The sequence below is a fragment of the Arthrobacter sp. efr-133-TYG-104 genome, assembly GCF_030208915.1.
GTDB lineage: Bacteria > Actinomycetota > Actinomycetes > Actinomycetales > Micrococcaceae > Arthrobacter.
The window spans coordinates 1-87,214 of record NZ_JARVTA010000017.1; the positions used below are offsets into that span (position 1 = coordinate 1).

At 62.2% G+C, this 87,214-nt stretch carries 75 protein-coding genes, 4 tRNA genes, 2 pseudogenes and 1 riboswitch; of the genes and pseudogenes, 54 read left to right on the forward strand and 27 right to left on the reverse strand.

Annotated elements, in window-relative coordinates; all coding sequences use genetic code 11:
* Positions 1-112: 112 nt before the first annotated feature.
* Positions 113-553 (reverse strand): SRPBCC family protein, encoded by a 441-nt coding sequence (locus tag QRN04_RS13025; RefSeq protein WP_284976450.1) that lies wholly within the window; start codon positions 551-553, stop codon positions 113-115.
* Between the two features lie 109 nt (positions 554-662).
* Between QRN04_RS13025 and QRN04_RS13030 the strand changes: the two genes are divergently transcribed.
* Together QRN04_RS13030 and ettA are read left to right on the forward strand one after the other, a co-directional pair.
* Complete coding sequence (locus tag QRN04_RS13030; RefSeq protein WP_284976451.1) at positions 663-1,148, forward strand: DUF6993 domain-containing protein; 486 nt, start codon at positions 663-665, stop codon at positions 1,146-1,148.
* A 56-nt stretch (positions 1,149-1,204) separates the two neighbouring features.
* Positions 1,205-2,887, forward strand: a complete 1,683-nt coding sequence (gene ettA / locus QRN04_RS13035; RefSeq protein WP_284976452.1) for an energy-dependent translational throttle protein EttA — start codon at positions 1,205-1,207, stop codon at positions 2,885-2,887.
* Positions 2,888-2,975: 88 nt separating this feature from the next.
* Here ettA and QRN04_RS13040 read toward each other — a convergent pair whose 3' ends face one another.
* The gene (locus tag QRN04_RS13040; RefSeq protein WP_284976453.1) at positions 2,976-3,881 is read right to left on the reverse strand and encodes an acyl-CoA thioesterase; all 906 of its coding nucleotides are present in this window, start codon (positions 3,879-3,881) and stop codon (positions 2,976-2,978) included.
* Between the two features lie 63 nt (positions 3,882-3,944).
* On the opposite strand from QRN04_RS13040, the gene QRN04_RS13045 reads away from it, so the two are divergent.
* Positions 3,945-4,622 carry a DUF8185 domain-containing protein gene (locus tag QRN04_RS13045; RefSeq protein WP_284976454.1) on the forward strand — a complete coding sequence of 226 codons (678 nt, stop codon included), beginning with the start codon at positions 3,945-3,947 and terminating at the stop codon, positions 4,620-4,622.
* A 10-nt stretch (positions 4,623-4,632) separates the two neighbouring features.
* On the opposite strand, the gene QRN04_RS13050 is transcribed toward QRN04_RS13045, so the two are convergent.
* From QRN04_RS13050 to pepN, 4 genes are all read right to left on the reverse strand, one after another.
* Positions 4,633-5,121, reverse strand: a complete 489-nt coding sequence (locus QRN04_RS13050) for a globin (protein WP_284976455.1) — start codon at positions 5,119-5,121, stop codon at positions 4,633-4,635.
* Positions 5,114-5,824 (reverse strand): mechanosensitive ion channel family protein, encoded by a 711-nt coding sequence (locus QRN04_RS13055; protein WP_284976456.1) that lies wholly within the window; start codon positions 5,822-5,824, stop codon positions 5,114-5,116. Before QRN04_RS13055 ends, QRN04_RS13050 begins: the two co-directional genes overlap by 8 nt.
* A gap of 137 nt (positions 5,825-5,961) precedes the next feature.
* Complete coding sequence (locus QRN04_RS13060; protein ID WP_284976457.1) at positions 5,962-6,438, reverse strand: OsmC family protein; 477 nt, start codon at positions 6,436-6,438, stop codon at positions 5,962-5,964.
* Positions 6,439-6,493: 55 nt separating this feature from the next.
* A complete protein-coding gene (gene pepN, locus QRN04_RS13065) occupies positions 6,494-9,055 on the reverse strand; it encodes an aminopeptidase N (RefSeq protein WP_284976458.1) in 2,562 nt (853 codons plus the stop codon).
* Between the two features lie 125 nt (positions 9,056-9,180).
* Here pepN and QRN04_RS13070 point away from each other — a divergent pair, with 125 nt between their 5' ends.
* The 3 genes from QRN04_RS13070 (at position 9,181) to QRN04_RS13080 (ending at position 11,655) form a co-directional block, all read left to right on the forward strand.
* On the forward strand, positions 9,181-10,173 hold the full coding sequence (locus tag QRN04_RS13070; protein ID WP_284976459.1) for a hypothetical protein: 993 nt from the start codon (positions 9,181-9,183) through the stop codon (positions 10,171-10,173).
* A gap of 103 nt (positions 10,174-10,276) precedes the next feature.
* On the forward strand, positions 10,277-10,759 hold the full coding sequence (locus QRN04_RS13075; protein WP_284976460.1) for a ribose-5-phosphate isomerase: 483 nt from the start codon (positions 10,277-10,279) through the stop codon (positions 10,757-10,759).
* Positions 10,759-11,655: an Fpg/Nei family DNA glycosylase gene (locus tag QRN04_RS13080; protein ID WP_284976461.1), complete on the forward strand. Its 897-nt coding sequence runs from the start codon at positions 10,759-10,761 to the stop codon at positions 11,653-11,655. The genes QRN04_RS13075 and QRN04_RS13080 overlap by 1 nt, the downstream gene beginning before the upstream one ends.
* A gap of 79 nt (positions 11,656-11,734) precedes the next feature.
* Here the strand turns inward: QRN04_RS13080 and QRN04_RS13085 are convergent.
* Positions 11,735-11,808: transfer RNA gene (locus QRN04_RS13085), tRNA-Gly, on the reverse strand.
* Between the two features lie 146 nt (positions 11,809-11,954).
* Between QRN04_RS13085 and QRN04_RS13090 the strand changes: the two genes are divergently transcribed.
* From QRN04_RS13090 to QRN04_RS13115, 6 genes are all read left to right on the forward strand, one after another.
* Positions 11,955-12,029, forward strand: a tRNA-Pro gene (locus tag QRN04_RS13090).
* A 69-nt stretch (positions 12,030-12,098) separates the two neighbouring features.
* Positions 12,099-13,481: a trigger factor gene (gene tig / locus QRN04_RS13095; RefSeq protein ID WP_284976462.1), complete on the forward strand. Its 1,383-nt coding sequence runs from the start codon at positions 12,099-12,101 to the stop codon at positions 13,479-13,481.
* A gap of 233 nt (positions 13,482-13,714) precedes the next feature.
* A complete protein-coding gene (locus tag QRN04_RS13100) occupies positions 13,715-14,338 on the forward strand; it encodes an ATP-dependent Clp protease proteolytic subunit (protein ID WP_284976515.1) in 624 nt (207 codons plus the stop codon).
* Positions 14,339-14,377: 39 nt separating this feature from the next.
* Positions 14,378-15,037 carry an ATP-dependent Clp protease proteolytic subunit gene (locus tag QRN04_RS13105; RefSeq protein WP_284976463.1) on the forward strand — a complete coding sequence of 220 codons (660 nt, stop codon included), beginning with the start codon at positions 14,378-14,380 and terminating at the stop codon, positions 15,035-15,037.
* Positions 15,038-15,239: 202 nt separating this feature from the next.
* Positions 15,240-16,529: an ATP-dependent Clp protease ATP-binding subunit ClpX gene (clpX, locus tag QRN04_RS13110; protein ID WP_284976464.1), complete on the forward strand. Its 1,290-nt coding sequence runs from the start codon at positions 15,240-15,242 to the stop codon at positions 16,527-16,529.
* An 80-nt stretch (positions 16,530-16,609) separates the two neighbouring features.
* Positions 16,610-17,260 (forward strand): mycothiol-dependent nitroreductase Rv2466c family protein, encoded by a 651-nt coding sequence (locus QRN04_RS13115; protein WP_502868794.1) that lies wholly within the window; start codon positions 16,610-16,612, stop codon positions 17,258-17,260.
* A gap of 18 nt (positions 17,261-17,278) precedes the next feature.
* Here QRN04_RS13115 and QRN04_RS13120 read toward each other — a convergent pair whose 3' ends face one another.
* Complete coding sequence (locus QRN04_RS13120; protein ID WP_284976465.1) at positions 17,279-18,154, reverse strand: Fpg/Nei family DNA glycosylase; 876 nt, start codon at positions 18,152-18,154, stop codon at positions 17,279-17,281.
* 403 nt (positions 18,155-18,557) lie between these two features.
* Complete coding sequence (valS, locus tag QRN04_RS13125) at positions 18,558-21,179, reverse strand: valine--tRNA ligase (protein ID WP_284976466.1); 2,622 nt, start codon at positions 21,177-21,179, stop codon at positions 18,558-18,560.
* Between the two features lie 84 nt (positions 21,180-21,263).
* Between valS and QRN04_RS13130 the strand changes: the two genes are divergently transcribed.
* The 5 genes from QRN04_RS13130 (at position 21,264) to ndk (ending at position 27,976) form a co-directional block, all read left to right on the forward strand.
* Positions 21,264-22,043 (forward strand): SDR family oxidoreductase, encoded by a 780-nt coding sequence (locus QRN04_RS13130; protein WP_284976467.1) that lies wholly within the window; start codon positions 21,264-21,266, stop codon positions 22,041-22,043.
* 319 nt (positions 22,044-22,362) lie between these two features.
* A complete protein-coding gene (gene ileS, locus QRN04_RS13135) occupies positions 22,363-25,695 on the forward strand; it encodes an isoleucine--tRNA ligase (RefSeq protein ID WP_284976468.1) in 3,333 nt (1,110 codons plus the stop codon).
* 3 nt (positions 25,696-25,698) lie between these two features.
* Complete coding sequence (locus QRN04_RS13140; protein WP_284976469.1) at positions 25,699-27,060, forward strand: bifunctional folylpolyglutamate synthase/dihydrofolate synthase; 1,362 nt, start codon at positions 25,699-25,701, stop codon at positions 27,058-27,060.
* A 2-nt stretch (positions 27,061-27,062) separates the two neighbouring features.
* A complete protein-coding gene (locus tag QRN04_RS13145; RefSeq protein WP_284976470.1) occupies positions 27,063-27,515 on the forward strand; it encodes a DUF4233 domain-containing protein in 453 nt (150 codons plus the stop codon).
* A gap of 41 nt (positions 27,516-27,556) precedes the next feature.
* Positions 27,557-27,976, forward strand: a complete 420-nt coding sequence (gene ndk, locus QRN04_RS13150; RefSeq protein ID WP_261607945.1) for a nucleoside-diphosphate kinase — start codon at positions 27,557-27,559, stop codon at positions 27,974-27,976.
* 100 nt (positions 27,977-28,076) lie between these two features.
* Here ndk and QRN04_RS13155 read toward each other — a convergent pair whose 3' ends face one another.
* On the reverse strand, positions 28,077-28,760 hold the full coding sequence (locus QRN04_RS13155) for a vitamin K epoxide reductase family protein (protein ID WP_284976471.1): 684 nt from the start codon (positions 28,758-28,760) through the stop codon (positions 28,077-28,079).
* A gap of 468 nt (positions 28,761-29,228) precedes the next feature.
* On the opposite strand from QRN04_RS13155, the gene QRN04_RS13160 reads away from it, so the two are divergent.
* The 12 genes from QRN04_RS13160 (at position 29,229) to QRN04_RS13215 (ending at position 42,348) form a co-directional block, all read left to right on the forward strand.
* Positions 29,229-32,393 (forward strand): Rne/Rng family ribonuclease, encoded by a 3,165-nt coding sequence (locus QRN04_RS13160; protein ID WP_284976472.1) that lies wholly within the window; start codon positions 29,229-29,231, stop codon positions 32,391-32,393.
* 120 nt (positions 32,394-32,513) lie between these two features.
* Positions 32,514-32,611, forward strand: a riboswitch (TPP riboswitch).
* Complete coding sequence (gene thiD, locus QRN04_RS13165; protein ID WP_284976473.1) at positions 32,601-34,121, forward strand: bifunctional hydroxymethylpyrimidine kinase/phosphomethylpyrimidine kinase; 1,521 nt, start codon at positions 32,601-32,603, stop codon at positions 34,119-34,121. (Overlaps the previous riboswitch by 11 nt.)
* A gap of 375 nt (positions 34,122-34,496) precedes the next feature.
* Positions 34,497-34,805 (forward strand): 50S ribosomal protein L21, encoded by a 309-nt coding sequence (rplU, locus tag QRN04_RS13170; protein WP_284976517.1) that lies wholly within the window; start codon positions 34,497-34,499, stop codon positions 34,803-34,805.
* Positions 34,806-34,864: 59 nt separating this feature from the next.
* On the forward strand, positions 34,865-35,128 hold the full coding sequence (gene rpmA, locus QRN04_RS13175; RefSeq protein ID WP_003803426.1) for a 50S ribosomal protein L27: 264 nt from the start codon (positions 34,865-34,867) through the stop codon (positions 35,126-35,128).
* A gap of 132 nt (positions 35,129-35,260) precedes the next feature.
* Complete coding sequence (gene obgE / locus QRN04_RS13180; protein ID WP_284976474.1) at positions 35,261-36,847, forward strand: GTPase ObgE; 1,587 nt, start codon at positions 35,261-35,263, stop codon at positions 36,845-36,847.
* A complete protein-coding gene (gene proB, locus QRN04_RS13185) occupies positions 36,837-38,018 on the forward strand; it encodes a glutamate 5-kinase (protein WP_284976475.1) in 1,182 nt (393 codons plus the stop codon). Before obgE ends, proB begins: the two co-directional genes overlap by 11 nt.
* Positions 38,015-39,397, forward strand: a complete 1,383-nt coding sequence (locus QRN04_RS13190; RefSeq protein WP_284976476.1) for a glutamate-5-semialdehyde dehydrogenase — start codon at positions 38,015-38,017, stop codon at positions 39,395-39,397. Before proB ends, QRN04_RS13190 begins: the two co-directional genes overlap by 4 nt.
* Positions 39,398-39,480: 83 nt before the next feature.
* The gene (locus QRN04_RS13195; protein ID WP_284976477.1) at positions 39,481-39,714 is read left to right on the forward strand and encodes a hypothetical protein; all 234 of its coding nucleotides are present in this window, start codon (positions 39,481-39,483) and stop codon (positions 39,712-39,714) included.
* Entirely contained in the window at positions 39,647-40,393 is a 747-nt protein-coding gene (gene nadD, locus QRN04_RS13200) for a nicotinate-nucleotide adenylyltransferase (protein WP_502868796.1), read from the forward strand. The genes QRN04_RS13195 and nadD overlap by 68 nt, the downstream gene beginning before the upstream one ends.
* An 8-nt stretch (positions 40,394-40,401) precedes the next feature.
* A complete protein-coding gene (locus tag QRN04_RS13205) occupies positions 40,402-41,634 on the forward strand; it encodes a hypothetical protein (protein ID WP_284976478.1) in 1,233 nt (410 codons plus the stop codon).
* A 120-nt stretch (positions 41,635-41,754) separates the two neighbouring features.
* On the forward strand, positions 41,755-42,159 hold the full coding sequence (rsfS, locus tag QRN04_RS13210; RefSeq protein WP_284976479.1) for a ribosome silencing factor: 405 nt from the start codon (positions 41,755-41,757) through the stop codon (positions 42,157-42,159).
* Between the two features lie 113 nt (positions 42,160-42,272).
* Positions 42,273-42,348 (forward strand) — tRNA-Ala (locus QRN04_RS13215).
* Between the two features lie 91 nt (positions 42,349-42,439).
* Here QRN04_RS13215 and QRN04_RS13220 read toward each other — a convergent pair.
* Positions 42,440-43,024, reverse strand: a complete 585-nt coding sequence (locus QRN04_RS13220; RefSeq protein WP_284976480.1) for a ScbR family autoregulator-binding transcription factor — start codon at positions 43,022-43,024, stop codon at positions 42,440-42,442.
* A gap of 336 nt (positions 43,025-43,360) precedes the next feature.
* Between QRN04_RS13220 and QRN04_RS13225 the strand changes: the two genes are divergently transcribed.
* A tRNA-Ala gene (locus QRN04_RS13225) sits at positions 43,361-43,433 on the forward strand.
* 67 nt (positions 43,434-43,500) lie between these two features.
* Here QRN04_RS13225 and QRN04_RS13230 read toward each other — a convergent pair.
* Positions 43,501-43,878: a cupin domain-containing protein gene (locus QRN04_RS13230; protein WP_284976481.1), complete on the reverse strand. Its 378-nt coding sequence runs from the start codon at positions 43,876-43,878 to the stop codon at positions 43,501-43,503.
* Positions 43,879-44,057: 179 nt separating this feature from the next.
* Here QRN04_RS13230 and QRN04_RS13235 point away from each other — a divergent pair, with 179 nt between their 5' ends.
* Together QRN04_RS13235 and QRN04_RS13240 are read left to right on the forward strand one after the other, a co-directional pair.
* Complete coding sequence (locus QRN04_RS13235) at positions 44,058-45,299, forward strand: class I SAM-dependent methyltransferase (RefSeq protein ID WP_502868797.1); 1,242 nt, start codon at positions 44,058-44,060, stop codon at positions 45,297-45,299.
* A 35-nt stretch (positions 45,300-45,334) separates the two neighbouring features.
* Complete coding sequence (locus tag QRN04_RS13240) at positions 45,335-46,585, forward strand: ROK family transcriptional regulator (protein WP_284976482.1); 1,251 nt, start codon at positions 45,335-45,337, stop codon at positions 46,583-46,585.
* A 55-nt stretch (positions 46,586-46,640) separates the two neighbouring features.
* Here QRN04_RS13240 and QRN04_RS13245 read toward each other — a convergent pair whose 3' ends face one another.
* The gene (locus QRN04_RS13245; protein ID WP_284976483.1) at positions 46,641-46,844 is read right to left on the reverse strand and encodes a hypothetical protein; all 204 of its coding nucleotides are present in this window, start codon (positions 46,842-46,844) and stop codon (positions 46,641-46,643) included.
* Between the two features lie 404 nt (positions 46,845-47,248).
* Here QRN04_RS13245 and QRN04_RS13250 point away from each other — a divergent pair, with 404 nt between their 5' ends.
* Both QRN04_RS13250 and metE read left to right on the forward strand, forming a co-directional pair.
* On the forward strand, positions 47,249-48,211 hold the full coding sequence (locus tag QRN04_RS13250; protein ID WP_284976484.1) for a methylenetetrahydrofolate reductase: 963 nt from the start codon (positions 47,249-47,251) through the stop codon (positions 48,209-48,211).
* A gap of 119 nt (positions 48,212-48,330) precedes the next feature.
* The gene (gene metE, locus QRN04_RS13255) at positions 48,331-50,670 is read left to right on the forward strand and encodes a 5-methyltetrahydropteroyltriglutamate--homocysteine S-methyltransferase (RefSeq protein ID WP_284976485.1); all 2,340 of its coding nucleotides are present in this window, start codon (positions 48,331-48,333) and stop codon (positions 50,668-50,670) included.
* Between the two features lie 85 nt (positions 50,671-50,755).
* Here the strand turns inward: metE and QRN04_RS13260 are convergent, their stop codons facing one another.
* Both QRN04_RS13260 and QRN04_RS13265 read right to left on the reverse strand, forming a co-directional pair.
* Entirely contained in the window at positions 50,756-51,259 is a 504-nt protein-coding gene (locus QRN04_RS13260) for a DUF2004 domain-containing protein (RefSeq protein WP_284976486.1), read from the reverse strand.
* Between the two features lie 50 nt (positions 51,260-51,309).
* Positions 51,310-52,275: a LysR family transcriptional regulator gene (locus tag QRN04_RS13265; protein WP_284976487.1), complete on the reverse strand. Its 966-nt coding sequence runs from the start codon at positions 52,273-52,275 to the stop codon at positions 51,310-51,312.
* A gap of 351 nt (positions 52,276-52,626) precedes the next feature.
* Here QRN04_RS13265 and nrdH point away from each other — a divergent pair, with 351 nt between their 5' ends.
* The 5 genes from nrdH to nrdF all read left to right on the forward strand — a co-directional run bounded on the left by nrdH (position 52,627) and on the right by nrdF (position 57,336).
* Positions 52,627-52,869: a glutaredoxin-like protein NrdH gene (gene nrdH / locus QRN04_RS13270; RefSeq protein ID WP_011775022.1), complete on the forward strand. Its 243-nt coding sequence runs from the start codon at positions 52,627-52,629 to the stop codon at positions 52,867-52,869.
* A 62-nt stretch (positions 52,870-52,931) separates the two neighbouring features.
* Positions 52,932-53,402 (forward strand): class Ib ribonucleoside-diphosphate reductase assembly flavoprotein NrdI, encoded by a 471-nt coding sequence (gene nrdI, locus QRN04_RS13275; protein WP_284976488.1) that lies wholly within the window; start codon positions 52,932-52,934, stop codon positions 53,400-53,402.
* Between the two features lie 11 nt (positions 53,403-53,413).
* Complete coding sequence (nrdE, locus tag QRN04_RS13280; protein ID WP_284976520.1) at positions 53,414-55,555, forward strand: class 1b ribonucleoside-diphosphate reductase subunit alpha; 2,142 nt, start codon at positions 53,414-53,416, stop codon at positions 55,553-55,555.
* Between the two features lie 15 nt (positions 55,556-55,570).
* The gene (locus QRN04_RS13285) at positions 55,571-56,365 is read left to right on the forward strand and encodes an NUMOD3 domain-containing DNA-binding protein (RefSeq protein WP_284976489.1); all 795 of its coding nucleotides are present in this window, start codon (positions 55,571-55,573) and stop codon (positions 56,363-56,365) included.
* The gene (gene nrdF, locus QRN04_RS13290) at positions 56,362-57,336 is read left to right on the forward strand and encodes a class 1b ribonucleoside-diphosphate reductase subunit beta (protein WP_284976490.1); all 975 of its coding nucleotides are present in this window, start codon (positions 56,362-56,364) and stop codon (positions 57,334-57,336) included. The genes QRN04_RS13285 and nrdF overlap by 4 nt, the downstream gene beginning before the upstream one ends.
* A gap of 1,290 nt (positions 57,337-58,626) precedes the next feature.
* On the opposite strand, the gene QRN04_RS13295 is transcribed toward nrdF, so the two are convergent.
* The 3 genes from QRN04_RS13295 to QRN04_RS13305 are packed head-to-tail and all read right to left on the reverse strand — an operon-like array spanning position 58,627 to position 64,951.
* On the reverse strand, positions 58,627-59,928 hold the full coding sequence (locus QRN04_RS13295; RefSeq protein ID WP_284976491.1) for a TIGR02679 family protein: 1,302 nt from the start codon (positions 59,926-59,928) through the stop codon (positions 58,627-58,629).
* Positions 59,925-64,109, reverse strand: coding sequence for a TIGR02680 family protein (locus QRN04_RS13300; RefSeq protein WP_284976492.1), 4,185 nt, complete (start codon positions 64,107-64,109; stop codon positions 59,925-59,927). Before QRN04_RS13300 ends, QRN04_RS13295 begins: the two co-directional genes overlap by 4 nt.
* A complete protein-coding gene (locus QRN04_RS13305) occupies positions 64,106-64,951 on the reverse strand; it encodes a DUF2398 family protein (RefSeq protein WP_284976493.1) in 846 nt (281 codons plus the stop codon). The genes QRN04_RS13300 and QRN04_RS13305 overlap by 4 nt, the downstream gene beginning before the upstream one ends.
* On the opposite strand from QRN04_RS13305, the gene QRN04_RS13310 reads away from it, so the two are divergent.
* Entirely contained in the window at positions 64,903-65,430 is a 528-nt protein-coding gene (locus QRN04_RS13310) for a DUF2397 family protein (RefSeq protein ID WP_284976494.1), read from the forward strand. The two genes, QRN04_RS13305 and QRN04_RS13310, sit on opposite strands and share 49 nt — an antisense overlap.
* Here QRN04_RS13310 and QRN04_RS18170 read toward each other — a convergent pair.
* Positions 65,341-65,691: pseudogene (locus tag QRN04_RS18170) on the reverse strand (hypothetical protein); the annotation flags it as partial. The gene QRN04_RS13310 and the pseudogene QRN04_RS18170 overlap by 90 nt on opposite strands.
* 145 nt (positions 65,692-65,836) lie before the next feature.
* Between QRN04_RS18170 and QRN04_RS13315 the strand changes: the two are divergent.
* On the forward strand, positions 65,837-66,193 hold the full coding sequence (locus QRN04_RS13315) for a hypothetical protein (protein WP_284976495.1): 357 nt from the start codon (positions 65,837-65,839) through the stop codon (positions 66,191-66,193).
* 243 nt (positions 66,194-66,436) lie between these two features.
* Here the strand turns inward: QRN04_RS13315 and QRN04_RS13320 are convergent, their stop codons facing one another.
* Positions 66,437-66,985, reverse strand: coding sequence for a MarR family winged helix-turn-helix transcriptional regulator (locus QRN04_RS13320; protein WP_284976496.1), 549 nt, complete (start codon positions 66,983-66,985; stop codon positions 66,437-66,439).
* A gap of 685 nt (positions 66,986-67,670) precedes the next feature.
* On the opposite strand from QRN04_RS13320, the gene QRN04_RS13325 reads away from it, so the two are divergent.
* Both QRN04_RS13325 and QRN04_RS13330 read left to right on the forward strand, forming a co-directional pair.
* Positions 67,671-68,165 carry an FUSC family protein gene (locus QRN04_RS13325; protein ID WP_284976497.1) on the forward strand — a complete coding sequence of 165 codons (495 nt, stop codon included), beginning with the start codon at positions 67,671-67,673 and terminating at the stop codon, positions 68,163-68,165.
* A 190-nt stretch (positions 68,166-68,355) separates the two neighbouring features.
* Positions 68,356-68,613 (forward strand): YciI family protein, encoded by a 258-nt coding sequence (locus tag QRN04_RS13330; RefSeq protein ID WP_502868798.1) that lies wholly within the window; start codon positions 68,356-68,358, stop codon positions 68,611-68,613.
* Positions 68,614-68,618: 5 nt separating this feature from the next.
* Here the strand turns inward: QRN04_RS13330 and QRN04_RS13335 are convergent, their stop codons facing one another.
* Entirely contained in the window at positions 68,619-70,067 is a 1,449-nt protein-coding gene (locus QRN04_RS13335; protein ID WP_284976498.1) for an HNH endonuclease, read from the reverse strand.
* A 114-nt stretch (positions 70,068-70,181) separates the two neighbouring features.
* On the reverse strand, positions 70,182-71,270 hold the full coding sequence (locus tag QRN04_RS13340) for a PDDEXK nuclease domain-containing protein (protein ID WP_284976499.1): 1,089 nt from the start codon (positions 71,268-71,270) through the stop codon (positions 70,182-70,184).
* A gap of 60 nt (positions 71,271-71,330) precedes the next feature.
* Between QRN04_RS13340 and QRN04_RS13345 the strand changes: the two genes are divergently transcribed.
* Both QRN04_RS13345 and QRN04_RS13350 read left to right on the forward strand, forming a co-directional pair.
* The gene (locus QRN04_RS13345; protein ID WP_284976500.1) at positions 71,331-71,822 is read left to right on the forward strand and encodes a DNA alkylation repair protein; all 492 of its coding nucleotides are present in this window, start codon (positions 71,331-71,333) and stop codon (positions 71,820-71,822) included.
* A gap of 80 nt (positions 71,823-71,902) precedes the next feature.
* Entirely contained in the window at positions 71,903-73,414 is a 1,512-nt protein-coding gene (locus QRN04_RS13350) for an FAD-dependent oxidoreductase (RefSeq protein WP_284976501.1), read from the forward strand.
* Here the strand turns inward: QRN04_RS13350 and QRN04_RS13355 are convergent.
* Positions 73,411-74,385 carry a hypothetical protein gene (locus QRN04_RS13355; protein WP_284976502.1) on the reverse strand — a complete coding sequence of 325 codons (975 nt, stop codon included), beginning with the start codon at positions 74,383-74,385 and terminating at the stop codon, positions 73,411-73,413. The two genes, QRN04_RS13350 and QRN04_RS13355, sit on opposite strands and share 4 nt — an antisense overlap.
* Positions 74,386-74,521: 136 nt before the next feature.
* Between QRN04_RS13355 and QRN04_RS13360 the strand changes: the two genes are divergently transcribed.
* Positions 74,522-75,325 carry a thioesterase family protein gene (locus tag QRN04_RS13360; protein WP_284976503.1) on the forward strand — a complete coding sequence of 268 codons (804 nt, stop codon included), beginning with the start codon at positions 74,522-74,524 and terminating at the stop codon, positions 75,323-75,325.
* Positions 75,325-76,068: a lipoate--protein ligase family protein gene (locus QRN04_RS13365; protein ID WP_284976504.1), complete on the forward strand. Its 744-nt coding sequence runs from the start codon at positions 75,325-75,327 to the stop codon at positions 76,066-76,068. Before QRN04_RS13360 ends, QRN04_RS13365 begins: the two co-directional genes overlap by 1 nt.
* 21 nt (positions 76,069-76,089) lie before the next feature.
* On the opposite strand, the gene QRN04_RS13370 is transcribed toward QRN04_RS13365, so the two are convergent.
* The 3 genes from QRN04_RS13370 to QRN04_RS13380 all read right to left on the reverse strand — a co-directional run bounded on the left by QRN04_RS13370 (position 76,090) and on the right by QRN04_RS13380 (position 78,216).
* Positions 76,090-76,731, reverse strand: coding sequence for an MBL fold metallo-hydrolase (locus tag QRN04_RS13370; RefSeq protein WP_284976505.1), 642 nt, complete (start codon positions 76,729-76,731; stop codon positions 76,090-76,092).
* Positions 76,728-77,813, reverse strand: a complete 1,086-nt coding sequence (locus QRN04_RS13375) for an S-(hydroxymethyl)mycothiol dehydrogenase (protein ID WP_284976506.1) — start codon at positions 77,811-77,813, stop codon at positions 76,728-76,730. Before QRN04_RS13375 ends, QRN04_RS13370 begins: the two co-directional genes overlap by 4 nt.
* Positions 77,814-77,955: 142 nt before the next feature.
* Positions 77,956-78,216: a mycoredoxin gene (locus tag QRN04_RS13380; protein ID WP_284976507.1), complete on the reverse strand. Its 261-nt coding sequence runs from the start codon at positions 78,214-78,216 to the stop codon at positions 77,956-77,958.
* Between the two features lie 146 nt (positions 78,217-78,362).
* On the opposite strand from QRN04_RS13380, the gene QRN04_RS13385 reads away from it, so the two are divergent.
* The gene (locus QRN04_RS13385) at positions 78,363-79,142 is read left to right on the forward strand and encodes an SOS response-associated peptidase (protein ID WP_284976508.1); all 780 of its coding nucleotides are present in this window, start codon (positions 78,363-78,365) and stop codon (positions 79,140-79,142) included.
* Positions 79,143-79,172: 30 nt separating this feature from the next.
* Here the strand turns inward: QRN04_RS13385 and QRN04_RS13390 are convergent, their stop codons facing one another.
* Positions 79,173-79,562, reverse strand: a complete 390-nt coding sequence (locus QRN04_RS13390) for a hypothetical protein (RefSeq protein ID WP_284976509.1) — start codon at positions 79,560-79,562, stop codon at positions 79,173-79,175.
* Positions 79,563-79,702: 140 nt separating this feature from the next.
* Between QRN04_RS13390 and QRN04_RS13395 the strand changes: the two genes are divergently transcribed.
* The 6 genes and pseudogenes from QRN04_RS13395 to QRN04_RS13420 form a co-directional block, all read left to right on the forward strand.
* Positions 79,703-80,056, forward strand: a complete 354-nt coding sequence (locus QRN04_RS13395; protein ID WP_284976510.1) for a DUF6504 family protein — start codon at positions 79,703-79,705, stop codon at positions 80,054-80,056.
* A 3-nt stretch (positions 80,057-80,059) separates the two neighbouring features.
* Positions 80,060-83,560, forward strand: coding sequence for a DNA polymerase III subunit alpha (locus QRN04_RS13400; RefSeq protein WP_284976511.1), 3,501 nt, complete (start codon positions 80,060-80,062; stop codon positions 83,558-83,560).
* A gap of 118 nt (positions 83,561-83,678) precedes the next feature.
* Complete coding sequence (thrS, locus tag QRN04_RS13405) at positions 83,679-85,688, forward strand: threonine--tRNA ligase (RefSeq protein ID WP_284976512.1); 2,010 nt, start codon at positions 83,679-83,681, stop codon at positions 85,686-85,688.
* A gap of 19 nt (positions 85,689-85,707) precedes the next feature.
* Positions 85,708-86,301 (forward strand): HIT family protein, encoded by a 594-nt coding sequence (locus QRN04_RS13410; RefSeq protein WP_284976513.1) that lies wholly within the window; start codon positions 85,708-85,710, stop codon positions 86,299-86,301.
* Positions 86,291-86,920 carry a phosphatidylinositol phosphate synthase gene (gene pgsA / locus QRN04_RS13415; protein WP_284976514.1) on the forward strand — a complete coding sequence of 210 codons (630 nt, stop codon included), beginning with the start codon at positions 86,291-86,293 and terminating at the stop codon, positions 86,918-86,920. The genes QRN04_RS13410 and pgsA overlap by 11 nt, the downstream gene beginning before the upstream one ends.
* Positions 86,921-87,084: 164 nt before the next feature.
* A pseudogene (locus tag QRN04_RS13420) lies at positions 87,085-87,214 on the forward strand (pyridoxal 5'-phosphate synthase lyase subunit PdxS); the annotation flags it as partial.

Sequence of the window (87,214 nt, forward strand, 5' to 3'; positions counted from 1 at the left end):
CCTGAGAACGATGTCCCGACTCACGTGTGAACTATGTCGTGAAACTACACACCTCCTGGGGCACCAAATACCCCCGGTCTACGGACCGGGGGTGATTTGTTGTCAGAGGCACCTAGGACTGGCCCGATTCGAGCAATTCCTTGAGGTTTTGCAGCACGAGACGCCATGTCCCCGAGGACTGCTCGACTTCGTTATCTGTCGTGTTGTTGCCCTGCGTGATAGTGATAACTGTCCCATCGGCACTTTCGGCCAGCCGGTATTCCACCGTGTGATAGTTCTCCGGCACGTCGGCGAGCCCGGTAGACGGGCTGAAGTGCGTGGTCTTGAGCAGTTCCGGAGGCTCAAACGCCAGGATGGTGCCTTTATCCCGGTACGAGGTCCCGTTGTACTCACCGGAGTACGTGATGGGTTCACCCACTCGCCAGGTGCTGGTGACAGTGGTCCCCAAGAAATATTGCCTGATGATGTGGGGATCAGTCAGGGCTTGCCACACTTCCCCGCGCCTGGCACCTATGGTCACGGAAACTACGGCATCGGCGGCGTGTCCATTCATCGCGGCGCTTTCCCTTTCTGCTGGTGTGGAACGTTCGTGCATCTGTTGGGATCGTCCTGAGCGAAACGGTACGCCGGTCAACGCCGTGAGTGAATGGCACAATGGCTACGTGATAAGCACGCGAATTCCCCGGGAGCAAAGCAACAGCAGGCGAAAGCCCAGGGCGGGCGCCCTCACGGCAGCAGCCAGCGTAATGATTGCTGTGGTGTTCTCCTCAACGTCCTGCGCTGCCACGCCCCCTGCTGGTCCGCAGGTCTCCTCCGTGGGCCCGGATTCCACTCCTACGCCGAGCCTTGACCCTGCCGTGGCTGCCTCTGAGTCACTCATGGAGAGCACGTTGAAAGGGATCCTCGCCCGCAACCCTAAACCAGATCAGGAAGCATTGCGCGCCGCCCTGGTGGCGGCCGGTATTCCCGCTGCCAACGTGGAAGTCTCGGTAAGCCGAACACCCACTGGTTTGGACGTTGACGCGATGGAAGCTGCGGCGCTGACCGGCGCGAGCTGCGTGATGGGACAGATTCGGGATGGCGGGGTAGCGGTCTCGGTGCTGCCCGTGCTGACCACAGGAAAGTGTTTTGTAGGAGACTCTCGCTGACCAGGGCATAACGCCCGAATGTGAGATCTGTCCTCCAAGCCATTAGATTTAAGGGCATGGCGGAATTTATTTACACGATGACCAAGGCCCGCAAAGCCGTTGGCGACAAACTTATTCTGGACGATGTCAGCATGTCGTTCTATCCCGGCGCGAAGATTGGCGTGGTGGGTCCTAACGGTGCCGGTAAATCCACCATCTTGAAGATCATGGCCGGCTTGGACACCCCTTCCAACGGAGAGGCCCGCCTGAGCCCCGGATACACCGTGGGCATCCTCCTGCAGGAACCGCCGCTGAACGAGGAAAAGACAGTCCTTGGCAACGTTCAGGAAGGCGTTGGCGAGATCTACGGCAAGATCCAACGCTTCAACGAGATCTCAGAAGAAATGGCCAACCCGGACGCCGACTATGACACGCTCCTCGATGAGATGGGCAAACTCCAGGAAGCCATTGATACCGCTGACGCATGGGACTTGGATTCCCAACTGGAGCAGGCAATGGACGCTTTGCGTTGCCCGCCGGCCGATGCCGACGTGACGGTTCTCTCCGGTGGTGAACGCCGCCGCGTTGCGCTATGCAAGCTGCTTTTGCAGAAGCCTGACCTTCTGCTTCTCGACGAACCCACTAACCACTTGGACGCAGAGAGTGTGCTCTGGCTCGAGCAGCACCTTTCGAGCTACCCCGGCGCCGTCCTCGCCGTGACCCACGACCGTTACTTCCTGGACCACGTTGCCGAGTGGATTGCAGAAGTGGACCGTGGACACCTCTACCCTTACGAGGGCAACTACTCCACATATCTGGAGAAGAAGAAAGCCCGTCTGGAAGTCCAGGGCAAGAAGGACGCGAAGCTCTCCAAGCGCCTCACCGAAGAGCTCGAGTGGGTTCGGTCCAACGCCAAGGGGCGCCAGACCAAGTCCAAGGCCCGTTTGGCCCGCTATGAGGAAATGGCTGCTGAAGCGGAGCGCACGCGCAAACTGGACTTCGAAGAGATCCAGATTCCGCCGGGACCGCGCCTTGGCTCCCTGGTTATCGAAGCCAAGGACTTGAAGAAGGGCTTTGACGATCGTGTCCTGATCGAGAACCTTTCCTTCTCGCTGCCCCGTAACGGCATCGTGGGCGTGATCGGCCCCAACGGTGTTGGTAAGTCCACGTTGTTCAAGACCATCGTTGGAATGGAAACCCTCGACGGCGGCGACCTCAAGATCGGTGATTCGGTCAAGATCTCCTACGTCGACCAGTCCCGTGGCGGCATCGACCCGAACAAGAGCCTCTGGGAAGTCGTTTCGGATGGGCTTGACCACATTCAGGTGGGCCAAGTGGAGATGCCATCGCGTGCCTACGTCTCTGCGTTCGGGTTCAAGGGCCCGGACCAGCAGAAAAAGGCCGGGGTCCTGTCCGGCGGTGAGCGTAACCGCCTGAACTTGGCCTTGACGCTCAAGCAGGGTGGAAACCTTCTCCTCCTTGACGAACCCACTAACGACCTCGACGTCGAAACTCTCAGCAGCCTGGAAAATGCGCTCCTTGAATTCCCCGGCTGTGCAGTAGTGGTCTCGCACGATCGTTGGTTCCTTGACCGGGTGGCAACCCACATCTTGGCCTATGAAGGCAACGATGAGAACCCGGCCAAGTGGTACTGGTTCGAGGGCAACTTCGATTCCTACGAGGAAAACAAGGTGGAGCGGCTCGGCCCGGACGCCGCGAAACCGCACCGTGTAACGCACCGCCGCCTGACGCGCGACTAAGTTTCGACGCCGCCGGAGCTACAGTCCGGAGGGCACGAAAATGGCCGGTCCCTTCCAAGGGGCCGGCCATTTTGCGTTGCGGAGGGAACTACGGAATCCGGACCATGCCCTCTTGGGCGACCGTGGCTACGTGCAGGCCCTCGCGGTTGAAGATGCGGCCTGTGGCAAGCCCGCGGGCGCCCTGTGCGCTGGGGGACTCCTGGACATACAGCATCCACTCATCGACCCGGACCGGACGGTGCCACCACATAGCGTGATCCAGGCTGGCGACGCTCATGCCCGGCGTTACCCACGGCAAACCGTGCTTCCGGAGGATCGGCTCAAGCAAGGTGTAGTCGCTGGCGTACGCCAAGGCAGCGCGGTGCAGGTTTGGATCATCCGGCAACGGGCCTATGGTCTTCATCCAGACCGCGTTGGTGGGCACGTGCTCCGTGGGGGAAGAAACGTAAAGGGCCGGATCGACGTGGCGGACATCAAATGGCCGTTCGTAGGACATATGCCGCGCCAAGGGATGGTCGAATTCGGACAACAGTTCCGCCGCGCTGGGCAGCGACTCCGGATCGGGGATTCCTTCGGGCATGGTTGCTTGGTGGTCCAAACCGGTGTCCTCCACCTGGAACGAGGCGATCATGGAAAGGATCGGCACACCGTTTTGGTAGGCATGAACCCGCCTCGCGGAGAACGAACGGCCGTCTCGTAGCCGCTCTACACCGAACGTGATGGGCTGGTTCGCATCTCCCGGGCGCAGGAAATATCCGTGCATTGAATGCGCGATCCTGTCCGGCTCCACGGTGCGCATGCCGGCGATCATCGATTGCGCCAAGACCTGGCCGCCGAAGACCCGGTGCCGCGGTTGCTTCTGGGACGGTCCAAGAAAGATATCCTCATTGGTCCTGGCACCGTCGAAGTCGCCAAGGTCCAGCAAATCAAGCAACACTTCCATGGGATCCTCGGCCGGCGCCTCCGCCGTGAGGCCTGTGCTCGTCTCAGTCATGGTTCGACTCTAGACTCCGCCCCGACCCCTCTCAACCGCGGACATGCCGGTAGAGTCGAGGATGTGACAGACGTCCTGACCCAGTCCCTCCGTTTCGCCGATCCCCGCGACCTCGCTGACCTGAGAACATTCGTCACCAGGGCAAAGAGCATTGACGACGGCGCTATTCGCCTGCAGGCGTCCGGCCACGTCCTTGCCGCTTACGTGTGCGTCCTGAAGCCGAGGATTTTGGGCGAGTCCACCCCGACGGTCCTCGGACTAAGGACCATGGCCCTCAGTGAGCCTGCAGCGGTCGATGTAACAGTGACTCTGGGTTCCGTCATGGACCGGCTGGCCCGTGCCGGCGCCGGGGACGTTGAGTTGCCCATACCGCCGTCGACCGTTTCCGAGTCATGGGCCGGCGTCGGAGCCCCCCGTAGCGGCTGGGAATCATACGAGGCGTTGACCGACGCCGAGTTGACGGCGGCAGCGGAGGCCGGCATCGCCGAGGTAGCCCGCTTGGTCCCGCAAACCGCAGGTGCCGCCGTCGTGAACACTGCACGAGCTGCTATCTGGGGCCGTGAGATGCCCGGGGTGGATGGGCTGCCCGCCGGCGCTGCTTTCGCTGCTTTCGCGTTGGGTTTCCTTGCCGACGGCGAGCAGCACCTCTACCGTCATGGCCGTTGGTTCCGCCTCAGCGGTCCGCGCGGCCATGTGTTGATACGCACGGGTGCCGGTTTAGGGCTCGGCTTACACCCGTAGTGGTGTGGTCTTACAGGCTCGGCGGTGCCTCGGCGGATGGGCTGTTGATCATGGTGAGCGCCGCGCGCTCCATGTAGTCCCACAGCGTTCCCTCATGCAAGGGCGGCAGGTTCAAAGAGTCGACGGCGGTCCGCATGTGGTGCAGCCACCGGTCCTTCGCTTCGGGGGTCACCTGGAACGGCATGTGGCGCATGCGCAGGCGGGGGTGGCCACGTTCCTCCCCGTAGGTGGTGGGACCACCCCAGTACTGCTCGAGGAACATCAGGAATCGCCGCTTGGCCGGGCCCAGGTCCTCCTCCGGATACATGGGCCGGAGGATCGGATCGGTTGCTACTCCGTCATAGAAGACATCGATGAGTTTGACGAAGGTTTCGTGCCCGCCAACCGCAGCATAGAAACTGTCCGTGTACGTCGGCTGGCTGAAGGGATCGTTCTGCATCAGTTGGCGTCGTGGACCTGCTTCCGGCGCCGGTGACGGATCTGGGCTGGTGTTACTCATTCGATTTCTCCTCAACTTTTGCCGGACGCGGCGTAGCGGGTGACGCGGCGTCAGCAGGTGCCATGGAGGCGGCGTGCGCGTCCGGATCGTCGCTGGCATCCGGCGCATCGATAGGCACGTAGTTACCTTGGGAGCGGTTGCCCACGCGCAGGATTTCGCCGTTTCGGAGGTACCAGATGGCTCCGTCCTCGGCGCGGACGCGGGTGATCCGCAGTCCCACGGATTCAACGGTGCCAACCACTTCGCTGGTAACGATCACGTCGCCGATGCCGTATTGATCCTCGATGGTGATGAAGATGCCTGCGAGGAAGTCCCGGATCAACTGCTGCGCGCCGAAACCGATGGCAACGCCCAGGATTCCCACGCTGGTCAGGAGGGGCGCGACATCCACGTTCATGAATTTGAGCACGTAGATGATGACGATCACCACAACGATGACGCTGACAAGGCTTGTCAGCAACGAACCGATGGTTTCCGCGCGTTGTGAGCGCCGTTCATGGTCCAAGGCGCGAATGGCCGGCTGAACCCATTTGAAGTGCGGCTTCTTGAAAAAGGTGGTACCGGCAGATACGCGCCTGGTGATCCTAATGATGATGAAGCGTGCCACGATCCACACGACCAGGCCAATGCCCACCGTGATGAGGATTGACACCACATCTATGCTTTCCGGTGCAAGGTTCCCTGCAAGGGGGAGTGAGGTCAAGGTGGAATGTCTCCTTGTCGTCGGCCCGTGTTCGCCGGGTGCGGAACACTGTTTCCACGTTCAACACTATCGCCGTGGAGCCACCTCGCGTTCCCTCAGCGGGTTGGACAGGACTCGAAAAGCAGCCAGGCCGGGTGCTAAGCCGCCGTCGTCGTTGTTGGCTCGTGGTGCACCGGGAAGTTGACGCTGCGCGCGATGAAGCACACTTGGTTGGCTTCGTGGTGGAGTTGGGCCAGGAGTTCTGTGTGTTCGGGATTGTCGATGGTGACGGAGGGTTTCAACGTCACGCTCTGGAACTGCCCGCTGCCATCGCGGTTGAGGATCATCAGGCCCTCCGCGTTGTCCTCGTAGCCGGTCACCACCACTCCATGCTTGACGGCGACGTGAAGGAAAGACAGCATGTGGCACTGCGAGAGGGCGGCAAGAAGCAATTGTTCAGGGTTGTAGCGGGAGCGATCGCCGTGGAATGTGGGGTCGGCGGAGCCTTGTAGGACCGGCAGCCCGGGAATGTGGACGTCGTGGTCGCGGGAATAGCCGCGATAGCTGGCAGTGCCTTCGCCCAAGTTGCCCGTCCAGCGCACGGTCACGGCGTAGTGGTGTTCGTTCAGGCCCATGCGGACAGTTTAGCCGTGGCCAGTGACTGCCCGCACGGACATGGAAGGGGCCTGCTCAGTGGTCGGCCGCCCGGGCGCGGAGGGCGCGGGCAACGGCGTCGCGGTTTTCCAGCATCATGCGCCGAAGTGCAGCACTGTCTTCCGGCAACCCTGCCAGGAATTCATCTGTCCGGTCCACGGTTGCCTGGGTGGTGAGTTGGGCCGGATAGAGCCCGACGACGATCTGCTGGGCCAAGGCATGTGTACGTTCCTTGACGATTCCGGGCACGGCCTCGAAGTACTTTTCCGCGTACGGCTCCAGGAGGGTTGTGTCTGGCACGCGCATGAATCCTGCCACGGCCGAGGCCTGCAGGGCATTGGAGAGCTCTCCCTTGACCACAATCGACTCCCACGCGGCGGCCTTGGCTTCCCGCGTCGGGATGGCGGCTGTGGCTTGCGCCGCTGCGTTCTGACCGTTGGAGGTGTTGTCCCGGGCAAGTTCCTGATCGATGCGATCCTGGCCTTGGCGCCCGCCCGCCACGAGGGCGGTCAACAGCTCCCACCGCATGTCCTGGTCCACGGTGAGTCCTTCAAGGGCGTCCGTCCCGTCGAGAAGGGCCTGGATGCGGTCCAACTGCCCTTCACTGCGCGCGAGCTGCGCATAGGACTTGGCGAATTGCAACTGGGCGTCGGAGCCGGCTTCCACCGCCTGTGCCAGGTTCCATAGTTTGTCCGCAGCCTTGATGGTGGTGTCCAGCTTGTGCTCGGCGGCGACGTAGTAGGTCAACGTGGTGGCGAGTTGGCGGAGTTGGACCAGGATCACGGACGAGTCTGTTTCGTGGGCAATGTTGGCCAGAATCAGATCCACATAGCCCCGCGCGGGGGTTTCACCGTCGCGGGCAGCATCCCAGGCCGAACCCCAGACCAGGGTGCGCGGGAGGCTCTCGGCGAAGTCCTTGAGATGGGACTTCGCCGTGGCCAGTGAGTGTTCGTCCAGCCGGACTTTGGCATAGGCGAGGTCGTCGTCGTTGATCAAGACGAGGTCCGGACGGTTCAAGCCCACCAGCGCCGGCACTTCGGTGCGGGGCCCATCGACGTCGAGCTCCTCACGGTGGGTACGCTCCAGCTTTCCATGGGCCGAGAGTGTGTAGAAGCCGACAGCCAAGCGATGGGGGCGGAGCGTGGGCTGTGCATCAATCGCGGTCTGGAGGATCGCGAAGTCGGTGATGGCGCCGGAGTCATCGACAGCAACCGCGGGGGCCAAAGTGTTCACCCCGGCAGTTTCCAGCCACAACCTGCCCCAGCCATCCAAGTCCCGGCCGCTTGCTGCCTCAAGCTCCACCATCAGATCGGCCAGTTCCGTATTGGTCCAGGCATGTTTGGCGAAGTACGACCGGACGCCGGTCATGAATTGTTCCTGGCCGACCCACGCCACCAGCTGACGCAGCACGGAGGCGCCCTTGGCATAGGTGATGCCGTCGAAGTTGACCTCTACGTCCGCAAGGTCATTGATCTCGGCAAAAATCGGGTGCGTAGTGGGCAACTGATCCTGCCGGTAGGCCCAGGACTTCTCCACGGAGGCAAAGGTGGTCCAAGCGCTCTTGAACCCGGTGTTCTCCACTGCGGCCAAGTGGGACATGTATTCGGCAAAGGACTCGTTGAGCCACAGGTCGTTCCACCAACGCATGGTGACGAGGTCCCCGAACCACATGTGCGCCAGCTCGTGAAGAACGGTGATGGCTCGCCGTTCCACCTGGGCTCCGGTGACTTTGCCGCGGAAGACGTAGCCTTCCAGGATGGTCACCGCGCCGGCATTCTCCATGGCACCGGCGTTGAATTCGGGGACAAAGAGCTGATCGTATTTTTCGAACGGATAAGGGTGGCCGAACTGTCCCTCGAAAAACTCAAATCCCTGCCGGGTCAACTCAAAGATGTTCTCCGCGTCCAAATACTGCATGAGTGACTTGCGGGCGAACAGTCCGAGGGGAATAACTCGCCCGTCCGAACTCGTGACCTCGGAGCGCACGGACTGGTACGGGCCTGCGATCAGTGCCGTCACATAGGAGGACAGCCTTGGAGTCGGAGCGAATTTCCACACTGAACGTGCGCTGCCATCTTCGGTCGGCTCTATTTCCGTAGGTACCGGCGTGGGGGAGTTGGAAACGACATCCCAATACGAGGGAGCCGTGACGGTGAACGTGAAGCTCGCCTTAAGGTCAGGCTGCTCGAACACAGCGAACATGCGTCGTGAATCCGGGACTTCGAACTGGGTGTAAAGGTAGGCCTCGCCATCGACGGGATCCACGAAGCGGTGGAGGCCCTCGCCGGTGTTCATATACGGAGCGTCGGCTACGACCACGAGTTCATTCGCGGCTGCAAGGTCGGGGAGCTGGATCCGAACGCCGTCGGACACCTCCGCCGGGTCCAAGGAGCTCCCGTTCAGGGTGACGCTGTGCACGGCATGGGTGATGGCATCTATGAATGTCGTGGATCCCGGAACCGCGGAGAACTTCACGACGGTGGTGGAACCGAAAACTTCAGGGCCCTTGGTCAGGTCCAATGTGACGTTGTACGACTCGACGTTGAGCAATGCGGCACGGGTCGCAGCTTCTGTGCGCGTTAGGTTCAGGCCTGGCAAGTGATTCCTCCGGATATGCTGACCGGCCGGTGGATGGCCGTGTGGTGTGAAGACAGTCTTTCACTTCTGGGCTGGATGGCAAGGAAGCCCGCCAAAGTGTCGGGTCCACGGAGTAGCGTTGGAGCATGGGAACGTTCCGGGAAACTCTCGATCTCCGCGCTCTTCGGTTCGCGTTGATCTTTCCGATGCTGCTCGCCATCGGCTTTGCATTCTGCTCGCAGATGCTGCGCAACAACCTCCCTGATCCCGTAGCTGTCATGTGGAATGCCGACGGCGGCAGTTCCTTTGCGCCTTTCGGCGCGTACGTCGCCGGAGGCTCGGGGCTTATTGCGCTCTTCGGTTGGGTGACGTTTATCCAGGCTGTTCCTCTCGCCAGGCCTGTGGTGATGCGGCGAATCATGATGGGCATCGGCCTCATGGTCAGCCTCTTCATGACGACGGTCCTTGCCGCCGGGCTCGTTGGTCAATCGGGCGTTGGAAACGCACGCCTTTCGCATGTTGACCCCATCGTGCTGGCCATGGGCAGTGGCGCTGCTTTGTCGCTTGGTGTGGTGATGATGTTCGCGTTCAAGCCAGACCCCCGCTGGACGGCCGAGGACGACGCCGCACTGCAGGGCGAGCTGCGCCTGCTGGCTGACCCCGACCTCGCCAGGGACAGCCTCAGGATGTGGGTCCACGCAAGGAGTTCGGTTTTCGTCATGATCATCGTGTCCGCCGGGTTCCCGGCTGCGTTGATTGCCGTAGTGATTCCATGGCTCGGGGCCTTGGTGGCAGCTGCCGCGTTGGTGGCTGCCAGTTTCCTTTTCGCACGGGTTCGGGCCGACCGGGACGGTTTGCAGGTGTTTGCCGCTGGCGTTCTTCGCGTCCTGCGGGTACCGGCTGGCGAAATATCGGCAGCAGCGGCCGCCGATGTGAAGGCCGCCGATTTTGGAGGCTGGGGTTTGCGGCACCACGAAGACAGCACCGCCATGCTCGTCAGCAGCGGGCCCGCCGTCGTCGTCAACGAGAGGAACGGGCGCCGCGTGGCTCTGAGCGCCGGCACCCAGGACGCAGCGGATAAGGTCGCGGGGATCCTCAATCGCGCCGCGAGTAGGGCCCAGCACGGAGGGCAGGCCTAACCACCGTGGGGAGCGGTAACCTAGGTAGCGAATCCCTGATCGCCGCACCCGGCCGGGTGCCGTACCTGCGCCACTGAGACGGGCCACAAAGAACGGAACAGCTGTGACTACACCTCGCGTCCACATCGCTACGGACCACGCCGGCATGGAACTGAGCGCCCACCTTGTCAGCCACCTCACGGGCAAGGGATATGACGTCGTTGACCATGGGCCCAAGGTGTACGACGCCTTGGACGATTACCCGTCGTTCTGTATCAATGCCGCTACGGCCGTCGTCGCGGACCAGCAGGCGGGAATGCACGCCCTCGGCATCGTCCTGGGTGGCTCCGGCAATGGCGAACAGATTGCGGCCAACAAGGTCAAGGGAGTTCGCGCTGCCTTGGTCTGGAACATGTCCACGGCCAAGCTGGCCCGCGAACACAACGACGCCAACGTGGTGGCCGTGGGCGGCCGCCAGCATTCGGTCGAGGAAGCAACCGGGTTGATTGAAGCGTTCCTGGAGGAACCCTTCAGCAACGACGAGCGCCACGTGCGCAGGATCGGAAAGATCGCCACCTACGAGGCCACGGGCGAGATCGTCCAGTAGTGCCCGAAGGTCACTCAATCCATCGCTTGGCACGTCAATTCCAAGATGTTTTTGGCGGCCAGCAGTTGGACGTATCCAGTCCGCAAGGACGGTTTGCCGCCGGTGCGCATCTACTCACCGGACACACCCTGGTGGAAGCGCTGGCGCACGGAAAGCAGCTCTTCCTACGGTTTGACCATGGCCTCTACCTCCACGTCCACCTGGGCCTTTACGGGGCATGGAGCTTCGGCGGCGACGATTCGTTCACTGGAGCCTCCAGTATTGGCGCACCGCGACGGGTAGGCGAACGGGAAACCGGCAAGGCTACCAGCGAGGACGGGAAGGGATACAGCGGCCCACCCGCCCCCGTGGGAGCCGTTCGCGTCCGGCTGGTCTCGGCGCACGGGTGGGCCGATCTCCGTGGAGCCACTACGTGCGCTGTCATTACCGCAGCTGAGGCTGCAACGGTTCTGGGACGCCTCGGGCCCGACCCACTGCACAACAAGCCCGGGGACCGTGAGGAATTCATTCGGCGGCTGCGTCGGCGCAAGACTGCAGTGGCGATGCTGTTGATGGACCAGTCGGTGCTGGCCGGCGTCGGAAATATTTACCGGGCCGAAGTCCTCTTCCGGCAGGGTGTTGATCCGCACCTTCCCGGCAACAAAGTTGCCGCCGCCGTGGCCGGGCGCCTCTGGGACGACGCCGTGGCGGTCATGTCCGACGGCGTGCGCTCCGGCCGGATTGTGACGACGCCGAGAGCTTTGTGGCCCGCTGGCACCGAGGTGGCCCCCGACGCCGATGCCCACTACGTGTACAAGCGAAACGGACTGCCCTGCCGGACGTGCGGGACAGCGGTGGGCCTGGCTGAGATGGCTGGTCGCAAGTTGTACTGGTGCCCGGGCTGCCAAAGTAGCTGAGCCCCGCAGCGGGAGCGTGCCGGGAAAGGGAGTGTGCCAGTAACGCAGAAACGCCCCGATCCGTGGATCGGGGCGTTGGTGGAGGGGACGACGGGAATCGAACCCGCGTAATCAGTTTGGAAGACTGAGGCTTTACCATTAAGCTACGTCCCCAGGATGACTTGACTTGGTCAGCTAACTTCCTGACTCCAAGGCAACTTCCCGGCGGCTGTTGAAGCCGGGTACAACTAAACCTAATTCCGGCGGCAGTGTCAAATGTGCATTCCTGGCTTGCTTGCCCGTAGACTGTCCTGTGCATTCGGGGTGTAGCTCAGCTTGGCTAGAGCGCCTGCTTTGGGAGCAGGAAGTCGCAGGTTCAAATCCTGTCACCCCGACTCTGTGTTTGTGTCCGCTTCAGGGATGCGACAGAACCCCATACCCACAAAATCAGGAGTACTTAGACTGTGAAGAGCGCTGTCGAGAACCTCACCGCAACGCGGGTCAAGCTCAACGTTGAGGTTCCCTTTGAGGAACTGAAGCCGAGCATCGATGCCGCGTACAAGACCGTTGCTTCGCAGATCCAGGTTCCCGGGTTCCGCAAGGGCAAAGTTCCCTCCAAGCTCATCGACCAGCGTGTCGGCCGTGGCTACGTGCTGGAGACCGCAATCAATGACGGCCTTAACGGTTGGTACCAGACGGCTGTTCAGGAAACCGGCGTTCGCCCGCTGAGCCGTCCCGAGGTCGAGATCACCGAAGTTCCGGACCCTTCCTCCACTGATGGAGAGCTCAAGTTCCAGGTCGAGGTTGACGTCCGCCCTGAGATCGAGTTGCCGGACTACGCCGGGATCAAGGTTGAGGTTGCCTCCACCGAATCCTCCGAGGCCGACGTCGACAAGGCGCTCGATGAACTGCGTGGCCGCTTTGGCACGTTGAAGTCCGTGGAGCGTCCGGCGCAAAACGACGACTTCCTCACCATCGACATCACCGCCACGATCGACGGCGAAGAAATCGACTCCGCGGCAGGGCTGTCCTACCAGGTTGGTGCCGGCACCATGCTTGAAGGCCTCGACGAAGCCGTCACCGGCCTCTCTGCCGATGAAGAAGCAATCTTCGACACCACGCTCGTTGGTGGCGACCACGCCGGCGAAGCCGCCCAGGTAAAGGTTGTTGTTAAGGCCGTCAAGGAGCGCGAACTCCCCGAGGCCAACGATGACTTCGCCCAGCTGGCCTCCGAGTTCGACACCATTGGCGAACTCCGCGAGGACCTAGCCAAGCAGGCTGCCGAGTCCAAGGTAGTGGGACAGGGTGTTGAGGCTCGGGACAAGGTCCTGGACAAGCTCGTTGAGCTCGTTGAGGTGCCGGTTCCGGAGTCTGTTGTCGAAGAGCAGATCGAGGCGCACTTCAACCAGGAGAACGCCCACGGTGAAGGCGACCACGACACCGAAGAGCACCGCGCCGAAGTCAAGGCCAACGCCCAGCGCGCGTTCCAGAACGAAATCATCCTGGACGCCATTGCTGACAAGGAAGAAGTGGACGTCAGCCAGAACGAGCTGATCGACTACATCGTCACCACCGCAAGCCAGTACGGCATGGATCCGAACCAGTTCGCCCAGATCATTGATCAGAGCGGCCAGGTTCCCATGATGGTTTCCGAGGTTCGCCGTCGTAAGGCTCTGGCCGTAGTCCTGGGCCAGGCCGAGGTTGTTGACGCCGAAGGCAACAAGGTTGACCTCACGAGCTTCGTCCGCCCCGCAGGCGACGTCGCCACAGAGGACATCGACACCGAGGAGCAGGCCGAAGACTCTGTCGTCGCCGCCAACGACGACCCGGCTGCTGTGAAGTTCTAGCACTCAGCAACAAAACCGACCCCGGATCACATGATCCGGGGTCGGTTTGCTTTTAAGGCTGAACACCGGTGCTGAACGCAGACGTGCGCCGTCAGCGAACAGTGCGATTCCGGCGAACAAATCGCCGTTCAAAACGGTTAGTGTCCAAGTAGTGAAGTTCAGTGAAGTTCAGTGAAATCACTGACACCAGCGAGAGGTAAGTACTTATGTCACAGCAATCAGAGGCTCCCCGGATGGCAACTGTCGATCCCGCAGCCCAGGACAACTACATTTATAACCGCCTGCTGAAAGAGCGCATCATCTGGCTCGGCTCTGAAGTCCGTGACGAGAACGCCAACGCCATCTGCTCGCAGCTCCTCCTCCTTTCGGCCGAGGATCCCGAGAAGGACATCTACCTTTACATCAACTCGCCCGGTGGTTCGGTCACTGCCGGTATGGCCATCTATGACACCATGCAGTTCATCCCGAACGATGTCGTGACGGTAGCCACCGGGTTGGCTGCCTCCATGGGCCAGTTCCTTCTGTCATCCGGTACCAAGGGAAAGCGCTACGCGACGCCAAATGCGCGCATCCTGATGCACCAGCCGTCCGGCGGCATCGGCGGAACGGCCTCCGACATCAAGATCCAGGCGGAACTTATCCTCCACATGAAGAAAGTCATGGCCGAGCTCACTGCAGATCAAACCGGGCAGACTGTGGAGACCATCCTCAAGGACAACGACCGCGACAAGTGGTTCACGGCCGCAGAAGCGCTGGAATACGGCTTTTTCGACAAGATCTCGGCGCACGCCGGCTCGGTTGCAGGCGGCGGTGGAACGGCTAACCAGGCGAACGGCGAGTCGAACTCCGAGAACTAACCGGCATCACGAACCACTGAAACCCCAGGAGTAAAGAACATGAACTACAACTTCGGATGGTCTGCCGGTAATCTCCCGTCCAGCCGCTATGTCCTGCCCCAGTTTGAAGAGCGCACGCCGTATGGCTTCAAGCGACAGGATCCCTACACCAAGCTCTTTGAGGACCGCATCATCTTCCTTGGGGTGCAGGTTGACGATGCTTCCGCGGACGACATCATGGCCCAGCTTCTGGTCCTTGAGTCAACGGACCCGGATCGCGACATCACGCTGTACATCAACTCGCCTGGTGGGTCGTTCACGGCCATGACGGCCATCTACGACACCATGCAGTACATCCGTCCGGAGATCCAGACGGTATGCCTCGGCCAGGCAGCCAGTGCGGCAGCCGTATTGCTCGCTGCAGGTACCCCGGGGAAGCGCTTGGCCCTGCCGAACGCCCGCGTGCTGATCCACCAGCCCGCCCTCTCCGGTGGCCAGGGCGGCCAGGCGTCGGACCTTGAGATCCAGGCGGCGGAAGTCATGCGCATGCGGACATGGCTCGAGGACACGCTGGCGCACCACTCAGGCCGGACGTCCGAGCAGGTCAACAATGACATTGAGCGCGACAAGATCCTGACCGCTGCCGAGGCGATGTCCTATGGGTTGATCGACCAGGTTCTCGATTCCCGGAAGATCAAGCCCCAGGCAATCACCCGATAGTAGCGGGAGACGGACAGCAAGAATCAGTAGTGCGCGCCGGTGCGGTTCGGGAAATGTGAACCGCACCGGCGTTCTCTTTCCACCGATGCACCCCATCGTGACCTAGAGTGGATGGTGTCACGGTGATGTTGGCCGCGGCTTCGCCGCACACTTGATGGCGGCGCTCAGCTGCATCACCCGTTTGCAACGAAGGGATTTCCACATGGCTCGGATTGGCGAGAGCACGGATCTGCTGAAGTGTTCTTTCTGCGGGAAGAGCCAAAAGCAGGTTCGGAAGCTGATTGCCGGGCCCGGTGTGTACATCTGCGATGAGTGCATCGAGTTGTGCAACGAGATCATCGAAGAGGAGTTGGCGGAGGTTTCTGACCTCGGCAGCTTCGAGTTGCCTAAGCCTCGCGAGATCTTCGACTTCCTGCAGGAATACGTCATTGGCCAGGAACCGGCCAAACGGTCTTTGGCTGTTGCCGTCTACAACCACTACAAGCGCATCCAAGCCGGCCACGCGCCGAAGTCCGGTAGCTTGGGCGAAGGCTCACATCACGAGGATGTGGAGATCGCCAAGTCGAACATCTTGCTGATAGGGCCTACCGGTTGCGGGAAAACCTATCTTGCCCAGACGCTCGCTCGCCGGCTCAACGTGCCGTTCGCCGTGGCCGATGCCACGGCTCTCACTGAGGCCGGTTATGTAGGTGAGGATGTTGAGAATATCCTCCTGAAGCTGATTCAGGCGGCGGACTACGACGTCAAAAAGGCCGAACAAGGCATTATCTATATCGACGAGATCGATAAGATCTCGCGTAAGAGCGAGAATCCCTCCATTACCCGGGATGTCTCCGGTGAAGGTGTGCAGCAAGCACTGTTGAAGATCTTGGAAGGCACGGTCGCCTCAGTACCGCCACAGGGCGGTCGGAAGCATCCGCATCAGGAGTTTATCCAAATCGATACCACTAACGTCCTGTTCATCGTCGCTGGCGCCTTCGCCGGCCTCGAGGACATCATTGGTTCCAGGTCCGGACGTAAAGGCATCGGTTTCGGGGCGCCTTTGAATGACTCCCGGGACAAGGTGGACACCTACGGCGAGGTCATGCCCGAGGACCTGTTGAAGTTCGGTCTGATCCCCGAGTTCATCGGTCGTCTCCCCGTGATCACCACTGTCTCAAGTTTGGACAGGCCCGCACTCATTCAGATTCTGTCCACACCCAAGAATGCCCTGGTGAAGCAGTACCAGAAGATGTTCCAGCTCGATGGAGTGGAGCTGCAATTCGATCAGGACGCGCTGGATGCCATCGCCGATCAGGCCCTTGAGCGTGGCACGGGCGCCCGTGGCTTGCGCGCCATCATGGAAGAAGTCCTGCTGCCTGTCATGTTCGATCTCCCCAGCCGGGACGATATCGGTGCGGTGGTCATCACGGCCGATGTAGTGAGCAAGAAGGCACAGCCCACCATGATTGCCCACGACGTCGTGGCGAAGCGCCGGAATAAGTCTGCCTAACCTTCTGTTTGGCTAAGCGAAGGGGTCTCCTCCGGGATTGACCCACAAACCCGTGTTTCCCAAGCTCCCAAGGAGTTACTGTGTCCGAAGATATTTCTGTGCCCGAAGACATCACTGCGCCCGTCACATCCACCAACAAGGCCGACTTCTGGTTCGACCCCATCTGTCCGTTCGCTTGGGTCACGTCCCGGTGGATCGGCGAAGTGGAACAGGTGCGCGGCATTGACACCGAGTGGCACGTCATGAGCCTGTCCGTCCTTAACGAGGATCGCGACCTCCCGGACGAGTACAGGGCCATGATGGACGAGAGTTGGGGCCCGGTTCGTGTGATCATTGCGGCTCAGGAACTGCACGGCAACAGCTACGTCAAAGCCTTGTACGACGCCATGGGTCAGCAGATCCACGATGAAGGCAACAAGGATCGGGCGGCCGTTATCCAGAAGGCGCTGGCCGAGGTGGGGCTCCCTGCCGATCTGGCCAGGTTCGCCGATTCCGATGAGTACGACACACAGCTCCGGGCCAGCCATGAGGCAGGTATCTCACTGGTGGGCCAAGATGTGGGAACTCCGGTGGTGGCCGTCAATGGCACCGCGTTTTTTGGTCCGGTACTCACCCGCATCCCGCGTGGCGAAGAAGCGGGTCAGCTATGGGACGCCACCGTCACACTCGCCGGATATCCGCATTTCTTTGAACTGAAGCGCAGCCGCACCGAGAGCCCCGAGTTCCACTAACCGGAGCCTCTGTCAGCCCTATTTGAGGAACCGTGACGTTCTTCGGTCCGCGAGGATTTTCCCGTTGGTCTGACAGGTTGCGCAATACTGCAGGGAGGTGTCCGCGAAGGACACCTCCCTGACTGTATCTCCGCACACCGGGCATGGCTGCCCGGTCCGTGCATGCACGCGGAAGTTACTGCGCTTGGTGTCCTTCAGTTCGTTGGATGGTTTTCCCGCGGCAGCGTTGACGGCTCCCACCAAAACTTCCTGCATCGACTCATAGAGGCGCGCCACAGTCTTTTGATCCAGAGACTTGGAGTTGGCGAAAGGGGATATTTTCGCGGCATGGAGGATCTCGTCGCTGTAGGCATTTCCAATGCCGGCGATGACGCTTTGGCTGCGCAACAGTCCTTTGATTTGCTGGGAGCTCGAAGCGAGAATCGCTGCGAGGGCGTCGACGTCGAAGTCAGGGCTGAGCGGTTCGGGTCCCAGGGTTGCGATCCCGGGCACTTCCTGCGGATCCCGGACCACATAGATGGCCAGGCTTTTCTTGGTTCCAGCTTCGGTCAGGTCCAAGCCTATGTGGGCATCATCGGAAGGTCTGTGAAGCAGGAGCCTCGCTGAGATGTTGCTTTTGCCCATGCGCAACCCGGCTGAGGACGGATGCTCTGTGTATCGAACCCAGCCGGCCTTTGCCAGGTGAAACACGAAGAAGAGCCCCTCGGTGTCGATGCAGACAAACTTCCCGAGCCGCTTCACCCCGCGGATTGTTCGGCCTTGGAGCTCAGTGTAGGGAGGGTCCGCGGTTTTGAGGGCTGAGAACGAATTTATTCGGACTTCGCTCAGCACGCTTCCATGGAGTTGCGTGTCCAGGTACATGCACAAGCCGTGCACTTCGGGCAGTTCCGGCATGGGTCATACTCTGCCACAAGATGGTCTTCCCGCGGCAGGGGAGGCGGCCCGAGAGGCCCGATGACGGCGCCCTGAACTACAGATGTGTAGTTCAGCCGAAGGCCTTGTGCATCCCCGTCAGCGGGACAACAATTGTTCTTACCCACTTCGAAAGATGAGGGACACGGAAACCGAAGATTCAGTGACATGCAACCAACGCAGCCTTTGGCAAAGTTGGAAGCAAGCTACCAGTGACGAGGTAGGAAGACCTGAAAGTCCAAGGATTCCGCCAGACTGTCAAGACGTCACCAGACAGCCGCAAAGTCGAAGCCCCACCAACGGCAAAACGCTGATGGGGCTTCCCCTTTGCCCAAAAACCAGGGCCTGTGGACTCGACCTGTGGACTCGACCTGTGACCTGTGTCCTAGGACGCGGGCGCTTCCTCTGCCGGAGCGAGGACAACGTCGCTGACGGTCAGATCGCCGTCGCCCGCCAGCAAAGCAATTTCCTGGGCGTTGGCGGCAGCCTTGAGGTCGCCCAAGCCGGCTTTGAGTTGTGCAATCAGCAGTTCCGATGCCGAGATGGACGCTGAGAGAACGGCCGTGCGCTGCTTTACCTTGGCCTCGGACTTCGCCTTGCGGATGCCGCTGAGGGCAACGCCCACAGTGCCCAGCATGGTGGTGTCGCCGTCGTTGATTTCCAGGGCCGCCGGCCACTGGGCGCGGTGGACGGAACCGTTACGCCACCAGCCCCAGACCTCCTCAGTGGCGAAGGGCAGGAACGGGGCGAACAACCGCAGCAGGGCATCGAGGGTGGTGGCAAGGGCCGCTAGGACCGAAGCCTGCTCCGCCTCACCTGCAGCACCGTACGCGCGGTCCTTGATGAGTTCCACGTAGTCGTCGGTGAACTGCCAGAAGAACGTTTCGGTGATCTGCAGGGCACGGGCGTAATCGTAGTTGTCGAACGCCTTGGTGGACTGCGCGACGACGTCGGACAACTGGGCGAGCAGGGCACGGTCCAGTGGGTTGGTCACGACCGACAGGTCGGACGTGGCCACTGAGTTTTCCGTAGCGCCAAGGTTGAGGACGAACTTGGATGCGTTGAGCAACTTGATGGCAAGGCGGCGGCCTATCTTCATCTGGGCGATCTCGTAGGCGGTATCGGCTCCCAGCTTGGCGGACGCAGCCCAGTAGCGCACGGCGTCGGATCCGTACTCGTTGAGCACATCAGTGGGCACCACAACATTGCCCTTGGACTTGGACATCTTCTTGCGGTCGGGGTCCAGGATCCAGCCGGAGATGGCAGCGTGCTTCCAAGGAGCGGTGTTCTGCAATGCGTCTGCGCGTACGGCAGACGAGAACAGCCAAGTGCGAATGATGTCGTGGCCCTGCGGGCGGAGGTCGAAGGGGAAGACCTTGGAGAACAGTTCTTCGTCCCGGCTCCAGCCACCCACGATCTGTGGTGTCAACGAAGAGGTAGCCCACGTGTCCAAGACATCGGCGTCGCCCGTGAACCCGTCGGCCTGATCGCGCTGCGACTCCTCATATCCCGGGGCAGCATCCGCGGCGGGGTCCACCGGGAGCATCTCATCGGAGGGCAGGATCGGGTTGTCGTAGTCCGGGTTGCCTTGGGCATCGAGGGGATACCAGACGGGAATCGGCACGCCGAAGAAGCGTTGGCGGGATACCAGCCAGTCACCGTTGAGGCCGGCGATCCAGTTCTCATAGCGGGAGCGCATGAACGCGGGGTGGAAGTCGATCTCCTGGCCGCGGCCGATCAGGCGTTCGCGGCGCTCCTCATCGCGGCCGCCGTTGCGGATGTACCACTGGCGGGACGTGACAACTTCAAGTGGCTTGTCGCCCTTCTCGAAGAAGTTCACGGGGTGGGTGATCTTCTTGGGTTCGCCATCGAGCAGGTCCGCGGCCTTGAGCAGGTCCACTACCGCTTCCTTGGCAGAGAAGGCAGTCTTGCCTGCGATGGCGGCGTAGGCTTCCTTCCCGGCCTCAGTGGTGATCCACTCCGGAGTTTCGGCAAGGATCCGGCCGTCACGGCCCATGATGGCCCGGGTGGGAAGCTGCAGCTCACGCCACCACGTGACATCGGTCAGGTCACCGAACGTACAGACCATTGCAATGCCGGAGCCTTTGTCCGCCTTTGCGAGCGGGTGTGCCTTGACTTCAAGCTCGACGTCGAACAGGGGAGACTTCACGGTCTTGCCGAACAAGGGCTGGTACCGCTCGTCGTCGGGGTTGGCAACCAAAGCCGCGCAAGCCGCGAGAAGTTCCGGCCGGGTGGTCTCGATGAAGATCTTCTCGCCGTCTTCGGTGAAGAACGGGTAGCGGTAGTAGGCACCCGCCACTTCGCGGTCTTCGAGCTCGGCCTGTGCCACGGCCGTGCGGAACGTTACGTCCCACAGCGTGGGGGCTTCGGCCATGTAGGCATCGCCGGCGGACAAGTTGGCCAGGAAAGCACGCTGGGAGACCGCCCGCGAGGTGTCGTCGATGGTTCGGTACGTCAGGTCCCAGTCCACGGACAAGCCAAGGGTCTGGAACAGGTTCTCGAAGACTTTTTCGTCCTCAACGGCAAGTTCCTCGCACAGTTCGATGAAGTTCTGGCGGGAAACGACGTCGAAATCGCGCTGGTTCTTAGCCGGCTGGGCCGGGGGAGTGTAGTCAGCTTTGTAAGGAATGGCAGGATCGCAACGCACACCGTAGTAGTTCTGGACGCGGCGCTCCGTTGGCAGGCCGTTGTCGTCCCAACCCATGGGGTAGAAGACGTTCTTCCCCGTCATGCGCATGTAGCGGGCCTGGACGTCGGTCTGGGTGAAGGAGAACATGTGGCCCACGTGGAGCGAGCCGGAAGCCGTAGGCGGGGGAGTGTCGATCGAGTAGACCTGCTCCCGGGTGGTGTCCGGGTTGAACTTGTAGGTTCCTTCTTCCAGCCAGCGCTGCGTCAGAGCAGCCTCCAGGCCTTCAAGGGCCGGCTTGTCGGGAACGTTGATCGGGGCGGTGGCGGGCGTGTCTGTACCCTGCGTTGATTCAGCCATGGACCAATTGTTTCATGGGTTCCTGCCTGCTGAATCTCACGGGTTAGCCAGCCGATGGCATTGCGCGCCGGATATGGTGGTTCCATGACTTTGCCTTCACACAACAACTCCGCAGCGTTGAACAAAACCGCCGTCGTCACGGGCGCCAGCACCGGCATCGGCGAGGCGACGGTCAGGGCCTTGGCCGACGCAGGATGGAAGGTATTCGCGGTGGCACGCAGGGCCGACCGGCTCCAGGCGTTAGGTACCCAGACCGGAGCGGTTCCGTTCGCTGCGGATATCACGCACGACGACGACGTCGCGGCCCTGCTCGCGGCGGTCACCGAAGCCGGAGGTGCTGACACCCTCATCAACATCGCCGGCGGCGCTCGTGGTGCGGACACTATCGCCAATGCCGATAGCGAAGATTGGGACTGGATGTACAAGGTGAACGTCCTTGGCACCATGAAGATCACCAGGGCCTTCCTACCGATGCTGCGCGAGAACGGCGAGGGCACGGTTCTGAACCTGACTTCCACCGCTGCGCTCGCGGCGTACGAGGGCGGCGGCGGCTATAACGCCGCCAAATTCGCCCAGCACGCCATGACCAACGCGTTGCGCCTGGAAGAAGTGGGCAACAACCTGAGGGTTATCGAAGTAGCGCCAGGCTTGGTCTACACCGAGGAATTCGCACTGAACCGGCTCGGGGACAAAGAAGCGGCCGCAAAGGTCTACGCCGGGGTAGAGAAGCCCCTCACCGCCCAGGACGTGGCCGACGTCGTCAAGTACGCAGTCTCCTTGCCGCATCACATCAACTTGGACCACATCACCGTGCGCCCCGTGGCCCAGGCGGCCAACCATAAGCTGATCCGCAAAGAGGGCTAAAGCACCCACGAAGGTCGCTGCAGGCTCACGGGCGGCCGAGTAGAGCCCAACGCTCCGCTGCCGCTAGACTAAAAGGACCAGCTTCGACCCGGCTATCACCGGTGAGCTTCCGGAAGAACGGCACAGAACGCCCGGCGGGAAACCGTATGAGCATCCAAGCCAAGTAGAACCGGACGGGTAAGCCCGTCACAGCAGTAATGAGCGGCCGGATCGTCATGTTCCGGTAAGTGAGGTGGTACCGCGGTACCCGTGTCGCTGACAAGCGGAACAGGAGCCGTCCTCGCATCCTGACAGTCCACCAGCTATCACAGGATATGAGATGACCCACTACCCCAAGGCCTCAGCGTCTTCTTCCGGCACGCACGGCGTGTCCGCTTCCGTGAAGTTCCCGGAAATCGAAGAACGCATCCTCAAATACTGGGATGAAGACGGCACCTTCCAAGCCAGCATCGACCAGCGCGACACCGATCTTCCCGGTGGGACGGCCGGCAGCAACGAATTCGTCTTCTACGACGGCCCTCCCTTCGCTAATGGCCTGCCGCACTACGGCCACCTGCTGACCGGCTACGCCAAAGACCTCGTCGGCCGCTACCAGACCCAGCGCGGCAAGCGCGTGGAGCGCCGCTTCGGCTGGGACACCCACGGGCTGCCGGCCGAGCTCGAAGCCATGAAGCAACTGGGCATGACGGACAAGACCCAGATCGAGGCCATGGGCATCGACAAATTCAATGACGCCTGCCGCGCCTCCGTCATGAAGTACGCCAATGAGTGGAAGGCCTACGTCACCCGCCAAGCCCGTTGGGTCGACTTCGAGAATGACTACAAGACCCTCAACGTCGAGTACATGGAGTCGGTTCTCTGGGCATTCAAGCAGCTGCACGAGAAGGGCTTGACCTACAACGGCTACCGCGTCCTGCCGTACTGCTGGAAAGACGAGACGCCGCTCTCCAACCATGAACTCCGCATGGATGATGATGTCTACAAGAACCGCCAGGACCAGACAGTCACAGTAACCTTCCCCATCAAGGCGGGGGAATCCGAACTTTCCAAGGAACTGGGCGGTGTACAGGCGCTCGCCTGGACCACCACGCCCTGGACGCTGCCTACCAACGCTGCGCTCGCCGTCGGGCCTGACATCTCCTACGCGGTCTTGCCTGCGGGACCGAACGGCATCAAGGCCGCTTCGGCGGAGGCGCCGGTAACTGGCAGCTTCTTGCTGGCTGCCGACCTCTTGGGGTCCTACGCCAAGGATTTGGGCTACGGTGACGGGGCCGACGGCGTGGCTGCCGCAGCGGGCGCTGTTACGGCCACCTACGAGGGTTCCGAGCTGGAAGGGCTCGAGTACGAGCCGCTGTGGGATGACTTTGCCGATACTGAAAAGTACGGCACCCAGAACGCTTGGCGCATCCTGGTGGCCGAGTACGTCACCACCACCGACGGCACGGGCATCGTTCACCAGGCTCCGGCCTATGGTGAGGACGACCAGAAGGTTTGTGAAGAAGCCGGAATTCCGGTGGTCCTGTCCGTGGACGAGGGCGCCAAATTCCTTCCCTTGTTCGCCCACGGCCGCCTCGCGGACATCGTGGGCCTCCAGGTCTTTGAAGCCAACAAGCCCATCACCCAGGTGCTCCGGGCCGACGGGCGCCTGGTCCGCCAGGCCAGCTATGAGCACAGCTACCCGCACTGCTGGCGCTGCCGGAACCCGCTGATCTACCGCGCCGTTTCCTCTTGGTATGTGGAAGTCACCAAGTTCAAGGACCGCATGTCCGAGCTGAACCAGGAGATCAACTGGATCCCCGGTAACGTCAAGGACGGCCAGTTCGGCAAATGGTTGGAAAATGCCCGCGACTGGTCCATCAGCCGTAACAGGTACTGGGGTTCACCCATCCCTGTGTGGCAGTCCGATGACCCCGAGTACCCACGCACCGATGTCTATGGTTCGCTTGCCGACCTCGAAGCCGACTTTGGCCGCCTTCCGCTCAACAACGAGGGACAGGTGGACCTGCACCGCCCGTTCATCGACGAACTGACCCGGCCCAACCCGGACGATCCGCGGACACCGGAAGAGGGACAGTCCACCATGCGCCGCGTGGAGGATGTCCTGGATGTCTGGTTCGACTCCGGCTCCATGCCCTATGGCCAGGTGCACTACCCATTCCAGAACGAGGAGTGGTTCGACACCCACAACCCGGCCGACTTCATCGTGGAGTACATCGGCCAGACCCGTGGCTGGTTCTACATGCTGCACATCCTGTCCACGGCGTTGTTCGACCGTCCGGCCTTCCGGAACGTCATCAGCCACGGCATCGTGCTGGGCTCCGATGGGCAGAAGATGTCCAAGAGCCTGCGGAATTACCCGGATGTGTCCGAGGTCCTGGACCGCGACGGCTCGGATGCGATGCGGTGGTTCCTCATGTCCAGTCCCATCCTCCGCGGTGGGAACCTGGTGGTCACCGAGCAGGGCATCCGGGACGGTGTCCGCCAGGTCATCCTTCCGTTGTGGAACGTCTACAGCTTCTTTACTCTGTATACCAATGCTGCCAACGGTGGTTCCGGTTACGACGCCAAGCTGCGCTACGACGGCTACGCCGACACCTTGGACCAGTACCTCATGGCCAACACCGGCGACCTGGTGCGCAACGTCACCGCCAACCTGGACAGCTACGACATCTCCGGGGCCTGCGACGAGTTGCGCAGTTACTTGGACATGCTGACCAACTGGTACGTGCGCCGCAGCCGCCAGCGCTTTTTCGATGAGGACGTTGATGCCTTCGATGCGCTGTACACCGCATTGGAGACCATCTGCCGGGTGGCGGCGTCGTTGCTGCCATTGGTGACCGAGGAGATCTGGCGCGGCCTGACCCGTGGGCGTTCTGTGCACCTGGCCGACTGGCCTGACGATGCGCTGTTCCCGTCGGACGCGGACCTGGTCGAGGCCATGGACCGGGTGCAGCAGATCTGCTCCACGGGCTCGAGCCTGCGGAAGGGCGCCAACCTGCGCGTTCGGCTCCCGCTGCAGGAGCTGACGGTCGTGGCACCCGGCGCGGATGCGCTGGAAGGCTTCGCCGCCGTCGTCGCCGATGAACTGAACCTGCGTTCCGTGCGCCTGCTTGACGCCGCTACGGCGTCGCCGGAGGAGTTTGGCATCCAGCAGAAGCTGGTGGTCAACGCCCGTGCCGCCGGCCCTCGCTTGGGCAAGAACGTGCAGCAGGCCATCAAGGGCTCCAAATCCGGCGATTGGTCAGTCAATGACGCCGGTGTGGTTGTGGCCGGCGGGCTTGAGCTCGAGCCCGAGGAATACACGTTGGAGACCGTCGTGGCGGAAGCGTCCGACGGCGGTGCTGCCGCCAGCAAAGCGGTGGCCGTTTTGCCGGGCGGGGGTTTCGTGGTCCTCAACACCGAGGTCACTCCTGAGCTCGCCGCAGAGGGCCTGGCCCGCGACATGGTCCGTGCCATCCAGCAAGCACGCAAGGATGCCGGGCTCAACGTCAGTGACCGGATCAGGACCTCGGTGGAGGCTGCCCAGGACGTTGTCGATGCCCTCAACGCCAATGCCGAACTGGTCAAAACCGAGACCCTGAGCCTCGAACTCGAGGTTCTGCTGGCCGGCGTCGATGAACCGCAGGTCACCGTGACCAAGGCAGGAGCCTGATCCATGACTGACGAATTCTCTGTTGAAAGCGTGTACGCGGAACTTTTGGGCCGCGCACCGGAAAACAAGATGGAGCCTCGCCTTGCTCCGTTGTTCCGTGCCATGGACGTGCTGGGGGAGCCGAACAAGGCCTACCCGATCATCCACATCACAGGCACTAACGGAAAGACCTCCACTGCGCGCATGATCGAGGCCGGGCTACGTGCCCACGGCCTGAGCACGGGCCGCTACACCAGCCCGCACCTGTCCAGGGTGACGGAGCGGATCAGCATTGACGGCGAGCCCGTGCCGGACGCAACGTTCGTGCGGATCTGGGACGAGATCCGGCCGTATTTGGAAATCGTTGATAGCGAACTCGAAGCTAAAGGCGAGCCGCGCCTGACCTACTTTGAGTGCCTGACCATTCTCGGATTTGCTGTTTTTGCTGACCAGCCCGTAAATGTAGCGGTCATAGAGGTAGGCCTTGGGGGCATCACTGATGCCACCAATGTCGGTGACGGGCAGGTCTCCGTCATAACGCCGATTTCGCTCGACCATACGGACCTTTTGGGCGACACCACCGAGGACATTGCGTACGAGAAAGCCGGAATCATCAAGCCGGGCGGCTTCTTGGTGAGTGCGGCCCAGCCGGTGGACGCGGCGCAGGTCCTCCTGGAAAAGGCCCGTGAGGTGGATGTGCCGTTCCGCTTCGAGGGCGTTGAATTCGGCGTGGAGTCACGCAGCGTCGCTGTTGGTGGACAGGTGCTGACCATCCAGGGACTAGCCGGGCGCTACGAGGACCTCTTGCTTCCGCTCCATGGAGCCCACCAAGCCGAGAACGCCGCTGTTGCCGTGGCCGCTTTGGAAGCATTCTTCGGTGGGGGAGAGAAAGAGCTCGACGGCGAAGTCCTCAAGGAGGCGTTTGGTAACGTCACCTCGCCGGGCAGGTTGGAAGTAGTGCGGACCGCCCCGACCGTGGTGGTGGATGCGGCCCACAATCCGGAGGGAATCCGTGTTTCTGCGGAGGCAATCCAAGAGGCCTTCAGTTTCAGCAAGCTCGTGGTGGTTGTCGGGGTCCTGCGTGAGAAGGACGCCGAGGAAATCCTGAAGACCCTGAAGGAATCCCTTGGCGGCCTCGCCGAGGAATTCTGCTTCACCCAGTCGAACTCGGCCCGCGCCGTACCCGCAGCGGAACTGGCTGAGCTCGCCGTCGACCTCGGCTTCGGCGAGGACAACGTGCATATAGCCGAAAAGCTCGACGACGCCCTTGAATGGGCCGTTGAGCGCGCCGAATCCAATGACGACCTCGCTGGCGGCGTGCTGGTGACCGGCTCGATCACGGTTGTTGCCGAGGCTCGGATCCTTCTCGGAAAGGCCGGCGCCTGACCATGGTGAAAATGACCAAAGCACAGCGTGAGTGGCGCCCGGGTATGCCCAAGAAGCGACGCTCCACCAAAGTGATGTTCGCTTCCACCGTCCTCCTGCTCGAAGCCTTTGTGGCGTTCTTCGGAACGCTGGTGGTCTTTGGCCTGAAGCGTGGCGAAGTGAGTCCAGCGATCATCCTTGGGGTCGGCATAGCCTTGGCGGTGGTGTTGATCGCGGCGTGCGCCGTGTTGTCCCGCCCGTGGGGGATCGGCGTCGGCTGGATTTTGCAGGTAGTGCTGATCCTGACCGGTTTGGCTGAGCCCACCATGTTCGTGGTCGGAATCCTGTTCGCGATCTGCTGGTGGTACGGGATCCGGACGGGGATCAGGATCGACCGGGAAGTGGCACAGCGGGACCGGGAACAAGCGGAATGGACCGCTGCCCACAATGACGGGACTGACCCGCAAACCCCGTAAACTGGCTGGGAAACCCACTAACCAACCGTATTGGAGCAACTGTGAGCATTGAACGGACCCTTGTCCTGGTCAAGCCCGACGGCGTCGCGCGCAACTTGAGTGGCAGCATCCTGGCCCGGATCGAAGCCAAGGGCTACACCTTGGCAGAGCTGAAGAAGGTCAACGCAACCCGCGAACTGCTGGAACAGCACTATGAGGAACACGTGGGCAAGCCGTTCTACGAGCCACTGGTTGAATTCATGCTCAGCGGACCGGTCATCGCTGCCGTCTTCGAGGGGCATCGCGTGATCGAAGGCTTCCGTTCGTTGGCAGGGACCACGGACCCGACGACGGCGGCACCCGGCACCATTCGCGGTGACTTCGGCCGTGACTGGGGCCTTGCCGTCCAGCAGAACCTGGTCCACGGCTCAGATTCGGTCGAATCCGCCGAGCGCGAGATCAAGATCTGGTTCGCAAGCTAAGAACGCTTTTCGAGGTGAAAGTAAAGGCCAATGTTCATGACGAACATTGGCCTTTACTGTCGCCTCGAGTACTGTCACCTCGCGGGCATTTTCGGAGGGGTCAGTAACCGGAGGTGCCGGCAAACACGTGGAGGAAAGCGAAGAAGATCGTGGCGATGACGGCTACGTAGAGCAAGGCCACGATGATCCACCCTGTATCGCCGAGCAGTTTTACCAGACCGGCAGGAGCTGGGATGACTCCGTGGGAAATGTTCCGGACGGTCACCCAGACAAACATGGGAATCATGATTGACCAGACCACCATGCAGAGCGGGCAAAGTATGTTGATGACGTACAGGGCTTGGGACCATAGCCACACAACAAAGATGAACCCCAGGGTCACGCCTGTTTGCAGGCCCAACCAGTACCAGCGCCCGAACTTTGCACCGGCCAGAAGTCCCATGGCGGTGGTGATGATGATGGCGAAAGCAACGATTCCGATGAACATATTGGGGAAGCCGAACACCGAGCTCTGCGGCGTCTTCATCACTTCCCCGCAGGAAACCCAGGGATTCACATCGCAGACGGTGATGTGGTTGGGGTCCTTGAGCACATCGAGCTTTTCCAAGACCAAGTCCCCGGATGCGAGCCAACCGATAATGCCGGTAATGAGCAACAGCCAGCCAAAGGGCTTATCCCGAACCATCCGGGGCAGTGACTTCGGTGCCGCCTCAGCTTGGCTGGACGTGTTTTCTGCCCTGGTGGAAGCTTGATTGCCCAGGTTTTCCCTGGCGGTGCTTGGCATCGCGGATGTAGTCCTTTTCAAAAAGTGGCCCGGCCTGCCCCGGAACGGCTCTTGGGAGGATTCTAACGGTAGAGGCTGGGGGCAACCCCGAGGCATGCGCAGCCAGGCGACACAGCGGGCTTCCGGTGAACTACGTGGTGATGTGAGAGAATGAACATGGCTGGAAGCCGATCCACATGCGGGTTCCGGTCCGGTGGCTTGTTCCCAAGACCGCCAGCATGAGCAGGGCATGCCCGGATCTGGTGATCCTCGGTAGGCCCGCCAGAACGCTGGACGGCACCTGGTTGTTAAAGCAAAACAACGGGTTTCGGAGCAAAACTGCCGGCCTTCGAGGGCTGCCGCACCCCAATGATGGTGCGAACCGGAAGGCATACTACTGACTTCTGTCAACGCCTGCGGGTTTTGACAATAAATGCCCCACCGGGCGCCGGATGTGGCGGTGTCGCTGGGGCAGGAGCGTTGCCACATATGGATAATGACCAAGTTGTAGCTGTTAACGACGAAGCAACCCCCGCGGAAACCGCGGACGTGCCTAAGAAAGCCACCCGGACCCGCCGCAAGGCTGCGCCAAAGGCGACCGTCGAGGCCGCCGCGGACTCGACGGCGGAAGCAACGGTCGTCGAGGCTGGGGCTCAGGAGCCTATTGCCGAGGCCTCAGCGCCCGTTCGCAGGACAAGGTCCCGCAAGAAGGCCGAACCCACTGAGCCGTTGCCTGGCCTCGGCGAGGAAGCCGCCGTCGTGCCCGAAGCTGCTGCCGAATCCCAGCCCGAAGCGCCTGCTGAAGCTGCCCCCGAAAAGCCTGTACGCCGTCGTCGGACCGCAAAGCCCAAGGTCGAGGCCGCAGAGGCGCCCGTAGCCGAAGAAGCTGCCCCTGAAGAGGCGGCGGAAATAACGACGCCGACTGCAGCAGACACGCAGGAACCCGCACCAGAGCAGGAGCAGGAACCGGCACCGGAGCAGGAAGCAACTGCGTCCGCCTCGACGTCCCTCTTCCTTGAGCCGGTCTCCATCACGTCCATGATTTTCCAGGCCCCCGACCTGACGACCGTGCCGCGCGTTGTGGCGCCGGGGGATAAGCCGAGCGACCCGGAAGAAGCGGCTGAGGCCGTGGCGGACGATGAGCTTGAAGATGCAGGCAGCCGCCGTCGTCGCCGGAGCCGTGGCCGCAGGGGCCGTCGGGGGACCGAACGGGAAGAGAACGATGCTCCCGAGGATTCCGCTGAGCCCGAGTCCGATGATGAGGACGCCCCGGGAGCGGAAGCACTTGAGGAAGGCGTGACGTCGCGTCGTCGTCGTCGTCGTCGCCGTGGCGACCAAGACCTCGAACTGACCGGTGGGACCGATGACGACCCGCCCAACACGGTGACACGGGTCCGCGCGCCGCGCCCGGTCACGGAGGCTGCGCCGTCCAACCGTGTCACCAGCGTCAAGGGGTCCACGCGGCTTGAGGCCAAGAAGCAAAGGCGCCGTGAGTCCCGCGAGACCGGACGCCGCCGCCAGGTCATCACGGAGGCGGAGTTCCTTGCCCGCCGTGAGTCCGTGGACCGGCAAATGATCGTCCGTCAGCGCGACGACAGGATTCAGATTGCCGTCCTGGAGGATGGCGTGCTGGCAGAGCACTTCGTGTCCAAAACCCAGCAGGACTCCCTGATCGGGAACGTCTATCTGGGCAAGGTCCAGAATGTGCTGCCCTCCATGGAAGCTGCGTTTGTTGACATCGGACGCGGCCGGAATGCCGTGCTGTACGCAGGCGAGGTCAATTGGGACGCCGTCAACCTCGAAGGCCAACCCCGGCGGATCGAAAATGCGCTGAAGTCCGGTGACTCCGTGCTGGTCCAGGTGACCAAGGACCCGGTGGGACATAAGGGCGCCAGGCTGACGAGCCAGATTTCCCTGCCCGGGCGCTACCTGGTGTACGTGCCGGGCGGTTCGATGACCGGTATCTCACGCAAGCTTCCCGACGTCGAACGCAACCGCCTCAAGCGGATCCTGAAGGACCGTTTGCCCGAACACGCCGGCGTTATCGTCCGGACAGCTGCCGAGGGAGCCTCGGAAGAAGAGTTGACCCATGACATCAACCGCTTGCGCGCACAGTGGGATGGCATCGAGGGCCAAGCGTCCTCAACCAAGGTTTTGGCGCCGGAACTGCTCTATGGCGAACCGGACCTCACTATTAAGGTTGTCCGCGACGTCTTCAACGAGGACTTCTCCAAGCTGATTGTCTCGGGCGACGACGCGTGGGACACCATCGAGGCCTATGTGACCTACGTTGCGCCTGACTTGGTGGGACGTTTGGAAAAGTGGACCAAGGACCAGGATATTTTTGCTGCCTGGCGCATCGACGAGCAGATCCACAAGGCACTCGAGCGCAAGGTCTTCCTCCCCTCAGGTGGCTCTTTGGTCATCGACCGCACCGAGGCGATGACCGTGGTGGACGTCAACACCGGGAAGTTCACCGGCAGCGGCGGAAACCTTGAGGAAACAGTCACCAAGAACAACCTTGAAGCCGCTGAAGAAGTAGTGCGCCAGCTGCGCTTGCGGGATATCGGCGGCATCATCGTGATCGACTTCATCGACATGGTGCTGGAGTCCAACCGTGACTTGGTTCTCCGGCGCATGGTGGAGTGCCTCGGGCGGGACCGTACCAAGCACCAAGTGGCAGAGGTGACTTCCCTCGGGCTGGTCCAGATGACCCGCAAACGCATGGGAACCGGCCTGCTTGAGGTCTTTGGCGAGCAGTGTGAACACTGCGCTGGCCGCGGCATCGTGACCCATGACGAACCTGTGGAACACCGCCGCGCCAATGTGGTGGCAGCCGAGCATCACCGGCCCAGCGCTGAGGCCCAGCCTCCCGCTGCCCGGACCGATCGCAAGCGTCGCCGCGGCAAGGGTGGGGGACAAGGGCCTGTGGAAGCCGCTGTTCCAGCCCACATGCCTGCGCCGGCACCTTCGGCACCCACGGAAAGCCAGGACCCGGTGCGCCAGGCCAAGGCGGAGGCCACAAGGGCGGCGCTGGCGACTATCGCAGCTGCGGCACATGCCGCGCACCTGCACGACGACGAGGTTCACCGCACTGAGGAGCTGGCGCACCGCCAAGGCGAATCCGGCGAGCCCGTTTCGGGAACCACCCAGACCGGACTGCCCGATGCAGAGCCTGCCGCGGGCGAGGTCTCCGAGACCCGTTCAACCCCGGTTCTGCGATTTGGCGGCGAGGAAGTTGCCCTTCCGTTCGTCGAACACCACGAGGAACCAGCGGTCAAGCCGGCCATGAGCTTGGACCTTTTGGCTGAGGCCTTCTCTCATCTGGGAGAGGCTCCGGCGTCCGCAGAACAGGCACCCGCAGGACACGAACCGGCTGAACAGGCACCCGCCGCAGCGGAGCCCGAAACATCGGCTCCCGGCCCGCAGCAGGACCTTGGCCGTGCCCCTGCTTCCGGGTCGCGCCGCGGCCGCCGTAACCGCAGCGCCAGCAGGGCCCAAGGAGCTGCCAACGAGACAAGCGTGGAGCACACAGTGGGCGCCGCTTCCGGCGGATCGGCCCACGAGGCAAAGGCTCCGGCCGAGCCCGCCAAGAAAGCTTCATCGGATGAGCCCATCATCCTCGGAGTCGGCGTACCGGCGTCGGAACTGTAGCGCAAACACCTGAAGGACCCGGCAACTCCGCCTACGCGGAGTTGCCGGGTCCTTTGCCGTTCCGGTCGCGGTTCCGAGCCGTTCCGAATTACCCAGCGGCAGGTTTGGCCGTTAAGCTGGGGAACTGACACGGGGTGCCGGCATTAGGCCAGGCTGAGATCCAGACCCGTTGAACCTGTCCGGTTAGCACCGGCGAAGGGATGTCCCATGACAACGTCGCCATACCCTGCCGTTTACCCTTTAAACCTTTCGCGTCGCTCCATACCGCGCGTGCTGAGCATCGCGGGCTCCGATCCGTCCGGGGGCGCCGGGATACAAGCGGACCTCAAGAGCATCGCTGCGCAGGGGGGCTACGGGATGGCGGCCATCACGGCCTTGACAGCACAGAACACCATGGGCGTCCGTGCCGTGCACGTCCCCCCGGTTGAGTTCTTGCGCCAACAGTTGGATGCCATCGGAGACGATATCGCCGTCGACGCCGTCAAGGTTGGCATGCTCGGCGACGTCGCCGTGATCAACGAGGTTCGGGCTTGGCTCGAAGAGACGCGTCCCGCCGTCGTGGTGATAGATCCGGTGATGGTTGCCACAAGTGGCGACCGGCTCCTGCGCGAATCCTCAGAGTCAGCTTTGCGGGAACTCCTGCCCCTTGCGGACCTCGTTACCCCCAACCTCCCTGAGCTCGCCGTCCTGTTGGGGGAGCCCGAGGCAACGGACTGGGCTACGGCGCTGGACCAAGGCAAGCGTCTGGCGGCCGAGTACGGAAACACGGTGTTGGTCAAGGGAGGCCACCTGGCCGGTAGTGAATGCCCCGACGCCCTCGTTAACACCACGGGTCTCCTCGGCCAAGATGTCATCGAGGTGGCCGGTGCCAGGGTGGAGACAGTAAACAGCCACGGGACCGGATGCTCCCTGTCATCGGCATTAGCCACAGTCCAGGTCCGCACCGGTAATTGGGAGGCCTCCCTGCGCGAAGTAAAACCATGGTTACTTCAGGCGCTGGCTACGTCCGACGTCCTCGGTGTAGGCCACGGGAAAGGCCCTGTGCACCACTTCCACCACCTCCACACAGGACTCCAGCAGGGGGAGTTTGCCAAGGTTCTCTGGCGGGAGGCGTGGCCTGAATTGGAGGCAATTTACGGACTCAGCTTCATCCAGGGCCTCCAGTCCGGGGCGCTCGACGAGACGGAATTCACGTACTACCTCGCCCAGGACGCCCTCTACCTTAACGGCTACTCAAGGGTGCTGGCCCGGGCAGGTGCGCTTGCCCCCACCGAGGAGGAGCAATTGTTCTGGGCCCGGGGATCGCAGATGTGCTTAGAGGTCGAGTCAGAGCTGCACAGGAACTGGTTGAGCACCAGGACGGCGACAACCATAACCGGGCCTGTCACCAAGTCCTACGTGGACCACCTGCTGGCCGCAACATCATCCGGCAGCTACGCAGTGGTGCTGGCCGCAGTGCTGCCCTGCTACTGGCTCTACGCCGAGGTGGGACAGCAGCTGCACTCGGCCTACATCGATGACGGTGCGAACCCCGCCCATCCATACGCAGCGTGGCTGGCTACCTATGCAGATGAAGGTTTTGCCGCGGCCACCCGGAAAGCCATTGACTTCACCGACGCGGCGGCGTCGGCAGCTTCCCCGCGGGAACGCGAGGCCATGGTGGAGGCCTTTAGGCAGTCCTGCCGGTACGAGACAGCTTTCTTCGACGCGCCTAGGCTCTACTCCTGAAGAAAGGGCGGGAAGGCTTTCCGACGGCGCACGGGCTTTCCGACGGCGCGCCGGCATAGAATCGTCCGATTGGTCAATCACCCTGTAGGCTAGACGGGCACGGTGCCGGGAGAGTCCGATACCACTGGTGATGCGGGTCACGGGGTAGCCTCCGGACCCGGCCTCATTTGCAGCTGAAGGTCAAACTAGCGTAATCTTGATCTTCGGTGCTTACGCCAACACTTGGGTTATGCCCCTTGGAATTGTTCATGGGATGACTCGCGGGCTTCGATCAGAAGTCCACGGCGTTGAGGCACAGCGCGAACCAAGCCTGATTCCGGTTAAAGGTTCCGCACGCAAATTTAGTAAGAAACGTCGAGAGAAGTGAGTGCCCAAGTGGTGTACGCGATTGTCCGCGCAGGCGGCCGCCAAGAAAAAGTTTCCGTTGGAGACTACGTAACGCTGAACCGCGTCCCCGGTGGAGCTGGCAGCACGCTTGAGCTGCCCGCCTTGCTGCTGGTTGACGGCGACAAGGTCACGTCCGCTGCTGCGGACCTGGCCAAGGTCACGGTTACGGCTGAGATCCTTGAGGACCTCCGTGGCCCCAAGATCGTCATCCAGAAGTTCAAGAACAAGACCGGCTACAAGAAGCGCCAGGGTCACCGTCAGGAACTGACCAAGATCAAGATCACGAGCATCGCGTAACTTTCGTTACTCTGTTCAGATTTTCAGTTTCCCCAGAAATTTAGAGGCAGGCATTCCAAATGGCACACAAAAAAGGCGCGAGTTCCACTCGCAACGGTCGTGACTCCAACGCACAGTACCTGGGCGTCAAGCGCTTCGGTGGTCAGGTAGTTTCGGCCGGCGAAATCATCGTTCGTCAGCGTGGGACCCACTTCCACCCCGGTGCGGGCGTCGGTCGCGGTGGCGACGACACCCTGTTCGCATTGCAGGCAGGTGCTGTCGAGTTTGGTACTCGCCGTGGCCGTCGCGTAGTGAACATTGTTGCTGCTGCAGCTGCAGAGTAACAACAAGATCTGAACCGGTGGGGCGGGCCAATGGGCCCGCTCCACCGTTCTTTTAACCGCATTACAATCGACTAGGACGCTCCGGCGTGCTGGTATGCAACAGCGCTGGGAACAGCAATTGAGGAGATCCACGTGGCGAGCTTTGTAGACCGGGTAGTCCTGCACGTATCCGGCGGTACCGGCGGCCACGGCTGTGTCTCTGTTAAGCGGGAGAAATTCAAGCCGCTCGGCGGTCCCGACGGCGGTAACGGCGGCAACGGCGGCGACGTGATCCTTCGCGTTTCCGCCCAGACAACCACGCTGCTTGACTACCACCATGCACCTCACCGCCACGCCACCAACGGTGGTCCGGGCATGGGCGACTGGCGCGGTGGAAAGAACGGTGAAACCCTGATCCTCCCCGTCCCGGATGGAACTGTGGTCAAGAACAAGGACGGCGAAGTCCTGGCTGACCTGGTCGGTGAGGGCACTGAATACGTTGCTGCGGCCGGTGGCCAGGGTGGCCTCGGTAACGCATCCCTGTCCTCGCAGAAGCGCCGCGCTCCGGGCTTTGCGTTGCTCGGGATTGAAGGCGAATCCAGCGACATCGTCCTGGAACTGAAGTCCATTGCAGATATTGCATTGGTCGGGTTCCCCTCTGCGGGCAAGTCGAGCCTGATTGCGGCCATGTCTGCTGCGCGGCCCAAGATCGCCGATTACCCTTTCACCACACTGATCCCGAACCTGGGTGTTGTCCAGGCCGGAGAAGTCCGCTTCACCATTGCCGATGTGCCCGGATTGATCGAGGGCGCCAGCGAGGGCAAGGGCCTCGGGCACAATTTCCTGCGCCACGTGGAGCGATGCGCCGCACTGGTGCATGTCCTTGACTGCGGCACCTTGGAAGCTGATCGCGACCCGCTGTCGGATCTCGCCGTCATCGAGGCTGAGCTCGACAAGTACGCAGTGGACATGAGCTACGCCGGTGTTGACGGCGAGGTGGTTCCGCTTAACGAGCGACCCAAGCTGGTGGTCCTCAACAAGGTGGACCTTCCCGACGGCAAGGACATGGCCGAGTTCGTCCGTCCGGACCTCGAAGCCCGTGGGTATCGCGTGTTCGAAGTATCCGCGACCAGCCACGAAGGCCTGCGCCAGTTGGGCTTTGCCATGGCGGAGATCGTCCAGGCCGCACGCGACGCCGTCGCCGTGGCTCCTCCCAAAGTGGCACCTCCCGTCCTCCGGCCGAGGGCTGTCAACGAGTCCGGTTTCACGATCCGCCGCGAAGAAAAGAACCTTGAGCCCCTGTTCCGCGTCTTGGGCGAGAAACCCGTGCGATGGGTCAAGCAGACCGACTTCACCAACGAAGAAGCCATCGGCTACCTCGCGGACAGGCTCGCCAAGCTCGGCGTCGAGTCTGAGCTGTTCAAGGTGGGGGCCAAGCCAGGAGACACGGTTGTCATCGGAGAAGATGACGGCGTGGTCTTTGACTGGGAGCCCACCATGATGGCTGGAGCTGAGCTTCTAGCAACTCCTCGTGGAACCGACATCCGGGTGGCGGACATCGGGGATCGGCCCACGCGGTCGCAGAAACGCGACGAGCAAGTCGAACGTCGAGAGGCCAAAGCTGCCGCCCGTGCCGAGCTCGAAGCAGAGCGCAAGGCAGGCATCTGGACCGAATCGGTCAATGGCAGGCGAGGCCGTGCCCTCAAGGAGAGCGCCTTGGATTCCGGTGATGACGACTAGGACCCTCGGTACTCCCGGGACACCGCTGGCCCATGAGCGTGATGCGTTAGCTACGGCCAAGCGGATTGTGGTCAAGGTGGGGTCGTCCTCGCTGACCAGCATCAAGGGCGGTATCTCCGAGAAGTCGTTGACCGGACTCGTTGATGCCCTCGCGGCCAAACGCAATGCCGGGACTGAGATCATCTTGGTCTCTTCCGGTGCTATTGCCGCTGGGCTGGCGCCCTTGGGCCTTGCAAAGCGCCCGAAGGACCTGGCCACCCAGCAGGCGGCGGCCAGCGTTGGGCAGGGGCTGTTGATGGCCCGATACACGCAGGCGTTCAGCGCCCATGGCGTCACCGTAAGCCAGGTCCTGCTGACCGCGGACGATCTCATGCGGCGCACGCAGCACACCAATGCGTTCCGGGCGCTGGATCGGCTTCTGAATCTCGGCGTCGTTCCGGTCGTCAATGAAAACGACACCGTGGCAACCCACGAAATCCGTTTCGGAGACAACGATCGCCTCGCCGCTTTGGTGGCCCACTTGGTCCGCGCCGATGCCCTGGTACTGCTATCCGACGTCGACGCCCTCTACGATGGTCCGCCCGCCCACGGTGCGCAGCGTATCCCGCTGGTTCGCGGCCCGCAGGACCTCGAGGACGTGACCATCGGTAAGGCAGGGAAAGCCGGCGTTGGAACCGGTGGCATGATGACCAAAGTGCAGGCAGCATCGATCGCTGCCGGCTCGGGGATTCACGCATTAGTAACGTCCACGGCGAACGCTGCCGCTGCCCTCGCCGGCGAGGACGTCGGAACTTGGTTCGCCGTCAACGGTAACCGCAAGCCCGTCCGGCTCTTGTGGTTGGCCCACCTTGCCACGGTCCACGGCAGGTTAACGCTCGACGACGGCGCTGTGAAAGCCGTGCGCGATCGGCACAGATCTCTCCTTCCCGCTGGAATTTCGGAGGTCGCCGGCGAATTCGAGGCCGGTGATCCTGTGGAGATGGTTGGACTCGATGGGGTGGTGCTCGGCCGTGGCCTGGTGAACTATTCCTCCGAAGAGCTGCCGAGAATGCTGGGCCGCACCACCCAGGAGCTTGGCCAGGAGCTGGGACGTGGCTACGACCGCGAAGTTGTTCATGTTGACGACCTTGTACTCCTGCGGGCCGCACGCTCATCTAAACTGGGAGCATGACTGAAGCGCTGACCCCTGACTCCTTAGTGATCTCCGACGTTTCCGGTACCGCCGGCTTGACGCCGGAGGCTCCTGTGCTAAGCGGGGGTCCAGCGGCAGGTGCCGTTCCGTTGTCGGAGGCCGACGTTCAGGCCGCAGTTCATGCTATCGCCGATCGATCCCGTGTGGCAGCGCGACGCATGGCGCAGGCAAACCGTGCTTGGAAAGACCGCGCGTTGCATGCCATCGCCAAGGCGTTGCTCGAGGGCAGGCGCAACATTTTGGACTCCAACGCCAAGGATGTGGCCGCGGGACGAGCCAACGGAACGTCAGCGGCCCTCCTCGACCGGCTGACGCTGACCCCCGAGCGCATTGACCGCCTTGTTTCCGCTTTGGAAAACCTGGCGGGTTTGCCCGATCCGGTCGGCAATGTTGTGCGCGGACAGACGCTTCCCAATGGGCTGCGCTTGCGCCAAGTTAACGTACCCATGGGCGTGGTGGCAGCAATTTATGAGGCCCGTCCCAACGTCACCGTGGACATCGCCGGCTTGGCTCTCAAGAGCGGCAATGCAGTCATTCTCCGTGGTGGTTCCGCTGCTGCACACACCAATGAGGCCTTGGTGCAGGTTCTCCGGGACGCTTTGGAATCTGTGGGTCTGCCTGCGGACGCGGTCCAATCCATCGATCAATACGGTCGTGCCGGGGCCAATGTTTTGATGCGGGCGCGCGGCCGGGTGGATGTCCTTATTCCCCGGGGCGGACGGGATCTTATCCAAACCGTGGTAACCAACTCCGCAGTACCCGTGATCGAGACCGGCGAAGGGAACGTCCATATCTTCATTGACGAGTCTGCCAATGAGGAAATGGCTGTCAACATCCTCCTGAACGCCAAAACCCAGCGGCCCAGCGTTTGCAACACCGTCGAGACGCTTCTGGTCCACTCAGGCTCTACCGTTCTGCCCGCCGTGGCCGCGGCCCTGCGGTCTGCGGGTGTGACTTTGCATGTGGATGCGAGAACAGCTGCCGCCTTGGGCCCGAACGTGGAAACGGTTCCGGCCGACGACGACGATTGGGCCACCGAATACATGGACCTGGACCTCGCGGTGGCCATGGTGGATAGCCTGGATGAAGCGGTTGGGCACATCCGGAAATGGACCACCGGCCACACTGAGGCGATCCTGACCAACAACTTGGCCAATGCCGAGAAGTTCATCGCGGACATCGACTCGGCCGCCGTGATCGTGAACGCTTCCACGCGCTTCACAGATGGCGGCGAGCTGGGGCTGGGCGCGGAAGTAGGCATTTCAACGCAGAAGCTTCACGCTCGTGGACCGATGGGCCTTACCGAGTTGACCACCACCAAGTGGATCGTCCAGGGCGAAGGCCAAGTCCGCGGCTAGTGACGCGGTAACATAGAAGTTAAGCCAGACGACGGCGGGAGGTTCCGGCGTCGTACACCATTGATAACCAACTAGGGGAGAAGATGCTGTTTCAGCAGATCGCCACGTCCATTGCGCAGGCGGAGACCGCCCATGAGCAACCCGCCCCCCTCTGGGCCGAGCCGTGGGTCTTTGGCGTTTCGATGTTCGCAATCTTTTTGGTTTTGATGTTCGTTGCCCTCTCCTACACCAACTTGGGCAACCGCCACGATGCTGTGGAAGAGCACTCCGATCCGCATCGCCAGCACCCTAATAAGCACACCCACAAGGGCCACTGAAATTATCGCCGCAACACCGCGCGCGGAGTCGGGGCCCAGGCTTCGGCTGGGCGTGATGGGTGGAACGTTTGATCCCATCCATCACGGCCACCTCGTGGCTGCAAGTGAAGTTGCAGCCAAGTTTGACCTCGATGAAGTGGTTTTCGTGCCCACCGGCCAGCCGTGGCAAAAGTCCCACAAGCTTGTCAGCGAGCCAGAGCACCGTTACTTGATGACAGTCATCGCCACTGCCTCGAATCCCCGCTTCACGGTGAGCCGGGTGGACGTCGATCGTCCGGGCCCGACCTTTACCATTGACACACTCCGGGACCTGCGGCAGTTGCGGCCGGACGCCGATCTTTTCTTCATCACCGGCGCCGATGCTTTGGCCCAGATCCTGTCATGGAAAGACGTTGACGAGTTGTGGTCCCTGGCCCACTTTGTGGGGGTAACCCGGCCCGGGCATGAATTGAACGACCTCGGGAGGACTGATGACGTCAGCTTGCTCGAGGTCCCGGCCATGGCTATCTCTTCCACCGATTGCCGTATTCGTGTAGGGGCGGGCAATCCAGTCTGGTACCTTGTGCCGGACGGGGTGGTCCAGTACATCGCGAAGTACGGCCTGTACGCGGATGGCCCCCATTCGGGAGAACTGTCAGCGGTATTGTCCGGACCAGAAGACCAAGCACGCACTGAATGAGTTTCTAAATGAACAGCCAGGAAGAGCGACCCATCCGCAGTCGGCGCGAACTTCGCCGTGCCCGGGAAGAGCAGCCTGAGCCCCAGGCTAACCAGAGTACAGGTCTGGACGCAGGCCCGGGCTCCGCCGTCGACGACCGCGCCCAGGCACGCAATCGTCGTGCGGCTGATGCGCCCGTTGATGCTGTCGGCGCTGCTGCTCAGGAGCGCTCCTCACAGGTCCGGGCGCGTGATCGTGCAACCCTTCGCACCATCAAGGAATTGGCGGGCAAAGAGGAGCAGCTCTCAGGCGGCGGTCCGCCTACGCGCCGCCAACTGAGGCTGCAGCAGCTCCAAGCGGAGGTGGCAACCTCCGCCCATCCGATCGTTCCGATGCCGGGCGCACCGGGCGGGTCGGCACAACCGTCGTCGGAAAAGCAACCGGCCAACGCCTCGGTGGCCGCTAGTCAGAAAGCCAAGGGCGCTCCGTCTGAATCGGAGATGTCCGTGGAGCAGGCCTTGGCCGTCCGGGAGTTGATTGCTGCCCAGGTCCAGAACCAGACGGCCAAGTTGGAGCACATCGCCGAGCAGGATCCGCTCACGGTGGATCCAGCGGTCTTGGCCGAACAGATTGCCTTGGCGGAGCGGGCTGCGGTGCTGAACAAGCGCGCGGCCGCCAGGCAAAAGCTTGCCGAGCAAACTCAGGCGGGCAAAGCAGCCGCCGAGCCCGCCACCCAAGCAGTCGACACACAAGCCGCCAAGTCCCCGCCCGGCAAGGCGCATCCCGGGAAGTCACAGCCCACAACGACCGCGACTCCCACGGGCAGCCAAGTGACATCGGGCCCATCGACAGCCAACAACCTGGCCATGGTGACCCCGTTGGAGTTCGTCAAGGTCCCGGGTGTCGAGCGGCCGGTGATGAAGCGCCCCAGCACCACCTTTGTCCCCTTGGTCACCTCGGCTGCTCCCAAGGTGGATCAAGCCAAGGCATCCAAGCAACGCGGTACCCGTGGACGTTCCGGTGTTCTGGCACGTGCCGAAGCGGTAGCCAGAAGTGCCCGAAATCGCCCTCAGGTTTCGGAGACGGCCGAGGAAAAGGAACGGCCGCCCGTCCCCGCGAACACGGCTTATGGCCTTGATCCCTTGGATGCAAACACTGCCGGCTTGGCCCGCGCCCAGCGAGCGAGGCTGCTGCAGTTTGGTGTTCTGGCGCTCGGCGTTGTGGCCCTGATCGTGGGCATCATCATGATCGCCGGCGGCTAACACCGTTACCGCTTTAGAACACCGTTACCGCTTTAGAACACCATCAAGCCCTATACATTCACTACCGCTGCAAAGCGGCTCACGCCATTCAAAGGCCACCGGCCACAACAAGGAGTTTCAGTGTCTGCACATGAACAATCGATAACCCTCGCTCGCCACGCGGCGCGTGCTGCGGCTGACAAGCTGGCCGAAGACGTTATCGCCCTTGATGTCAGTGAGCGCCTTGCCCTCACAGATATCTTCCTGATTGCATCCGCTCCAACGGAACGCCAGGTCAACGCGATCGTCGACGGCATCGAAGAAGAACTGCTGAAGCAGAACCTGCGTCCGGTGCGGCGTGAGGGACGTTCCGAGGGCCGCTGGGTTCTCTTGGATTATGCCGACATCGTGATTCACGTCCAGCACGCCGAGGACCGGGTCTTCTACGCGCTTGAGCGTCTCTGGAAGGACTGCCCCGTGGTGGATCTCGAATTGGGGGATGACGCCTCAGCCAAGGCAGTTACTGCGGAAGACGCGGAGCACTAGGAGGACCTCGGCCGAATATTCCCGATTTGGAATTTTCGAAAGTGCTGTTCTAAGATATTTGAGTTGCTTCGGCGCCGAGGGTTGGAAAACCGGGCGCGGAGCGGCGAGAATATGGGGCTGTGGCGCAGCTGGTAGCGCACCTGCATGGCATGCAGGGGGTCAGGGGTTCGAGTCCCCTCAGCTCCACCATAGGAGGCCTTGGTTTTCATCCGCTTGGGCGGTGAAGGCCGGGGCCTCTCGCCGTATCCGACTAAATCTGTGGAAGTCCCAGGGCCGGTGCCTAAGGTCCCGGCACCAATGCCGGCAGCATGAACTCCCACATCTGCTCGATCCTCAAGAGAACGTCGGCCCGCCCGGTTAGTACATCCGACACCATCTGCACGCCCGTAAAGGACGCGATCAGGTAGCGGGAGAACGCTGCAGCGTCCAACTCGGGCTTTATGGAGCCCTCCGCCTGCGCCTCAGCGAGGAGCCCGGAAACTGTTTCTATCCAATCCTCGTAGGGCCCCGAGATGTCGGCTTGGAACGAAGCCGCTTCGAAGGTGAGACGGATCCCGCCACGGACGATCGGCTCATCGAGCAGTTGAAGGCCAAACATCCTGCAGAGTCGGATGATTTTGTCCAAGGCAGGAGTTTCCGAGCCAACAATTGCCGCTCCGGCTGCCAAGACAATCGCGTGCTGTTCCTCTATGACTGCCAGAGCCAATTCCCGCTTTGACGTGAAGTGGAAATACAGCGCGCCCTTCGTCACTTGGGCACGCTGGGTAATGTCGGCCATGCTGGCGGTGCCGTACCCCACGTCCGCGAAGACATTCGCGGCGCCTTCTATGACGGCAAGACGGGTATCTTTCGCACGCTGCTGCATGGGGGGCAGGGAACCTCTCAGGTAATGCACGGCTTGGCGCACGCTGGGCCGCCGTCGAGACTCCACAACGCTACCACCGCCCACCTACCCGGTCCGGGGAAACCAACTGAACGGTTTTGTTTTATGGCTGTCAGCTCATAGAATTTGGGCAGACCCGCAGCTGAAGTTTGCTGCCGGTCCGAGGCGGCCGCTTGGGGGAGGTGCGGTGGAGAAATCCAGCGCACCTCGGCCGTTGGGGACTCGCGTCCCGCGATTTCGCTAATCGCGCCATTGTGGTTAGTATTGACGAGTTGCTTCGGCGGGAAGGGATGTTTACCTACCGAATTCAACACATCCGGGGCTGTGGCGCAGCTGGTAGCGCACCTGCATGGCATGCAGGGGGTCAGGGGTTCGAGTCCCCTCAGCTCCACTTCGGAAAAAAGACCCCGCTCTTAGAGCGGGGTCTTTTTACGTCAGGCTTAGGCGGACGGGAAGATCTACGCCGACGGTTTGCCGAATTCACCACCGCTGACGAACTCGATGCCTTGGAACGTTTGGTCACCGACCACTTTGGCCAGGTGGCCTGGCGGGATTGTGTAGGAATCGCCGGACGAAATGCTGATCTTCCCGCCGTCGTTCGTTTCCACTTCAAGGTTTCCGGACACGCAGAAACCGACGTGGCTCAACTGGCAGGAGTCCGTTCCAACCACCGGACCGAGACAGCTTGCCCAGGTCCACCCCGGCTCGAAGGTCAAACGTCCCAGTGTGTAGTCGTTGACGGTGACGACGTCCACGGTGGTCTTCTCCTGGTGCCTGGATTCGTCGGGAGAGTTGAGGGACTTTACTTGAAGGTTCGTGACAACATTGACACTCATGACTTGCTCGCAAATGGGGGAGGGAGCCGAATCTCTTCCGGTCCCGGCGCCTGGCTCCGTGGGTCCGCCGCGGCCTGTGCCTGCTGCTGCCGCGGACTGTTGGGTGGTCCGTTTGCCTGCAGGTGTTTTATCCACGCACCCCAAGGTTCCTCCTTCGCCGCGACGAAGTCGAGACCAGCATGAATGTGAGTAGTGACGCAGCTGATGAGTCGCACAGAAAGCGAGTACAGATCGTGACGGCATTGGATCCAGACGCCGGGCTTGGGCAGTTGTTCAATGCGCTCAGCAGGCGCCCCGATGTCGAGGCCGAGAACTTGATGGCCTACGATGCCACCGATCGGCTTCTGCTTAATACCGCTTCAGAACACGTCAGTCCAGGAACGAGGATGACGGTCATTGGCGACCGCTACGGGGCCCTGACGCTGGGAGCCCTGTCCGGGCTCGGCGTCGAGCATGTCCGCGTACATCAAGACCTCTATACCGGGCGCCTCGCCCTCCAGCGCAACGCGAAGGCCACGGACATGGAGGGACGTTTCACCTCGCACGAGTTAGGACGGGAACTGCTCGACGGCTCCCAGTTGGTCCTTCTGCAACTGCCGAAGTCACTGGCGGAGTTGGAGGAAATCGCCGACGCCGTTGCCCGCTACGCTGCCCCGGACGCGGTCCTGCTGGCAGGCGGCCGGGTCAAGCACATGTCTGTGGGCATGAACGCGGTATTGGAACGCTTCTTCGGTACGGTCCAACCGCAACTCGCGCGCCACAAGTCGCGGATCGTCTTGGCACGGAACCCGCAGCAGCCAGCAGACCCACCGCCATTTCCGTTGGTTGCCTCTTTGCCGGAACTCGGGCTCACGGTAAAAGCCCACGGCGCCGTCTTCTCAGGTGTTCGACTCGACATCGGGACCCGTTATCTGCTCACCTTCTTGGACCGGATGCCGCCGGTTTCACGGGTGGTTGATTTGGGATGCGGGACCGGCATCCTTGCTGCCATGTACTCGCGGCGTAACCCAGCGGCCCGACTCATAGCGACCGACCAATCTGCCGCTGCGGTTGCCTCGGCCAAGGAGACCATCGCTGCCAATGGGTTACAGGAGCGGATCGAGGTGGTCCATGACGACGCTATGTCAAAGTTGGCCGCCGGTAGTGCCGACCTCATCTTGTTGAACCCGCCATTCCACATCGGCGCCGGTGTTCATGCCGGTGCTGCGGTGAAAATGTTCGAGGCAGCTGCCCGGGTCCTCGCCCCCGGAGGGGAACTGTGGACTGTGTACAACAGTCACCTGCAGTACAGGGCTGCTCTTGAGCGTCTGATCGGACCCACAACGGAGATCGGCCGGAACCCAAAGTTCACGGTAACGCGGAGCCAGCGTGTGGCCGTGCCCGCGTCGGCAGGGGTGCCGTACGATTCAGACAGAACTTAATTCCGACCACTTTCTCCGAATGACGAGAGGTATCAGTGACTGAGATCCGGCAGCCAACCCCGAGGCGCGGAACCAATCTTCCCCGGATGGGGGACTTCAACCTCACCGTCATTTTGGAAGCCATCCGCCGCTCGCCCGGTGGGCTAAGCCGCGTCGAACTGGCCCAAGTGGTGGGGCTTTCTCCGCAGACCATATCCAACATCTCGCGGCGCCTTCTCGATCAGCACCTCATCCTTGAGGCGGGCAAGGAAGGTTCTGGCCCGGGCAAGCCGCGGACCATCCTTCAACTCAACCCGGGCGGAATGTACGCCGTCGGTGTGCACTTGGACCCTGCCGTCATTACCTTCGTTGTCCTGGACCTTGTGGGGGCCGTGGTCCGGCATAGCCGCATGGCCACCCCGGGTGGAGATCCGGCCGAGGTCATCACCACGATCGCTGAACAGATCACCGCGCTCATTGACGACTCGGGCGTGGACGCCGCAAAGATCGCGGGGCTGGGAGTGGCTGTGCCGGGCCCCATCGATCTCAAGGAAGGCTCTGTGGTGGAGCCTCCACTTCTGACCCGGTGGAACCGGGTCCGCATTCGCGAGGCCCTTCAGCAAGCAACCGGCTTGGAGACCGTGGTGGACAAGGATGTCACCAGTGCGGCCGTGGCGGAGACGTGGGCCGGTGGTGCCAGCGGTGCCGGCAGCTTTGTCTTCATGTATATGGGTACGGGCATCGGTTGCGGCATTGTGCTCAACGATGAGGTGGTTCGCGGCACCTCAGGCAACGCTGGCGAGATCGGCCACATCATGGTGGATCCTGACGGGCCACCTTGTGACTGCGGGCTCCGCGGTTGCGTGAAATCCTCCTGTATTCCCCAAGTGCTGGTGGCCGAGGCTGAGGCCGCCGGCGTGTTGGCCGGGCACCGCGCGGACGCCGATGGCCCTGAGGTCCAGGAACGCTACGCAGAGTTGTGCGATAAGGCCGACGACGGCGACGAGCAAGCGATTGCGATTCTGGACAAGTCGGCCACCCTCGTTGCCCGCGCAGTATCGGCGGTGACCAACACCCTAGACGTTGAACGCGTCGTGTTTGGAGGACCTTTCTGGGCGCGGATGGCCCCCTACTTCCTGGAACGTGTCCCGGCCCTGTTGGAGAAGGACAGCGCTGCCCGGATGATCCACGGCTTGGAAGTGGTGGGAACAGGCGTGGGGGAGGACGTGGGGGCTGTCGGTGCTGCGTGCCTCGTGCTCGAAGACGCGCTTGCTCCCCGGGCACAACGGCTCCTACTGGAAGGCTGATCCGCCTGACGACGTAGCTCGGCCAGCCGGATTAGTCAGTCGATATCGCTGTTAGTCAGTCGATATCCTCGATAATTTCCCCGTAAGGAATCGAATCGTCCAAGTGCGCCTGGTGCCCGGTGGAACCGGTGTTGAAGATGATGCGGACGCCGTGCCTTTGGTCGGCGGCTGATTGCAGCAGGACAGGGCGAATGGCATCTACCACGTGCTGCGTCTGTGCATCCAAGTAGTTCTGGTAGGAGGCTGGTAGTTGGTGCATGGCAAAAGAATAGACCTCGGCGGTCCCCATGGGGAGGGAATCAGGGGCAGTTCGGCGAATAAAGTTCACGGATCCGTCCGCAACGTTCGTAAAACTGCGTCTTAATTCGGCGCCTGAATTGATCGCCTCGACTCCGGCCTTTAGAGTCATAGACAAGTTACCGCGGTAACGTGTCAGCGATCCTCCGATGGATCTGCCCCGCAAGGGCGGTGAGGAGGGTGTGGGTGCCCCCATGTGGGCCTGACATTTGCACACGGAAAAAGCTTCATCCCAGGCGTAACAGTCGCGGCTGCGTCCTGCTGGAGCCCATTCGTGTATCCCAAACTCAATTCATCATCCAAGATATCCGCCACACCCATACGGTCCGGCGGTCAGCGGGTGATGTCATACAGCCAAGGACGCAAATGTCGCCACCAAGCCTTATTGACGTACATCCGAATCTTGCCGGAACTGCCCCGGTAGCACTCTCCTACGAACTGTTTCCGCCGCGTTCTGCTGCCGCCGCCGAAACGTTGTGGACTACTATCCGCGAACTCGAAGCCACCGAACCGGATTATGTCTCGGTGACATACGGTGCCAGCGGATCCAACCGTGACACCGCCGTCGACCTCATCAATCGACTCCTCACCGAGACCACCTTGCGTCCCTTGGCGCACCTGACCTGCGTTGGCAATACGCCCACTGAACTGGCAGAGATCATCGGTGAACTGCTCGACCACGGAGTACGCGGCATTTTGGCGCTGCGTGGTGACCTTCCCCAAGACGGCCAGCCCGCCACGGGTTCCCTCCGGTATGCCCAGGACCTCATCGAGCTGATCCGCCGTGTAGAACTTCGCAGGTCAGCCCTGCTGTGCGCAGGCAAGATCGCGGTGGGAGTTGCTGCGTACCCCACCCGCCATCCGGAATCACCCAGTGAGGGGCACGACGTCGAGGTGTTGCTTGCCAAGCAGCGCTCCGGCGCGGACTTCGCCATCACCCAGGTGTTCTTCCACGCCAGCGAATACGCCGGACTGGTCTCGCGTGCCCGCCGGGCCGGAGTGACCATCCCTATCATTCCCGGCGTCATGCCGCTGACCAGCCTGAGGCGACTCAAGCGGCTTGGCGAACTGGCCGGCGTCGAACCTTCCAGGGAACTCATCGAGCGCTTGGGCGCAGCAGAGACGGAAGGGGAACGCCGGAGCATCGGCGTTGCTGCCACGGTGGACCTCGCTAATGCTGCCTTGGATGCCGGTGCGCCCGGAATCCACCTTTACACCTTCAACGAGCACGCACACGCCTTGGATGTGCTGGACAAACTGAATTTGCCGCGGCCTTCCAAAGCTTTGCACCGCATAAAGAGCGCAGTACGCCAGGAATTCGCACACTGACCCCGATAGCTGATCACTGATCAGCTGACCTCACATGCCGGAGCTACCGGTTGCCCACGACATCACCGATTCAGCATCTACTTCATCGATTCAGCACCTACTTCATCAAGGAAAAATCCATGACTGACCAGATCACTCCCGCTACTCCTTTCCCCGCAGCATCCCTTCTGGGATATCCGCGCATCGGCCGTCGTCGTGAGCTCAAGAAAGCCGTCGAAGCATACTGGGCCGGCAAGATTGACGCTGCAGCGCTGGACGCCGCAGCCAAGGACATCCAGCTCACCATCGCTAAGCGCCTGCAGGAGCTGGGCCTCACCGAGGCTGCGGCCGTTCCCGGCACCTTCTCCTACTACGACCAGGTCCTGGACACCACCGCGCACCTCGGCGCAGTCCCTGCCCGTTTCGGTGGGCTCCTCAACGCGGAGGGGCAGCTGGATATCGATGGCTACTTCACCCTGGCCCGCGGCAACAAGGAGCAGCAGCCCCTTGAAATGACCAAGTGGTTCGACACGAACTACCACTACCTGGTTCCGGAAATCGGCCCCGAAACGACGTTCAGCCTCGCTTCCACGGCAAAGGTGGATGAATTCGCCTTCGCGCTGGCCAACGGCATCGAGACACGGCCGTACATCGTGGGCCCGGTGACTTACCTTCTGCTGTCCAAGGCCTCCGACGACGCTCCGGCCGGCTTTGCTCCGCTGTCCCGCCTCGAAGACATCCTGCCCGTCTACGTCCAGCTCCTGCAGAAGTTGGCTGAAGCCGGCGCTAGCTGGGTTCAGCTGGACGAGCCTGCGTTGGTAGTCGACCAAGAAACCCCCGCAGCCGAGGTTGAAGCCGCAGTGGCGCGCGCCTACGAGGTCCTCACCTCGGCGGCCAACCGTCCGCAGATTCTCGTCTCCACCCCGTACGGTGCCCTCGACGGGCAGTTCGGCACCCTCGCTGCCACCAACATCGACGCCCTTCACATCGACGTCTTCAAGGGTTCCCTTCCGTCCGACGCAGCACTTGCCGCCTTGGGCAGCAAGACCCTGGTTGCAGGCGTCGTGGATGGCCACAACATCTGGCGCAACGACCTTGCTGCGTCGGCTGGGAAGCTGGATGCACTGAAGGCTGCCGCCGCCAAGCTCACCGTCAGCACTTCCACCTCTACACAGCACGTGCCTCACGACGTTGCCGAGGAAACACAGTTGTCCGAGCAGTTGCGCAGCTGGCTTGCTTTCTCGGATCAGAAGGCCGTTGAGGTCAAGACCTTGGCGTCCTACCTGGCAGACCCCGCTTCGGCCAAGGCCGCCATTGACGAAGCATCTGCAGTCATCGCTTCCCGTGCCACCGCTGAAGGCGTCCGCCGCGACGATGTCCGGGCCCGCACCGCTGCCTTGACCGCAGCAGACTTCAGCCGCTCCGAGTACTCGGTCCGCGAAGCAGCCCAAGAAGAGGCCCTGCACCTTCCGCCGCTGCCCACCACAACCATCGGTTCTTTCCCGCAGACCTCCGAGATCCGCTCTGCCCGTGCCCGCAACAACAAGGGCGATCTCACCAATGAGCAGTACGAACAGCTCATGAAGGATGAAATCAAGCGCGTTGTTGACCTGCAGGAGGAGCTCGGCTACGACGTCCTGGTGCACGGCGAGCCCGAGCGCAACGACATGGTCCAGTACTTTGCCGAGAACCTCGAGGGCTTTGACGTTACTGTCCACGGTTGGGTCCAGTCCTATGGTTCGCGCTGCACCCGCCCGTCGATCCTTTGGGGCGATGTCACCCGCAGTGCGCCGATCACCGTGGCGTGGGCAGAGTATGCACAGTCGCTGACCAGCAAGCCGATGAAGGGCATGCTCACCGGTCCGGTCACCATCCTTGCTTGGTCCTTCGTCCGCGATGACCAGCCGCTGGGCGAAACCGCCAACCAGGTGGGGCTGGCACTGCGTGATGAGATCGCGGATCTCGAAGCTGCCGGTATCAAGGTCATCCAGGTGGATGAGCCTGCGCTTCGCGAACTCCTTCCATTGCGCAAGGCAGATCACGCCGACTACCTGAAATGGTCAGTGGATTCCTTCCGCCTGGCCACGGCCGGAGCAGCTGATGCCACCCAGATCCACACGCACCTCTGCTACTCCGAGTTTGGTGTGATCATCGACGCGATCGACGGCCTCGACGCTGACGTGACCTCCATCGAAGCTGCCCGTTCCCGCATGGAGGTCGTCCACGACCTCGAGTCCCACGGGTTCGGCCGCGGCGTGGGCCCGGGCGTCTACGACATCCACTCGCCGCGCGTTCCCGGCGAGGCCGAGGTCACTGAGCTTTTGGCAACCGCGGTCAAGCATGTTCCCTCACGCCAGCTCTGGGTCAACCCGGACTGTGGGCTGAAGACCCGCGGCTACGTCGAAACCGAAGAATCACTCCGCAACCTGGTCAAGGCAACGCGGACGGTCCGGGCCACGCTGCTGGAGACCGCAAAGTAGTAGATAGGCGTCAGGAACGACGGCGGCCGGTCACCTCACAGGTGACCGGCCGCCGTCGGCTGCTTTAAGCCTTCTTAGGAGTTCGCTACTCCCACAGGATTTCGTCATCCACCACGCCGTCTTCATCCGCAGCGGCTACCAACAATTCGTCGGTGAAGCGCGAGCCGAGCGTGAAGTCGAGGACGAAGTAGCGTTCCGGCTGGCCCGGATAGATGGCCACATGACCGAGTTTCAGGGCTTTTAGGAACACGTTGTTGGTGAGCTGCTCCTTGTCCCTGACGCCAAAGACGGATTCGAGTTGCTCCTCTTTGAGCTGCGAGCAGTGGAAGTGCAGGAACTGTTGGGGGTTGGTTCCGTCCTGGTCCAGTTCCTCGGAGATCATTTCCCGGACTTGGTCCACGAGCTCGGGGAGGAAACGCAACCGATAGTCCACCTTGCGCATCGCGGCTTCATCGAAATGGTCATGCGCGGCGACGTTGAGGTCCAGTTCAAGCTGGCTGCCACCAATCTCATGTTTGGCAACAAAGCAATGTTCGCGCCCATTGCTGAGCTCAATTTCCCCAAAGTGCTTGCTCGCTAGCTTGCCCATGTGATCAATCTAACCCCAACACCGAGCGTGTTCCAGCAAATGGGAATATTTCAGCGGTTGCGCTGCGGACCCTTGACACGCTCGGTTTTGAGGGGATGCAGCCCGCTCCGGCCGGCGGAGCCGCGCAGCGAATCTGCCAGCATTTGCGTGAACAATTGAACTTGAGCGGTTCGCTTTTCATTGATGAGCAAAGCGAAAACATTTCGGGCCAAGCGGATGTCGGGGACGTCGAGGACCACGACGCCGGATGGCCGGTTCCATAGGGCCAGTTCCGGCACCAGCGAAGCACCGAGCCCGGCGGCCGTCATTTCGAGGCTGGCGTGGAAGTCGTCGCTGTAGGCCACGACGCGGGGATGGAGGTTGCAACTGGCGAACAGCCGCTCGATGACCAAGGCATCGCTTGTGCCGGGATGATGGACGATCCACGGCATGTCCGAGAGGTGGGAGGCCTCCATCTCGGCGTCCTCACGGATTTTCCACGACGCCGGCAGGACAACGCGGAAGTCGTCGTCGCCAATCCATTGCCGTTCCAGGGAGTGCGGCCACGCCAAACCGGACTGCCCCACCTGGTAGACCAGGGCTACATCCAGCTCCCCGCCGCTGCGGAGTCCCTGGATGGTTTGGGCTGGTTCTGCCACTGAAACCTTGAGTTCTATGCCTAAGTCCTTCCAGCGGTCACTGAGCAGGATCTCCGGCAAAACGTAGGTGGCAAGGCTGGGGAAGATCCCCAGCCGCAGTTCCTGGGCGGGGGAGTCGTTCGTCCGCGAGGCTGCCGCCATGAGGGCCTCGACGTCGGTAAGTACCTTGGATGCGTGGCGCGTCATGGTCACCGCGGCTTCCGTGGGGACGATGCTGCGAGCCGAGCGCTGGAACAGTTCGACGCCGGTGTCCCGTTCCAGTGCAGCCATCTGTTGGGATACGGCTGAGGCGGTGTAGCCGAGCTGCGCGGCGGCGGCAGCGAACGACCCAAGCCGGGAAACCTCCATGAGTGTCCGGAGGTGGAGGAGGTTGACCATCACCAAATTTTAGCTGTTGAACGCACCACATTTTCAAAGTGTCACGACACGCCGCTACCCCGCGACACGCGGGAGATTTAATGTGGCTAAGTAGTCCACAGGGTGTGGATTTCATCTCTCACTTCGGCGGAATCACGGACATTTTGAAGGGCCCTGCCTGTGGACGAGCAGTGGATTGAATGACATACTTGTAATACATCATCTTGGGGTTCCAGTTAGGCGCTTGCACTACATGTAGTATCGGTTTACGGATTGGGCGGGAAACAGGGCCGGTATCGGATTCATTGGTTAGCTCCGGTTGAACCCGCCAGATACGAAGAGAATCAGACTTCAACTTAGGGGACAGGGATCATGACCGTAACGGTTTACACCAAGCCGGCCTGTGTTCAGTGCAACGCAACGTACCGGGCGCTCGACAAGAAGGGCATTGCCTACCAGAGTGTCGATATCTCCCAGGACGCCGAGGCCCTCGAGCGGCTCAAGGCCCTGGGGTACATGCAGGCTCCCGTCGTCGTGACCGAACAAGATCACTGGTCCGGATTCCGCCCGGACAAGATCGAGGAACTGGCCCAGGCCGTCTCCTCCGTGGCCTAAGTTTCCTGTCAGGCTTCGCCACCATACACACCAAGAATTCCTATGTAGTTGAGGTGACTCCCATGGCACCGGTGGCAGCGGTAACTGTTCGCGATGCGGCGCACGCTGTCACCACCAGGAGTCACCTCATCTACTTTTCCTCCACCTCCGAAAACACCAAACGATTCGTCCAGAAACTGGGTCGGGACGCTGCGCGGATCCCACTTTATGCCCAGGACGCACCCCTTCAGGCGCTTGAACCTTTCGTCCTTGTGCTGCCCACATACGGTGGCACCAACGGCGAAGGTTCCGTGCCCAAGCAGGTGATCAGGTTTCTGAACGACCCCGGGAACAGGGAACTGATCCGCGGTGTTATCGGAGCGGGGAATACAAACTTCGCGGACAACTACTGCGCAGCGGGAGACATTGTCTCCGTCAAGTGCAAGGTGCCGCATCTTTACAAATTTGAACTCATGGGGACGCCAGAAGACGTCCAACGGGTCAACGAAGGGCTGGAAAAGTTTTGGACACAACTGTCGCAGAAACAGAAGTAACCGGGGGCGCTGTGGACACGGTCAAAAAGCCATTGCCTGAGGCTTACAAGGGACTGGGCTATCACGAGCTCAACGCCATGCTGAACCTGTATGGCCCCAACGGTGAGATCCAGTTCGAGGCCGACCGAGAAGCTGCGCACCAGTACTTCCTGCAGCACGTGAACAACAACACCGTGTTCTTCCACGACCTGGAAGAGAAGCTCGATTACCTGGTGAAGAACCAGTACTACGAGCGCGAAACGCTCGACCAGTACACGATGAACTTCATTCGCGAACTCTATAACCGCGCGTACAAGAAGAAGTTCCGCTTTGAGACCTTCCTCGGTGCTTTCAAGTTCTACACCTCGTACACGCTGAAGACGTTCGACGGCAAGCGCTTCCTGGAGCGCTACGAAGACCGTGTCTGCATGGTCGCACTGCACTTGGCCCGTGGTAACGAAGAGCTCGCTAGCAGGCTCGTCGACGAGATCATCGACGGCCGTTTCCAGCCGGCCACCCCGACGTTCCTGAATGCAGGGAAGGCACAGCGCGGCGAGCTCGTCTCCTGCTTCCTGCTCCGGATCGAAGACAACATGGAGTCGATCGCACGCGCCATCAACTCCGCGCTGCAGCTCTCCAAGCGTGGTGGCGGTGTGGCGCTCTCGCTCACCAACATCCGCGAGCACGGTGCGCCGATCAAGCAGATCGAAAACCAGTCCTCCGGCGTCATTCCCGTGATGAAGCTCCTCGAAGACAGCTTCTCCTACGCCAACCAGCTCGGTGCGCGCCAGGGTGCAGGTGCCGTCTACCTGCACGCCCACCACCCGGACATCTACCGCTTCCTGGACACCAAGCGGGAAAACGCCGACGAGAAGATCCGTATCAAGACGCTCTCCTTGGGCGTTGTGGTTCCGGATATCACGTTCGAACTCGCCAAGAAGAACGAGGACATGTACCTCTTCTCGCCGTACGACGTCGAGCGCGTTTACGGAGTGCCTTTCTCCGACATTTCGGTCACTGAGAAGTACTACGAAATGGTGGACGATTCGCGGATCAAGAAGACCAAGATCAGCGCCCGCGAGTTCTTCCAGACGCTCGCTGAGATCCAGTTCGAGTCCGGTTACCCGTACATCATGTTCGAGGACACCGTGAACCGGGCCAACCCGATCGACGGCAAGATCACCATGAGCAACCTCTGCTCGGAGATCCTGCAGGTTTCATCGCCGTCGATCTACGCCGAAGACCTGAGCTACGAGACCGTGGGCAAAGACATCTCCTGCAACCTCGGTTCCATGAACATCGCCAAGACCATGGATTCACCGGACTTCGGCCTCTCCATTGAGACGTCCATCCGCGCCTTGAGCGCTGTCTCGGACATGTCCTACATCAACTCGGTTCCGTCGATCGCCCAGGGCAACGCCCAGAGCCACGCGATTGGCCTTGGACAGATGAACCTCCACGGCTACCTGGCCCGTGAGCACGTCCACTACGGCTCTGAAGAGGGCCTGGACTTCACCAATATCTACTTCTACACGGTGCTCTTCCACGCTCTCCGCGCTTCCAACAGGCTCTCCATCGAGACCGGCCAGAAGTTCGGCGGCTTCGAGAAGTCCACCTACGCATCCGGTGAGTTCTTCGACAAGTACACCGAGCAGGAATGGGCACCGGCAACGGAGCGCGTCCGCGAGCTCTTTGCCGGCCACCACATCCCCACTCAGGATGACTGGCGCGAGCTGAAGGCTTCCGTCATGGAGCACGGTATCTACAACCAGAACCTCCAGGCCGTGCCGCCCACCGGTTCCATCAGCTACATCAACAACTCCACGTCGTCGATCCACCCGGTGGCCGCCAAGATTGAAATCCGCAAGGAAGGCAAGATCGGCCGCGTCTACTACCCGGCGCCGTACCTGACCAACGACAACCTGGAGTACTACCAGGATGCCTATGAAATCGGCTACGAGAAGATCATCGACACCTACGCCGCTGCCACACAGCACGTGGACCAAGGGCTTTCCCTGACGCTGTTCTTCAAGGACACCGCCACCACGCGTGACATCAACAAGGCGCAGATCTACGCATGGCGCAAGGGCATCAAGACCCTCTACTACATCCGTCTCCGCCAGATGGCCCTTGAAGGGACCGAAGTTGAGGGTTGTGTTTCATGTGCCCTGTGATGGTGGTGCGTTGAGATGAAGGAAATTACGACGGCGACGGGCGGCTTGATCTACGGCATTCGGCTTCGACGCGAGGTTGAATACCGCTACGTTGGTTTGACGACCAAAACTGCCAGCCGTCGGTTTCATCAACATCTCAGAGTTGCCGCAGAAGGGCGCAGGACTCCTTTCTACGATTGGGTCAGGAAGCACGACGCCGAAGACCTCATTGCCGACGAGCTGGACTGGATTGAAGGTTTGGACGAGCTTGGGCAGGCAGAGATTGACTGGATTGCCTACTTGAGGAGTCAGGGGGATCGCCTTCTAAATCTTTCAGAAGGTGGTTTCGGCCCGACCGGCTTGGTGTGGACCGAAGACATGCGGGAAGCTGCTCGTCTTCGATCCACAGGGCGAAAAGGCCTGAGCCGTTTCGGGGAAGAGAATCCATTCTTTGGCAATTCACACTCTGTGGAACAGCGGCGGAAATGGGCTGAGGAACGAAAAGGGACTTTCGTGGGAGCGGACAACCCGAACTTCGGGAAGTTCGGTCCGGATCACCCCGGATTCGCGCACACGATGCCTTTGGAGTCCCGCAAGGCACTTTCTGCAGCCTTCACGGGCGAAGGCAACCCAAACTTCGGAAAGTCGGCAAGCGCTGAAACACGAGCCAAAATGTCAGCGGTCCGTAAAGGCGTACCCAAGCCATCGAGCCGTCGTAGCGCCCACACCCGTCATCACACCAATAAGGGCATCGTGAAACCCACATGCCAGCATTGCATCGACGATGCAGCACAAGCCAAGCTCATGCGAGAAAGCGAAACCGACAAATGACTGAGAAAGTGAAGCTCCTGACGCACGTCGAGGCCATCAACTGGAACAAAATCCAGGATGACAAGGACGTGGAAGTCTGGAACCGACTGGTCAACAACTTCTGGCTTCCGGAGAAGGTGCCGCTGTCCAACGACGTCCAGTCGTGGCACACGCTGACCCCGGATGAGCAGCAGCTCACCATGCGCGTCTTCACCGGTCTCACCTTGCTGGACACCATCCAGGGCACGGTGGGCGCTGTCTCGCTGATTCCGGATGCCGTCACCCCGCATGAAGAAGCTGTGTACACCAACATCGCCTTCATGGAGTCGGTGCACGCGAAGTCGTACTCGTCGATCTTCTCCACCCTGTGCTCCACCAAGGAGATTGACGACGCATTCCGCTGGTCTCTCGAAAACGAGAACCTGCAGAAGAAGGCGCAGATCGTCATGGACTACTACCAAGGCGACGATCCCCTGAAGCGCAAGATTGCTTCCACGCTGCTGGAAAGCTTCCTGTTCTATTCGGGCTTCTACCTCCCCATGTACTGGTCTTCGCGTGCCAAGCTCACGAACACAGCCGACCTCATCCGCCTCATTATTCGCGACGAGGCCGTGCACGGTTACTACATCGGCTACAAGTTCCAGAAGGGCCTTGAGAAGGTTTCCGAGGCCCGCAAGCAGGAAATCAAGGACTACACGTTCGAGCTCCTTTTCGAGCTGTACGAAAACGAAGTCCAGTACACGCACGACCTTTACGACGGAGTCGGCCTTGCCGAGGATGTCAAAAAGTTCCTGCACTACAACGCCAATAAGGCCCTCATGAACCTCGGCTACGAGGCCATGTTCCCGGCTTCCGTCACCGACGTGAACCCGGCCATCCTCTCGGCACTTTCCCCGAACGCCGACGAGAACCACGACTTCTTCTCTGGCTCGGGCTCCTCCTACGTCATTGGCAAGGCCGTTAACACGGAGGATGAGGACTGGGAGTTCTAGGCTCCTGTGTGAGATCGGAAGCTAGTTGGCGGTTTGAACACCAGTTGGCGAAACGGGACTGGAAAGTTGGCGAAAACTCGCCCAGTTGGCGGTAGAGGTCAAGTGCCGGCAGGGGGCAGCTACTTGGAAGTCTTTCCAGTAGCTGCCGAAGCGGCCCTGAACGGTGAATCGGGGCCCGCTCTGTAAGCGTCCCGGCATGTAACTGCCGCTGGCGCTCGGTGTGGCATGCTTGCGGTCGAGTGCCCGGGACGCGCCTGCCCGGACGGCCGATTTGAATGGTCAGGTGCTCAGGTGCTCAGTCCCGACTTCGCCAATGACGTGAGCACCCTGAAACCAGTTATCAGGGCGTGGCTGGACTCGAGGTGACCGTCCGCGGGCTCCCTAGCCGGTGCCAGGTTCGGGCGGGGCAAAAGTCAGAACTCAGCAGTGCAAGGACATCGCGAGCGGGTAGAGCAGGCGATCTCCTGCGCGGCCGCGTTGACAAATTTAGTTTTCGGGAGTGGAAGGCCGCGAAAGAAGGAGCTGACCTCTGGAAAAGCCGCATCGGGTGGATTCAGGACCTAATGGGAAATCCAGCGCTCCCCGCGATTAGAAACGTTGCAACGCGAAATTCTCTGGAGCACTTCGACGATCGCATAGACGAATGGGCTCATCAGTGGGCGCAACGATCAGCGGACGGGCCAGGATGGGTTGGGGCGTTCAACTGCATTGTGATGGAACGGGGTATTTGGGGTCGGCCGGGTGGCGAGGCGAAACTCGTTCGATGCTCATTGCGGATGAAGCGGTGTTCGTGCTTCGCAAGGACGAGGTGCATATCCCAAACCTTATGAAAGAAGCGAATGCCGTGATCAGGCGAACGCGTCAGTACACTGCGGCTCACACCGCTATGTGGAAAACGTGCGGATCGGCGCCCCAGATCATCGTCCCTTTCTAGGTCGCCGGTCGACATGGATGGCAACTGGCTCCAGTGGGGTGTCCGCTTCAACGAAGTCCTTCTCCGCCTGGATCCGTCCTTGCGGATCGTGGCCGATGACATGCGCACCGGATAAAGGGGCTTAAATCCGCGAAGTTCTTCCCAGAAGATCAACTCACATACATCTTGGCGCAGTGCCAACTAAATTGTCCCCGTTGAGCCAACGTGATTCAGGCGTTCGTCTTCAGTCCTCTTACTTACTATCTTCTTGACTTCGTCAGTGTTCTGGTTCCCCTAAATGGCCCCCTTGCAAAAGCCTGCTGGTCGGCGCGCTAAACGTCCGGATCATCCCATGATCGCCGCGCTGCTGACCATATTCATACGAGGTCGCTAAGCAGCAGCTTGAGGAGCGACTCCTCGTGTAGGGCCACCCCTTGCCGGGTCATGGCTACGGCGAGGGCTGGATCCCAGGGGGTCGGGACCGGCTTACCCTCGAGTGCGAGCGTTTCGTCGGCGGGCAGAGAGTTCGCGGCCGCTTCGTAATCATTTGCCGCTAGACGCCATGGCGTGGCGCCGGAGGCTAGAACGCGGCCCGCAATCGCAACTCCAGGCCAGTCAAAATCGCCGTGATACCGTACGTCATTGCCGGCGGCGATGAGTCGGTTCAGGGCCAGTACGCCCGCACTGGCAGGGTTCCCTGACAGGCATATCAGCACGCCGGGAACCGCCGCTCTGGCCGCGGCCTGCAGTACCTGAGGGTTCTCGCATACGGACACGACAGTGCCAGAGCTGGCCAGGAGTGTGCCGGCCCCGGCAGCACGCATCTCATGCACGGTCAGGTGGGTCACCAAGCTAAGGTCGGCGCGGGCCTGCATCATTCGGGACCACGGATCTGTTCCGGGCGGGCGCAGGTTCCATGTGAGCACGGTTCCGGAAACGACGTCTGTGACGACGCCGAGCCGTTCCCACAGCGCGCGCCTGGCAGTAGCGCGGACAGGGACCGGCTCCCCGAACGCTGCTGATGCGGCCCGAAGGACAAGGGCGCTGGTCAATGTGCCGTCGTCGAGCCCGTGGGCTGTTCCTGTGCACCGGGAAGCGAGCTCGGCCAGCTCCCACACCGGCCCCGGTCCCGGGGACCAGGGATCCGGCGAGCTCAGGTTGGTACGGGTGCCCAGCGCGGTTAGAACAGCGCCGGCACGGTCAGCGCACCGGGCGGCGTATTCCTCCCCGGCCCGGGTGAGCAGTCCGGCCTGCTGGACCCCGGCTACGAACGCGGGAACCCAGGCAGCATACGCCAGTCCGGCACCGGCCAGGGCAGCATCAAGCCGTGCGAGGGCAAGCGCCCGGACGGCCGCTGCTTGCTCCCTTGCCGCTGTGCGGTCTTGCAGGGGCACCTTGGTGATGGCCTCTATGACAGTGGCGAGGCCCGCCTGCGCCGCCGATTCCCGCAGCCGGGCATCGAGCTTGTCCAGCCGCACGCTCACTTCTCCTACCGTGACAGTGGTAGTAAGCAGACCCGCGAGCACATCGGCGCCTTCATCGTCGACGAAGACCTTGACAGTCCCTTTGGCGAGGAGCCGGTTCCTTTCCAGGCGGCCGCGGGCCGCTGCCCACAGTGGCGTCAGCGCCGCGTTGGAAAGATAGGCCAGGGCAGCTTCCGGCAGGGTTGTTCCTGTCATTGAGCAGCCCTCAGGTGCCGGTTCCGGCCATCCCAGTGCAGGTGCGTCGTTACGGCCGGTCCGTCCTGCCGGCGCCTGACTTCATAGCAGTCCAGGGCAGGAACTTGCGCGTACGTGCCCCACAGGTCGTGCCCGGTCAAGGCGAAGTCGATGTCCAGGCGGACCAGAAGGCCCATCAGTTCGGCAATGGTCTGGTCATCGACCTTGGCGAACGCGTCATCGAGAAGCAGCAGCCGCAGCGCTCCTCCGTTACCGGGAAGGCTGGACAGGTACGCGTCCACAGCTGCGAACAAGGTCACATACGAAACAAAGCGGGTCTCACCCTGGGACAGTTTCGCACCGCGCGTCAGTCGCCGCTGCTGCCCTTCAGCGGGTCCGGTGATAATTACCTCGACCGTGTGCCAGGCCCGGTAATCCAGGGCGTTGCGCAGGTGCTCGGCGTACCCGGAGTCAGCGTTTGCGGCCAAGGATTCCTCCACGCGCGCCTTGAGAAGGTCGGCGAGTTCGGCATTGGCCGCAGTGGTGCGCAAAGCGGGCGCTGTGGTGACCAGTTCGCGGATCCGCGTCACGGACACGTCGGCCCCGTCTGCCAGGTTCCACCGTACTTTGACTCCGATGCCGTGGCTGGTCCTGATCGTAGACAGTGAATCATTCATGGCCGCCATGAGCGCCGAGGCCTGGTCCAGTCTGCGGCGGAGCTCATCGGCGACACCGCCCAGAACAAAATCGGTGAATACGTGATGCTCACGGTCCGACATAGCCGCCTTGCCCTCGTCGCGTTGGCGGGCGAGCTCTGCTGCCGCCGCGGCGATCGTGCGCCGGCCGGAGGCATCGGACACTTCGATAAGGCGGACGGCGTGTTTGATCTCTGCAAGGACGTCGAAGGTGCCGACGATCTCTCTTTCGAGTGCCTGCTGTGCCCTGATGAGGGCGTTCTCGTCTGCGGTTGCCTGGCCCTGAAGGGCAGCGCTTACGGCGCCGGCAGCACTTCGCACTGACTTTACGCTGATCTCCGTGAGGGCGATCGGCCTCAGCTCCGGGGCCAGCGCGGCGTCGGCGACACCGGGCAGCGCCAGCAGTCGCTGTAGTCCCTTCGCCGCGGCGGCCAGGTGCGTATGCGCTTCGGCAGCCTTCTCCTGCGCGGATGATGCTTCAGCTCTGATCTGGCCGACGTGCTCGGAGAGGCTGGAGAGGTGTTTCCGCTCCGTGATGAGGTCGTGACGGGTTCGGGCCAGATCGCTTTCGGCTTTGTCCAGCTTTTCGCGGACGCTGGCCGCTTCCGCGCCAATGGCGGCGCGCACTGCGGCGAACTCCGCCTCCTCCGTGTGCCAGGTCCGCCATTCGAGGTCGGCCTGGGTTTCGACTTTCACACGATCATCCAGGAGGGTCTGGACCTCGCTGATGACTCCGGTGTGCCCGTCAAGATCGTCTTTGAGCCGCTGCAAAGCTTTGGCTGCCGAGACGCACAGCTTGACTGCTTCACCGGCGCCGCGCTGGATCTGGCTGAGCGCGTCCACCTCGACGGGCAGACTGAATTCTACGCAGGCATTGTGATGCTCAGTCTGTGACTTCTCCCATTTGCGGCGCAGGTCCTGCGCCAGATTCCTGGCGGTGGTGGCGGTTTCGCAGGCCTTCCTGAACCGTTTTTCAGCTGCGTCATCAAGCGCGGCCGCCGTTGCGACTGGCTGGCTGCGTGGTGCCGCTTCGAGGACGCCTAAGAGTTGCGCCTGGGCACGCACGACTCCATCTCGTTCCACGGACCTTTTCGCCAGGGCAGCATCAAGGGTTTGGAGTTCGGTGGCGATCAGAGCGAGCCGTGCTTCCCGTGCTGAAGCGCGGGCTGCGGCGCCGATGTGACGGGCGGGTCCTGGCACGTGCCTGCCGGTCAGCGGCCCGTTGCCCCAGCTGCCGTCCGGGGCAACCCAGGTGCTGTGCGACCCGGACCCGGGCCCGTACCCGATCCGCTCGAGCACGGAGATGACAGCGCCCGCATTTGGTGTGGCCGGATCAACGGTGAGGACGCGTCCGAGGGGGCTATCCGCGGAGGGGCCTGTTGCCTGCAGGAGGAGCTGGCCGTCCGCGGCGAGCAGTGAGCCGCTGCCGGTGACGGAGCCCAACAGCAGCCCGGAAGCTAGGAGGGCGCCTTCAATCCCGGATCGGTCCGATTCCGGGACGCCGTCGGCGAAGTCAACCGCCCGCCACAGCGGGACTGATCCTTCCGGGCCGCTACTCAGCCAGGAAGGGCCGGCCGGGGGCTGGTCGATGGCTGCGAGCAGCTGGGATTTTTCGTTCTCAAGCTCGGCCCGCCCCCGCTTGTCTGTGCTGTCGGCGGCGTCAAGGGAGGCGAGTGCTGTGGCATGCCGCTGCCGGGCGCCGGTTCCCCAGCTGGTGGCCGCCTTGTCCAGACTGGCCAGTAATTCAGGGTCGGCGAGGACAGTGTCGGGGTTTTCAAGGAACGCCCCGAGCGGGCCGTGCACGAAATCCACCACGCCCAGGGCGTCGGTTGTCCCGGGGGCGCTGACCCAGGCTCTCCACTGGTCCGACAGCGCAGTCAGCTCCGACCTGAGGTGGTCGGCAGCCTCGGTTGCCTCGGCCGCGGCTTGATCGGCACGGTCCTGGTCCTCTTCCGCCCGCTGGTCAGCTGTGGCTAATGTTGATTTCTCTTTCTCCAGGCGTTGGGCCTGTTCGAGCCGGGCACCGGCCTGCCGCTGGCGCATCTCGACTGCTTTAATTGCAAGGCCGATCCCTGCCTGCTCACTTGGAATGTCGGCGGGGGCGACCTCCAGTTCGGCGGCGGCCGGCCGGTCAACTGGTTCAGGACCAGCATTCCGGCTGGTACGGACGATCTCCATGACGGGGTCGGCACGGACTGCCCGTACCGACGCCGTGCCGGCGAAATTCGCCGGCACCCCGGCGGCTCCCAACTGGGCGTGCGCTTCTGCCAGCTCGCGCCCAGCTTCCTGGGCTGTCTGCGCTGCGGCCCCGGCGCGTTTGGACGCATCCTCGACACGTGAAATCTCGGTTTCCCGTGCCGTTGCTGCCGCGGAAAAGGCGAGGTCCGAGGACCTGGCCAGGGCGGCGATCTTCCGCTCCCTTTCATCGAGGTCGCGGGCATTGGCGTAGGACGCCGACGTCTTGATGCCGGTGATGGTCGCTTCCAGCCGGCCTTCGGTGTCTGCGAGTCCAGCCACGGTGCCTTCCGCTTCCTGCTTCACTCCGGCCAGCTTCAGATGTTCCGTCTGGCGCTGATCGGAGTGAAGCGTGGCCCGCTGGGCTGCTGTCGCCGAATCCTCGGCGGCGGTGGCGGCGCCGGCGAGGACCCCGGCGGCGTACCTCCGGTACGTGCCGAAAAAGGTGTTGACGTGCCGGTAAGCCAGTTCGAGGCGCTCTTGCCCTGCGCGGGTCTCGGACAGACCGTCGAGCTGTTCGCCGGCTGCGGTCAGGGCTCCCTCGCCCAGGGGCGGCAACGCATCGGAAAGGATCTGCGGAAGGCGCCCTTCCTCAATGCGGTTCCCGACATCGGGAGAACGAAGGGTGTGCGTCAGCTGCATCAGTCCGGCGAACCGGTCCCGGCCTGACTCCCCGGTAAGGCCGTACACGGTGTTGCGGACCCGCTCGCGATGCATTTCCGGTGAATCGGTGATCCGGTCGGCCCCGATCAGCGAGGTCAGCTGGTCACGGGAGAGGACCTCACGGGTGGAGGACATCAGCTGCAGGTCATGCGCCACACGCAGGGGCGTAGTGAAGTACCAGACCTTCGCGTCCCCGGTGGACTGTGAGAACCGGATGAATGCACCGAGCGTCAGGTGCTCAACCTGGACACCGTTCTCAACTCCGTCCCCGATGGTTTCCCGCTTCAATTCAAGCCACAGGTACCCTTCGCGGCTGCCGCCAGAGGTGCTGCCGGCTTTCATCAGGTCCTGGAGCCGGACCTTGCCCGAACCGGTGGCATCCATTTTGCGCCGGTCTGCATCCAGGAGGTACGGCAGCAGCATCTCAAGTGCCCGGGACTTGCCGGATCCGTTCGTGCCCCGCAGCACCAGTCGGCCTCCGGAGCAGTTGAAGGTGGCGTCATGGTAGTGCCAGACGTTGAGCAGGCCTGCCCGGTTCATCCGCCACCGTTCCGGGTTGTGGCGGCCGAGGGTTTCGGCAGTGTCGTGTCCGGTGGCAGCAGTTGTCATGGCTGGTCCTGGGGCGCGGTAGCGGGAAGGTCGGGGAAGAGCGTTTCGGTTTGTTCCAGGTGACCTCCGGGAGTCGCCTCAAGACGGCGCAATGAGCGTGGCTTGGCATTGGAGCGGACTGGTTCCGGCCGGTACCTGCCGCAGGCTGCATGCAGCACGAGCCCGTCGTCGGTGACTGTCGCCAGGTCGACGGAGGTGAGGATTTGAACGACTTCGGCACGCAAGCGGTCGAGGTTGTCGATGACGTCGTTGCGCCAGTTCCGGGAATTCTGCTCGGCGAGGTGCTCCAGGTTGGCATCGACCAGGTCCCATGTCGCCAGAACGCCCGGGACGATCCGGCCGCGGACCAGGGCCTCCGCCCCTGAGGACGGGCGCAGGGTGTCCACGAGCGCGTCCAGAAGCAACAGTGCTGCCTGCCGGGCTGTGCCGTTTCCGGGGAAGGCGACGTCGGTCAGCTCTTCTTCGGTGTCATAGGCCAGGACACCTTCGGCGCGTACTTCCAGTTCCAGCCCGAACGCGTCCGACAGGGCCTGGGCGACGTCATTTCTTTCGCGGGACAGAGCATCACGTTCGGGCTCGGTGAGGTCTTCACGGCGTACGAGGGGGTTTTCGATGATGCGGCGCCTCAAATCACGTCGTGGCTGGGCGGGAAGGTCCGGGTCGGGTTCCCACAGCTGGTCAGGCTGCTCAAGGGTGTAGAGCGGGCGCGCGAGCAGCTGGGGCAGCAGCGACCGGTTGATTGTCAGGAGGGCCTCATCGTTCCGTTCGCCCCAGCCGCGCAACAGGCACCGGAGTGTCCCGCCGCGCAGACCTTCTGCGCCTTGCACAGTGGTTCGACGCATCCGATACGGAGACCTCGCACCGGATCTTCAATGCGGCCTTCGGCGCTTACCCCTCCAGACACCTGCTCCGGGGCCCGGACGAAGACAACGGACAGGACGGCCCCACCACTTCCTGGTGGGACGCCGAACCGGTAGATGTGCCCTTGTCGCTGCGGGAGCGGGGTGACCGTGCCGCGCGCGGCCGCGCCAGCCGGGTAATGGACCCCGGCCTGGAACGCGAAGCCCTCCTTAACGAGGCCCAGCAAGAGGCCGAGCGGCTGGAAGCCGCCACAGCTGAACTCATAGCGTCCGGAAACCTCAACGGAGCGCGCCTCTCACCCGCAGCTGACCCATTCGGCCACCGTGGCGGCACGTGCGACGCGAACCGACCGCACAAGGTTGCCCCACTGCTCCAGCTGGCGACAGCGGACTTCGAGGTCGTCGATACTGATCTGGGTACCGGAGCGCTTAAGCGCCCCCTGCGCCTCACCTGCCGATAGGTCGGCCAGGAGGGTGGAAGAAAATAGGCTCATGATGGCGATGTACTCTTCGGCACTGTCAGCTGTCACGTACCGGTAGAGATCCCGTCGCTCCTGCGTTGCATCTGCCTCGGCCTGCGTTGCGCCAGCGTCCATCACGGAATCCCCTCTGCTGATTGCTGCCGCGCTCGGGTCTGTTGCCCTTGGTCGGTAGGTATTCGTTGTCTGGCCCACAGTAGGGCAGTGGTGCGACATTTTCGATCGATCGCGCCCGCCGTCCATGGACGAAAGTATCACGATCTGGCAGAGATGTCACCAGGCAGGCTTGACGAATGTCCAATAGTATATATATAATGCAACCTTCATTGAGGGGCTGTCCGATGACTGGACGGTAAATAGCGCTGCTGCGCAGAAACAAGGGCACGGAATGGCATCCGACGAAGACAAGGGTGTCCCTAGCTCTCACAGATCGCGCCGAGGCGACGCCCGCGATGGTGATGATCGACAGCCACCTTACTCGGGGGCGTCCAACGGTGGGTTCACCTTCCACGACCGCCACGGCGGCCCCTACGGCCGCACTGAGGGCGCCAAGCGCGTGGAGGCGGGCGATGCGACGGGACTCCGTGGGAGCATTGGTCGTACCTGCCGCGCCACCCACGGGAACCGGGCCAGCGAGCTGATGCTGGATCACCTGTCGGGCCAAGTTGTCACCGGGCGGCTGGACGACGGGCTCATGCGCGATGAGCGGACACGCCTACGGCCAGTCCACCGAGAGGATCGTTGAGCCGGGGCAACGGCTTGGGTTCGCCCTTGTCGGCCGTCTGGACGCCGATCAGACCGGAACAGTGGCCGCGAACTAGACACGGGTTGACTCAGGCAACAGGACACATCGCGCGGTAATCCTTCGTCCTCAGGTTGGAGCGGAACGCCGTCGGTGGTCTACCCGGGGAACCCGGTAGCGCGTCGGCTGATGCTCACCCGAAGCGCGCGCTGCTGCGGGTCATCCGCAGGGCTCCAGCGTGCCGTTTCACCGATGCTTGCTGGACCCGTCTCGGAGGCCGCGTCCTTGCTCCCAAGCGGAGGTTAGCGCCCGCAGGGGATCGGCCAAGCCCTCGATGGCCCAGACCGGGGCTTCGGCGAGTAGGGCATCTTCGAGGGCGAGCTGCGCGGGAATCACCTCGTCCACGAGCGCGGCGCCAGTGTCGGTGAGGACGAGCAGGGACGAGCGACCGTCGGCCGGGTTGGCCGTCCGGCTCAGCAGTCCCCGAGCCTGGAGGGCGTTCAGTCGCATGGTGATCGCGGAGCGCGGGACAAGCAGCGTCTCGGCCAACGTCGTTGGGCTCAGAGGTTCGCTCGTACGGCGCAGCGCGGAAAGCACGTCCAGCTCGCCGCGGGTGAGCCCGTAGTCGGCGAGGAAGGCGTCGCTGGCTTCGAGGATAAGGCGGGAAGCGCGCAGGACTCGGTGGATCACCCCGAGGCTGGTGAAGCTCAGGTCCGGACGCAGCCGGGCCCACTCAAGCTGCATCCGGTCCACGACGTCGCCATGAGCGGCCACGCCGTCTGCGTCCTGATTCATCCAGCTCCTCCGCGCCCCCGTGGCCGTCGCCTCGGTCAACCACAATAGTAGTTCATAACTGTAGTAACGTTTAGGTACTTTATTCCTGTACCACTTTGGAAGGTTGAAATGACGCAGGCCAGCCCCACGCGGTCCTGGTGGGCGGCAGTCTTCGACTTGGGCCCGCATGCCGGCGCCCATTGGACCGCCCTGCGCGCAAGCCTGGCGGTCTTCGTCCCGCTGGTGGCATGCTTGGCGTCCGGTCGCGGCGACCTGCTGCTGTATGCCGCGATCGGTGCCTTCACCGCCCTGTACGGCCGACATGAGCCGGCTCGGGTACGCCTAGCCATGCAGGCGCAGGCGAGGGTGGTGCTGGTGGTCGGCGTCGTCGTCGGCGCCCTAGTGGCGACCGTCCCGCTCCGGCTCTGGCTGCTCGTCCCGATTGCGGCCGTTTGGGCGGGCGTCGCCGTAGTGCTAGCCGAGCTTGGCCGATGGCATCCGGCCGGAGCTCTCAACCCTGTCTTCGCCCTCACAGCCTCGGCCACGGTCCCGATCGCGCTGAGCACGGTGCCCGCAGCCGCCCTCGCTGCGGCTGGCGCTGCCGTCTTCGCGCTGCTGCTCGCCCTCCCGGGCCGCACCGCCCGCGACGGCGGCGACCCGGTGCGGTATCGGCTGTCGTGGCGCGACCTACGCCCCGTCCGACCCGGTGGGCCGCCACGTCGCCCGCTATCTGCTCGGTATCGCTGCGGCCGGCCTCGCCGTCGCGACCAGCGGCATCGGCCACCCCTACTGGACCTTCGTCACGGCATCCGTTCCCATGTCGGCACCCGACCTGCACGCCCGCCTCACGCGCGCTGCCCAGCGGGTGATCGGCACCGCCGCCGGCCTCGGCGCCGCGGCCCTCGTCCTGGCCGCCCACCTCAGCAGCTACGCCGCGATTATCGTGATCGCCGTGCTCCAGGCGTGCACCGAGCTGACGACCGGGCGCAACTACAGCCTCGGCCTGGTCTTCTTCACCCCGATGGCCCTTCTGCTCGGCGATCTTATGCTGCCAGCCTCGATCGGCACGCTCCTGGCTCAGCGCGCCCTTGAGACCCTGATTGGCCTCACCATCGCCCTAGCCGCCACTGTCATCACCCACGAAAGGCGCACTCCTACGAGCCGGACCCCACCGCGCGATCATATGCTCGATAATGTGTAAAGGCGGCCACGTGGAGGCGAAGCTGCCCTCAGCCGCGGGCTCCCTGTCGATGGTGAGTTCAGAAGAGGCTCGTTCATCGGCAGATGAGTGCCCTCACAACCCGAATAGGGACACACCCAGCAAGAGGCGTTCCCCGGGGAGGCCATGCAGCTCACGGCGGACGAGCTCAACGTCGCGGCGAGAGCCGGGCATGCAGTTATCAGAAGCCAAGGCTGCCGGTGTGTATGTCTTCGGCGGCGGTATCAACGAAGCAGTGGAACCGGTGCGGGTATCCGCTGATGGCACAGTCACGCCGGGCACCTACCCGGGATACAAGATACCCAATGGCGGCTACACGATCCTCGAGTTGCCAACGCGTGAAGCGGCAGTTGAGTGGGCCGCGAAAATCGCAGTCGCATGCCGCTGCCCACAAGAACTCAGAGAGTTCCAGTGCGACCCAGCCAGCTAAGGCCGTTAAGGGCCGCCTTCATCTGCCGATGCCAGCGGATGCGTATGCGTATGCTCGCGGCCTGGTAGAGGCGGGGCAGTGGACCGGTAATTGTGTCCGGTAGGGGTGCTGACGTTGACGGTATGCCGGGGGCCGGAATCGCTTTTAACAGACCAGCCAGAGTTTTCTTTGGTGTGGTTGCAGGCTTCGCAGAGCCCCGCGCCGTTCTGGATGGATGTAGGACCGCCCCTTTGCCACGAAACTATATGGTCGATGTGGCGGATGGGCGCATCGCAGTAGGGGGTTCTGCATGTGATGTCCCGTGTCTCGATGAAGCGCCGGAGCCGTTGGGGAAAGAGCCGGGCTTTGGAGTCCGAAGCAAGCAACTCGCTCGTAGTGGGTGCGGTGTACAACCGGCGAAGCCACACACGGAAGTCGATGTCGTCGGCAGCGGCCTCTGCTCCTGCGCCGGAAGGCCGCGTAAGGTCCCCTGGTTCGGCTGGCTGAAGTAGTTTCCGGGCCCATCCTGCTGGGACTGTTCCGTAGCCTTTGAGCCGTGCTGGTTCGCTGTCGCCTCGGAACAGGGTGCGGTCCGTCATGACGAGTTGGACTTCGACGCCGGAGATTCCGCCAGGGGTGCCGGTGACGCGTTTCACGATGGTGTCTGCCATGAGTTGTCCCCGTGATCGCTGATCGCCTGTAAACCGGAGTGAATCGGCGGTGCGGGTCAGCGCGGCGTATGCCGCCACGCCTTGGGCTGCCGGCAAGAGGGCGGTCAGATAGGTCATGGTATCCGGCGCCGGGCGGAGGCTGACGGTTCGCTCGCTGGCGGCGTGGGCGGCACGTTGGGTGACCGAGCGGGGATCACGGCGGTAGGCGGCGGCTTTTGCCGCGGCGATGATGGCCTTGTCCCCGAAACCATTGAAGGTCCCGGTATCGGCGGCTAGTTCTTCATCCACCGCACAGCGATCCTCCACCGAAAGGCACGCTGTTTCCTTCACCAGCAGCGTGGCGCGCCATTCGTTGAGCTGGCCCGATTCCAGTGCGGCCATAGTACGAGGCATCTCCGTGACCAGGGCCTTCGCCAAACCCAGCAATCGGCCGCCCCGGTTCGGCGACTCACGACGGGCTAACGCTACCTGCGCGGCGACACCGGAACCCCGTTCGGCAACAGGAACACCGGCTGCCGCTTGTTCTGCGCGCTGGGCCAGGTCAAATGCGACCGCGATTTTGGCCTGCAAACTCGATATGGCCGACTTCATATCCTCCAAAGCGCGCAACTGGTCGATCAGATCACGACTGATGGAACCATGACCCACCGAGTCGGGCTGCTCCGAGTCCGTAGCGTTGGCCGCCGGATGAGGAGTCACTGATGCCGTAACTGGGCCGGACCGTCTCGAAACAGGCCGGGCCGGGGGAAGCAGAAGCGCAGCACCTATGGTTGTAGCCGCTTGCCTCTCCCGAATCTGTTCCATGCCCCTACTCTGCCAAGGGGCCCTGACATTATTAGCTCCCCACAGCGACCGCACCAGATTTCGACAAATGCACTAGTTCCGGGCGCCCACCGCACAGCGGTCAGATACTCTGACTTACCCCTCCACCCGCTCCGCCTGGCTCGCCAACTCGGCTTCCAACGTCTCGATGCTCGGCAAGTTCCCAATCAGCTCTTCGGGCAGCGAGTCCGCCAACGACGTTCGCCATTCAGCAATCCCCACCGGGGCGTTGAAGCCACGCAGGGCGTACTCGGCCACCACGCTGTTCTTCTCCTTGCACAGCAGCAGCCCGATGGTGGGCTTGTCATCCGGGTGTGCCATGAGATCATCCACCGCAGCCATGTACATCCCCAGCTGCCCGAGGAAGCCGGGCTCGAACTTCACAGCCTTGAGCTCGATCACCATGTAGCAACGCAGCTTCAAGTGATAGAACAGCAGGTCCGCGAAAAACTCGTCGCCGGCAATTTCCAGACGAACCTGCTCGCCAACAAAGGCGAAACCTTGGCCCAGCTCCAGCAGGAACTTCTCCACGTGCTTCACCAACTGCACCTCCAAATCGCGTTCGGTGTGCCGTTCGGCCATGGCGAGGAAGTCGAACACGTAGGGGTCCTTGGTGGCCTGCTGAGCCAGGTCTGAATCCGCCCTGACCATGGTGGAAGCGAAGTTGGTGATGGCCTGCCCGGAGCGGTCGTGCAAGCGGGTGGAGATCTGATGCGTCAGGACGTTCCGGGACCAACCATGCTGGACCGCTGCCGCTGCGTACCAGAGCCGCGTGGCGGCGTCGTCGAGCTTTTCCAGCAAGGCGATTTGGTGGTACCACGGCAATGTTGCAAGTGGTGCTTGCAACATTGGGAAGTCCGGCCACGCTTGGGCGAAGCTCTTCATGTACCGAAGGTTCCTGGGGGAGAATCCCTTGGCATCAGGGAAGCGCGAGCGGATGTCAGCGGACAGCCTCGTGACCACTTTGGCGCCCCAGCCTTCCTGGGATTCGCGCTCTGCAAGCTGCCGGCCGATGCTCCAGTAGGAATTCAGCAGCTCAGCATTGGCGGCAGCGACGGCACGCGTCCGGCCAACACGGACTTCCTGAGCCACAGTGTGGAGCAAGTCCGGATACCACTCGGGCATGGAGGAGGCTCCCGGGACGCCCGGAAAGGAAGCCTCGGTTGCTAGCTCTTGGGACGTCATGTGTCTCCTGTCGGTTGCTGTTGGCCACACGCTATGGGCAGGCCCTGACAAAATAGGCGGGTGAGTGAAGCCGGTGAGTTCGTGGACTACACACTGCAGCGCGAATCGTCGTGGGAGAAGGCCGCAGAAGCCAGCGAGCGCCTGGGCGACAGCGTGAAAGTGTATGGGGCGTCCGTTGGGGCCGTCCGCGGAACCATCCGTGATGCCTTGAAGAAGTACAAGGCCCTGAGCCACGATGACATCACGGCGTTGAGCTCCGAACTGTGGTCGGAGCCAGTTTTCGAACGCCGGCTGGCAGCGGTGGTGTTGCTGCAAGCCCGGGTGAGCTTGCTGGTCAACACCGACCTCACACGGATCGAGGGCTTCGTAAGGCAGGCCGGGACGCGGGAACTGGTGGACCCGTTGGCCAAAGATGTGGTCCGGCCGCTGTTGGCCCAGTTGGAGGGGCTGGCACGCGAGCGCGCGGATCGGGTCATGGACCGTTGGGCAGAGGACCCGGACCCGGAATTGCGGAGGGCCGCCGCCCTCGCGACAGGCCAGCAAACCCCTTGATAAGGACCAGCGACCCGCCTACCGTTGCCATCAACACATGCCAGGTGCCAATTCCGTGAATTGAGAGGCAGGGTTTTTTGATGAAATCGCTGTGGCTGGACAGGGAATCCCACTTCGCGTCCGACGCCCTACCGGATCAAAAGCATTGGGACACCATCGTTGTGGGTGCAGGAATCACCGGGATGGTGGCGGCCTTGCTGTTGTCCAGGTCCGGCCAACGCGTTGTGGTTTTCGAGGCCCGGAGCCTGGGCGCGGTGACCACCGGGAACACCACGGGCAAGTTGAGTTTGCTCCAGGGAGGTGCCCTCTCTGCCCTGCGCAGCCAGTACTCCTTGAAAGTGGTGCAGGCCTATGTTGAGGCCAACAAGACAGGGCAGGCGTGGCTGACGCAGTACATGGAGCAGCAGGGCGTCCCGTTTCAGCGCCGAACGGCGGTCACGTTCGCAACTACGGACGACGGCGGCCAGCGGCTTCGGAAGGAGGCGGCGGTTGCGCGGGACGCGGGTTTGGATGTCCATTTCAGCCGTGACACCGGACTGCCGTTTCCCGTGGTGGAGGCTTTGGAGTTGGAAGACCAGGCGCAGCTTCATCCCATGGAAGTCCTGGATGCCCTTGCCAAGGACATTCGGGGACACGGTGGCGTGATTGTCGAGCGCGTGCAGGTGCAGAATGTTGGCTCCGGCCAACCGATGGAGGTTTCCACCCGCAAGGGTACGTTCACAGCAGACGCGGTGGTGGTGGCCACGGGAACGCCCATCCTGGATCGTGGCCTTTATTTTGCCAAGCTGGAACCGAACCGCTCGTACGCCGCCGCCCTCCGTCCGCCGGCGGGCACTACGGTCCCGCAAGGTATGTACCTCTCCATCGACTCGCCCACACGCTCCCAGCGCACCCACCCCACACCGGAAGGAGAACTCCTGCTCGTCGGTGGATATGGGCACACCGGTGGCCGTGCGGCATCTCCGCAACAACATCTGGACAGCCTCCTCGGGTGGGCACAGGAGCATTACCCGGGATCCGAAGTTACCCACACATGGTCCGCTCAGGACTACCAAGCGACCAACCTCATGCCCTTCTTCGGGAAGCTGCCGCGGGGGCATGGCCGGATCTTTTTCGCCACTGGCTACAACAAGTGGGGCTTGAGTAACGGGGTGGCGGCTGCCCTGTCCCTTACCTCAGACCTTTTGGGCGGGCAATCGGACTGGGCGAGCGTCATCCACCATCGCGTCACGTCCCCGCAGGGTGCACTCCAGGCGGTGCGCCTTAACGCGAGTGTCGCCAAGCGAATGGTCGAGGATAGAGCGAAGGTGCGGAACAACCCTGAGATCACGGACGAAACCCGGCCACCCGAGGGGATGGGCGTCGTCGGGCTTTATCAAGGTGAACCGGCAGCTGTTTCAACCGTCGACGGCAAAGTATGCAGGGTGTCGGCAAGTTGCGCCCACCTGGGCGGCCTGCTCAGTTGGAACGACGCCGAGAAGTCGTGGGACTGCCCGCTCCACGGGTCACGCTTCACCCCCGAAGGCAAGTACCTTGAAGGTCCGGCAACCCACCATTTGCAGAAGACGGTGGGTAAAAAGAAGAAGGATTAGCTCAGCCGGTCGACGCGCCGCTGTGCTTGGTCTGCGGTGCGTCGATGCTCCGTTGCGGCTCTGACGGCAACTTTCTTGTCAGCCTCGGCTGATTCTGCATCGCGGGTAATTCCGATGAGGTGCGCTTCAAGGGCTGCCAGGCGTTTCTTCAGGTCCCTGATCTCCGCTTCGACGCCTGACCTTCGGCTCGCCAGCTCCTTCACGACGTCCCACGCCTTCGACGCTGCCTCCTCGGTGTCACGGGCCACCCGATCCGCTGATGCGAAGTGGTCCTGCGCCTCCTTGCGTGCTGCCGCGCGCTTCGCGGCACGGCGTTCGGCCAAGGAGGTCGCCTGCTCCCGCGGTTCGTGAGCAGGACGTGGGGCGGTGCCGGCGGAGGGCTCCTTAGCTGCCTGTTTCTTAGCGACCTGCCCCTTAGACGGCACGGTTTCGCCGGCGTCGAAACCGGCGTCGATCGCATCTTCCGGTCCACCCGCCGCGATGGCACCGGTGAGGTCTACCGGGTCAAAACCGTTCCCGCTGAGGGCTCGGACTAATCGGCCGGTCGATACTGCCCGGGCGGCTCCGGCGTCGGCCATGGCTGCCCGGAAGGTTTGTTCGACGTCGGCAGCTGCGGCGGCGCTCAGCGGCGCACCGAGCTCATGTGCCAGGTCTTTGGCGGCGTGAACTGCCGAGGTGAGCTGCCCCTGCCGATGTTGGCTGAGTTCGCGGAACGCTTCGGTGTCCGATTCCGCTTGGGCGTCTCGAAGGGACGCGCCAAAACGGGCGACGCCGTCGATCACCTCGGGCTTGTGGACGGCCAGTATGTTGACCGCCCACGCGCTGGCGGCAGGCTTGGCAAGCCCGGCAATTTTCTTGGCCACATCCTTGTCGCCTGCGTCCTTGGCTTTGCGGGATAACGCGGCTCGCTCAGCCGTGAAGTCCCGGGGCAACACGGTGTACAGCTGCTGGGCAGCGTCACGGAGGTCCATGAACCCATCCTAGGGTTCTCCTTGGCGGCCACTGTGGGTCGGGATCCACGGGTCGTGATGAGGCCGGGTCGGATGGGGCAGACATCAGCGGATAAAGTTGTCTGAGTTGACTGCTGGATCGGCGAAAGGCTTGGGATTGACTACTGCAATACCGGAACTGGCGGACGGCAATTTCTACTACGAATCCCTGGGCGGGGGCCGATACCGCTCCACGATCCACGCCCAAGGTGCTTGGAATCCCGAAGAACAACACATGGCACCCGCGTCAGGCATCCTCGCTGACGCCCTAGTCCGCCACGAGCCCCGCGAGGACGTACGGATCGCCCGGATCAGCTACGAAATCCTCGGCCTCATCCCGGGCGGCGAGTTCCAGGTGTCCACCTCAACCCTGCGACCCGGCCGGACCATCGAGCTCATCCAAGCCGAGCTCTCCGCCCGTGGCCGGGTGGCCATTCGGGCGGCGGCATGGCGGATGATCACCAGCGACACCAGCGCAGTGGCTGCAGTGGAAGACCGGCCCTTGCCCGCGCCCGACGAGTGCAAGCCGTGGGATGGAGCCAGCGTGTGGCCCGGCGGCTACATCCGTTCGTTGGAAATGCGCGTCGCCGAAGGGCACCGTCCGGGATCCGGAAGGGTCTGGATAAGGTCTGAGCATCCCCTGACGGACAAAGAGGACAGCAGCGACCTCGCCCGGCTGATGGGACTCGTCGACACGGCCAACGGCATCGCCGCGCGCGTACCTCCTGGGCAAGGCAGCTACATCTTCCCGAACGTGGACTTGCAAATCCACATGTACAGGGCTCCCTCGGGGGAGTGGCTGGGGTTGGACAACGAGGTTTCCTTCGGCTCTGATGGCATCGGCCTGACATCCACCGTGCTGCACGATATCAACGGACCATTCGGCAGGGCCGAGCAGATCCTGACACTAAGGAAAAGCTGATGACCGTGCCGTTGCCGCTTCCCCTCACGGTCTACCGGCAGCCGGAATCGTTGGGAGCAGGGCATGACCTGGATTTTGCCTTGGAGCTGCTAAGGCGTGCCCGAAGCGGCCAGTTGGGGCCGACGTTGCGCCTGTACCGGCCCGAACCCACCGTCGCGTTCGGCCAGCGGGACGCTAACTTGCCCGGATTCGCAGCCGCGGAAGAAGCCTGCAGAAACCTGGGCTTTGAGCCATTGGTCAGGAAGGCCGGGGGACGGGCAGCTGCCTACCACCCGGGCTCACTCGTGATTGACCACATAGAACCCCATGCGGATGCGATAGTAGGGGCCAAAGCACGTTTCTCGGTTTTTGGCGAGTTGCTCGCTGGCGCCCTTCGCAGCGTCGGCGTCCATGCCGCCGTCGGCGAAATTCCCGGTGAATACTGCCCCGGCGAGTTCAGTGTCCACGGAGAGGACCCGGATTTCCCGGCCCACCGTATAAAACTGATCGGTACAGCCCAGCGTGTGGTGTCCGGCGGCTGGTTGTTCAGTTCCGTGATCGTGGTGGAGGACTCTGCGCCCATCCGTGAGGTCTTGACGGCGAGTTACGCTGCGCTGGGCCTTGACTGGGACCCGACGACGGCGGGTGCCGCCAACGATCTGCTGCCCCACGTGGACGTCAGCGCAGTGGAAGACGCCGTGGTCGCCGCATATGGCACCTACGCCGACGTGCTCGACGGCGACTTCCGGACGCTTCTGGCGTAGGTGCCCTGCGTGGGTGGATGGTTAGTGGCCCCGAGCTATCCATTCGTCCAAGTGCGGCTTTTCCGCGCCGATAGTGGTCGAATCACCGTGGCCAGTGCGCACCACAGTTTCCTCCGGCAAGGTGAGTAGCTTGGTCCTGATGGATTCGATAATGGTGGGAAAGTCGCTGTAGGAACGGCCGGTCGCCCCAGGACCGCCCTGGAAAAGCGTGTCACCGCTGAACAGGGTCTCCGCGGCGGGTAGGTGGAAGGACACTGATCCAGGCGAATGGCCCGGAGTGTGGATGGCTTTGAGCGCAGCACCAGCCACGGTGAACTCGTCACCGTCCACGATCTCAACGTCCGGGGCCGTGTCAGGGAACACCGCCCGCCACAGCATCATGTCGTCAGCATGGAGGTGAACGGGCGCCTTGACGAGCTCCGCGAATGCCCCTGCGGACGCGATGTGGTCGTCATGTCCGTGCGTGAGCAGTACGGCCTTTACCGCGCGCCCGTCGACGGCGGAGCGAATGGCTTCGGGGTCATGGGCAGGATCAATCACGATGCACTCGGAATCGTCCCCGACGATCCAGACATTGTTATCCACGTCCCAGGTGCCACCGTCAAGGGAAAACGTGCCGGATGTGACCACGTGATCGATGCGGGGGCTGCTTGCGGAGCTCATAGTTCAACAACCGAGCGCAGCACAGTGCCCTGGTGCATCTTGTCGAACGCTTCTTCGACGTCGTTGATGGTGATGCGCTCGCTGACGAAGGCGTCGAGATCCAGTCTGCCCTGTTTGTACAGGTCCACCAGCATGGGGAAGTCGCGGGATGGCAGGCAATCTCCGTACCAGGACGATTTCAAGGAACCACCCCGCCCGAACACGTCCAGCAGGGGCAGTTCCAGGGTCATCTCCGGTGTGGGAACGCCCACCAGTACCACCGTTCCGGCGAGGTCCCGCGCATAGAAAGCCTGCTTGTACGTTTCCGGCCGTCCGACCGCGTCAATGACGACGTCGGCGCCGAAGCCGCCGGTGAGTGCGCGGATTGCTTCCACGGGGTCCCCGGCGGAGGAATCCACCGAATGGGTGGCTCCAAGCTCTTTGGCACGTTCGAGCTTCTTCGCATCGATGTCGACGGCGATGATGGTGGTGGCGCCCGCGAGCGCTGCACCAGCGATGGCAGCTGTGCCCACACCGCCGCATCCGATCACGGCAACGGAATCGCCGCGCTTAACGCCACCGGTGTTCAGGGCCGCACCCAACCCGGCCATGACGCCGCAGCCGAGCAGGCCGACGGCGGCAGCATCGGCGTCGGGGTCCACTTTGGTGCATTGCCCGGCGGCAACAAGTGTCTTTTCGATGAAGGCGCCGATGCCCAAGGCCGGGGAGAGCTCCGTGCCGTCCTCGAGGGTCATTTTTTGGGTTGCGTTGTGGGTGTTGAAGCAATATTGTGCTTGGCCGCGGTTGCAGGCACGGCAGTTGCCGCAGACAGCGCGCCAATTCAGGACCACACGGTCCCCGGGGACGACGTTGGTGACGTCCGGGCCCACTGCGCTGACAACACCGGTGGCTTCGTGGCCGAGCAAGAACGGGAAATCGTCACTGATGCCGCCGAGCTTGTAGTGAAGATCGGTGTGGCAGACGCCGCTGGTGAGGATGTCCACCAAAGCCTCACCGGGCCCCGGTTCGGGAACCAAGACGGTTTCGAGGGTTGCGGGTGCGCCCTTGGAGCGGACGACGACACCTTTGACTGCGTGGACCATGAAATGTTCCCTTCGGCCGTGCGGAGAGCAGGCCTGCTTAAAACAGCAGGGCCCGCTACGGATTTCCCGTTCTGTCTATCACACGTGGCAGACAGTATGTGGAATGTTTCCGTGCGGGCCCGGGGCGCGGGCGCCTCTACAGCTATACGACGGCCAGCCGGCTCTCGACGTCGGAAGCGGACGGGTTGGTGGCGGCCGTTCCGTCGGGGAAGAGCACGGTGGGGACAGTGCGGTTGCCCCCGTTGAGCTGCTCGACGAGCTCGGCAGTGCCTTCGACTTCTTCGATATTGACTTCGGTGTAACCGATGCCCTTGGCGTCCAGCTGCTTCTTCAGGCGGTTGCAGTATCCGCACCATGTGGTCGAGAACATTGTGATGGTGCCGGATTCGGGAGTGAAGTCCATGGGCTCTCCTCTGTAGGTATTCTTGCGGCTGCAGGTAGCTGTAGCCCTTGATGGGTCCGTTCGTACCAACGGTATCCCGGCACTGAAAAATTCCCCGCCTCGGTGACCTGCTGGTGCCCCGCCCGGGTAAAGGGCAGACTGTTGGCATGTGTGGACGTTATGTGATGGCTCGTGCGGTGGGGGATTTGCTCGCCGACTTTGATGCTGAACTGGACAGCGAGAATGCCCGCAAGGAGATCGCCCTCGAAAAGTCCTGGAACGTGGCGCCGACCGATGCCGTTCCTATAGTGCTGGAACGGCTACTCGACGACGGGCCGAAGCGGCAGTTGCATGTTGCCAAATGGGGATTGGTGCCGTCCTGGGCCAAGGATGCCAAAGGCGGTGCCCGGCTCATTAATGCACGCAGTGAAACTGTCCTTGAAAAGCCCTCGTTCCGGAAAGCCGCTGCTGCCCGGCGTTGCGCCGTCCCGGCGGACGGGTATTACGAGTGGAAGAAGGGTGAAGGCAAGAGCAAGCAACCGTACTATGTGCACCCTGGGAACGGTGCGGCGTTGGCGTTCGCCGGGTTGTATGAGTGGTGGAAAGACCCATCGGCCGCTGAGGACGATCCCGGCCGGTGGCTGCTGTCCATGTCCATCCTCACAGCCGATACTCCAACCGCTGAATCCGCCCAGACCAGGCGGAGCGCTTCGGTGTTCGATGAACTGACAACCCTCCATGACCGCGTGCCGCTGCCCATGAGCAGGGAAACCATGCAAGCGTGGCTCGATCCGCGGGAGAAGGATGCCGCGGGTCTTGTGGAGATGGTCCGTTCGAGGGCGCACGACGCCGCCGCCGACTGGACGCTGGACCCGGTGGGCACCGCCGTCGGAAATGTCAGGAACAATTCCCCGGAACTGATCGAACCCGTCCAGGGCCTGTTCTAGCCCGTTCTTCGCCGGCTTCCCTGCGACGCCTCAGAGTGCCTCAGCGACTGGCACGCCTGACTGGAAATCCCTGCCGTCGGCTTCGCTGAAGGCTGTCATGATGTGGCCTTTGCTGAGCCCGTGGATGGCGGAGGCAGGGAAATTGCCGGTGATGACGTTGCCGGAGTGCTCCACGCCCTTGATGTCGTAGTTCTCCTCCGCGCTGAGGGAGTGATTGAACGAGAAGAACGACACTGCTTCGCCGTTCATGAATTCAATGCCGAGCCTGCGCTGGGAGGAATAGTCGGGGCTGGCCGCGACAAGGCCTACAACGTAAGCGCCGGAGCCCGGTATGGTGCCGTCGATTTCAAACCGGGCCACGAGGTTGCCGGCAGTGGCGGTGATGCTGACCTGCTTCAAGAGTGCGTCGTGGGTGCTCATGCCCCAATCCTGCTCTGTGGGCTCCCCGCCGTCCACCCCTGAACTTCGAAGTAGGTTTTGTCGCCTGGGCGTCGTAAACTTGAAGTATTCGAACATACTTTCGAATAGACAATTCGAATGGGCAGGCAAGGAGCGTGGAGATGGGGCTGTTCAGCGAGTCCGTGGACGTCACCTGCACCGACACCGGCCAGCCGCAGGCGGTCCAATGGAAAGGGACCCGGTACACAGTCTGCAGCGAACCCATCCGATGGTTCGAACGGCGCCAATGGTGGGCCGAAGAAAACCGGGCACCCCTCGGCAGCGGAGCCGGCCTGGTAGACCACGAGATCTGGCGGGTGCAACTCCAACCCGCACATGAGGCCACCGACTCCACCCGCACCATCACCCTCGACCTTGTCCGCTACGTTGGCAGCCACACAAGCAACCGGTGGAGACTCCTGCGCATCCACGACGCCGCACCAGCCAAGGCCGTCGAACCCGATGAAGCAGCGTGACCCTTGAGCTTCACCCACTTGCACGTCTCCACGGCATTCAGCGCACACTACGGCGTCTCCTGGCCCGATGAACTGGCCCAAACCGCAGCCGCAGACGGCGCAACAGCGCTCGCCTGCACAGACCGCGACGGCCTCTACGGCACCGTCAAACACCTCAAAGCCTGCATGAGCGCCGGCATCGACCCCATCGTCGGGGTCGACCTCGCGGTCTTCGACGACGACGGCGACCACCGCACCCAAGTCGCGGGCCGCGTCGTCGTACTCGCCCACGGGAACAACAACGGCGCAGGCTACCGCGCCCTCTGCCGCCTCGTCTCCGACGCCCACGCCCGCACCTCCGGAAAAGCCGGAGGCGCCATCCCCGCAGCAGTGACCCGTGCCGAACTCGCTTCAAGGACCTTGGACCCGAAAACCCTCAAACCGGTCCTCACCGTCCTGATCGGGCCCGACTCGGACGCCGGACGGGCCATGGGCGGACGCAAATACCTCAGGCCCCGCACCCTGTTCAAACAATGGATCGACGCCATGCCGCCAGGTACCGTCGTCGCCGAAGTTGTTTCCCACCTCAGCGCCCCAGGAATACCGCTCAGCACAGCCCACGCCGTCCGCATGCTCAAGCTCGCCCTGGAATACAACGTCCCCGCCGTCCTCACCAACGCGGTCCGCTACTGCGCCCAAGACGGCGCCCCCACGGCAGATGTCCTCGACTCCGCACGGACACTGAAATCACTCCCCGAACTCACCTCCGAGCCACTGCTCCAACCCACCGGACAGGGATGGCTCAAAAACGGGCAACAAATGCTCCAGCTGGGCAAAGAAATCATGCATGCAGCCGGACAAGGACAAACCGGGCTCCACAAATTACTCGCTAACACAGAAGCGCTCGCCGACAAATGCCGCATGGACCCCGTGGGAGACATGGGATGGAAGAAGCCCGTGGTTCCCGAGTCATCCATCATCGGAATCGACTGCGACCCCATGATGGAACTCTCCCAGCGATGCGAAGCGGGAATCACCCGCAGATTCCCAGGCATCAAAGGCCCGGCAAGAGAACAGCTGCGCTCGCGGTTGGACCATGAGCTGGGGATCATTGGAAAGCTCGGATTCGCCCCGTACTTCCTGACCGTGGCTGAAGTCTCGCGGATGATCATCGCCATGGATGTCAGGGTTGCAGCACGCGGTTCAGGGGCATCGAGCCTGGTGAACTACCTGATCGATATCAGCCAAGTAGACCCAATCCGGCATGACCTCATTTTTGAACGATTCCTGTCAAGCCGACGGTCAACACTTCCGGACATCGACCTCGATGTTGAAAGTGCCGAACGGCACAACGTGTATCAGAAGATCTTTGAACGTTTCGGGCAGGAACGCGTCACCCTGATGAGCATGCAAAACGGCTACAGGGCCCGGGGAGCCGTGCGGGATGCGGGAATGGCATTGGGGATGGGTGAAGGCGAAATCGGGGAAATTGCCAAACAGCTGTGGAGGTTTTCGGCCCGTCATTTCCGTGAAGCACTGGTGGAGAAGCCGGAACTGAGGGATTTTGCCGGCAGGGTGGAACGCAGTGGCCATGAAGAAAACCAGCAGCTGGACCTTCTGGTGGACCTCACCGAGAGGCTGGACCGGTTGCCCAGACACATTTCCATGCACCCGTGCGGGGTGATTTTGGGAGACGCCACGCTGTTGGATCGGACGCCTGTGCAACCAAGCGGGTTGGGGCTGCCTATGAGCCAGTTCGACAAACATGACATGGATCCCATGGGCATGCTCAAGCTCGATGTCCTGGGCGTACGGATGCAAAGCGCCATGGCCTATGCCGTCCGGGAGGTCATTCGCTTGCACCCTTCCAAAGCCGACGTTGTGGAAGCCGGAAACCATCCGGTGGGCCCTGACGGTTCAGGTCCGGACTATATCGCCCCGGATGGCAGGATCGAGCTCAATGCGGTGCCGTTCGACGACGAACCTACTTATGAGCTGATCCGCAGTACCCACACGCTGGGCTGTTTCCAGATTGAATCTCCAGGGCAGCGGGAGCTCATCGGGAAAATGGCCCCCCGCGAGTTCAATGACCTCATTATCGATATCTCCTTGTTCCGGCCCGGGCCCATGAAATCGGACATGGTGCGGCCCTTCTTGGAGCACAGGCACGGATTTGCTCCTGAAATCTATCCACACCCGGACCTCAAGCCTGCACTGCAGGAAACCCACGGAGTAACTGTCTTCCACGAACAGATCCTCAGGACCTTCCACATCATGACAGGGTGCGGACTGGACACGGCAGATGAGTTCCGGCGAGCCCTGGGCGATGAAATCCTTGAGCCTGAGGTCGAGAAGCAGTTCCGACGCGACGCGATCAAGAAATATCCTCCAGAGGTCGTGGACAAAGTGTGGGCAACGTTGAAGGCCTTCGGCAGCTTTGGTTTTTGCAAAGCCCACGGTGCCGCCTTCGCGGTGCCCACCTATCAATCAGCATGGCTCAAGGCCCATCATCCCGAGGCATTTCTGGCCGGCTTGTGGGAACACGATCCCGGCATGTACCCCAAGCGCCTCCTGGTCGCCGAAGCGCGGCGATTGGGGATCCCCATCCTGCCCTTGGACATTAACCGCAGCCAGGCTGAATACCGGGTGGAAAAAATCCAGGAAGGCAAGGACGCCGGCAAGCTGGGAATCCGGTTGAGCCTGAACGGTATCTATGGGCTCTCAGGAGCTGAACTGCGAAGGATCGCGGCGGGGCAGCCCTACGATTCCCTGGCAGATCTCCGGGCTAGGGCGCGGGTCAGCAAGCCAAACATTAAGAGGCTGGCCCAGCTTGGGGCCTTTGATGCGTTGCATAAAGACTCCGGGGGAGTGGCGAACCGGGCCGACCTGGTCCAGCACCTGCAGTCCCTTCAGAGTGCTCCCTCCAAAAAACCCAGGGATGTTATCGACGGACAACTGGCCTTTCCGCTCGGCGATGTGGAGTTGAAAAACCTGGTCCCGGAACTACCTGCGCCCACCTTGGTGGAAAACGTCCGGGCGGAGCTCGATCTAATGGCTGTCGATGTCAGCGAGCACCTTATGGGCAGCTACAAGCCATTGCTGGACAAGCTCGGGGTCACTACTGCTGACAAGCTCCTTGGCTTGCGAAACGGGAGTGAGGTTTTGGTTGCCGGAGTCCGGGTCGCTACCCAAACCCCGCCGATGAGAGGGGGCAGGCGCGTAGTCTTCATCAGCATTGACGATGGCACCGGTTGCGTCGATTCTGTCTTCTTCCACGAGGCGCAGGAAGAATCCGGCCCCCTGCTGTTCGGTACCAGGTTGCTTTTGATCCGCGGAACCACCCGCCGGACCGGCCCCAGGGGAATCAGCATAAGTGCCAGCAAAGCGTGGGATCTCAGTTCCCCGGAAACATTGCCCTTTGGAGAGCTCCTGCCCAGCGGGGCCGGCTTGGATGATGAATTCACCCACGATGGACCGCTGCAAGGCATCTCCAGGAACCTGGCCATCACCGGATTGGGAAGCTGAAACGCCGGGATCGCGCTGCTTTTGCCGCCTCGACGGAAGCGGATACGATTGACGGTGGCTGGCTGTGGTCCCCGTACGCCACAAGCTATGAAGCCTCAACCATGAATAGGAGACACCCGTGTCAGATGCCCAACAGATCACCCTCATCGTCGATGGCGAAGAGACAAAGGTGACGGAAGGGACTACCGGCGCGGAACTCTTCTTCGAACGCCGCGACGTCGTTGTAGCCCGCGTCAACGGCGTCTTGAAAGACCTTGACCAGGTCCTTCCCGCCGAGGCCGACGTCGAAGGCGTCACCATCGATTCTCCGGACGGACTCAACGTCCTCCGCCACTCCACGGCCCACGTCATGGCACAAGCCGTCCAGCAGTTGCGGCCCGAGGCCAAGCTGGGGATCGGCCCTTACATCACGGATGGCTTCTACTTCGACTTCGACGTCGCTGAGCCCTTCACACCGGAGGAGCTCCGGCAACTGGAAAAGATGATGCAGAAGATCATCAACCAGAACCAGAAGTTCGTCCGCCGCGTCGTGACCGAAGAAGAAGCGCGCGAGGCCATGGCCAACGAGCCCTACAAGCTCGAACTGCTCGGCAAGAAAAACGACGCCGTAGACGCTGCAGAAGGGGTCAATGTTGAGGTTGGCGCCGGAGACATCACCATCTACGACAACGTGGACCGAAAGAGTGGCGAGAGCGTTTGGTGCGATTTGTGCCGCGGGCCGCACCTGCCGAACACCAAAATTATTTCCAATGCGTTCGCACTGACGCGTTCCTCCGCCGCGTATTGGCTCGGCAACCAGAACAACCAGCAGTTGCAGCGCATTTACGGCACCGCCTGGCCTACCAAGGAAGCGCTGAAGGCCTACCAGGAACGCATCGCCGAGGCTGAGCGCCGTGACCACCGCAAGCTCGGCGTGGAATTGGATCTGTTCTCGTTCCCCGATGAGCTGGGTTCGGGCCTTCCGGTATTCCACCCCAAGGGCGGCATTATCCGCAAGGCCATGGAGGATTACTCCCGCCAACGCCACGTGGACGCCGGATACGAGTTCGTCTACACCCCGCACATCACTAAAGGCCACCTCTACGAAGTTTCGGGCCACCTGGACTGGTACAAGGACGGGATGTTCCCGCCGATGCAGGTGGACGCCGAACTCAATGAGGACGGCACCGTTCGCAAGCCGGCCCAGGATTACTACCTGAAGCCGATGAACTGCCCCATGCACAACTTGATCTTCCGCTCGCGTGGCAGGTCATACCGCGAACTTCCCCTGCGCCTCTTCGAGTTCGGTTCTGTCTACCGCTACGAGAAGTCCGGCGTGGTGCACGGCTTGACCCGTGTTCGGGGCATGACCCAGGACGACGCCCACATCTACTGCACCCGCGAACAGATGAAGGACGAACTCACCACCACGCTCAACTTCGTCCTCGGGCTGCTCAAGGACTATGGCTTGGACGACTTCTACTTGGAGCTCTCCACCAAGAATGAAGAGAAGTTCGTGGGCGACGACGCCGCATGGGAGGAAGCCACCCGCACGTTGTCGGAGGTTGCCACAGCGTCCGGCCTGGAGCTGGTGCCGGATCCGGGTGGAGCTGCGTTCTACGGCCCGAAGATCTCGGTTCAGGCAAAGGACGCCTTGGGCCGGACATGGCAGATGTCCACGATCCAGCTCGACTTCAACCTTCCGGAGCGCTTTGAACTGGAATACCAGGCCGCGGACGGTACGCGTCAGCGCCCTGTGATGATCCACCGTGCCCTGTTTGGTTCCGTGGAGCGCTTCATGGGGGTCCTCACCGAGCACTACGCCGGCGCCTTCCCGGCGTGGCTTGCCCCGGTCCAGGTGGTGGGGATTCCGGTTGCGGAGGCCTTCAATGATTACATGTTCGACGTCGTCGGGCAGCTGAAAGCGGCCGGCATCCGGGCCGAGGTGGATATTTCCTCGGACAGGTTCCCCAAGAAGATCCGCACTGCCAGCAAGGACAAGATCCCTTTCGTGCTCATCGCCGGTGGCGAGGACGCCGAGGCCGGTGCTGTGTCCTTCCGCTTCCGTGATGGCAGCCAGGATAACGGTGTTCCCGTGTCCGAGGCCGTCCGCAGGATCGTGGACGCTGTCAAGAACCGCGAGAACTGACGGAACGGACAACGAGACGGTGCAGGAGTACACAGGCGACGCAATTGAGTATCCGCACGACGCCGAGGTAACTGATGACTTCAGCTTGGCTGGCGTTCCGGACGCTTTTGCGCGCTTGTGGACTCCGCACCGCATGGCCTACATCAAGGGCGGGCAGGACCAGTTCAAAAACAAGGACGACTGCCCGTTCTGTGTAGGGCCAACCCGCTCGGACGAAGAATCACTCATCGTCTACCGGGGCAAGACGTGCTACGTAGTGCTCAACCTGTTCCCATACAACCCAGGGCACCTGTTGGTATGCCCGTACCGGCACGTGCCGGATTACACCGATATCACAGAAGAAGAGACGGCGGAGTTCGCCGACTTGACCCAGACGGCCATGCGGGTGCTGCGCAAGGTCTCCAATCCGAGCGGCTTCAACCTGGGAATGAACCAAGGCGTCACTGGAGGCGCTGGCATCGCCGCCCACCTTCATCAACATGTGGTTCCGCGGTGGGGTGGGGACGGCAACTTTTTCCCCATCATTGCCCAGACCAAGGCCATCACGCAGACGCTGGACGAGGTTCGCCAGCTGGTCGCTGAGGCGTGGCCAGGGGAGTCGCATGCTGAATAAGCACGCGCGCGGCTTTTTCACGTCACTTTTTACCCCACTGGCACGATGGCTTCTTAGAAGCGGAGTGTCACCGGACGCGGTCACCATGGTCGGCACGGCCGGGGTGGTTGTGGGTGGGCTGGTGCTCTATCCACTTGGACACCTGTGGTGGGGTTCGGTGATGATCGCCTTCTTTGCGTTCTCCGATGTGGTGGACGGCATCATGGCCCGTTTGGAGGGGCGTTCAGGGGGCTGGGGAAACTTCCTCGACTCCACTCTCGACCGCCTGGCTGACGGGGCGATCTTCGCAGGACTGACGATCTGGTCCTTCACGAAGGGTGCGGACCCGGCGATCGGTGCGGCCGCCGTCGTCTGCCTCGTTGTGGGCATGGTGGTTTCCTACGCACGTGCCAAGGCAGAATCCTTGGGCTACCACGCCAGCGTTGGGATCGCTGAACGCGCTGAGCGGCTGGTCTCCGTGCTGGTGGTTGCCGGTTTCACGGGCCTCGGGCTTTCGCCCGTTGTCTTGTTGGCCACACTCGTGTTGTTGGCACTGGCCAGTGCCGTCACCATCGTCCAGCGGATGTCCGCAGTGCGGCGTCAAGCCATGGCTCAAGCGGACGGACCCGCACCGGCGTAAGGCGCTGCCGCTGCTGTCATGAATGTACGGGCACCCAGCTAGCTGGGACTACTATTACTAGTACTTGGTCACCTTGACCTGAAAACCCGGTGTGCACAGAAAGCGGTTATGTGGCTGCGCGTGCCGCCGGTGAGAAGGTCGTTTATCTACCCATAGGGGTTTTTGTGTCTACACCAGATGTAAGCAACGAAGCCGGTTCTGCCGCGAACAGCGTCACGGGCAGCAGCCGTGTGAAGCGTGGTATGGCGGAGATGCTCAAGGGCGGCGTCATCATGGACGTCGTTAACGTCGAGC

Coding starts and splice junctions, on each gene's coding strand:
- QRN04_RS13305 (WP_284976493.1), bottom strand. CDS start 64,951: ATGCGTCGAACCACTGTGCAAGGCGCAGAAGGTCTGCGCGGCGGGACA.
- QRN04_RS13375 (WP_284976506.1), bottom strand. CDS start 77,813: ATGGTCCACGCAGTCAAAGGTGTCGTCGTCCGCTCCAAGGGCGCACCC.
- QRN04_RS13370 (WP_284976505.1), bottom strand. CDS start 76,731: ATGAGCTCCGCAAGCAGCCCCCGCATCGATCACGTGGTCACATCCGGC.
- QRN04_RS13235 (WP_502868797.1), top strand. CDS start 44,058: ATGAATGTGAGTAGTGACGCAGCTGATGAGTCGCACAGAAAGCGAGTA.
- QRN04_RS13145 (WP_284976470.1), top strand. CDS start 27,063: ATGGTGAAAATGACCAAAGCACAGCGTGAGTGGCGCCCGGGTATGCCC.
- QRN04_RS13295 (WP_284976491.1), bottom strand. CDS start 59,928: ATGACAGGAACAACCCTGCCGGAAGCTGCCCTGGCCTATCTTTCCAAC.
- QRN04_RS13060 (WP_284976457.1), bottom strand. CDS start 6,438: ATGGGCCTGAACGAACACCACTACGCCGTGACCGTGCGCTGGACGGGC.
- QRN04_RS13315 (WP_284976495.1), top strand. CDS start 65,837: ATGGCATCCGACGAAGACAAGGGTGTCCCTAGCTCTCACAGATCGCGC.
- QRN04_RS13195 (WP_284976477.1), top strand. CDS start 39,481: ATGCTGTTTCAGCAGATCGCCACGTCCATTGCGCAGGCGGAGACCGCC.
- QRN04_RS13205 (WP_284976478.1), top strand. CDS start 40,402: ATGAACAGCCAGGAAGAGCGACCCATCCGCAGTCGGCGCGAACTTCGC.
- QRN04_RS13330 (WP_502868798.1), top strand. CDS start 68,356: ATGCAGTTATCAGAAGCCAAGGCTGCCGGTGTGTATGTCTTCGGCGGC.
- QRN04_RS13120 (WP_284976465.1), bottom strand. CDS start 18,154: ATGCCGGAACTGCCCGAAGTGCACGGCTTGTGCATGTACCTGGACACG.
- clpX (WP_284976464.1), top strand. CDS start 15,240: ATGGCTCGGATTGGCGAGAGCACGGATCTGCTGAAGTGTTCTTTCTGC.
- QRN04_RS13190 (WP_284976476.1), top strand. CDS start 38,015: ATGACTGAAGCGCTGACCCCTGACTCCTTAGTGATCTCCGACGTTTCC.
- QRN04_RS13025 (WP_284976450.1), bottom strand. CDS start 553: ATGAATGGACACGCCGCCGATGCCGTAGTTTCCGTGACCATAGGTGCC.
- QRN04_RS13365 (WP_284976504.1), top strand. CDS start 75,325: ATGACCGTGCCGTTGCCGCTTCCCCTCACGGTCTACCGGCAGCCGGAA.
- pgsA (WP_284976514.1), top strand. CDS start 86,291: ATGCTGAATAAGCACGCGCGCGGCTTTTTCACGTCACTTTTTACCCCA.
- metE (WP_284976485.1), top strand. CDS start 48,331: ATGACTGACCAGATCACTCCCGCTACTCCTTTCCCCGCAGCATCCCTT.
- nrdF (WP_284976490.1), top strand. CDS start 56,362: ATGACTGAGAAAGTGAAGCTCCTGACGCACGTCGAGGCCATCAACTGG.
- QRN04_RS13335 (WP_284976498.1), bottom strand. CDS start 70,067: ATGGAACAGATTCGGGAGAGGCAAGCGGCTACAACCATAGGTGCTGCG.
- QRN04_RS13220 (WP_284976480.1), bottom strand. CDS start 43,024: ATGCAGCAGCGTGCGAAAGATACCCGTCTTGCCGTCATAGAAGGCGCC.
- QRN04_RS13130 (WP_284976467.1), top strand. CDS start 21,264: ATGACTTTGCCTTCACACAACAACTCCGCAGCGTTGAACAAAACCGCC.
- thiD (WP_284976473.1), top strand. CDS start 32,601: ATGACAACGTCGCCATACCCTGCCGTTTACCCTTTAAACCTTTCGCGT.
- QRN04_RS13140 (WP_284976469.1), top strand. CDS start 25,699: ATGACTGACGAATTCTCTGTTGAAAGCGTGTACGCGGAACTTTTGGGC.
- QRN04_RS13155 (WP_284976471.1), bottom strand. CDS start 28,760: ATGCCAAGCACCGCCAGGGAAAACCTGGGCAATCAAGCTTCCACCAGG.
- QRN04_RS13070 (WP_284976459.1), top strand. CDS start 9,181: ATGGGAACGTTCCGGGAAACTCTCGATCTCCGCGCTCTTCGGTTCGCG.
- QRN04_RS13320 (WP_284976496.1), bottom strand. CDS start 66,985: ATGAATCAGGACGCAGACGGCGTGGCCGCTCATGGCGACGTCGTGGAC.
- QRN04_RS13230 (WP_284976481.1), bottom strand. CDS start 43,878: ATGAGTGTCAATGTTGTCACGAACCTTCAAGTAAAGTCCCTCAACTCT.
- QRN04_RS13105 (WP_284976463.1), top strand. CDS start 14,378: ATGAACTACAACTTCGGATGGTCTGCCGGTAATCTCCCGTCCAGCCGC.
- QRN04_RS13160 (WP_284976472.1), top strand. CDS start 29,229: ATGGATAATGACCAAGTTGTAGCTGTTAACGACGAAGCAACCCCCGCG.
- QRN04_RS13395 (WP_284976510.1), top strand. CDS start 79,703: ATGGGGCTGTTCAGCGAGTCCGTGGACGTCACCTGCACCGACACCGGC.
- QRN04_RS13245 (WP_284976483.1), bottom strand. CDS start 46,844: ATGCACCAACTACCAGCCTCCTACCAGAACTACTTGGATGCACAGACG.
- ettA (WP_284976452.1), top strand. CDS start 1,205: ATGGCGGAATTTATTTACACGATGACCAAGGCCCGCAAAGCCGTTGGC.
- QRN04_RS13265 (WP_284976487.1), bottom strand. CDS start 52,275: ATGGTCAACCTCCTCCACCTCCGGACACTCATGGAGGTTTCCCGGCTT.
- valS (WP_284976466.1), bottom strand. CDS start 21,179: ATGGCTGAATCAACGCAGGGTACAGACACGCCCGCCACCGCCCCGATC.
- QRN04_RS13380 (WP_284976507.1), bottom strand. CDS start 78,216: ATGGACTTCACTCCCGAATCCGGCACCATCACAATGTTCTCGACCACA.
- nrdI (WP_284976488.1), top strand. CDS start 52,932: ATGGCACCGGTGGCAGCGGTAACTGTTCGCGATGCGGCGCACGCTGTC.
- nrdH (WP_011775022.1), top strand. CDS start 52,627: ATGACCGTAACGGTTTACACCAAGCCGGCCTGTGTTCAGTGCAACGCA.
- QRN04_RS13050 (WP_284976455.1), bottom strand. CDS start 5,121: ATGAGTAACACCAGCCCAGATCCGTCACCGGCGCCGGAAGCAGGTCCA.
- proB (WP_284976475.1), top strand. CDS start 36,837: ATGACGACTAGGACCCTCGGTACTCCCGGGACACCGCTGGCCCATGAG.
- ileS (WP_284976468.1), top strand. CDS start 22,363: ATGACCCACTACCCCAAGGCCTCAGCGTCTTCTTCCGGCACGCACGGC.
- QRN04_RS13300 (WP_284976492.1), bottom strand. CDS start 64,109: ATGACAACTGCTGCCACCGGACACGACACTGCCGAAACCCTCGGCCGC.
- rpmA (WP_003803426.1), top strand. CDS start 34,865: ATGGCACACAAAAAAGGCGCGAGTTCCACTCGCAACGGTCGTGACTCC.
- QRN04_RS13250 (WP_284976484.1), top strand. CDS start 47,249: ATGTCGCCACCAAGCCTTATTGACGTACATCCGAATCTTGCCGGAACT.
- QRN04_RS13100 (WP_284976515.1), top strand. CDS start 13,715: ATGGCAACTGTCGATCCCGCAGCCCAGGACAACTACATTTATAACCGC.
- QRN04_RS13340 (WP_284976499.1), bottom strand. CDS start 71,270: ATGACGTCCCAAGAGCTAGCAACCGAGGCTTCCTTTCCGGGCGTCCCG.
- QRN04_RS13285 (WP_284976489.1), top strand. CDS start 55,571: ATGAAGGAAATTACGACGGCGACGGGCGGCTTGATCTACGGCATTCGG.
- QRN04_RS13385 (WP_284976508.1), top strand. CDS start 78,363: ATGTGTGGACGTTATGTGATGGCTCGTGCGGTGGGGGATTTGCTCGCC.
- QRN04_RS13350 (WP_284976501.1), top strand. CDS start 71,903: ATGAAATCGCTGTGGCTGGACAGGGAATCCCACTTCGCGTCCGACGCC.
- nadD (WP_502868796.1), top strand. CDS start 39,647: ATGCTGTGGAAGAGCACTCCGATCCGCATCGCCAGCACCCTAATAAGC.
- QRN04_RS13390 (WP_284976509.1), bottom strand. CDS start 79,562: ATGAGCACCCACGACGCACTCTTGAAGCAGGTCAGCATCACCGCCACT.
- QRN04_RS13260 (WP_284976486.1), bottom strand. CDS start 51,259: ATGGGCAAGCTAGCGAGCAAGCACTTTGGGGAAATTGAGCTCAGCAAT.
- QRN04_RS13040 (WP_284976453.1), bottom strand. CDS start 3,881: ATGACTGAGACGAGCACAGGCCTCACGGCGGAGGCGCCGGCCGAGGAT.
- QRN04_RS13355 (WP_284976502.1), bottom strand. CDS start 74,385: ATGGACCTCCGTGACGCTGCCCAGCAGCTGTACACCGTGTTGCCCCGG.